Consider the following 115343-nt stretch of genomic DNA (forward strand, 5'->3'; position numbering starts at 1 on the left):
AGGTCACCGGCTCCGGCGACAACCTGAAGGTCAACGACGCCAACGTGATCTGCGGCGGCGTGAAGACCGCCAACGCCACCGTGTACCTGATCGACTCGGTCCTCATGCCCAAGAGCTGAGTGGGCGCGCTGTCCCGGCCCCTAGGACCGGCTTGCGGGACAGCGCGACCTCTCTTGGCCGTACCCGCTGGCTTCCCCAGTCATCCAGCGGGTACGGCCAATTTGGCGTTTCCGGGCTGTGGCTGCGGATGGTGTGCCCGATCGACGAACCGCGCTCACCGCGTTCGATCGCGACACCTCGTTGTCGAACATCGTCCACAGGGGAAGCCGACCGACCCAGGTCGGGAACGACGCCGGGTGGAGAAGTGGGGGCGGGTGGTGGGGGGAATCGGCACCGCTCGGATCGCGCGTGGGGCCGGTGCGTGGTGGAGTGGAGGGGTCCGGGTCACGCGGGGGTGACGCCAGTGCTCCTCGGTGTCAGTAGGGGCAGCGGAGTTCGGGTGGGGAGGCACCGTGGCTCGTGTGCTGGTCGTCGAGGACGACACCGACGTCCGCGACCTGGTCGCCCAGTGGCTGCGGGAGGACCACCACGAGGTGCTCGCGGTGGAGAGCGCGGTGCTGGCGCTGGCCGCCGTCGAGCGCAACGGGTTGCCGCACGCGGTGGTGCTGGACGTGGCGATGCCGGGGATGGACGGGGTCGACCTGCTGCACCGGCTCCGCGAGTACGACGAGCACCTGCCCGCCATCTTCCTGAGCGTGCTGTGGTCGGCCGCGGACGTCCAGCGGATGCGCGACGCGCGGGCGGTCTACGTGGGCAAGCCCTCCAGCGGCGACCGGCTCAGGACGGCGCTGCGGGGTCTGCTCGGTGAAGGGGACGCGGAGGGGTTGGTCTAGTGCGGTTGCGTGGAACCCGGTTCACCAGAACGCCCACCCCCTCTCCCGACTCGGTGCTGTCCTACCCGCTGGCCCGCACGGCGGCGTTCACCGCCCTCTACGTCGTCGCGACGGTGGCGGGCAGGCTGACCGTGCTCGACCAGACGAGCCTGAGCCTGGTGTGGCCCGCCGCGGGTGTCGCCATGATGTGGTTCTGCGCGCAGCGCGGCGTCGCCGACCTGCGGGTGGACGTGGTCGCCTTCGCGGTCACCACGATCGTGGTGAACATGCTGACCAACGCCAGCGCCGGGCAGGCCGTGGTGTTCGTGGTGTCCAACCTGGCCCAGGTGTCGGTGTTCGTCGTGCTCATCACCCGCTGGCGGCCCGCGCTGTGGTCGCTGAGACCCGAGGGCGGCTTGCAGGGGCCGCGCGACCTGTGGCGGGTGCTCGCCGCGGCGTACCTGGCCGCCTCCACCGGTGCCGTGCTGGGGACCGCCGGGCTGTGGCTGGTCAACAGGCACTTCTCGGTCATCACCCTCGCGGTGTGGATGGCCCGCAACTTCGCGGGCGTGCTGGTGGTGGGCCTGGCCGGGTTGTGCGTGGCCCGCACCGTCGCCACCCGGTGGGCCGCCAGGCGCGACCCGTCGGTGACCTGCGGCGGGGCCGCGATCCCGGCCGAGTGCGCGCTGGTGATCCTCTGCTCGGTCGGGGCGTACGCGGTGGGCTTCGGCACCACCCACGGGCTGCCGGTGGCCTCGACGCTGATCGCGCTGACGGTGTGGGCGGCGGTCCGGCTGCCCACCACGTTCGTGGCGCTGCACACCCTGTCGGTGGCCGTCGTGGCCGTGCTGTTCACCATCCACGGTGACGGACCCTTCGCCGCCGTGGAGTCCACCGCGGTGCGTGCGCTGGTGGTGCAGCTGTTCGTGACCGTGGTGGCGGTCATCGGGTTCGCGCTGGCGCTGAGCCGCGACGAGCGCGACACCCTGGTCGGGCAGTTGGCGCTGGAGACCGCCGAGACCAACCGCCGCGCGGCGCTGACCAGGGCCATCATCGACTCCATGGCCGACGGGCTGTCCGTGGTGGACGCCGATGGCCGCATCACGCTGCGCAACCCGGCCGCGCTGCGCCTGCTCGGCGGCCGCATCAGCCCGGACGACACCGTGGTCGACAGCGGCCACTACGGCTTCTACCACCTCGACGGGACCCCGCTCAGCGCCGCCGAGATGCCGCACGTGCGGCTGGCCTCCGGCGAGCAGGTCGAGCCGCTGGACGTGCTGGTCCGCAACCCCGGCGTGCCGGACGGGCGGATCATCAACGTCCGCACCACCGCGCTGCCCGACCAGCAGGGTGGGCACAACGCCGTGGTGCTGTTCCACGACGTCACCGCCGAGCGGCGGCACCGCGACGAGCTCGCCGCGTTCGCCGGGGTGGTCGCGCACGACCTGCTCAACCCGCTCACCGCCGCCGAGGGCTGGACCGACGACGCCGACGAGGCCCTGCAGGACGCCCCGAGCGGCCCGATGGTCGACCGCGCCCGCCAGGGGCTCGTCCGGGTCAAGCGCTCCACCGGCCGCATGCGCGGGCTCATCAACGACCTGCTCGCGTACACCACCGCCCGCGACGCCGCCATCGCCCCCACCCGCGTGGACCTCTCGGAACTGGCCACGGACATCGCCGCCGCCCGCTCCGACAGCGCCGCAGCCGCGGGACTGCCGGTACCGGTGTTCACCATCGGCGCGCTGCCCGTGGTCAACGCCGACGCCGTGCTGGTCCGGCAGCTGCTGGACAACCTCATCGGCAACGCGGTCAAGTACACCGCCCCCGGCACCGTGGCCAACGTGGACATCACCAGCGAGGTCCGCGGCGACCTGGTCCACGTCACCATCGCCGACAACGGCATCGGCATCCCCCCGGGCCAACACGAGATCATCTTCGACAACTTCCACCGCGCCCACCGCCACACCACCCACACCGGCACCGGCCTGGGCCTGGCCATCTGCAAGCGCGTCGTCGAACGCCACGGCGGCACCATCACCGCCACCGACAACCCCACCGGCGGCGCCCTCTTCACCTTCACCCTCCCCACCGCCTGGTCCACCAACGCCCTCCACGGCCCGACAACCCAACCGATCGCCGCTGACCGGTAGAGCCGTGCGCGTGGGTGGAGCGGGAGTGCACCCCTGTGCCACTCCCGCTCCAGTCCGTGGGGGTATCAGCCGGTGTGGGTGTGGTCGAAGATCTCGTAGGCGACCTCGCCGGTGGAGGTGGTGCCGGAGCCGTGGCCGATGCCGGCGTATTCGCCGCTGCCGCTGATGGTGATGGTGCGGACCGCGGTCGACTGGCTCGGGGCGGCGGGCGCGGCGGTGGCCGAACCCGCGACCAGCGGGGTGACGGTGAGGGCGGCGCCGAGGACGGTCGCGATGGTGAACCTACGCAGGGACAGGGGATTCTCCACTCCACGGGTCGGGACGGACGTGGCCACGGTAGGCACGCGGGCGGGGGGAGATAAATTGGCAAAGAACCGGGAACGCCCGCACTCTGAAATGGGAAAGCGACAATTCGGTGTGAATCCCAGGTAGACCTCGCCGGAGTTCGCCACAATGGCGGGCGGGTCTGGAAGAACCCTGGAATTTCCACTAGCGTCACCTGCTCGATGAAGGGCGGGGGTGAGGCTGTGCCGGTGTCCCCCTTCGCCGCGGCGCTGCGGGCCGCGATGCGCGCGAGCGGGCTGACCCTGCACGGTGTCCGGACGCGGTTGCTGCGCCGGGGCATCTCGGTGTCGGTGGCCACCCTCAGCACCTGGCAGACCGGCACGCACCAGCCGGAGCGCGCCAGGTCGCTGCGCGCGGTCGCCGCCCTGGAAGAGGTGCTCGACCTGCGCGAACGCACCCTGACCGGTGCGCTCGGCCCGCCCCGCCCCCGTGGCCGCCGAGCAGGCACCCGCTACGACGGGCTGCCGCACGCCGACGCCGTGTCCGACATCGTCGAGCGGATCTGCCCGTCGGACCGCGCCCCGGCCCGGGTGCTGTGCGCGCAGGAGGAGGTCGTGCTCACCGGCGCGGGCCTGCTCGGCCACGTCGGCACCCGGGTGGTGGCCGAGGCCCGCGCGGACGGCGTCGACCGGTGCTTCGCGGTGAGCTACGCCGGACCGGGGTACGACCTCGACCGGATCACCGCGTTCGCCACCAGGCACTGCCGGGTCGGCCGGGTCCGGCGGGACTACGACTGCGGCCTGGTCGGCGCCGAGTTCCTGCTCGACCGCCACCACCGCGCTGGCGACGCGTTCGTCGTCGAGTACGGGTTCGACGTCGGCCAGCGGTTCGGGGAGTGCGAGTACTTCCGCGCGTTCAGCGACCCGATCGGCCTCTACACCGTGGAGGTCAGGTTCGACGGGGACCGGCTGCCGGTCCGGTGCTACCGGTTCGACGCCGACCGGCCGGGGGAGGGGCGCACGGAGCGGGAGTTGGTGCTCAGCGGGTCCGGGACGGCCGTGGTGGCCGCGGAGAACGCCGAGTCGAGCGTGTGCGGCATCCGGTGGGAGTGGGAGTAGCCGGATCACCCTGCGTGCGAGCCACAACCCACTGGCCACTCGGAACAGTGATGCGGCGTGTCACCCACATAGGCAGCGACGACGTACGGCAAGTCACCGAACCCCGCTGTCTTGGTCGGACTGGTGTCACTCGATCCGTTGATGGACAACGACTCCGGCGCGTGCTGACGGTTGCGGGCCGGGTGCGGACCGAGAGTGCTGCGGGTACTTCTCATGCCCGGGGCGCCCCGGCCGGGCAAGGATGAGTCCATCACCCCGAACACCGAGGAGCGCACCGTGAACACCACCTTCGCCGCCGCCACCGCCGCTACCGCCACCAACGACATCGCCCGGATCGCGATGACCGAGGACGACGTGATGGCCACCCTGTTCGACGTCTCCGAGGGCGCCGTCCTGTTCCAGGTGGGCGACTCCGACAGCCTGACCGGCTTCCGCTGGGCCTACCTCGACGGCACCCCCGCGGGCACCCTGCCGCTGTGGCAGTCCGACGTCCTCGCCGCCCTGCTGCGCCGCGGCCTCATCGCCGTCGAGCCCGCCAGCACCCAGATCCGCCGCGTGACCCTCACCGGCAAGGGCGCCCACCTGTTCGCCGGCGTCACCGACCTCCCGATCGCCGCCTGACCCGCCCGGGGACCCACGCCCGCTCGCCGAGCACCGCCAACGCCGCGGGCAGCAGCACCCCGCGCACGACGGTCGCGTCGAGCGCCACCGCGACCGCGAGTCCCACCCCCAGCATCTTGTTCTCGATGGAGGTCAGGGTGATGAACACGGCGAACACCACGACCATGACCACCGCGGCGCTGGAGACCACCCCCGCGCTGTGCCCGATGCCACCGACCACCGCCTCGCGCGCGGTCGCCCCGGCCGCCCACCGCTCGCGGACCCGGCTGAGGATGAACAGGTGGTAGTCCGTGCTCAGTCCGAACAGGACGACGAACAGGAACAGCGGCAGCCAGCTCATCACCGCGCCGTAGGAGGTGAACCCGAGCAGCGAGTGGAGGTTCCCCTCCTGGAACACCCAGGTGACCACCCCGTACGCGGCGCCGAGTGAGAGCAGGTTCAGCAGGATCGACAGCACCGGGATCGCCAGGGACCTGAACACGACCAGCATCAACAGCAACGACACCAGCAGCACGTACCCGAACACCAGCCAGGTGTTCGCCCGCACCTCCGCCACGAAGTCGGCCGCCGTCGCCGTTCGCCCGGTCACCGCGGCCTCGACTCCGCCCACCGCGCCGACCGTCTCGGGTATGACCTTGGTGCGCAACAACTCCAGGGCGCGGACCGAAAGCTCATCCGTGCTCGACCCGGCCAACGGCACCCGGATCACGACAGCGTTGTCGACCCGGTCCACAGTGAACGGTTCCGCGAGCAGCCCACCGCTCGCCGCGATCCGCCCGTGCAGCCGATCGATCGCCGCCCGTACCTCGGACGTGTCCGCTGACTCCCCGTCCGGCCGCCACACCACGACCTGAGCGGGTACGGGCACTCCAGGGAACGCCTCGCCCATCCGGATCGCCGAGTCCACAGTGGCCACTTCCTGTGGCAGGCTGTTGGTCGAAGCCGCGTCCTGCAACCGCATGTCGAGCGCGGGCACCGCCAGCACCAGCAGCGCAAGCACGCCGAGGCCGCCCCACAGCAGCGGTTTGGCGACCACCCCGCGCGCGATCCCGGTCCAGAACCGCGACTCGCCCACGGTGTTCACCCGTCGCACGCGCCACTTGTCCACCCTGGGCCCGAGCGCGGCCAGCACGGCGGGCAGCACCGTGACCGAGGCGAGGACCGCCAGCGCGACGACCAGCGCCAGTCCGATCGTGACGCCGACGAACACGCCGAGCCCGGTGAACAGCAGCCCGCCGAGGCACAGCACGACCGTCATCCCGGAGACCAGCACCACGTGCCCGGACGTGCGCGCCGTCGTGCGCAGCGCCGTCACCTCGTCGTGCCCCGCCCGCCGTTCCTCGCGGTAGCGGCGCAGGGCGAACAGCGAGTAGTCGACGCCGACCGCCACCCCGACCAGCACGATCATCGCCGAGGCCGCGCTGTTGATCGGGATCACCTTGCCGAGCACCCCGACCAGCCCGACCGCGCCCGCGATGGCGGTACCGGTCAGCAGCACCGGCACCCCGGCCGCCACCACCGATCCGAACACCACCAGCAGGATGACCAGCACGAACGGCAGCGACAGCAGGTGCGACCGGTGCAGGTCCGCCTTCACCGCGGCGTCGACCGCCGAGATCAGGCTGCGGTCACCGGCCTGCGCGACCCGGACCGCCGGGTGCCCGGCCGCCACCGCGGCGACCGCGCCGGTGGCCGTCGCCATGTGCTGCTCGAACCGCTCGACCGGCCAGTTCACGGTGAACGAGACCAGCCCCGACCTCCGGTCGGCGGAGACGTACCCCGGCACGGCTTCCAGCGGCGACCTGACGTCGCTGACCGCTTCGGGGTGCTCGCGCAGCCTCGTGACGAGGTCCCGCGCCGCGGCGACCGTCCGCGGGTCGTCCAGGAAGTCGGGACCGCCCGGTTCCAGGGCCTGGACCAGCACGTTCTCGTGGTAGCGCGGGTGCTCGCCCTGCTCGTTGAGCGCCGCCTGGGCCGCCCCGCCCTCGCCGGGCGGCAGGTTCGCCGCGTCCCTGCCGCCGATGGCCACGCTCGCCACCAGCGCCAACGCGACCAGGCCGAGCCACCCGAGGATCGCGGTCCCGCGGTGCCGGATCGACCAGTCGGTGACCCGTTCGGCCACGCCCGGCCGGTGGTCTTGAGTGCGTCGCATGCTGAGTTCCCCCTGGAAAACGGTGCGCTAGTGGAGTGCTGCACCTGCAAGTGAAAGTTAGCATGTGATCGGCGGCGGGCGATGGAGCTGCCGGTAGCCTGCTAGTGGCTATTGGCATGTGCTAACTTCTGTTGCTATGTGCTGGTGGGGGCGGTGACACCGTCCGGGGACGACCTCGTGCGGGTCCTGGCGACGCTGGCCAACCCGCACCGGCTGCGGGTGATCGCGGCACTGGTCGGCGACCGCGCCTACGTCAGCGAACTGGCGCGGACCCTGGGGATCAGCCGGGCGCTGCTGCAGGTCCACCTGCGCAGGCTGGAGTCGGCGGGCCTGGTCACCTCGACGCTGGAACTCTCGCCGGACGGCAAGGCCATGAAGTTCTACGAGGTCGTGCCGTTCGCGTTCGCGCTCACCCCCGCGGGCATCGCCGAGGCCGCCGAGACGCTCACCGCCAAGCAGGCGGACGAAGGGACGGACTGACATGGGAATCCGCGGCTGGCAAGAGGTCGTCGGCGTGGTCGGCGTGTTCGTGCTGCTCACCGTGATCGTCTGGCAGGTCGCCGCCTCGGTCCGCGCCAGGGCCGCCGTCGCCAGGGACGCCGCCTACCGCGACCTCGCCCAGCGCGCGGTGTCCGCCCAGGAGTCCCTCGTCGTGGAACTCGCCGAGACCCGCGCCCAGCTCACCGACCTGCGCACCCGCCTCGGCTCCGTCGAGCGCGTCCTGACCGAGGTCGAGTAGCCCGGACCGGGCGGACGCGTCCCAGGTCGACACCACCGAGTGGGGCGCTGACTTCCCGCTCCCCACCGGGACGGCCTACGGCGCGGGGTACACGGTGTCCACTCGGGACATCAACCTCGCCGGGCTCGGCCCCGAGGTCCGCACCAACGCCCACTACCTGCCACTCCAGCCGCCAGCCACGCCGCGCGTGCTGACCGCGCAGGTCACCGACGCCCAACTGGTCCTCAGCTACGACACCCGCGCCGACTACCCGCCCACGCTGTCGGTCCCGCTCACCCGCTACCGCCAGCACGCGACCCCGGACACGTACCTGGTCTACGCCACCGTCGAACTGGGCCCCGGCCTCCCGGACCGCAAGCAGCAGTGGACCGTCATCGCCACCAATCAGACCCATGGCCAGCCCGTCATCGCCCGGCCCCGTGATCACCCCACTGGGGTCGTGAGCGGACGGCGGTCCCTCCCCGGTGGGGAGGGACCGCCGTTGGTGACCGCTAGGGCATCACCAGGCTTCCCAGTCCGTGGCGCGGGAGGAGTCGGCGCAGTGCCACTGGACGGTGCGCACCTTGTTGCCCGGTCCCACGGCCGAGATGCAGAGACCGCTGTGCAGCGCGCGGAACCGCCCGGACGCGAAGTCGTAGGACCACAGCTGGTTCCTCGTGCCGGGGTAGCAGGTGTACTGCTCGATGTGCGCGCCGGGCGCCAGGCTGGCGCTCTCGACGTCCACGCACTTGCCCGAGGCCCTGTTGATGAGCAGTCCGTAGCTGGCGTGGTCCGGGCCGATGGTGTCCGGGGTGAAGTCCCACGCCTGGTTCTGGCCGCCGTTGCAGTAGTAGATCTGGATCGGCTCGTGGTTCTTGGTGCTGCCCCGCGAGATGTCGAGGCACATCGCCATGTTGCTCCTCGCCCTGATCGACCCGAAGCCCGCGGCGGAGGCGGAAGCGGGGGCGGCCGCGGTGATCAGCAGCGCCGGGACGAGGGTGAGCGCGGCCAGCGCGGTGGACAGTTTTCTGACGATCGAGCGCATGGAACTCCTTCTCGTTCGTTGCGACACGACAAGGACTATCAGCCGGTTCGGGGGTCTGGTCCGCACGTCACCGGAATGCGCCGACAGCCCCTCTGCTGCCCCAGTCACATGATCGGGATGCAGGAATACCGCTGGGCCGGTCGGTTATTTGCCGACTGCACGCAGGACCACGGAGTGTGGAAACCCCGCGGAGAACCGGGAGGAAGCGCCCGGAAGGGACGCCGTGGCGTTGGCGAACGGGTGGTGCGGCTAGGCCGACCGGGGCGTGGATACATGCCGAGGCCGTTTACTTCTCCCCAGGGCCGCCGATCGTGGGTGGGTTCGGCGGCCCCGGGGGAGTGCGAGTCAGTCCGAGCCGGTGCGGCGGTAGTCGCGGGGGGCGCAGCCGTAGCGCTGGCGGAAGACCCGGCTGAAGTAGGAGGAGTCCGGCATGCCCCAGCGGGCGCTGACGGTGCTCACCCCGGTGCGGTCCGATGCCAGCAGGTCCGCCCGGCACCGCTCCAGGCGGCGGTCGCGGATCCAGCGGGCGACCGTGGTGCCCTCGGTCTCGAAGAGGCGGTAGAGCTGCCGCGTGGACACGTGGTTGGCGGCGGCCACCCCGGCCGGGGTCAGGTCCGGATCGGACAGTCGGGCGTCGATGAACTCGTGGATGCCGCGCAGCAGAGGCGCCCCGGTCACGACTTGTACTCCGGGTGCAGGGACAGCGCGATGAACTGGAACGGGCGGTCGACGCTCTTGTAGCCCAGCGGGCAGTGCCGCACGCCTGCCGGGATGTAGACCGACGCGCTGGTGGAGATCTCGTACACCTCGCCCTCGATGGTCAGTTCCGCGACCGCGCCCAGGTCGTTGATGTCCTTGGGGTTGGAGCCCATCCACAGCAGGACCTCGTCGTACTCGTGCGTGTGCTCGAGGACGTACGGGTTGGGCGTGGGCACCTCGTAGATCCAGCTGTAGGCGATGTGCACCTGGCAGCCCGGCACCTGCCAGCCGCTGATGAGCGCGTGCGCGCCGCTGGTACCGCCCTCGACCTCCCCGTAGGCGAGGACCCCCTCGTTCGGCAGCTCCTCGCGGACCATGTTCCGGACGATGTACTTCTCGAACTTCCCTGTCATGGCAACGGTTCCCTTCGATCTGGCGTACTACCGAAGGTACGAACCCGGCCCCTGCGACGACAGTCAGTCGTCTCGGGCTATCTGGTACTTTTCCCGGACCTCCCGGCGGAAGTCACCGGGGCTGGTGCCGGTCTCGCGCTTGAAGAACCGGCCGAAGTACGAGGGGTCCTCGAACGCCAGCCGGTGCGCGACCTGGGCGACGCCCAGCTCGGTCTGGGCCAGCAGCCGCTTGGCCTCCAGCGCCAGCGCGGCCCGGATCACCGCCCCTGGGGTGGTGCCCAGGGCGGCGCGCACCAGGTCGGTGAGGTGCCCGGCGGTGACGCCGATCCGCTCGGCGTAGGCGCCGACGGAGCGCTCGGTCAGCACGTGCCTGGCCACCAGCCGGGTGAACTGCCAGACCAGTGACGACGGCACCGGGACGTGCGGGTGCGCCTGCCGCAGCCGCTGGACGTGCACCAGCAGGATGTGCAGGTGCGCCCGCAGCATGGTGGCGTAGCCCGCCGCCCTGGTCCGGTACTCGCGGTCGATGTCGTCGAGGATCCCGCCGACCAGGTCCACCTGCGGCCCGGTCAGCCGCAGCAGCGGGCTGCCCCCCGGCGCGGGCAGCAGGCCGCCGGGGTGCGCGAGCAGGAACTCCTCGGCGAAGACCAGCACCCGGCCGCGGATCAGCTCGGTGTCCTGCCAGAAGTGCACCTGGCCGGGGGCGAGCACGTACACCGAGTGCGGCTCGATGGGGTACGGCTCGAAGTCCACCACGTGCGTCCCGCCGCCGCCGGTGAGGTAGAGGATCTCGTAGAAGTCGTGCCGGTGCGGGAACCGGGCCCTGGTGAACGACCCGATCTCGTCGAAGGTCCCGATGGCGAACGGCGACAGGCCGCTGGGCACCGGGACCTCGATCTCGTGCAGCGGCAGCGGCGGGGTGCTCGACCTGGCCATGCCACCTCCCCGGCGGGTCAGCCGCCCTTGGTCGCCAGGTTCAGCCCCGGCTCGGACAGCGCCTTGAGTCCATAGTGGCCGATGATCCGGTCCAGTGTCCCGTCGGACTTGAGCGCCTTGAGCGCGGCGAGCAGCGCCTCGGCCAGTTGCGTGTCGTCCTTGCGCAGGTACATGCCCACATAAGTCGGCGCGAAGTCCTCGGACACGATCACGATCGGGGCGTTCTGCGTGCTGATCGCGTACTTGGCCTGCTCGGTCACCGCGACCTGGAAGTCGGCCTGCCCGGACCGCAGCGCCAGGTCCGCGTCCTGCGCGGTCGGGTACTGCCGGGCCTCCGCCGCCTGCTTGCCCTTGCCCACGCACGCCTGGGAGATCTCCTCGGCGTGCTGCACGTCGGTGGTGCCACGGATCGTGGCGATCCGCTTACCGCACGCGTCGTCCACCGACTTGTACTTGCCCTCGTTCGACTTCGCGGTCACCAGCACGCTCGCGGACTGCATGTAGTCCACGAACACCCCCACGCGCTGGCGCTCCTCGGTGTCGGACAGCCCGTCGTCGGCCATGTCGAACCGGCCCGCCGTCAGCCCCGGCAGCAGTGCCTCCCAGGCGATGTTCTCGATCTCGTAGCCCAGCCCCAGCTTCGCGGCGACCGCCCGGCCCACGTCCGGTGTGATCCCGCCGGTGATGTTGTTGCTCGCGTCGGTGAGCAGGTAGGGCAGGTTCGGCAGGGTCGTGCCCACGTGCAGCTTGCCCGCGTCCTTGATCCGCTGCGGCAGCATGTCGTGCAGCTTCTGGTCCTTGGCGGGCAGGTCCGACGCCGAGGGCGCGGCGGGCTGGGTGGCGGCGCCGGGGTCACCGCACCCGGCGGCGGCGATGGCGATGGCGGCCAGGACGGCCAGGGGTCTACGCATGGTCGGTCTCCTTGTCGGGGTGTCGGCGGACGTGGGCGAGGAAGGCCGCGGTCCGCGGGGAGTCGGGGGAGCGCAGCACCCGGTCGGCCGGGCCGGTCTCGACCACGACGCCGTCGGCCATGAACACCACGGTGTCGGCGACCTCGGCGGCGAAGCCGATCTCGTGGGTGACCACCACCATGGTCATGCCCTGGGCGGCCAGGCCGCGCATCACCGCGAGCACCTCGCCGACCAGCTCCGGGTCCAGCGCGCTGGTGGGTTCGTCGAACAGCAGCACCGACGGCCGCATGGCCATGGCGCGGGCGATCGCCACCCGCTGCTGCTGCCCGCCGGAGAGCTGACCGGGCAGCTTGTCGGCGTGCTCGGTGAGGCCGACCCTGGCCAGCAGGTCGCGGGCCTCGCGCTCGACCTCGACCGGGTCGCGGCGCAGGACCTTGACCGGCCCGAGGGTGATGTTGCGCAGCACGGTCAGGTGGCTGAACAGGTTGAACTGCTGGAACACCATGCCCATCCGCAGCCGGGCACGGGCGATGTCGCGCTCGCTGCTCTCGTGCAGCCGCCCGTCGCGCAGTTCGTAGCCGACGAGCACGTCGTCGACCTGCACGAACCCGGCGTCGAGCGGTTCGAGGTGGTTGGCGCAGCGCAGCAGCGTGCTCTTGCCGCTGCCGGACGGGCCGATGACGCACACCACCTCGCCCGGCGCCACGTCCAGGTCGACCCCGCGCAGCACCTCCAGCTCGCCGAAGGACTTGCGCAGACCGCGCAACCGCAGACCGCCGCTCATGACGCCGCCCACCGTTCGAGGAACCGCTGCCCGACGCCCGCGAGGCTGACCAGGACCAGGTACCACCCGGTCGCCACCAGCAGCAGCGCGATCACCTGGTAGTTCTGCCCGTAGATCTGCTGCGCCCTGGTCATCAGGTCACCGCCGCCGATCACCGAGACCAGCGAGGTGCCCTTGAGGATCAGGATGAACTGGTTGCCCAGCGCCGGGAGGATGACCCGGACCGACTGCGGCAGCACGATCGCCCTGGTCGCCTGCGCCGGGGTCATCCCGATCGTCAGCGCCGCGTCGACCTGCCCGCGCGGCACCGCGAGGAACCCGCCGCGGATGACCTCGGCCAGGTAGGCGGCCTCGTGCAGGCCCAGCCCCAGCATCGCGGCCAGGAACGGGGTGATCACCGCGTTCGTCGGCGCGAACCCCAGCGTCGGGAACAGCAGCGCCAGGTTGAACCAGAACACGATCTGCACGACCAGCGGCACGCCGCGGAAGAACCAGATGTAGGCCGATGCCGCCGCGACCGCGACCGGGTTGCGGGCCTGCCGCATCATGGCGAGCACCGCGCCCAGCACCAGGCCGATACCCAGCGTGGCGAAGGTGAGCACCAGGGTGGTCCCGACACCCTCCATGACCGGGGTCGAGAAGAAGTACTGCCCGATCACCACCCAGTCCAGGTTCGGGCTCGTGACCACCGTGTGCGCCAACCACCCGACCACGACCACGAGCACCGCACCGGTGCCCCATCGGGACACGAAACCCTTGCGCCGCAACACTTCCAGAGTGTGCAGTGTGTCCAGCATCATCCTCCCCCTCAGCCCGGGTGCGAAGGACGCTAGGCCGGGCTGGGGGCGGAATCTTGACTCTCCCTGCCAACTCCGGCGGTGGCCGCGGCCGGACACGGAGAGTCGCCGAACGCGCGGGTGCCGACGACGTGTCGACACCCGCGCGAGTCCGGCGCGCGACTACCTCGGCATCAGCCTCGGCCGAAGGCGTGCGGTGTGCGCCGGGGGAGTAGGGCCCGCAGTTGTGCGGCGGCGTCGGGCGGGATGTCGCCGAGGCCGCGCGCGACGACGTCGACCGGGTCCAGCACGCCGTAGGCCAGACCCGACAGGCCCGCGGCGGTGAGCGTGGCCCGCGGGTTCGTGGCCGGGCCGACCTCGATCGCCCCGCTGGTGCCGTCCAGCAGGTACCGGCCGTCCAGCAGGTGGTCGTCGACGACCTCGATCTCGACCCGCCCGGGGCCGCCCGCCACCCCGTGCAGCGCGTCCAGCGAGAGCAGGCGGGTCATCAGCGGTGGGGACGTGGGGAACGCGACCTCGGTCGAGGTCGCGACGGTCAGGGCGGTCGCCCAGGTCTCGGGGTGCTCGTCGGGGGCGATGGTCAGCTCGACCCGCGTCACCTGGTGGGTGTGCTGCGCCAGGAACCGCAGCAGCAGCGCCCGGCCGAGCGCGTCGCGGTAGAGCAGCTCGTCGGCGATCAACCGGCCGCCGTAGCCCTCGACGCGGTAGGTGAGGACGCCGACGACCTCCCCGTCCGCCCTGGCGGTCGCCAGCCAGCTCGTCGCCGGGTCCAGCACCCGGACCGCGCGGTAGTCCGGTGTGTACATGAACCCGTGCCGCTCCGCGAGCAGGAGCCGTTGGAACGCCCGGTAGTCCTCGAAACCGTCCTTGATGGACTGCCAGGTGACCTCGCCGGGCAGGTCGACCGCCGGCAGCGGTGCCAGGCCCTCGGGCGGGAACGTCGCCGTGCGGTTGAGCGGCAACCCGATGTAGCCGAACTTCTCGTAGTACGACGGGTGGAACGGGTAGAGCGCGGCCAGCAGGTGTCCTTTGTCGAGCATGTCGCCGTGCAGGCGGTGCATCAACCCGCGGCTGTGGCCCTGCCTGCGCGCGCCGGGGTGGGTGGCGACCCAGGCGATACCCGCCATCGGGTGGACCGTGCCGCGCAGGTTCTGGTGCGTCGGGATCGCGGTGGCGGTGGCCACCGTCCGGCCGCCCTCCTCGACGACCAGCGTGTGGTTCCCCTCGTGGTAGGGCAGTGTGGCGCGCAGCCCCTCGGCCGACCCGGCCGAGGGCGTCTCGTCGAAGGCGTACGGGTAGAGGGTGAAGGCGGTGTCCAGCCGCTCCTCGCCCGAGACCTGACGGATGGTGCTCATGTGCGGACTGCCTTTCCTGAGCTGGGTGCCCTTCGCGGGCGGGGGCTACCGAGTGGTCTCGGGGGCTTGGCCGTGTCTGGCCAGGAAGCCCTCGGACATCTCGGCGTCCCACCAGATCCCGTAGTACTCGAAGTCACCGGGGGTGTCGTTGACGACCTTGTGCGTGCAGCCGGGGGGCAGCCGCACGACGTCACCGGCGACGAAGTCGTGCCGCGTGCCGTCGACGTCCAACTCGGCGGTCCCGGTCAGGGCGATGAAGATCTCGTACTCGTGGTGCGCGTGCGGGGTGGACTCGTCGCCCGAGCGCAGGACGCACCACGCGCCCTCGAACGGCGCGTTGAGCGCGGCCCAGGGCAGCAGGCGCTGGGAGTCCAGCCCGTACGCCCTCGTGAGGTTGTCCCGGTCCAGGTTGCGGATCTCGATCGTGTGGATGTCGACCGTGCTGTTCTCGATTGTGCTGTTCTCGACCATGTCGTGCACCTCCACGGCAGCCGTTGTGGCCACCTATCGGGGTTTTTGGGCAGGCTGAAGACAGCCACTGCCGGTTTGTGTTCTGACTCAGGCGGTTCGGGGGACCCGCATGCCGAGGAACGCGCACAGGGCCGCGACCATCGCGAGCCCGCCGCACAGCCACCAGACGCCGTTGCCCAGCCCGATCCACGCGGCCACGCCGAACAGCGGTCCGAGCGCCATGCCCAGGCCGAACATGGTCTGGTGCGCGCTGATGTAGCGGGACTTCACCGCGGCGGGGAACGACGAGGGGTAGGCGAACATCGTCGGCCCGTTGATCATGATGCCGAACACGAACACCACCGTGCAGGCGATGAGCGCGGCCGCCGATCCGCCGCTGATCCCGAACCCGGCCACGCCGAGTCCCATGAGGACGGTGCCCGCGGTCGCCGCGACGTGGCCGGGCCAGCGCGTGACGTAGGTGGTGATCTTCAGCTCGCACAGGATCAGCACCGCGGACGCGGTCACCAGCACCGCGCTGTAGAGGCCGGTGGAGTGGCCATCGGAGCTGATCTTCAGCGGCAGGGACACGGTGTACTGGACGTAGATGATGGTGCCGAGCACCACCGAGGCGAGGAAGAACCAGAACCGCCCGTCCCGCAACACGATCCCGTACGCCACGCGGGTGCCGGTCTTCTCCTGGCGCTCGACCCGGATGTCGGGCAGCAGCCAGCGGGCCAGGCAGGCGTAGGCCAGCGCGGTCGCGGCGTCGAACCACAGCAGCAGGTCCCAGTCGAGCAGCACCAGCCCGGCGGCGATCAGCGGGCTCAGCGCGGCACCGAGGTTGAGCGCGATGCGCATCATCGAGAAGCCGAGGACGCGGACGTCGTCGGGCATCAGGTCGCTCAACAGGACGGCGGCCGCGGGCCGGTAGCTCTGCGTCGCCATTCCCGCCAGCAGCAGCGCGGCCAGCAGCACGGCGAACAGCGCGGGGGTGGCGAGGAAGGGCACGACGGTCAGGATCGCCGCGGAGCCGAGCATCGCGGCGGTGATGGTGGCGCGCGGGCCGATCCGGTGCACCAGCTCCCCGCCGATGAGCCCGCCCACGATGGACCCGACGCTGTAGGCGGCGATCGCGGCACCGGCCTGCCCGGCGGAGAAGCCGCGGAAGACCAGGTACAGCACCATGAACGTCTGGACGAACGCGCCGAACTGGTTGACCAGCACGCCGCCGAGCAGGTACCGCACGGGGGTCGGGGTGCGGCGCAGTGCGGCCAGGACACCCGGGGGTGTGGTGGTGGTCGCGGTCACGGCGGTTCCTCCAGCTGGGTCGGTGGCACCCCGGGCGGGGCAAGGAGAGTGGAAACAGCGGGATGCGCGGTCCCCATCGCATCGGGTCGGCGAGTTGACCGGGAGGGTTGGCCCCGCCGGAGAATCAAAGTTGCGGTGTTGGGCCCAACGCGGTTCGGCCGGACGCGCGGATCGCTCGCGTCCGGCCGAACCGGGTGGGCTCAGTGCTCCAGGACCAGCTCGTGGTCGATCTCCACGAACTCCAGGATCAGGTCGGCGAACTCGCCCGCGATCAACTCCTGGTAGGCCGCCGACCCGGTGTGCGCGTCGTAGGCGGCCTGGTCGGCGAAGTGCTCGACGAACAGCAGGAAGTCCGGTCTCGCCGGGTCCCGGTAGACCCGGAACGACAGCGTGCCGTCCTCCACCCCGGGCCCGGACGGCGCGAACCGCCGCACGACCGCCTCCGCCTCGGCCTGCCTGCCCGGCTGGAGGGGGATGGGAAACACCTTGGCCAGCATGGGGAACCCTCTCTTCTGCTCCGACGCGCACACCCGAGGCGGCGCTGGTCAGCGCCCACTGTGCCCAGCGGGCGGCGCGCCGTCTGGCCGGATCCGGACATGATCACCGCGCGGTGCCGACCCCGCCGGTGATCTGTGGCGGATGTGGCTGGCGCTCGCGACCCGGATCGCCTAAACCTGGGGGTATGACGACGTTCTCGGCGGTGGTGACCACGGGGATCTACTGCAGACCGGGGTGCGGTGCCAAGCCGCTGGCGGAGAACGTGCGGACCTTCGAGCTCGCGGCGCACGCCGAGGCCGCCGGGTTCCGCGCGTGCCTGCGGTGCCGCCCGTACCGGGTGGCCGGGCCGGTCGCCGCGGACGCCCCGGAGCTGGTCTGCCGGGCGGTGCAGCTGATCATCGCGGGCGCGCTGGACAGCGGGACCGAGGCGGCGCTCGGGGCCAGGCTCGCGTTGTCGCCGCGGCACCTGCGCAGGCTGTTCCACGAGCACCTCGGCGTGACGCCGAACCAGCTGGCCAGGTCGCGGCGGGCGCACTTCGCGCGCAGGCTGCTCGACGACTCCGACCTGACCGTGGCCGACGTGGCCTTCGCCGCCGGGTTCGGCAGCGTCCGCCAGTTCAACCGGGAGATGCGCCTGGTGTTCCGGGCCTCCCCGGTCGAGCTGCGCGACCGGCGCCGCCGCGCGGACCGGCTGGTCGCCGACGGGGGACTGGTGATGCGGCTGCCGTTCACCCCGCCGCTGCACTGGGACGCGCTGCTGGGGTTCCTGTCCGCCCGCGCCGTGCCCGGGGTGGAGTCGGTGCGCGACGGCGTCTACCGCCGCACGATCAGCCTCGACGGCGAGGCCGGGGTCCTGGAGGTCCGCCGGGGCGGGCCGGACCACCTGCTGCTGTGGGCGCACCTGCCGTTCTGGGAGGGCCTGATCCACGTCGTCGAACGCGTCGCGCGGGTCTTCGGTGTCGACGCCGACCTGGCCCCGGCCGAGGCGGCGCTCGCGGACGACCCGGTGATCGGCCCGTTGATCGCGGCACGCCCCGGTCTGCGCGTTCCCGGTGCGTGGGGCGTGTTCGAGGTCGCCGTGGACGCGGTGCTGGGCCAACACAGCCCCCGCGCCGAGGTCCGCGCCCAGCTCGCCGCCCTGGTGGCGGCCGCGGGCAGCCCGGTCCACGGCCTCGACGGCGGCCTGACGCACCTGTTCCCGTCGGCGACCACGCTCGCCGACGCGGACCTGCTCTCCCTGGGGCTCCCGGACACCGCGGCCACGACGCTGCGCGCCTTCGCCACCGCCGTCGCCGCCGACGAGACCCTGCTGGACGCCGGTGCGACGCTCGCCGACCTCACCCGACGGCTCCGCGCCCAACCCGGCATCACCGCGGCCACCGCCCACCACATCGCCCTGCGCCTGGGCCATCCGGACGCCTTCCCGGACACCGTCGCCGCCCGCACGACAACCGATCCCGAACGCTGGCGCCCCTGGCGGGCTCTCGCGGCGATCCACCTGATCACGGCGGGGGAGCCGGGCCGCGAAGCGCCCGCCGACACCGCCCTGGGAACCTGGACGCCGCACCGAGTCGGAACCTGAGGAGAACACCACACATGGACGACATCCAGCGGGGTCGCGCGGAGACCCTGCGCGCCCTGCACGACGGCACCCTGGTGCTGCCCAACGCCTGGGACGCCGCCAGCGCCGCGGTGATCGCGCTGGCAGGCGCCACCGCGATCGCCACCACCAGCGGTGGCGTCGCCTGGTCCGCGGGCAGGCCGGACGGGCACGGCCTGACCAGGGCCGAGATGGCCGAGCTGGTCGGCAGGATCGCCGGTGCCGTAGACGTCCCGGTCACCGCCGACATCGAGGGCGGCTACGGCCCGGCGCCGCAGGACGTCGCCGAGACCGTGACCGCCGTCGTCGCCGCGGGCGCGGTCGGGATCAACCTGGAGGACTCGCAGGCCCCCGGCGGCCCGCTGTTCGACGCCCAGGCGCAGGCCGAGCGGGTCGCCGCGGCCCGCGCCGCCGCCACCGAGGCGGGGCTGCCGGAGCTCTGGATCAACATCCGGACCGACGTCTACCTCTTCGGCATCGGTGAGCCGGAAGGGCGTCTTGCCGACGTGCTGGCCAGGGCCGAGGCGTACGCGGCCGCGGGCGCCGACAGCCTGTTCGTGCCGGGCCTGGTCGACCTGGACACGCTCGCGGAGCTGGTCAAGGAGAGCCCACTGCCGGTGAACGTGATGGTGTGGCCGGGCGCGCCGACGGTCGCCGAGCTGGTGGCGGTGGGCGTGCGCCGGGTCAGCGTCGGCACCGCCACCGCGCAGGCCGCCTACGCGGTCGCGCACCGGGCCGCGGTGGAACTGCTGGAGCAGGGCACCTACGAGTCGCTGGCCGGTGGGTTGGACTTCGGGGTGCTCAACAACGCCGTGACGCGCTGACGCCACCGCCACCGAGGGCCGCGGCCGGGACGATCAGTCCTGGTCGCGGCCCTTCCCCTTTCTGTCTACAATGGATTCACCGCACTGGCTCCACCACAGTCCCGCGCGCGCATTCTGTGTATGGCCGCGCGGTTGATTTTCTCCGGCGGCCAATGGTTGCTGTCAATTTCGCGGCCGGCTTGACTCACTTCCCAGGCCGGAACGTCGGCACGGTGCGAGGTCGGTGAGGAAGTGGTGCGTCATGGCAGCGGCTGGGTTGGCCGAGGGCATCGGCGAGGTGGTGGCACCGGGAGGCGCCGCCGAGATCCTGGACCGGGCGAGGGCGCTCGCGCCGGTCCTGCGGGAGCGGGCCGAGGAGATCGAACGGGAGCGCAGACTCCCGCCGGACGTGGTGGAGTCCCTGCGCGCCACCGGCGTGTTCCGGATGGGCTTCGCCCGCGACTGGGGCGGTCCCGAGCTGGACTCGGTCCAGCAGACCGAGGTGATCGAGGCGCTCGCCCACGGTGACGCCGCGGCGGGCTGGTGCGCGATGATCGGCTCGGACACCGGGCTGTACGCCGGGTTCCTCGACCGCCCGGTCGCCGAGCGGATGTTCCCCAGCCTGGACATGGTGACCGCGGGGCTGCTGTTCCCCAACGGCCGCGCCGAGGCCGTGCCGGGCGGGCTGCGGGTCACCGGCCGCTGGCAGTTCGGCAGCGGCGTCACCCACGCCGACTGGGTCATCTCCGGCGCGTTCCGCTACCGCGACGGCGTCCCCGAGCCGGGCCCCGACGGCAGCACGCACGGGTCGGTGCTGGTCATGGTGCCGCGCGCGCAGGTCGAGGTGCTCGACACCTGGCACACCACCGGGTTGGCGGGCAGCGGCAGCTGCGACTACACCATCACCGACGTGTTCGTCCCCACCGAGCACACCTTCACCTTCGCCGACGTGCGCGGCGCCACCGGGTTGCTGGCCCACCCCGAGGTGCACATGCGCAACATGCCGGGCGTCGCGCTCGGTGTCGCCCGCGCCGCGCTCGACCACACCAGGGACGCCGCCGTCGCCGCCGGTCGCGCGGAGGACTACCGCACCCAGATCACCCTCGCCGACTGCGAGGCCGACTTCGCCGCCACCCGCCAGGGCGTGTACGGGGCGTTGCGCCGCCAGCACGAGGTCCTGGCCACCGGCGGAACACTCGACGACCTGACCGCGCTGGAGCGCGCCGCTCTCCCGCTGTCGCGGCGGCACGCGTTCCGCACCGCTCGGTCGATCGTCACCCGCCTCTACGACCTCACGCAGACCTCGGCGATCTACCGGCCGTCACCGCTGGACCGCTGGCTGCGCGACACGACCACCATGTGCCAGCACATCGTGGCCCAGGACCGGATCCTGCAAACCGCCGGTGCCCACCTGCTCGGCGCCCGGCCGTCGTTCCCGCTGGCCCTGGGCATCACCCCGCCCCAGCGCTGAGCCCGTCAGCTCGGCGTCTGCGCTCGTAGACCTATTCCGATCAGAACCCCTTCCCCGAGTACCCCCTTCCCCGAGTACCCCCATGTCGAAAGTAGGGACAGATGCGCAAGTTCCCGGCCGCCGTGTGCGCGGCCACGGTGCTGAGCCTGTTGCTCGGCGCGTGCACCAGCGGTGGTGACACCGCGGCGCCGTCCAGCGCGGCGCCCACCACCGCGTCACCGAAACAGGCAGCCGCCACCCCCGTCGACAACGACGTGGTCATCAGCTACAGCGAGACCGAGCCGGCGAACGCGCTGGTGCCGGGCAACACCACCGAGGTCGGCGGCATCAGCGTGCTGGGCGCGCTGTTCCGCGGCCTCGTCGAGTACGACCCCACCACCGCCCAGCCGCGGCCCGCGGTCGCGGAGTCCATCACCACCACCGACTCCAAGGTGTGGTCCATCAAGGTCAAGCCGAACTGGGTGTTCCAGGACGGCAGCAAGGTGACCGCGCACAGCTTCGTCGACGCCTGGAACTACACCGCGTACTCGCCGAACCTGATGAAGAGCGCCAGCTACATGGCCAACATCGAGGGCTTCAAGCAGGTCAACAACGCGACCCCGGACGGCAAGCAGCCCGCGGACCTGCCGCCTGCCAAGCAGATGTCGGGTCTGCGGGTGGTCGACGACCAGAACTTCACCGTGACGCTCGACGCGCCGTTCTCCGGGTTCGACCTGCGCCTGGGCTACGCCGCGTTCTACCCGATGCCCGCCGTCTTCTTCAGCGACCGCAAGGCTTTCGAGGCGCACCCGGTGGGCAACGGGCCGTTCCGGTTCGTCTCCTACACCAAGGGCAGCAACCTGCTGGTCAAGCGGTTCGACGGCTACGGCGGGACGCGCAAGGCCAACATCGGCGGCATCGACTACCGCTTCTACACCGACCTGGACAAGGCGTACGCCGACGTCCTGGCCGACAAGCTCGACTTCCTGTCCTTCACCCCGTGGAGCGCCACCCAGGGCAACAAGATCGAGAAGGACCTGCCGCAGACCCGCCGGGTCACCTACAAGTACCTGGGCTACCAGGCGATCGCGTTCCCGATGTTCGACAAGCGCTACGCCAGCCCTGCGCTGCGCCAGGCGATCTCGATGGCCATCGACCGGCCCGCCCTGATCAAGCGCATCTTCAACGGCGGCCGCACCCCGGCCGACGGCCTGGTGCCGCCGAACGTGCGCGGCTACATCCCCAACCAGTGCGGCGAGCTGTGCACCTACCAGCCGGAGAAGGCCAAGAAGCTGTTCGACTCCGTCGGCTTCCAGGGCCCGATCACCCTGGCCTCCAATGTGGACTCCGGCAACCAGGAGTGGGTGGAGGTCGTCTGCGAGTCCATCCAGCGGACGCTGGGGCACCCGTGCGAGTTCCAGCCGCAGAAGACCCTCGGCGAGTTCCGCGCCGCGCTCAACAACCGCACCATCACCTCGGTGTACCGCACCGCCTGGGTCGCGGGTTTCCCGTCCATCGAGAACTTCCTCAACCCGCTGTTCCGCACCAACGGCGCCTCCAACGTCGGCCAGTACGCCAACCCGAAGGTCGACGACCTGTTGACCAGGGCCGACGCCGCCCCCTCGACGCAGCAGGCCGACGCGCTCTACCAGGAGGCCGAGCGGATCGCCCTGCAGGACATGCAGACCATCCCCATCTGGTACCAGTCGGCCACCGCCGCGTGGTCGTCGCGGCTGCGCGAGGTCAAGCCGACGCTGTTCCGCGAGCTCGACTTCTTCTCCGTCACCGTCACCAAGTAGACCCCGCGCCCCAGCGGGCGCGGCCGAGGCGCCGCGCCCGTCGAGAAAGGTACCCCTGTGTCTGTGCACGACGTGGATGTCCTGATGATCGGCGCTGGTCCGTCGAACCTCGCCCTCGCCGTCGCCCTGGAGGAGTGCGGGTCGCCGGAACTGGCGGCGGGCTCGATGATCCTCGAGCAGCACGAGGACGTGAAGTGGCACCGCAACCTGCTGCTGCCGTGGACCCGCAGCCAGGTGTCGTACGTGAAGGACCTGGTGACCCTGCGCAACCCGCGCAGCCGCTTCTCCTTCCTCAACTTCCTGCACGAGCGCGGTGAGCTCGACGAGTTCGTCAACCTCGGCACGTTCAACCCGTTCCGCTGGCAGCTGTCCACCTACCAGCAGTGGGTGGCCGACACCCTGGACAACGTCCAGGTGCGCTACCAGGCCCGCGCCGAGCGGATCCTGCCGATCCACGCCGAGGACAGCGCGCTGATCGGGTTCGCCGTCACGCTGTCCACTGGCGACACCGTGCTCTGTCGTGACTTGGTGCTCGGCGCGGGTCGGGACCCGTTCGTGCCCGAGGTGTTCCGCGGCCTGCCCGCGCAACGGGTCGTGCACAGCACCCAGTACGGCGGTCGGGTCGCCGCCGCGGCGGCGCTGGCCAGGCCGGGCAAGCCGATGCGGCCGGTGGTCGTCGGTGGGGCGCAGAGCGCGGCCGAGGTGTTCATGGCGCTGCACCAGGACGCGCCGGGTTCGTCGCCGGTGATGCTGCTGCGCTCGATCGCGCTGAAGGACTACCAGACCAGCAAGTTCGTCAACGAGCTGTTCTTCCCATCCTTCGTCGACGAGTTCTTCGCCATGCCCGAGCCCGCCAGGGCCAAGGTGCTCGCCGAGATGCACCTGACCAACTACGCGGGCCTCGCCCCGCCCTTCCTCGACGAGCTCTACACGATGGTCTACCGGCAGAAGATGCTCGGCCAGCCGGTCTCCACCATCCGCGGCCTCACCGACGTCGTCGACGCCCGCGTCGAGTCCACACCGGACGGTGGCGAGGAGGTGGTGCTCGACGTGCGCGACCTCAAGAGCGGCCGGGTGGACCAGGTCCGGTGCGACGCGGTGTTCCTCGGCACCGGCTTCGACTCCCGGATGCCCGCGATGGTGCGCGACCTGGCCGAGTCCATCGACCTGGCCGAGATCACCGTCGACCGCCGCTACCGGGTCGACCTCGGCGCGGGCGCCAGGGCGGGCCTGTACCTGCAGGGCGTCAACGAGGCGACGCACGGCATCTCCGACTCGCTGATCAGCGTGCTGGCGCAGCGCTCGGCCGACATCGCCGGTGACATCCTGGACCGCCGCGCCGCCGACCTCGGTGTCCTGCCGGGCGACCAGGCGGTGGTGGTGCCGGTATGAGCCGACCACCTGCCGAACCCGCCCGCCCGAGCAGGACGGTGGTGATCTCGCCCGCCCCCACCGCGAACGGCGACCTGCACCTCGGGCACATCGCCGGGCCGTTCCTCGCCGCCGACGTGCACACCAGGTACGCCCGGTCGCAGGGCCGGGACGTGGCCCTGGGCACCGGGTTCCAGGACACCTCGACGTTCGTGGTCACCACCGCGCTGCGCCGCGGTGTCCGACCGGAGGAGCTGGTGGCCAACTCGGCCGCGCAGATCCAGTCGACCTTGCTGGCCATGGGGATCGGTGTCGACGGCTACACCGGCGACGACGACCGGTTCACCAAGTGGGTCGTCGACTTCCTCGGCAGGCTGCACGCGGCGGGCCGCCTGGAACTGCGATCCGTGCGGTTCCCGTACTCCGAGCGGACCGGCCAGTTCCTCGTGGACGGTTTCGCGTCCGGTGGCTGCCCGGAGTGCCTGGCCGACGGTTGTGCGGGGCTGTGCGAGAGCTGCGGACACCTGGTGGCCGCGGGCGATCTCATCGACGTCAAGTCCACACTGGACCCTGACGACCCGGTGACGTTGCGCGAGGTCGACGTGCTCGTGTTCCCGGTCGAGCGCTACCGCGAACAGCTCCGGGAGCACTTCGAGGCGCATGTGAACGGTATGCGGCCGCACATGGCCCAGGCCATGGCGCGGATGCTGTCCCAGCCGTTGCCGGACTTCCCGGTGACGTACCCGATCCAGTGGGGCATCCCGGTTCCGTTCGCGGAGGTCGCCGGGCAGGTCGTCAACCCCAACGCCGAGGCGATGGCGTGGAGCATGCACTGCTCGACGCTGGCGGCTCAGCAGCGGGGCGGCGCGCTCACCGGCGAGGACGAACTGTGGCTGGCGGGCAGCGGGTCGGAGGTCGTGTACTTCCTCGGGTTCGACAACATCTACCCGTTCGCGGTCGCCGGCCCGGCGATGCTGCTGGCCTTCGGCGGGCACTACGACCTGCCGACCCGGTACCTCACCAACGAGTTCTACGAGCTGGACCACCAGAAGTTCTCCACCAGCCGCGGCCACGTCGTGTCCGGTCGGGACCTGGTCACCGAGGTGCCCCGGGACCTGATCCGGTTCGCCCTGGCCGCGACCAGCCCGGAGCACCAGCGGACCAGCTTCAGCCGGGACGCGCTGACGCGGATCAGCGAGACCCGCTTGGTGGGCCCGTGGAACCGGATCGCCGACCGGGTGGACACCTACGTCGGCAGCACGTTCCCGGTGTCCGCCAGGTCCCGCCGCGCGGCGGCTCGCGTGTCGTCGCGGTTCGCCGAGTCCTACGAACTGGCGGGGTTCAGCCTCAACCGCGCGGCGGAGGCGATCAGCGACCACCTCGCCAGGCTCGACCGCTGGCAGCCGACCGACGCCGAGGCGGGTGACTTCTGCTTCGAGGTCGCCCACCTCCTGCGGTCGGCCGCCCCGATCCTCATCGACCTGGCGGCCGACGTCCTCGACACGGCCGAGGCCGCCACCATCACCCCGGTCGCGTTGCCGCGGCTGACGGTGGAGGTCGGCCGATGAGCCAGGGCACCCGACAGGGGGACGCGGCGCGGGTCGTGGTGGTCGGCGCCGGTGTCACCGGGCTGCTCGCCGCGGTCCGGTGCGTGCTCGCCGGGCACCGGGTGGTGCTGGTGGAACGCGGATCGATCCCGCACCCCGGGTCGACCTCGTTCGACCAGCACCGCGCCCTGCGCGCCCTCGCCGCGGGCGACCCGGTCGGCACGAGCCGGTCGGCGGTGCTGCACAGCCGCTGGCGCGAGCTGGACGAGCTGCTGCGCGACCACCTGTCGGGTGCCCACCTCTACCGCCGCGTCGGCGTCATGACCGCGCTGCCCCCCGACGCCGTGGCCCCGGCCGTCGCCACCGCCGAGGCCACCGGCCTGCCCGTCCGCTTCGTCGACCCGGCCGACTACCCGCACGTCGGCTTCCCCTCCGACAGCGAGGTCCTCCTCGAACCGCGCGCCGGAGTGCTGTTGGCCGACCGCGTCCTGCACGCGGCGACCCGCTGGCTCCGGCGCCACCCGCTGGCGGACCTGCGGCCCGGCACCGAGGTCGTCGCCGTGCGACCGGACGGCCGGGTGCGGCTCGCCGACGGCACGACCGAGTCCGGCGACGTCGTGCTCCTCACGGCGGGACCCTGGTCGGCGGCCCTGGTCGACCTCCCCGTCACCCTCCACTGCCAGACGATGGTCTACCTGCGCCCGCCGCCCGAGTTGGCCCACACCTGGGCGAGCACCCCCATCGCGGGCGGCATCGGCACCGACGCGACGTCCTGGCTCCTACCGTCGGTCGCGGGCACACTGCTCAAGATCAGCACCGACGCCGTCCGCCGGGAGGTCACCGCGCTGACCGACCCCGGCGCCGACGAGCCGTGGACCGACCGCGTGCTCGCGGCGGCCGTCGTGTCCGAAGTGGACAGATACCGCGTGGTGCGCGCCCGGCACTGCCACTACGCGACCGCCGCGGACGGCGAGACCGGGTTCGTCCAGGTCGGCCCCGCCGTCTGGGCGCGCCCCACCAGCGGCGGCGCCGGTTTCCGCACCGCACCCCAGGCCGTGGACGCCGTCCTCGGCCCGCTCCTCCCCTCCACACCCCGGGACACCCCATGACCAGGAACGCCCCCGGCGCGCTGCTCGTGATCGGCAGCGGCCTCAAGCTCTACCGCGAGTACATCGTCCGCGCCTTCGCCGACCGGGTCCACGCGGCCGGGCTCCGGCTGGTGCTCATCAACAACCTGCGGCCCACCTGGCAGCACGACTACTTCGACGACATCACCGTGGTCAACGTCTTCGACCACCAGCTGCTCGCCGAGACCGCGCGCGAACTCGCGACCCGGTACACGGTCAACGGGCTGGTGTGCTGGGACGAACCGCTGGTCATGCCCGCCGCGGAGCTGGCGGCCGAGTTCGGCGTGCCCGGCCTGAGCATCCCCGGTGTGCACGGCTGCCGCGACAAGCACAGCTCCCGCAGCCGCCTGACCGAGGCCGGCCTGCTGCAACCCGGCTTCGAGCTGGTCCCCGACCTCGACCACGCCCGCGTCGCCGCCGCCCGCATCGGCTACCCGGTGGTCGTCAAGCCGCGGGCCCTCGGCGCCAGCATGGGCGTCTCGCTCGCCGCCGACGAGCGCGAACTCGAGTTCGCCTACCGGGTCGCGCACGAGGCCAGCCTGATCGGCGACGAGCCCTACCGCGGCGGGGCGATCATCGAGGGCTTCGCCGACGGGCCCGAGATCAGCGTCGACGCCGCCGTGCACAAGGGCGAGTACCTGCCGATGTTCCTGGCCCGCAAGAGCACCGGGATGCCGCCGTTCTTCGAGGAGACCGGGCACGTCGTCGACTCGGACGACCCGCTGCTGGCCGACGAGGCGCTCATGGGCGCGCTGGCCACCGCGCACCAGGTGCTGGGTATCGAGGACGGCATCACCCACACCGAGGTCCGGCTGACCGCCCGCGGCCCGGTGATCATCGAGGTCAACGGCCGCCTCGGCGGTGACCTGATCCCGTTCCTCGGCCAGGTCGCCACCGGGGTCGAGCCGGGCAGCGTGCTCTTCGACGTCGCCACCGGCCAGCGGCCCGACCTCACCCAGACCAGGGCGGGTGTCGCGGGCATCCGCTTCGGCTACCCCGACCACGACTGCGTCGTGCGCTCGGTGACCGTCCCCGAGCAGTCCGCCGGGCTGGTCCTCGCCTCCCGGATGGTCGACCCGGGGACCACGCTGCGGCTGCCGCCCGGCGGCTACATCGCCCGCCACTCGTTCGTCGTCTGCGCCGGACCGGACCCCCGCACCTGCGCCCGCCGCCTCGACGCCGCGGCCGCCCTGGTCGAGTTGGACGCCGACCCGGTCGACCCGCCGCCCGCGAGCACCCCGCTGACCATGCCCGCCGGGCTGCTGGACGTGGACGACCTGGACGGGGACCGATGAGCATCGACTACAACGGCCGCCGGTTCCGCGCGCTGGGCGTGCGCGGCGGCACCTGCGCCGAGTACAGCCAGCGCGACGACCTGGTCTGGGCGGTGTTCGAGGGCGGGCACATCCGCCGCGGCACCGTCACCGGCACCTGCGACGACCGCGGCGTCCTGCGGCTGGCCTACACGATGGTGCTGGAGACCGGCGAGGTGATCTCCGGGCACAGCACGAACACGCCGCGGCGGGTCGGCGGCACCCTGGTGCTGCACGAGGTCTGGGAGCGCTACGGCGAGCACGCCGCCCGCGGTGTGTCCTACCTCGAAGAGGTCCCCGCCGAGCCCGGGGGAGTGGCGCGATGACCGACTGGCGCAAGCTCCAGGCCCTCGTGGACGGCCACCTCCGGTTCCCCGGTGACCCCGGTTTCACCGACGCGGGCGTCGCCCTGAACCAGCGGTACGCCGACGTCCAGCCCACGGCCGTCCTCTCTGTCGCGCACGCCGGTGACGTCGCCAAGGCCGTCGACTGGGCGCGCGCCGAGTCGGTGCCTCTTGTCGCGCGCGGGGGCGGTCACAGTTACGCGGGCTTCTCCTCCGCGCCCGGCCTGGTTCTGGACCTGCGTGGACTCTCGACGGTCCACTACGACGAGAACACTGGGCAGGTGACCGTAGGCGGCGGTACGCCGATGAAAGCCCTCTACGCGGCTCTACAGCCCTACGACGTCACTTTCCCCCTAGGCAACTCCGACACCGTCAGCATCGGCGGCCTGACCCTCGGCGGTGGCGTCACCTCGATCTCCCGCGCGCACGGTCTCACCTGCGACGCCTTGCTCTCCACCGACGTCGTGCTCGCAGACGGGACCACGGTCACCGCTTCGGAGCGTGAACACCCCGACCTGTTCTGGGCGTGCCGCGGCGGCGGTGGCGGCAACTTCGGCGTCAACACGAGCTTCACCTTCCAGACCCGCCCGGCCCCGGCCGGGTCGACCTGCCTGGTGCTGTGGTCGTGGCCGCACGCGGTCGAGGTGCTCGCGGTGATGCAGGAGGTCATGCGGACGGCGCCGAACGGGTTCTCCGCCCGCATCGGCATCGCCCGCTCCTCCGGCGAGGACGGCGTCGTGTCCGTCGTCGGCCACCACCTCGGACCGGCCGCGGAACTGCGGGAACTGCTGGCGCCCGCGCACGCCGTCGCCCGGCCGTACCGCTGCGACATCGAGGACCGCGACTTCTGGTCCGCGGCGACCTACCTGCACCACGACAGCGTCGGCGGGGCGTTCGCCGCCCGGAACCGGTGCACGCCGCACTCGGTCGACGACGCCGGGCTCGCCGCCCTGGTCCGCGCCGTGGACCGGTGGCCGGGCAGCGGCAACCCGGACGGGGCGGGCGCCGCGCTGTTCGCGTGGGGCGGGGCGATCAACGACGTCCCGGTCACCGACACCGCGTTCCCGCACCGCGACACCCGGTTCCTGCTCAGCCTCGACACCTCCTGGGCCCGCACGGACGGCCCCGAGGTCGTCCGGGCCAACCTGGACTGGCTGCACGGCCTGCACGCGGAGTCCGCGGCGTTCGCCACCGACGCGTCCTACGTGAACTTCACCGATCCAGACCTCGACGACTGGCGGTGGGCCTACTACGGGCCCAACGCGGGCAGGCTCGCCGAGGTCAAACGGCGCTACGACCCCGACCGGTTCCTCACCTCCCCGCAAGCGGTGTGACCGGCCGTGGAACCTGACCTGCGCGGCACCATGCGCGCCTTCGCCACCGGGGTGTGCGTCGCCAGTACCTACCGCGACACCCCCGACGGCCGACGCCACGACGCGGTCACCGTCAACTCGCTCGGATCGATCTCCCTCGACCCACCGCTGGTGTCGCTGTCGTTCCGGCTCGGGTCGGCGTTCCTCGACGACCTGCTGGCCACCGGCCGGTGGGCGGTGTCGATCCTGCCCGCCTCGGCGCGCGACACCGCCCGCAGGCTGGCCGGACCGCGCGAGACCCGCGCACCGCACGTCGCCGACCTGCCCGCCCGCCCGGGCGACCGGACCGGCGCCCTCGTCCTCGCCGGGGCTGGCTGGCTGGAGTGCGCACTGCGCGACCGGTTCGACCTCGGCGACCACGCACTGGTCGTCGGCGACGTCCTGGCCACCGGCCCGGACGGACGGCCACCGACCCTGGTGTTCCTGCACGGCCGCTACCACGCCGTCGACGACCCGGGCTCGATCGGCGTCGACTTGTCCACTCCCGGCCACTGGGGGGAGGGCATCTAGGCGCTGCCCGGCCAGGTCCGGCACAGCACCTGGCCGCGGGCCGAACTCCGCGAGGAGCGCCGGAGAAGTCTCCGCCAACGGCGCCGGGGCGCCGACCGCCCGGACCGGCCGGGATCGTCGTGGTGCCGCGGGTTTCCCGCCGCGCGGCCCGATCCCGGCCGGTCCCTTCCCGACCCCGGGCGCGACGAGGACCACCACGGCACCGCTGTGCTGATCCACCCCGATCATGTATTCGTCGAGCATGAGATCACCGAGCCCGACCCGCCCGCACACCGACCACAGCGCCGACCACCGCATCGACCACTCGACCGACCCCGGCGCCGACCGGCACACCGACCACGGTGTCGACCGCCGCATCGCCCACCTCACCGACTACCGCGTCGACCGTCGCATCGACCACGGTGTCGACCGCCGCATCGCCCACCTCACCGACTACCGCGTCGACCGTCGCATCGACCACGGTGTCGACCGCCACACCGACTACCTCATCAACTACCTCACTGACCACCGCACCGACTACCGCGTTGACCACCACCTCGACCCCGGCACCGACCACCGCACCGACCACGCTGCCGCCCACCGGGACCCGGCGCGGCGCGCGCCCACCCGCCGGGTGAGCGCGCGGGTGTTCGCCGGGCACCGCCCGACGGCGACCACCCGGGTCCACGTCGAACCCCGGCCGAACCCGTTACCCGACGGACCCCTCCACCCGGTGCTCGCGTGAGGTCGCCGACCTCGTCGCGCGCGCACCGTCCCCGGCGGACCGCCCCGCCCGCGCACCCCGACCGGCCGTGACCGGCGCGGGCGGTGTCCGCACCGGGCACGCGAGTCCAGCCACGTTGACCGACTGTGGGGAAGGATCCATCATGGGCAGACCAGAGAAACCTGTGAACAACGCCGGGGGTCTCGTCGCACAGTTCGCCGGGGAGTTGCGGGCGCTGCGGGCGCGGGCGGGCAACCCGACCTACCGCGAGATGGCCCGGTCCGCGATGTTCTCCTCGTCCGTGCTCTCCAGCGCCGCCAGCGGCAACCGGATGCCGTCGCTGTCGGTGACCCTCGCCTTCGTCGCCGCCTGCGGTGGCGACCAGGACGGCTGGCGGCAGCGCTGGCTGGCCGTCACCGGCGGCCACATGCGGTTCCCGGCGCGCGAGCGGCTCACCGGCAAGCTCCCGTACCCGGCGCAATTACCGCAACGGCCGCGCGGGTTCATCGGCCGGGTGGCCGAACTCGCGTGGCTGCGCGCCGCGGGCGACACCCCGATCGTGATCAGCGGCCCGGCGGGCGTCGGCAAGACCGGGCTGGCGCTGTACTACGCCTACACCAGGGCGGCCGACACGACCAACGGCCAGCTCTACGCCGACCTCGGTGCCGGGCCCAGCCCGTACGACATCCTCGACGGGTTCCTGCGCGCGCTCGGCGTGCCGGGCGATGAGCTCGCGGGCACCCTCGACCACCGGGTCGGCCTGTACCGCACGCTGCTCGTCGAGCGCAGGCTGCTGGTGCTGCTGGACAACGTCCTGGACGAGAGGCAGGTGCGGCCGCTGTTGGTGGAGACCGACACCAGCACCACCGTCCTGGTGAGCCGCAAGCGGCTGCTCGGGCTGCGCGAGGTCCGCAGGCTGCCGGTCACCCCGCTCTCCCGCGCCGACTCGGTCGAGATGGTCATCGCCGGACTGCCGCCCACGGTCACCGCGGGCCCGGACGACCTCGACCGGCTCGCCGAGTTCTGCGGCGACCTGCCGCTGGCCCTCGACATCGCGCTGCGCCGGATCGCGCTGCGCCCGCACGTGATCCTCGGCCAGATGCTCGACGGCTGGCACCGCAACGGCAACGCGCTCAACTGGCTGTCCATCGGCGACCTGTCCATGCGCGAGGCGCTGCGCTCGGCGTACCTGACGCTGAGCCACCCGGCCAGGATGCTGCTGCACTGGCTGGCCAGGACCGCCGACCGGGTCGGCCCGCTGCCGTCCGAAGAGGACGAACTCGCCGACGAGCTCATCGACGCGGGCATCCTGAGCCAGGCGGGCCACGACTTCGCCGGGCTGCGGCTCTCACCGCTGGTGCGCGCCTTCGTCCGCGACATGGCCTGCTCGTTCGCCCGCGACGTGCCCGTCGGCGCCGGGTCGCCGCGCTCGGGGTACTAGCTCGCCGGGTCGCCTGTCCCGCACGTTCCCCGCCGAGCGGGACAGGCACTTCCCAGTTGATTGTCCTTGCCGGACAAGGATGTCGACCAAGTTCGGCGTCCGGTGTACTGGTGACATGCTGGAGCCTGTCGAGTCGCCTCCCTCCGATGGACCGCCGCTTTCATCCGATAGACCACTGTGGACTCGCCGAGATACCGCCGCCGGGGTCACCGCGATCACCTTGCTCGTCACCGCGATCTGGCTGTCCACTGTGGTGCGTCCGAGCCCGCTGCTGCACGACGTCGCGCTGTTCGCGCACCTGGGTTTCCTGGTGCTCGGCTTCGGCGCCGTCCTCGTCGCCGACTACTTCTTCGCGCTCTGGGTCCTGGGCCGCGCCACGTTCGCCGAGGCCGTCGCCCACACCGCCCGGCTGCACCCGCTCATCTGGTCCGGCCTGCTCGGCCTGGTCGCCAGCGGCACCCTGCTGCGCCCGGACCTGTCCTCCGGCGCCACCGCGCTGAAGCTGGCCTTCGTCACAACCCTGACCCTCAACGGCATCCAGGCCACCGCACTCGGCCGCCGCATGTCCACCCTGAACGGCGCACCCCCGGTGCCGCTGCTGCTGTGGGGCGCCGCGACCTCCGCGCTCTCGCAGCTGTGCTGGTGGGGCGCGGTGGTGATCGGGTACCTCAACACCACGCGCTGAGGCGGTATCCGGAATGCGAAGGCCGGTGTTGGCGATTCCCCGGGTGTGGGCGGTGCCGTAAAGTCGTTCACGTGAGCCAGGCGCCGGGAGCTGACCGCGAGACCACCACGGGTGGCCGCGGCCACCTCTGCTGGGCCTTCGCCGACGCGGGGGAGTTCGTCGCCGGGGCGCGGGCGTTCCTGGTCGAGGGCCTGGCGGAGGGCAAGCGGGTGTGTGTCGCCGCCCCCGGTGACGTGGCCGAGCTCGGGCGGCGCTTCGACGACGTGCCCGGGTTCGACGAACTGCGCGAGCGCGGCGCGGTGCAGCTGAGGTCGCTCGACGGGCTCTACGAGACCGACGCCGCGGTCGACGCCGAGGAGCAGGTCCGCACCTACGCCGCCGAGACCGAGGCAGCCGTCGCGGCCGGGTTCACCGGGTTCCGGGTGGCGGTCGAGGCGACCGGGCTGGTCCGGACCCCGGCCCAGCTGGCGGCGTTCGCGAGCTACGAGCACGCGGTGGACCGCTACATGGCCGCGTACCCGTTCGAGGCCCTCTGCGCCTACAGCGTGCCGACCCTGGGCACCGACGTGGTCGACAAGCTCGCCGGCATCCACCCGCGCGGCAACGTCGAGCACGTCCCGTTCCGCCTGCACGGGTGGGGCGCGTCCGGCGCGGTGGCGCTGGAGGGGGAGCTGGACCTGCGCTCGCACGGGCTGTTCGGCTGGGTGCTCGACCGCGCCGCCGCGCACTGGGGTCCCGGCGAGGTGGTCGTGGACGCGCGCGAGCTGACCTTCATCGACCACCACGGGCTGCTGGGCCTGGCCGAGCAGGCCGCCAGCAGGGGGATCACGATCGTCCTGCGCACCCGCCGCTTCGGCGCCGCGAGACTGGTCGACGTCCTGGGCATCGACGGGGTCCGCGTGGAGCAGGCGGCATGAACGCGCCCGACCACGTCGCACTCTGCTACGCCGACGACACCGAACTGCTCGGCGTCGGCGTCCCGTTCCTCACCGACGGCCTCGACTGCGGCGACGCCGTGCTGCTCGCCATCGACCCGCCGCGCGCCGAACTGGTCCTCGCGGCCGTCGACCGCCCGGAGAAGGTCACGGTGATCTCCACGGACCTGCAGTACGTGCGGCCCGCGATCGCCATCAAGTCCTACCGCGAGCTGTTCACCCGCCTCGTCGACGGTGGCGCGGGCGCCATCCGCCTGCTCGGCGAGATCCCCGACCCCACCCCCGCCTGGGACGCGTGGTCGCGCTACGAGGCGACCGTCAACCACGCCTACGACCAGTTCCCCCTGGTCAGCATGTGCGCCTACGACACCCGCACCACCCCGGCCGCCGTGCTCGCCGACGTCACCAAGACCCACACCCTGCTGGCCAGGCCCGGCGCCACCCACCCCAACGCGGCCTACATCCACCCCCTGACCTTCCTGGCCGCCAGGGTCCCCGCGCCGCTCTACCCCGTCCAGCACCAACCCCCCGCGGTAGCGCTCACCAACCCCACGCCCAGCGCCGCCCGCACCGCGGTGACCACCCGCGCGACCGGCGTGCTGCGCCCGGACGACGTGGACGACCTGGTGGTCTCCGTCAGCGAGGTCGTCTCCAACGCCCTCACCCACGGAACCGCCCCCATCACCCTCCACCTCTGGACCACCCCCGGCTCGGTGGTCGTCACGGTCCAGGACAACGGCCCCGGCCCCACCAACCCCTTCGCCGGTCTCATCCCCACCCCCACCCCCACCGGCGGTGGTTACGGCCTCTGGATAGCCCACCAGCTCTGCCACCACGTGGCCCTGACCCAAACCCCCACCACCTTCACCATCCGCCTCACCATGGGCGACCCCCTCTCCTGACGGAGTCCAAGGCATCCGCACCCCGCTAGCACGCCCATCTCTGAAACCTGTCGAACCCGGCCGCTCGTCAATGCCTCGCGAGTCGCCTGTGGACAGTTCCGGGCGTTGTGGACGACTACCGGGATCCGCCCGGCCACCGCGGTCCACCGAGGCAGGCGGCGGACGCGCCGGGAGACTCCCGGCGCGCCCGCCGGTGGTTCAGCCGGACACGCTCAAGAACAGCAGCGACCAGAACGCCGGGCCCTGGTACGTGGCGCCGGGGAACGCGACCTTCGCGATGCCGCGGCAGACGCCGTTCGGGTACAGCAGGGCGATGCGATCGGTGTCGTTCACCGCCGCGACCGCGGGTACGCCGTCGCGGGTGGTCACGCACTGGCGGTCCGGCACCGCGCCGACCGCGTACGTCCCCGAACCCGTCGTGTACCGGAACGTCGGCGGCGCGACCCGGCTATCGCAGCCGGTGCTCTCGACGACCCTGCCGAGCGTTCTCTCGTTGCGGATCCACCCTTCCCACCCGCAGACCGCGTCAGCATCGGGCGCCGGGCGGGTGTTGGTGACCACTCCGGACCGGGGATCGTCCTCGGCGGCCGCCACACCCGTGAGCCCCGCCGTCGCTGTCGCGAGCATCGCCGCGATCGTGAGGACGTGCGCCAGGCGACTCATGATGTTCCTCCAATGGCTCCGTTACCTGATCGGACCTGAATGAGGTTTCACGACACGCCCAACATCGACCGCATCCAACCCGATCGAGTGACAGAGCCTGGGATGGACGCCCCCGGGCGAAGCTTCCCTGTCTGACTGCCCAGCGTTCACCTCGACGGTCCGCGAAGGTACTGGTGGTGGAGGGCAAACCCTTGCGCAGCAGCAAGTCGATCACTCGCAGGCGACGCCGTCCTTGTTGCGGTCCAGAGCGGTGCGGTAGCCCGGCTCGCCGCGGTGTATCGGCGCCGCGCCCGCTGACCTCGCCTCGTCGCAGTTCTTGTAATAGGCGTCAGCGGGCGCTGCGACCTCTGGTTCGGTTACCGGTGGCGCGACCGCGACAGTGGGCACGGTGACCTCCGTGGTCGGGCTCGGCGCGATGGTGGTGATCTCCTGCGGTTTGTCGACTCGCAGGACGATCCGGGTGGTTCGCGCGACCGCTGCCGTGGCGCCCTCGACGGCGACAACAGTCCAGTTCTCCGGAACCAGCACGTTCCGCCCGTCCACCGACTCGTAGACGAGCGTGGTGAACCCGAGACCGGTCAAGATCGTCTTGGCCTCCGCGGCGTTCTTGCCCACGAGATCAGCGGGTACCGCGACGGTGCTCGGTTCGCTCGTGCTGGTCGGCGCGGGCGCGGAGGTGCCGGGTGGCGCGGCGGCCGCTTGCTGCTTCGCGCGATTCGGATCACCGGTGAGCCCCGCGACGACGAACAACGCCAGGAGCAGCGCTCCCGTGATCCACAGCCACTTGCGCTTGCGATTACGCCACCACACCAGCATCTCGACGCCCCTTTGAGAAAAGATCGACGTTCGACAGGATCGCGATGCCTGCCGTGGTCGTTACCGGACGCGTCGTCGACACTTGGTCCTGTCGTGCGGCGGGAATGGCTTGTGTCGCTTGTGGATACGCGGACCAGCGGCGACTCCGCGCCACGGCATTCCCTCTGTCGGGCGGCAGTCGCCGAATGCCCGAACGGCCCGCTGTGGGGGCAGCGGGCCGGTCGGGGCGCGGGGCGGACTGGGGCCCGCGCTGGGGCGACTACCTAGCGGTAGTCGATGGTGTGGGTGTAGACGAGGTTCTTGGTCGTGGTGGTGACGGACAGGCCCACCGCGGGGCGGACGGTTTTGAACCAGTTGGCGAAGGTGCTGGACTGGTACCTGATCATGCTGGCGAAGGTGCCGGAGGGGCCGTTGTCGACCTTGCGCCAGAGGTCGATGAGGGTGCCTGCTACTCGGCACTCGACCTGGTCGCCGTTCTCGACGTTGGTGCGGCTGGCGGCGTAGGCGGGGTTGAACCAGGTGGTGGTCATCAGGTCGATGGTGCCGCCGTCGGCCCAGTAGTAGCGGCCGTCGCCCTTGACGTAGCCGGCGATGGCGTTGGCGAAGCCCTCGGTCCAGGCGCAGGAGGGGCCGGTGCGGGCGTGCAGGTAGTGCGGGCTCGGGCAGTCGGAGGTGGGCCACCAGCCGTCGTGGAGCTGGTCCATGAAGGCGTGGCCGCTCTCGTGCAGGACGAGGTGCTCGGAGTCGGGGTCGGCGTCGCCGAGCAGGACGTAGCGCTGGGTCTTGGCGACGGAGTTGTTGAAGCGCGCGCCCTCCGTGCTGCCCGGCTGCCAGCGCAGCCAGATCTTGGTGCAAGAGCTGCTCTGCCGCGAGGTCCAGCAACCGGTCGTAGAGGCGCGGTTGAACCACAGCAGGTTGAGCGTGTCGAAGGCGTGCCAGCCGCGCATGTGCTGGGTGGGCGGCGCGATCGAGCCGAAGTCGGCGGTCGCCCCGGAGGCCACGTTGCTCTTGACCGCGGTGTAGGTGGTGTACGCCGAGGTGCCCGCCAGGTCGGTGACCTGCCACAGGGAGCCCGCGGTGGAGAAGCTGACCCACAGCGAGTACATCTTGGCCACCGGCGCGGTGAAGCACAGCGAGTACTTGCCGTCCGCGTAACCGGTGAGGCCCGTCGCGTAGTTCACCGTTGCCGCTGTCGAGGTGGTCTTGCCCTGCACCGTCACCGGGATGTTGCGGCCCGCGAGCCAGGTACCGGTCTTGTCGGCGATCGCGAACGAGCCGGTCGCGCAGATCTGGCCCGCTGCTGCCGCCGAGACGGACGCGGGTGCCGCGGCGACTGGCGCTGCCTTGCCGTTGGTGAGCGTCTTGGTCTGACCGCTGCTGACCGCCGGACCTTCCGGGCTACCGATGCCGGTCCGTGAACTGCCGGAGGTAGCGCCAACGGTGAACTCGGTCGAGGCGTGTGCGGCGTGCTTCTCCTCGGCGCCCGCCACGTCGGCCTGGATCTGCGCGGGACCGGCGGACAGCGCGGTGACACGGAGGGTGACCGAACGGCCCTTCGTGGTGAGCGCGAGGGTCTGCTCCGCCACCTGGTCGAGACCGACCGCTCGCGGCGCCGACAGGCCCGTGCCCGCCGTCTCCAACCGCAGGCTCTTCGGTAACCGGACGCTGAACCTGGCACCGTCGACCTGGGTGTTGGCGTTGAGCGTGACGCGCACGTTCGCCGTCTCACCGACCGCGGGCAACCGGTCGAGCGACACCGCGGCGGACACGCAGGACGGCAGCCGCTGGGTGATCGAGTCGGCGGCAGGCGCGCACGGCACCGCCGCCGCCTGCGGGGCGGCCGAGATGGACGGGCTCAGCGCGACGCAGAACGCCGCCGCGGTCGAGGCCGCGATCGCGTAACGCAAGGGTTTCGATGACATGGGAAACCTTTCCCGGAGCTGGCACTCCCGGATGCAGGGGAACCGCACGAGATGCGTGCGGGGAACACCGCGGTCAGCTACCCGTCGACGTGAACGGTGGGGACATCCGGCCCGTCCCTTGTGAGGATCCAGGTCGGCACTCGGCTCGTGGCCGCTGTCCAGGCCGAACGGGGTGATCGACGTCCTGGCGAAGAATGGTTCCGCGAGAACGTGACGAAGGTTATCCAGTGAAATTAAGGCCCGTCAAGGTTCGGTTCACCTGATGTCGAGACGCAATTAACGGCGTCCCGGAAAACTGAATTGCCCCTCGGTTCCGACGTATTTTCCAGGTAGTCGGGCCAATTTTCCAGGTAGTCGCCCGGCATGGGCCGCCCCGGCGCGGCGTTGCCCCGAACGGCCGCGTGAGCGACAGTGTTTCTCTACGTAGCGCGCCGGAGGAGGGGCATGGCACAGGCGGTGACCCCCCTCATCGGGCGCGCGGGCGAGGTCGAGGCGCTGCTGGGCCTGGTCACCGCCACCCCCGCGGTGGTACGGGTCGAGGGCGACGCCGGGGTCGGCAAGACGCGGCTGATCGAGGAGGTGCTCGCGCACCCCGCCCTGCGCGGCACCCGCGCGCTGGTGGGCACCTGCCAGTCGCTGCGCGAGCCGCTGCCGCTCGCCCCGCTGGTCGACGCGCTGCTCTCCGACGCCGCCGTCCCGTGGACCGACCGGCCGGACCCGCTGCTCGGCGCGGTCGCCCAGCTGCTGCCCGAGCTGGGCACCCGGCTGCCCAACCCCGCCGAGGCGCTCGACGACCCGAGGATGGAGCGCCACCGCCGCTACCGCGCGCTGCGGCACCTGCTGGCCCTGGCCGGTCCCGCCGTGCTCGTCCTCGACGACTTCCACTGGACCGACGAGGCGACCGTGGAGTTCCTCCGGTTCCTCGTCGGCCACCTGCCGCCCGAGCTGGCCCTGGTGCTCAGCCACCGCCCGGGGCAGCGGTCGTGGGGGATCACCCCGCCGCGGTCCGGGGTGAGCACCGGCCTGGTCCGGCTGGAGCCGCTGACGATCGACGAGACCGCCGCGATGGCCGACGCGGTCGCCACATCCGCTGGTCCGGCCCCCGCGGCCGCCCTGCTGCGGTTGACCGGTGGTCTGCCGTTCGCCATCGAGGAGGTGGTCCGGGCCGCGATCGAACGCGCCGCCCCCGGCGCTCAACCCTGGGAAAGCCTGACGGGGGAGTACGTCCCGGACGGCTACCTCGAACTCATCGGCGGCAGGCTGGCCCCGCTCGACCCCGTCGCCAGGGCACTGGTCACCGCGGCCGCCGTGCTCGGGGCGCCGACCGCGGCCGCCGAGCTGTGCCGGGTCGCCGACGTCGGGCTGGACGACGGCGAGGACGCGCTCGACCGGCTGGTCACCGCCCGGCTGCTGCACCGCTCGGACGGCCGCTACCGCTGCACCCACGACCTCGCCGGGCACGCCGTCATCCGCACGTTGACCCCGAGCGGCCTGCGCGTCCTGCACCGCCGGGCCGCGGCCGTGCTCGGGGACGCGCCGGGCGACCCGCGGCACATGCGCGTCGGGCACCACCTCAAGGCCGCGGGCGAGCACGGGGCATGGCGCCGCAGCGTCGAGGCCGGGGTCGACCGAGCGATCGAGGTGGGCGACACCGGTGCCGCCCTCGCCGCGTTGCAGGAGCTGCTCGACACCACCGCCGACGTCGAGGAACGCCGCGGGCTGGCGGTGAAGCTGGGCCGGGTCGCCCTCTACGGCCTGGACTTCGCCGAGACCGAGCAGGTGCTGCGCGGGCTGCTGGCCACCGACGGGCTGCCCGCGGAGGTGCGCGGTGAGCTGCGCAAGGACCTGGGTCTGCTGCTGCTCAACCAGGCAGGCGCCGCGGCGGCGGGCTACCGCGAGCTGGTGGCCGCGGTCGGTGAGCTGCGCGGCCCCCGGCCCGACCTCGCCGCCAGGGTGATGTCCTGCCTGGCCAGCACCAACGCCTGCCACCAGCACGTGGACGTCGGCATGCGGTGGCTGGCCGAGGCCGACGAGCTCGCCGACACCCTGACCGACCCGCTGGCCCGGTTCGCGTTCCTGGTCAACAAGGCGTCCGCGCTGCTGGAGTGCGGCAACCCCGCTGGCTGGCCGTTGGCGCGGCAGGTGCTTGCCACGCCCGCGGACTTCGAACGCGGCCAGCACCTGGTGCGCGCCTGCTTCAACTTCGCCGAGGCCGCCTGCTGGCTCGGGCACTACCGGCGCGCCGAGGACGACATGGCCCGCGGCCGTGGCCTGGCCCGGGAGTTCGCGGCGCCGTTCACCGAGGAACACCTCGGCGCCAACGACGTCCTGCTCGACTGGCAACGCGGCGACTGGCGCGGCCTGCGTGAGCGCGCGGCCGCCGCCGACCACGTCGAACTGCCCCGGATCACCGCCGGGTACCGGCTGGTCGCGGGCGCGCTGGCCGCGGAGGCGGGGGACGGCACGGGGGCGTTGCGGCTGCTGCGGGCCCTGGTCACCGGCCCGCCACCGGCCCCGCCGGTCGCCGCCGCCGCGCACGCCGTCATCGCCGAGGTCCGCCACCGCGCCCCGACCCGCCCCGACGCGACCCCGGACGTGGACGCCGCCCTGGAGGTCATCCGCCGCACCGGCATGTGGGTGTGGGCCGCCGACGTCACGCCCATCGCCGTCGACCTGCTGTGCCGCGCCGACCGCTGCGGCGACGCCGAGGTCCTGCTCAAGCAGCACCACGAGGGCATCAGCGACCTCGACTGCCCCGCCGCCGAAGCCGCCCTCCAGCTGGGCCGCGCCCTCCTGCACCACCGCCGGGGCGACCTCGCCACCGCCCTGACCTGGTACGCCGACGCCGAGACCGCCTTCGCCGCCATGCCCCGCCGCTTCTGGTGGGCCCGAACCCGCCTCAACCACGGCGAGTGCGCCCTCGCCGCGGGCCAGGACGGCGTCCCCCTGGTCCGCGAGGCCGAGTCGGTCTTCACCGAACTCGGCGCGACTGTCCGAACGCGACAGTGCCAGGAAGTGCTGCGCGCCAACCGGGCCCTCCCCACCCGCAAACGCGGCCGCCCGGCTTACGGAGACCGGCTCTCACCCCGCGAACGCGAGGTGGCCGCCCTGGCAGCCGCAGGCCGAAGCAACCGCGACATCGCCACCGCCCTGGGCCTCTCAGTCCGCACAGTCGAACTCCACGTCGCCGCAGCACTCCAGAAACTCCGAGTAAGCTCCCGCGTAGAAATCCCCGACCTGCTCACGGACGACTAGGGCCGGGTACGAGCCCGCTGGCGGCTTGGCCACTACCTGGACTGGTAGCCGCCACCTTGTGCGTTACGGTCCTGCGGGGCGCGCGTGATCGCTACCGTGGACGGATGAACGGACCGCTGTGGGCATTCCTGCTCGATGTCGCTCCGTTTCGGCGCCGGGTGGCGTCTGCCGTCGAGCACGCGGTAGCGCAAGAGTCCGCGGTAGCGCAGAAGGTGATCGACGACCTCCGGGAGCGGCACCGCAAGGAGTTGGTGCGGCGCGACGAGCGTGTCGAGGCGGCGCGGTGGCAGACGGCCGAGTTGGGGCGTCAGGTGGCCGAGTTGCGCGCGGAGGTGAAGCGGCTGCGGGGGGCGTCGGCTCGGGATTCCGCGGTTGTGCGGGATCTCCGCCAGAAGGTCCAGGCGGTCGCGGAGCAACGCCGTGCGCGGGAGGCCGCGGACGAGCAGACCGTGGTGGACCTGTTCGCCTGCCTGGCTTGTTCGTCGATCATGCAGCTGAACACCAGGCCGGACACCACGTGCGAGGTGATCCGGCCTGCCGGGGACGGGTGCGCCGAATGCCTGGCGTACCCGCTCTGGGAGGTGCGGCAGGCCGCCGTCGAACCCGCGGCGGTCGAGCCGGTCGACCCTGCCGCTGAGTTGCCGCTGCCGGAGGACCCGGTGGTGCGGCGGGGAAGCGCGGCGAGGTTCGTGGCGGACCTGCTCCAGGACGGGGTGGCGACGGCGCTCGCCAAGGGGGTGGTGCGGGAGGCCGGGGAGTACGCGCGCGCCGAACTGTGGACCGCGGACCGGTGCGCGGCGCTCAGCGCGATCGCCAACGGCCTGGCGCCGATCCCGACCGCGGTCAAGACCGGCATCGTCTGGGTGGCGTCGACGCTGGGCGCTCCAACCCTGGTGGCGGAGACGATCGGGGAGTTCGCCACCCGCGCGCTGGTCGAACCGTTCCCGCTGCGGGCACTGGCCCAGGGGCTCCGGGTGCTGGGCGTGCTGGCGTGCGCGGCGGAGAACCGGTTGGGCGACTGCCGGTGCGCGCGTGACCTGGTGACCAAGGACCTGGCCGAACCCGCCCTCGCCCGCCACCTGGAGAACTCCCTGCGCGACGCCATCGACCAGCCCGCCACCGAGACCCTGCCCACCGAGACCCCGCCCATCGAGACCCCGACCGACCTGGCCGCCGAACAGGTTCTGGAACCGGCCGTCGAGGACGCGGTCGACCCACCCGCGGACGAGGCGGTCGAGGAGCCCGCTGACCCGGTCATCGACGATGCCGTCGAACCGGCTGCCGATCTGGAGGACCCGGTCAAGCCACCGAGGGCACCCGCGCCCGTGGCACCGCCGACCCCGGATCCGCCCAGCCGGGCCATGTTCGACCACTGGTGACACTCCGCTGGTGACACTCCTCTGTGGACCATCGCAGGGCGGTGGCGCTGTGTCAGGCGCCGCGTTGCTTGGGTGCGGAGATCACCGTCACGCTGTCCACCCGCAGCCGCGCGCCCTGCCCCCACAGCCGGTTCGACGGCAGGCTCCTGTCGTCGACGAAGGTCTGGGGGGTCGGCTGCCCCTTGAGCGTGTCGAAGTACTTGCCCGGCGCGTCGGAGATCCGGACCAGCCCGGGGCTGCCCTGCGCCGAGCCGGCCAGGAAGGTGAACATGCCCATGCCGCACGCCATCTGCCTCGGGAACACCCGCTCCTCCCGGCCGCCGAGGTCCATCAGCAGGTGCTTGCGGTCGAGCACCCGGTACCCGATCTTGTCGACCCGCAGCACCGTCCTGCGGTCCACGCGCCACTCGACGGCCCCGGCGGCGTTGTCCATGACGGTCTCCAGCACGTGCACCTGGTCCTGGCGGCGAGAGGCGACCGGCACGGCGTAGGTGAACGCGGCGTGGTCCTTGCCCGCGACCGGCAACCGCTCGTAGATGGCGAAGATCGTGTTGTTGGTGACCACGAAGTCGGTGACCACCTGGGTCTCGGTGTCGATCGTCGCCGTCGAGGTCGCGGCCAGGCGCAGGTCGCCGTCGGGGTTGGTGACCGCAGCGCCGAAGGGGTGGTTGCCGGTGCCGAAGGTCCGCCCGGCCATCTTGGTGCGGCAGGTCAGCAGCTGACCCGGTTTGGCGTCGAACCCGGGGAACCCGCTGCTGGCGGTGTGGTTGACGGTCGCGATCCACTTGAGCTGGTCGAGGTCCCCGCCGCCACCCTGGCTCTCTGGCGCGGTGGTGAACCGGAACGCGGGCTCACCGGTGCGCGGGTTGGTCCCCGTGGGCACGACGGTCAGCACGCCGTCCGCCGTGGTCGGTTTCGCGTCCCCCTGGGGGTATCCCGCCGCGGGCCACGAGGTCCACTTGGCACTGCTGAACCCGTTGTCGAAGTCATCCCACACAAGCGTGAACCCACTCGCGCTCGCCACCGGCGGCGCGACCACCCCCAACGCCACCGCGACCACCGCCGCCACCACTCGCCCGGTCGATCGACTTCCCACCTGGCACCCCTCTCGGCACGGGCTCCCCGGCCCCCAGCGACCTCATCGAGCGGCCCGGCCGAACGCCCCCGACCGCTTACCGGAACCGATTCCGGTAAGCCCACCATAGCCCAGCCCCGCCCTCCCAGCGCAAGGATTTCCCCGACCCAGCCCCAATTCGGTGCCCTCTTACGCGCGCGAATCCATCCGAGCCAGCTGCCTACCGCCAGGTCCGAGGCCGTGTCTGCGGCGTATTCGCGGACCAGGTCGTGCATCCGGTACCGGCCGTGTCCGTCGTGCCGCACCAGTGACGCCCCGTCGAGGGTGTCCAGCAGCCGCTGGGTCTCACGCGCGGTCAGGTCGAGCAGTCGGCTCGCCGCGGCCAGGCCGATGTCCGGTCCCGGTGCGACGCCCAGCAGGGCGAACGCCTCCCGTTGCCGAGGGGTGAGCGCGTCGTACGACCAGGACAGGGCGACGCGCAGGAAGCCGCCAGGACTAACGGAGTCCAGTGCCTCCAGGCGGGTCGCGGACCCATCGAGCTCGCTGACCAGGTCCGAGGCCGTCAACTCGGGATGCTGGCTGAGGTGCCTCGCGACAATGGCCAACGCCAGTGGAAGCCCACCGCACGCGGCCCGCGGAACCGTCCCCTGCCCGTCCAGCCATCGCCGCCCCCCGGACATCCGCTGATCATCCAGCGTAGCGGCGCGCGGGCTAGCCCTCGCCGAGCAGGCGGCGGAGGGTTTGTTCGTCCTTCTCGTCCAGGGCCGAGACGAAGCGGGTGAGGACGGAGGTGTGGTCGGGGTCGGCGTCGAGCAGGCGGCTCATCCGCCAGGCGACCAGGGCCGAGGGGTCGGTGACGGCGGTGTAGCGGTACGCCCGGCCCGCTCGTTCGCGGGTGACGGCCTTCTTCTCGTACAGGCGGGTCAGGGTGGTGACGACCGCGCTGTAGGACAGGGAGCCGGGTGGGTCGAGCAGTTCGAGCAGCTCGCCCGGCGACAGCGGCCTGCCCGCCTCGGCGAGGGTGTTCAGCACGTGGGCGGCCAGTTCGCCGGGTCTGCGCCGAGGGGAGGGCTTGCCGTCTTCGTCTTGCACACGCGCATGGTACATAGCCCTACCTGCGCCAATGGACTTTCACATCGTTGTGGGGGCAGGATTGCGGCTGACGTCCACCGAGGGGATCTCCGTGTTCGACCACTTCGCCTGGTCCGTGGTTGCCACGCCGCTGTTGGTGTTGGTGGTGTCGTGGCTGTTGGTCGACCGGTTGCGCCCGGACCTGGCCGCGCGGGTCTTCGCGGCGTCGGCGATCGCGGCGGCGGCTGCCTCGGTGGTCAACCTCACCGCGTTCGCGCTCAAGGCATTGGCCGAACTCCCCGTGGTCGCGGACTGGGGCGGTTGGTCCTACCAGCGCGTGGTCGACGACACAGCGCACGTCCCGTGGGTGTCGTGGCTCTCACTCGGCTGGCTCGTCGTAGTGGTCGTCCTCGCCGCGCGCCTGTGGATGCGGCGTAGGCACGAGATGCGCGCCGTGAGTGGTGACTGGACAGACGGCGATGTAGTCGTCATCGAAGACCCCCGGGTGGACGCCTTCGCGGTCCCCGGCAGGCCGGGCAGGATCGTCATCACGACCGGGCTCAGCGAGCTGCTCGACGACCGCCAGTTCCGCGCCGTTGTCGCCCACGAGCGCGCGCACCTCGACGGCGGCCACCACCGGTTGGTCTGGTGGGCGCGCCTCGCCGCGGTCGCACATCCCCTGCTCAGGCCCGTCGCCAAGCAGGTCGAGTACCTGGTGGAACGCGCGGCCGACGAGGCGGCAGCCACCGCGATCGGTGACCGCGAGCAGGTCGGTCGCGCGATCGGGCACGCCGCCCTGGCCGCCGCGGGCAGCCGCGCCGAGCGACCCGCGGGCTCCCTCATGGCCTTGGGCGCCGCCCCCGGCATCGTGCCGCGCCGGGTCGCCGCCCTCTTCGCGCCCGGTCGGGGTGGCCGCTGGTCCGGAGTCCTCTTGCCACTGTTGGCGATCGGCACCGTCGTGTGGACCGGCGAGTGCGTCTACGACCTGTTCGAGCTGCTCAGCCTGGCCGGGTGGGACGGCCCCTGAGGCCCTTGCTTCTACACGTCCGTGGAAGATAGGCTAGGCTAACCTCAGGTGATGGCGCGTCGCCCGACGACCGGGTTCGGGTCGCGGGGAACGACGCCCACCTCCCGACGTGCCACCGCGATCGCACTGTCCCCTTCGGACGATCCGGTAGGCGCGAACACCCCCAGGTAGCAGCCGTGCGCGCGTTCGCGCCCGGCCGATGCCGCCTGCCCGCAGTCAGGACCGCCGAGGAGTGCGCCGATGTCCACCAACCCGTTCGACGACGAGGACGGGACGTTCCTCGTCCTGGTCAACGCCGAGCAGCAGCACTCGCTGTGGCCGGTGTTCGCCGACGTCCCCGCCTGCTGGACGGCCGTGTACGGCCCGGCCGCCCGGACGTCCTGTGTGGACTTCGTGGAGCGGGTCTGGACCGACCTGCGCCCGGCGAGCCTGGTCGAGCGCATGGCGTCGGGGCAGGTCTAGTGACCGCCATCGCCCAAGCGGTGGCCGACCCGCTGCTGGTCGCCGCCGCCGTGGCGCGCCGCGCCGAGCCGCCGTACGTGCTCTACGAGCGCGGCGGCCGGTGGGTGCTCGCCGCGGGCGCGCACGCCCGGCTGCGGATGGACGGCACCGGCATCACCTGGACCACGCCCGCGGGCCGCCTGGTGGTCCCGCTCGGCGCCGACCCGCTCGGCCAGGTCGCCGAGCTGCTCGCCGGGACCGGCCTGCCGACCTGGCGGGCCTACGGCTGGGCCGCGTTCGAGCTGGCGGGCCTGCTGCACCTCGGCCGCGCCGAGGGACCCCTGCTCGACCTGGTGATCCCCGGCTACGAGCTGGAGATCGGCCCCGACGGACTGCACGAGCGCGGCGCGGTCCCCGAGGGTCTGCGCGCCGTCGACGACCGGCCGTGGCCCGCCCCCGCCGCCGACCTGGTCGACCCGGAGGCGCCCGACGACGCCTACCTCGCCGCCGTCGTCGAGACCGTGCGCGACATCCGGGCAGGCGGTCCGGACAAGGTCATCCTGTCCCGGGTGGTCCCGGTGCCCACCGAGATCGACTTCCCGGCCACCTACGTCGCGGGCAGGCGCGGCAACACCCCGGCCCGGTCGTTCCTGCTCGACCTGGGTGACCTGCGCGCCGCCGGGTTCAGCCCGGAGACCGTGGTCGAGGTCGACGCCGCCGGTCGGGTCTCCACCCGACCGCTGGCCGGGACCCGCGCCCTCGTCGGTGACCCCGCGCGGGACCTGGTGACCCGCCGCGAGCTGCTCGCGGACCCGAAGGAGATCTTCGAGCACGCGATCTCGGTGAAACTCGCCCAGGACGAGCTGTCCGGGGTGTGCGCGCCGGAGTCGGTCCGCGTCGAGGAGTTCATGACCGTGCGCGAACGCGGCAGCGTCCAGCACCTGGCCTCCCGGGTCCGCGGCGACCTGGCCCCCGGTCGCACCGCGTGGGACGCCTTCGCCGCCCTCTTCCCCTCCATCACCGCCTCCGGCATCCCCAAGGCGGCCGCCGTCGAGGCCATCGCCAGGCACGAACCCCGCCGCGGCCTCTACAGCGGTGCCGTGCTGACCGTCGACTCCGATGGCGCGCTCGACGCCGCCCTGGTGCTGCGCACCGTGTTCAGCTCGGGCGGTCGGACCTGGCTGCGCGCCGGTGCCGGGGTCATCGCACTGTCCACACCGGAGCGGGAGTGGACGGAGACGTGCGAGAAGTTGCGCAGCATCTCCAGGTTCCTGGTGCCCGCCGAGCCGAAGGGGGTCCGCAGGTGAGCGCCGTGGACTACGACGCGCTGCTGGTCGCGGTCGCCGAGCTGACCGAGGAGGAGCCCGAGGACATCACCGCGGGCACGAACCTGTTCGAGCTGGGGCTCGACTCGATCGCGCTGATGAGGCTCGTCGGCGGGTGGCGCCGGGCCGGGGTGGTCGTCGACTTCGCCGAGCTGGCCGCGAACCCCACCCTCGGGGCGTGGGCGGCGTTGTTGGCCGAGCGGACCGGGGGACCGGTGGCAGCCGAGAGCGCGCCGGAGTCCGATGAGGACGGTCCGTTCCCGCTGGCCGTGCTGCAACACGCCTACTGGATCGGCCGCACCCCGGGGCAGCGCCTCGGCGGCGTCGCGGCGCACCTCTACACCGAGTTCGACGGCACCGACGTCGACCCGGACCGCCTCACCGCCGCTGTTCGGCGGTTGATCGCCCGGCACGACATGCTCCGGGTCGTCCTGTCCGACAACGGGGACCAGCGGATCGCCCAGGACTCGGGGTGGCGCGGCCTGACCGTGCACGACCTGCGCGCGCACCCGGATCCCGAGGCCGAGCTGGCCGCCATCCGCGAGGCGAACTCCCACCAGTTGCTCGACATCGAGCACGGCGAGGTGTTCTCGACCGCGTTGAGCCTCTTACCCGAACGCCGCACCCGCCTGCACGTGGACGTCGACATGGTTGCCGCTGACGCGGTCAGTTACCGCGTGCTGCTGGCCGACCTTGCCCGCTACTACCAGGGCGACACCGACGACAAGCCCCTCGACTACAGCTACCGCCGCTATCGGCGTGCTGGCCACGACGACGACAAGGCCGCCCGTTGGTGGCGCGACCGTCTCGCGGACCTTCCCGGGGCGCCTGACCTGCCCCGCGCGGCTCGTGAGTCCGAACGACCGCGCGTGACCCGCCGAGCCGTAGTGCTCCCGCCCGCGGAACGCGCCGCGCTCGCCGAGCGGGCCAAGGCGCGCGGGGTGACCGTCGCGATGGCAGTGGCGACCGCGTTCGCCGAGGTCGTGGGGCGCTGGAGCGCGCGCGGGCAGTTCCTGCTCAACGTGCCGATGTTCGACCGCGAACCGCTGCACCCCGACGTCGCCCACCTCGTCGGCGACTTCACCAGTTCCATCCTGCTCGCCGTCGACCTGACCGCGTCCGCGACCTTCGCCGAGCGGGTCCGCCTGTTGCAAGGCCGGGCGCACGAGGACGCCGCCCACGCCGGCTACAGCGGTGTGGAGGTGCTGCGCGACCTGACTCGCCTGCACGGTGAGCAGGTCCTGGCACCGGTCGTGTTCACCAGCGCGCTCAACCTGGGCGAGCTGTTCGACGCCCGCGTGCGGCAGAGCTTCGGCGCGCCGGTGTGGATCATCTCGCAGGGCCCGCAGGTGCTGCTCGACGCGCAGGTGACCGAGCTCGACGGCGGCCTGCTGGTCAACTGGGACTGCCGCGACGACGAGGTCGCCGACGGCGTGCTCGACGCCATGTTCACCGCGTTCGCCGACCTGGTCCACCTGCTGGCCGCCGACCCGGCCGCCTGGGACGCGCCGGTCCCGGCCGCGCTGCCCGAGGCCCAACAGGCGCGCCGCGACCGGGCCAACGACACGACGCTGGTGCGTCAGCGCGGGCTGCTGCACGAGGGCGTGTTCGCCCGCGCTACCGAGAGCCCGCACGCGCCCGCGATCGTAGGCGAGCAGGTAATCACCTACGGGCAGCTCACCAAGCGCGCCTTGCGTGTGGCGGGGGAGTTGGTCCGCCTCGGGGTCACGCCCGGCGACACGGTCGCGGTGTCGCTGCCGAAGGGGCCGGATCAGGTCATCGCGGTTCTTGGCGTACTCGCCGCCGGTGGCACGTACGTGCCCATCGGGGTCGAGCAGCCTCAGGCTCGGGTGGACCGGATCGTCGCGTTGGCCAAACCGCGCACGGTCATCACCGCGCTGCCGGACGGGGAACCGCTGCCCGCGCCCGTCCTCACCGACCCGGCGCGGGCCGCGTACATCCTGTTCACCTCGGGCTCCACGGGTGAGCCCAAGGGGGTCGAGGTCCCGCACCAGGCCGCCATGGCCACCATCGACGACCTCGTCGCCAGGTTCGCCATCGGCGCGGGCGACCGCACCCTCGCGTTGTCCGCCCTGGACTTCGACCTGTCCGTGTTCGACCTGTTCGCCCCGCTGTCGGTGGGCGGCGCGGTGGTCCCGGTGACCGACGACCGCCGCGACGCCGCCGCCTGGGGCGGGCTGGTCGCCGCGCACGGGGTGACCATCGTCAACTGCGTGCCCGCGCTGCTGGACATGCTGCTGGCCTCCGGCGCCGACTGCTCGTCGCTGCGGCTCGTGCTGCTCGGCGGCGACTGGGTGGGCGTCGACCTGCCTGGTCGACTGGCCGCCGCGGCCCCGGGGTGTCGGTTCGTGGCGCTCGGTGGCACGACCGAGACCGCGATCCACTCCACGGTGTGCGAGGTGTCCGGCCCGGTGCCCGACGACTGGCGGTCGGTGCCCTACGGCACGCCGCTGGGCGGGGTCCGGCTCCGCGTCGTCGACCACCTCGGTCGGGACGCGCCGGACTGGGTGCCCGGCGAGCTGTGGATCGGCGGCGCGGGTGTCGCCGCGGGCTACCGGGGTGATCCGGACCGTACGGCCGATCGGTTCGTTACCCGTGACGACGTGCGTTGGTACCGCACGGGCGATCTTGCCCGGTACCGCGGCGATGGAGTCGTTGAGTTCCTCGGCCGCCGGGACCACCAGGTCAAGGTTCGCGGCTACCGGGTCGAGTTGGGCGAGGTCGAGGCCGCGTTGCAGGCGAATCCCGCGATCACCGCTGCGGTCGCGGTCACTACCGCTGCCGGCGCACTAGGGGCTGGCGTGGTGGTGGACGGTCCGTTCGACTCTGACGCTGTGCGCGCCGCCGCGCGGGAGTTGCTTCCCGCGCACATGGTGCCGGATGTCGTGGTCGCTATCGACACTGTTCCGTTGACCGCCAACGGGAAGGTCGATCGTGGCGCGGTTCGAACCTTGGTAGGACAGCCTGTCGCCGCCGGTGGACCTCCGCCGCGGACAGCGCTAGAGCGAGTCGTGGCACTCGCGTGGCGGGAGGTCTTGGAGGTCGACTCGGTCGGCGTCCACGACGAGTTCTTCCGCGTCGGCGGTGACTCGGTCCTGGCGACGGCTGTCGTCGCGCACCTGCGCTCCACATTGGACACCACGGAGATCTCGGTCCGCGCCCTGTTCGGCGCGCCGACCGTCGCGGGGTTCGCCGCCGAGTTGGCCAGGGGGCAGCGCGAGCCGGGTCGCCTGGAAGCGGTGGCCGAGCTGTTCTGGGAGATCGAGGGGCTCTCCGACGACGAGATCGCGGGCGAGTGGGCGGAGGCGCAGTGAGCGTGCTCATCGACGGGGCGGTCGGCTGGCCGGAGGAGTTGGCCGCCGTCTACCGGGAACGCGGGTATTGGCGGGGTGACACCCTCGGCGAGTTGCTGCGGTCATGGGCCGAGCGCTCTGGTGACGACATCGCCGTTGTGTCAGGGGATGAGCGTGTCAGCTATCGGGAACTGGACCGTCGAGCGGATGTCTTAGCGGCGGGGTTGCTCGACCTGGGTATCGCCCGCGACGACCGGGTCGTGGTCCAGCTCCCGAACGTGCCCGAGTTCGTAGTGCTGCTGTTCGCCTTGGCCAGGATCGGCGCTGTTCCGGTGATGGCGCTACCCGCGCACCGACGCGCCGAGATCTCGCACCTCGTGGAGCTGTCCGGTGCTGTCGGGTATGTCATCCCCGATGTGTTCCAGGGGTTCGACCACCGCACTCTGGCCGCAGAGCTCGACGTCAAGCACGTTCTTGTTGTCGGCGACCCAGGTGAGCATGCGGCGCTGTCCGCGATAACCGGTGAGCCTCGCGAGCTTCCGCCGATAGACCCAGCCGCTGTCGCCGTACTGCTCATCTCCGGTGGCACTACCGGTCGCCCCAAGCTGATCCCACGAACGCACGACGACTACGCCTACAACGCCCGCGCTAGCGCAGAGGTCTGTGAACTCACGAAGGCCGATCGCTACCTGGTAGCGCTACCTGTCGCGCACAACTTCCCGCTCGCTTGCCCAGGCGTGCTGGGGATCCTCGGCGTCGGCGGTGTCGCGGTGATGGCTGCCGCGCCCAGTCCGGACGTCGCCTTCCCCCTGATCCAGCGGGAAGGCGTGACTGTGTCCGCGCTGGTCCCGCCGATGGCCCGGATGTGGGTGGAGGCCACCGAGTGGTCGACGGAGGACCTGTCGACGCTGCGGCTCCTGCAGGTGGGCGGCGCCAAGATGGACCCCGACCTCGCCCGCGCCGTGCCGCCCGCCCTGGGGTGCGCGGTGCAGCAGGTGTTCGGCATGGCCGAGGGCCTGCTCAACTACACGCGCGCCGAGGACTCCGCTGACCTGGTGGAGAACACCCAAGGCAGGCCACTTAGCCCTGACGACGAGATCCGCGTGGTCGATGCCGAGGGCCAAGACGTCATCCCTGGTGAGATCGGGGAGCTGTTGACCCGAGGCCCTTACACCCTGCGCGGCTACTACCGGGCCGAGCAGTACAACGCGACAGCGTTCACTCCGGACGGCTTCTACCGCAGCGGGGACCTGGTGCGGCAGCTGCCCAGCGGCCACTTGGTCGTCGAGGGCCGGATCAAGGACGTGATCAACCGCGGCGGCGAGAAGGTGCCCGCGGGCGAGCTGGAGGACCTGCTGCTCGCCCACCCGGGCGTCGCGCAGGCCGCCGCCATCGGCCTGCCGGACGACACGCTCGGCGAGCTGGTGTGCGCGGTGATCGTCGCCGCGGGGACCCCGCCCAAGCTCAAGGCGTTGCGGGCGCACCTCGCCGAACTGGGCCTGGCCAGGTACAAGCAGCCCGACCGGCTGGTGGTGCTCGACGAGTTGCCGCTCACCGCCGTCGGCAAGATCAGCAAACGCGATCTCGTCGCCCGGCTCGGTGCCTGACCCCGGCCAGTGACCCCGATTCCCGTGCCCCCCACCACCAGCGCGGACCAGCCCGACCCGACCACGAGAGGCACCCGTCCGTGAGCACCGACACCCCCAGCCCCGACCGCGCCGCCCTGCGCCGTGACCTGCTGCGCAGGCGGCTGGCCGAACGGGGCCTCGCCGAGACGCCCACCGCGGTCGCGGGTGGGTCCGGCGGCGAGCACCCGCTCTCGCCGGGGCAGCGCCGGATGTGGTCGCTGCAGCAGTTGGACCCCGCCTCGGTCGGCTACAACATCCGCATCGCGCTCGACCTGGTGGGGGCGGTCGACCACGAGCGGCTGCACGCGGCGGTGCGGGAGGTCGTGGCGCGGCACGACATCTTGCGCACCACCTACCGCATGGGTGCCGACGGCGAGGTCACCCAGGTCGTGCACGCCGAGTTGCCGCCCGTGCTCGACCACCACGAGGTGAGCGACCCCGCCCGGGTCGACGAGCTGTGCCGGTCGCTGTCGGCGAAGGCGTTCGACCTCGCGGTGGACTCCCCGCTGCGGGTCAGGACCGTCGCGACCGCCCCCGACGCGCTCACCGTGGTCGTCGTGGCGCACCACATCGCCTGGGACGACGGCACCTCCGCGGTGTTCTTCGGCGAGCTGGTGACCGCCTACCGGCGCGGCACCCTGCCGCCCGCCCGCCAGTTCACCGAGATCGCCCCGACCGCCCCGGCCGCGGCCGTCGACCACTGGGTCGAGGCGCTGTCACCGCTGCCGGACCTGGTAGAGCTACCGATCCTCAGCGCCGCAGGCCCCAGCGCGGGCGGCCACGACCAGTCCAGGCCCCTTGTTCCCGGCGCCGCCGGGCGGGTCCGCGAGCTGGCTCGCCGCGAAGGCGCCTCCACGTTCATGGTGCTGCTGGCCGCTACATCGGCCTTGCTGCACCGCTACACCGGCGCCGACGACCTGCTGATCGGCGCCCCTGTGGTCAACCGTGACATCGACGGCGGCGACGCGGTCATCGGCTACCTCGGTAACACCATCGCGCTGCGCATGCGCGTTGACGCTGCTGACACCTTCACCTCACTGGTCGCGCAAGCCAGGCGGGTCTGTCTCGCCGGGTACGCCCACCAGGACGCGGACCTCGATGACGTTGCCCGCGCCGTTGACCCTGACCGGAGTCGCGGCGGCGCCAGCCTGTTCAACGTCGTGCTGTCGCTGCGGACCCCCGTGCTAGAGCCGTTCCGCGCCGCCGGGCTGCTCGCGACCCGTAGGCACGTACCCGGCGATGACGCCCGGTTCGACCTGACGCTCGCCGTTGAAACTGACGGCGACGACATGACCATCGAGGCCAACCACCCCGCGGCCGCCGGTGCCGTGGACCTCGTCGCCGGCCTGCTCGCCCACCTGGACCGGCTGCTCGACGGCGCACTGTCCACACCGGACGTCCCGATCGGCGACATCGACCTGCACGACGGCACCGAACCGGACTGGAACGCCACCGCCGTCCCGGCCACGACCACGCTGCTGCCGGACTGGTTCACCGCGCAGGCCGCGCTGATCCCCGGCGTCCTCGCGGTGCTGGCGGGCGGCGAGCAGATCACCTACCGCGCCCTCGACGAGCGCTCGAACCGCCTCGCCCGCGTCCTGATCGCGCGCGGCATCGGCCCCGAGAGCACCGTCGCGCTGTCCATCCCGCGCTCGGTGGCGATGGTCGTCGCCGTGCTCGCCGTGGCGAAGGCGGGCGCCGCCTACGTGCCGGTCGACCCCGAGTACCCCGCTGACCGGGTCCGGCTCATGCTGGAGGACTCCGCGCCTGGCCTCGTGCTGACTGTCACCGACGCGCTGCCCGCGGGTCCTGATCGCCTCTTGCTCGACACGCTCGACCTGTCCGGGGAGTCCGCGGCGCCTATCAGCGACACCGACCGCATCCTGCCGCTAGACCCCGATCACGCCGCCTACGTCATCTACACCTCTGGTTCGACCGGTAAGCCCAAGGGTGTCGTTGTCTCCCACCGCGCGTTGAGCAACCACCTCGCGTGGTCGCTGCGTCGGTTCAAGGGCCTCACCGGGCACACGCTGCTGCACTCGTCGATCTCCTTCGACTTCACGGTGACCCCGCTGCTGGGCACGCTGGTGGCAGGCGGCGCTGTGGAACTGTGTGCGGACTCGCCGGACGCCATCGCCGAGGCCGTGGGCACCGCGACCTTCCTCAAGATCACCCCGAGCCACCTGCCGCTGCTCGCCTCGGTGCGGCTCGCCGAGCGCGGCACCCTGGTGATCGCAGGTGAGGCGCTGCACGGGGCGGCGCTGGCGGGCTGGACCGCGCCAGCCGACGTCGATGTGATCAACGAGTACGGCCCGACCGAGACCACCGTCGGCTGCCTGCTGCACGACGTCGTCGCGCCGGTCGCCGATGGGGCCGTTCCGATCGGGTCGCCGGTGGAGAACACGACGTGCGTAGTGCTCGACGCACGGCTGCGGCCGGTTCCGGTGGGAGTCGTCGGTGAGCTCTACGTCGGCGGTATCCAGGTCGCACGCGGTTATCTGGGCAGGCCCGGTCTGACCGCGTCCAGGTTCGTAGCCGACCCGTGGGGCGCGCCCGGGGCTCGTCTCTACCGCACCGGTGACCGCGTGCGGCGACTCTCGTCCGGGGCATTGCAGTTCCTCGGTCGCGTAGACGACCAGGTCAAGATCCGCGGCTTCCGGGTCGAACTCGGCGAGGTAGAGGCAACGCTGCTGCGGCACCCGGAGGTCAACCAGGCAGTGGTGACCGTGCGCGAGCGCAACCTGGCCGGGTACGTCGTGGGATCCGCCGATCCGGCGTCAGTGCGCGAGTTCATCGCCGCCGAACTGCCCGAGCACATGGTCCCGGCCACGATCACGGTCCTGGACGCGTTGCCGCTGTCTCCATCAGGCAAGGTCGACCGACGCGCGCTACCCGCACCGCAGGTGGCCGCGACCGAGTCCCGTCTGCCCGCCAACGAGGTCGAGCGCACGCTCGTCGAACTGTTCGCCGAGGTGCTCGGCCACGACGCGGTCGGGGTCGACGACTCGTTCTTCGAACTCGGCGGCGACAGCATCGTCTCCATCAGGCTGGTGCGCCGCGCCCGCCAAGCCGGGCTGAAGATCACCCCCCGGGACGTGTTCGCGCACCGCACCGTCGCCAAGCTCGCCGCCGCGGCCGAGGTCGAGCCTCGGGAACAGGCGGTTGTCGTCGACGACGGCACCGGCGTGGTCGAGCCGACCCCGATCATGCGGACCTTCCGCGACCGCGGCCCGATCGGCGACCGGCACCGCATGTGGCTGGTGCTCGACGGTCCCGATCTGGACCGGCAGCGGCTTGAACGGGCCGTGCGGGTCTTGGTGGACCGGCACGACTCGTTGCGCGCCATCACCGACCCCGACCTTCGGTTCCGGCCGGTCGGCGCGGTCCAGGCGGCCGCCGTGGTGCGGCAGGCCGAGGGTGGGCTCGACGAGGAACTGGAGCGCGCGGCCGCCGAATTGTCGCTTGTGGACGGTGTGGTGCTGCGCGTGGTGTGGTTCCCGCGCCGCGTGCTGGTCGTGGCACACCACCTGGTGGTCGACGGGGTGTCGCTGCGGGTGTTCGCCGAGGACCTGGCCGCGGCGTGGCGGTCCGGCCAACTCCCGCCGGTGCGCACCTCGTTCCGCACCTGGTCACGTGGCCTGGTCGACGCCGCCGAGGCGCGCTCGGGTGAGTTCCCGCTGTGGCGGTCGGTGCTCGACGGGCCGAACGCGGCCCTCGGGTCGCGGCAGCCGGACGCGACCATCGACACCTGGTCCACGGTCCGCACCCACACCGTGACGCTGGACTCCGCGTCGACCGAGGCCGTGCTGACCGAGGTACCCGCCGCGTTCTTCGCCGGGGTCGACGACGTGCTGCTGGCCGCGTTCGGGCTGGCCGTCGCCGACTGGTCCGGGCAGCGTTCGACCCTCGTGCTGCGCGAGGGCCACGGCCGCGAGGAGCAGGTGGTGCCGGGCGCGGACCTGTCGCGCACCCTCGGGTGGTTCACCAGCCAGCACCCCGCACGCCTCGACCTGACCGGTATCGACGTCACGCAGGCGTTGGCCGGAGGTGCCGCGGCCGGTGCGGCGGTGAAGCGGGTCAAGGAGTACCTGCGATCGCTACCGGACCACGGCATCGGCTACGGCATCTTGCGCCACCTGCACCCCGAACTCGACGTGCACCCGCAGCTGGGCTTCAACTACCTCGGTCGGTTTGAGTCATCCGACCAAGACTGGACTCTTGCCCCGGGCGGCATCGGTGCCGCGTATGCGGACGACATGGCGCTACCGGCCGGTCTTGTGGTCAACGCCGTCACTGAGGACGGTCCCACGCTGACCGCGCACTGGATGTACGCGGCCGAGTTGTTCACCGCCGAGCAGGTGGCCGCACTGGCCGAGCGCTGGATCGCCGCGCTCAAGGCGTTGGTCACGCACGCGAAGGGACCGGGCGCCGGTGGCCGGACCCCGTCTGACGTCGGCTTGGTGTCGCTGAACCAGGGCCAGCTCGACGCCCTAGAGGCAAGGTGGAAGCGTTCGTGAGCTCGATCGAGGACATCCTCCCGCTGTCCCCGCTGCAATCGGGGATGCTCTTCCACTCCACTGTGGATGAGTCGACGCAGGACGTCTACCTCGCCCAGTTGGTGCTGGACCTCGCCGGTCCGCTCGACGCGGAGCGGATGCGGGCCGCGGTGCACGGGCTGACCAAGAGGCACTCCGCGCTGCGCAGCGCGTTCGTGCGCGATGTCGGCGACCCGATCCAGGTCGTCCTAGCCGAGGTCGAGGTGCCGTGGGTTGAGGTAGACCTAACCGGCGCTGACGACGAGCGTCGCGCGGACGACCTGCTTGCCACCGACCGCGCCACCCGGTTCGACCTCGACCAGCCGCCGCTGATCCGCGCGATGCTGCTGCGGTTCGCCGCCGACCGGCACCGGCTCGTGCTGACAAACCACCACCTGGTGATGGACGGCTGGTCCACGCCGTTGCTCATGCGCGACCTGTTCGCCCTCTATGCGGGCGAGGCCCTGCCCGAGGCGCGCCCGTTCCGCGACCACTTGGCGTGGCTGGCCAACCGGGACAAGGCAGAGTCGCTCGCCGCGTGGAAGAACGCACTCGGTGATGTCGACACCTCCACGTTGCTCGTACCGGCCGCCGTCAATGCTGACGCTGTCCTGCCGAGTGAAGTGGTCCTCGACATCCCCGGCCTCACCGCGTTCGCACGAGCGCAAGGGGTCACGACCAACACGGTCGTCCAGGCAGCATGGGGAATCCTCGCGAGCAGGTTGACCGGCCGCGACGATGTCATCTTCGGTGCCACCGTCGCCGGTAGGCCCGCCGACCTGCCCGGCGTCGAGTCGATGGTGGGCCTGTTCATCAACACCATCCCGGTGCGGCTGCGGCTGAACCCGGCGGAGACCGTGACCGCCCTGCTCGCCCGCGTCCAGGACGAGCAGGCCGAGCTGCTCGACCACCAGCACGTCGGCCTCGCCGAGGTCCAGCGGGCCATCGGGTCCGGGGTCGGCGAGCTGTTCGACAGCCTGGTGGTGTTCGAGTCGTTCCCGTTCGACACCGGCGCCATCGACGCCGCCGTGGCCTCGACCGGGCTGCGGGTCACCTCGACCGGCCGCCCGATCTCCACGCACTACCCGCTCACGCTGATGGTGATGCCCGACGGCGACACGCTCGAGTTCACCCTCAAGTACCGGCCCGACCTCGTGACCGACCCCGATGGCCTGCTCGGCAGACTGCGCGACCTGCTCGCCGAGATCGTCGCCCGCCCGGCCGCGCGCGTCGCCGCACTGGGTCGGGTCGCCGTCGAGCCGGTTCCCGCGATCCCCGCCGTGGAGACACCCGAGTCCACGCTCGTCGACCTCTTCGCCGCGCAGGTAGCCCGCACGCCGGACGCGCCCGCCGTCAAGTTCCAGGGCGAAACACTCACCTACGCCGAACTCGATGCCCGAGCCAATGCCCTCGCGGCACGGTTAATGGTCTCTCCTGAAGACCTCGTCGCGGTTCTCCTACCGCGCTCCGCCGACCTTGCCGTTGCCGCGCTCGCCGTGGTGAAGGCAGGCGCGGGATACCTGCCGATCGACCCCGGCTACCCGCAGGAGCGCGTCCGGGCCACGCTCGCGGACGCGTCCCCGGTCGCGGTGATCACCACCCTCGACCTCGACGTGGACCTGCCGGTCCTGCACCCGACGCAGCCCGCCGCACCCGCGGTGATGGGCGGCAGCACCCCGGACAACACCGCGTACGTCATCTACACCTCGGGGTCGACCGGCGCGCCCAAGGGCGTCGTCGTCACCCACCGGGACGTGGTCACGCTGCTGTCCGCCGCCCAGCCGCTGTTCGGGTTCGGCCCGGCGGACGTGTGGACGCTGTTCCACTCGTTCGCGTTCGACTTCTCGGTGTGGGAGCTGTGGGGTCCGCTGGTGACCGGCGGCACGCTGGTCGTGGTCCCGCACGAGGTCAGCCGCTCCCCGGAGGACTTCCGCGACCTGCTCGTCGCGCACGGCGTCACCGTCCTCAACCAGACCCCGTCCGCGTTCTACCAGTTGTCGGCGGTCGAGCGCCGGGGCTTCGTGCCGCGCGTGGTCATCTTCGGCGGCGAGGCGCTCGACCCGACCCGGATCGCGGGCTGGCCCGGGACGCGCCTGGTGAACATGTACGGCATCACCGAGACGACCGTGCACGTCACCTTCCGCGAGTTGGACCCTACCGCCGCAGGCAGTGTCATCGGCCTCGGGCTACCTGGTTTGACCGTGCATGTCCTCGACAGCTCGCTCGCGCCGGTGCCGGTGGGTGTACCGGGGGAGATGTATGTCGGTGGCGGGCAACTCGCTCGCGGCTACCTGGGTCGGTCTGCGCTTACCGCGTCCAGGTTCGTGGCGGATCCGTTCGGCGCCCCGGGAAGCAGGCTCTACCGCAGTGGCGACCTGGCTCGCTGGACCGAGTCCGGTGAGCTGGAGTACCTGGGTCGAGCTGACGACCAGGTCAAGATCCGCGGCTTCCGCATCGAGGTGGGCGAGACCGAGGCCGTTCTCGCTACCGCGCCTGGCGTGACCCACGCCGCCGTTGTCGCCCGCACTGACGGGCCATCCGGCGCGCACCTGGCCGCTTACGTCGTCGGTACCTCGGACATCGACGCGATCCGTGAACACCTGCGGGCACGGCTACCCGAGCACATGCTGCCCGCCGGGTTCGTAGTGCTCGACGCGCTCCCGTTGACCGGTAACGGAAAGCTCGACCGGCGCGCGCTGCCGCCGCTGGACTTCGGTACGGACACGGGCCGATCCGCGTCCACCGACACCGAGCGCCTGCTGGCCGACCTGTTCGCGCAGGTCCTCGGCCGGGACACCGTCGGCGTCGACCAGTCGTTCTTCGAACTGGGCGGCGACAGCATCATCTCCATCCAGCTCGTCGGCCGCGCCCGCGCCGCCGGGGTCGTGCTCTCACCCCGCCAGGTCTTCGAGCTGCGCACGGTCGCCGAGTTAGCCGCCGCCATCGACCGAGCCGCCGACCAGTCCGTGCCGCCTCAGTTGGTGGCGGCTGACGGCGCGGGCGCGGTCACCCCGACCCCGATCATGCGCACCTTCCTGGCCAGGGGTGGGCCGTTCGAGCGCTTCTCCCAGGCCGTGCTGGTCCCCGTGCCCGCGGGCGCCACCCGGTCCACCGTGGTCGGCGCGCTCCAAGCGCTGCTGGACCACCACGACATGCTGCGGGCCCGGTCGGTCCTCGGGGACGACCACGAGCTGACCGTCGCCCCGGCAGGCTCGGTCGACGCCGGACCGCTGGTCCACCGGGTCGAACGCACCGACGACCCCGACTTGCTGCGCCGCGAGCACGCCGCCGCCGTCGCCCGCCTCGACCGCGCGGGCGGCCTGCTGGCCCAGCTGACCTGGTTCGACCCCGGGTTCGCGCTGCTGACCTGCCACCACGTGGCGACCGACGGCTACTCCTGCCGCATCCTCGCCGACGACCTCAGCGCCGCGCTGCGCGGCGAGGACCTGCCGCCGGTGGTCACCTCGTTCCGCGCCTGGGCCGACCGGCTCCCGGCCGTCGCCGACGCGCGGACCGCCGAACTGCCGCTGTGGCTGGCGGTCGTGGAGGGCCCGGACCCGGTCCTGGGTGCCCGCAGGCTCGACCCGGCCCGCGACACCAGGGAGACCGTCCGCGAGGTCACCGCGTCGCTGCCGGTCGCGGCCACCGAGGCCCTGCTCACCACCGTCCCCGTCGCGTTCCACACCGGGCCGGGCGAGGTCCTGATGGCGGCCTTCGGGCGAGCCGTCGCGGCGTGGCGCGGGACCGGGGAGCTCTCGACGTTGATCACCGTCGAGGCGCACGGCCGTGAGCAGCACATCGTCGACGGCGCCGACCTCTCCCGCACGGTCGGCTGGTTCACCACCCAGTACCCGGTCCGCCTCGACGCCACCGGCGACCTCGCCACGACCGTCAAGCGGGTCAAGCAGCACCTCGCCGACCTGCCCGACCGGGGCGTCGGCCACGGCCTGCTACGGCACTTCACCGACTCCGGCCTGGACGCCTTCCCCGAGCCGCAGATCCTCTTCAACTACATCGGCCGCGTCGCGCCGCCCACCGACGACCCGCTCGGGTTCGCCACGATCGGGTTCGGCGGAGTCGCCCCGGCGGCCGACCGCGGCCTGCCCGCGGCCGCGGCGCTGGTGGTCAACGCGGTCATCCCCGATGGCGCGGGCCTGGAGATCCAGCTGCGCTACCCGGCCAGCCTGTTCGATGAGGACAAGGTTTCCCGGCTGGCCGACCTGTGGGCGGCAGAGCTAACCGCCCTCGCCTCATACCGTGGACAGGGTGGGCGCACGCCGTCCGACCTGCCTCTGGTGCAGGCGTCGCAGGCGGATGTCGAGCTGTGGGAGGAGCGCTTCCCCGAGCTGAGCGACGTGCTGCCCTTGTCGCCGTTGCAGCAAGGCTTGCTGTTCCACGCGAACTACGACGCCGACGCGGTCGACTTCTACTCGGTGCAACTGGTCGTCGACCTCAACGGCGCTGTTGACGTAGACCGTCTCCGCGCCGCCGCCGCGGCTCTTGTCGCTAGGCATCCCGTGCTGCGCACCGCGTTCAGCGACGAGACGGCGACACCTGCCCAGGTTGTCCTAGGTGAGGTCACACCCACGCTGGTCGTGCTCGACCTGAGCACCGAGGCATACGAGGAGTTCCTGGAGGCAGACCGGCGAGCTCGGTTCGACCTCACGCAGCCACCTCTTGTCCGGCTGACCCTTGTGCGAGTCGGAGACCGTGACCACCGGCTCGTAGTCACCAATCACCACCTGGTGCTCGACGGCTGGTCGACGCCTCTTGTGGTCCGAGACCTGTTCGCCCTCTACGAGAACCGCGCGTTGGCAGCCCCACCGCGCCCGTACCGGGACTTCCTCGCCTGGTTGACCCGCCGTGACCACGACGCCTCCCTTGCCGCGTGGGCGAATGTCTTCGACGGGGTCGATGAGCCCACCTTGCTCGTCAGTGCCGACCTCCGAGACGCCTCGGTACTACCCGCTGAGGTAGTCGACGCCGTTTCGCCTGAGCTGACCGCGCGTCTGACGCAGGTAGCGCGGGCGCAGGGAGTCACGCTTAACACGCTGCTGTCCGCTGCCTGGGGCGTAGTGCTCGGCGCGCTGACCGGACGTGACGACGTCGTGTTCGGTCTGGCCGTGTCGGGGCGTCCGCCGGAGCTGGCGGGCGTGGAGGCCATGGTCGGCCTGTTCATCAACACCGTGCCCGTGCGGGTCCAGTGGTCCCCGGGCGACCCGGTGGCGGCCGTGCTGACCCGCCTGCACGACGCGCGCACCAGCGTCCTGGACCACGAGCACGTCGGGCTCAGCGACATCCTGGCGCTGACCCCGGTGACCGGCAGGCTGTTCGACACGCTGATGGTCTTCGAGACCTTCCCGCTCGACACCGCCGACCTGCTCGACCAGGCCCGCTCCGATGGTCTCACCGCGCAGGTCGGCTGGTCACGCGGCTACACGCACTACCCGATGACGCTCATGCTGATGCCGGACGGCGACCTGCTGCGGATCAAGCTGGAGTACCGCACCGACGTCTTCGAGCGCGACGCCGTCGCCCAGGTCCTCAGCCGGGTGCTCGCCGTGCTGGCCGCGTTCGCCGACGACCCGGGCACCGAGCTGTCCCGAGTGGACGTCCTCAGCGCCGCCGAACGCGACCGGGTCCTGGGGTGGTCCGGCACGGACCTGCCCGTGCGAGCCGTGACCGTGCCCGACCTCGTCGCCGAACAGGCGCCGGACGCGGTCGCCGTGGTGTGCGGGGGCTCGTCGCTGACCTTCGCCGAGCTGGGTGCACGGTCCGACCTGCTTGCCTCACACCTGGTGTCATTGGGGGTCGGGCCCGAGACACCCGTCGCGCTGCTCTTACCCCGGTCGACTGACGTGGTCGTGGCGATGCTGGCCGTGTGGAAGGCAGGTGGCGTCACCGTTCCGCTGGACCCGAACTACCCAGCGGACCGTGTCGCCTCCGTTCTGGCTGAGGTCGACCCGGTCGCGGTGATCACCCATCGCGGACTCGCCGATAGCCCTGCCGTGCTCGTTGACGAGCCCGAGACGTGGACGGGACAAGGTCAGCCGCAGGGGCCCGCCGGACCGGATTCCGCTGCCTACATCGTGTTCACCTCCGGCTCGACCGGTAGGCCCAAGGGCGTCGTGGCGACCCACCGGGGCGTGGTGAACCTGACCGCCGCGCACAGGCAGGCGTTCATCGACCCGGCGGGGGAGCGGCTCGGGCGGCCGGTACGCGCGCTCAACGTGCTCTCGTTCGCCTTCGACGGCTCGGTCGACCCGCTGCTGTGGCTGTTCTCCGGCCACGAACTGCACATCCTCCCTGACGAGCTGATCGGCGACCCGCAGGGAATCGTCGACCACACCCGGGCCGCCGCCATCGACTTCATCGACGCGCCGCCGTCCCTGATGGACCTGCTGATCCCAGCTGGGCTGCTCGACGGGCCGCTCAGCGTGGTCGCCACCGGCGCGGAAGCCGTCGGGAACCGGCTCTGGGAGCGGCTGGCCGAAGCCGACGTGACCGCCCTGAACCTCTATGGGCCCACGGAGTGCACGGTCGACGCGTTGTGGACTGAGGTCGACCCAGGTGAGCCGCACATTGGGCAGCCGATCGCCAACAGCCGCGCTTACGTCCTCGACTCAGCCTTGAGACTCGTCCCGGTAGGCGTACCGGGCGAGCTGTACATCGCCGGCCCAGGGCTCGCGCGCGGCTACCTCGGTCGGGCAGGGGAGACGGCTACCCGGTTCGTCGCCAACCCCTTCGGTGAAGGGCGGCTCTATCGAACCGGCGACCTGGTGCGGTGGAGCCAGGCGGGCACGGTTGAGTTCCTAGGCCGGGTCGACGACCAGGTCAAGATCCGGGGCTACCGAGTCGAGCCAGGTGAAGTCGAGTCTGTCCTGAGTGGTCTACCCGGCGTCGCGCAGGCAGCGGTGGTCGCACGCGACGGCAGGCTTGTCGCCTACGTGACCGGTACCGCAGCCGCAGAGGCACTACGCGCCGAGCTGGCCAGACTGCTGCCCGACTATCTAGTGCCTGCCGCGATCGTGCAGCTGGAAGCGCTACCGCAGCAACCCAACGGCAAGCTGGACCGCCGGGCACTGCCCGCTCCCGACTTCTCCGGCCAGTCGACCCGGCAGCCTGCCACCGACACCGAGCGGATGGTCCGCGACCTGTTCGCGGACCTGCTGGACGTGCCCACGGTCGGCTTGGACGACTCCTTCTTCGCCCTGGGTGGGCATTCTCTGCTCGCGGCCCGGTTGGTCGCCCGCCTCCGAGCCGAGATCGACGGACCCCTGTCGATCCGGGCCGTGTTCGACACACCCACCGCCGCCGGGCTCGCCGCACACCTGGACACCCTCGCCGGCGGCCCCCGCCGCCCCGTGCTGCGAGCCGAGAAGCGTCCGGACCGCGTTCCACTGTCGGCCGCCCAGGCACGCCTGTGGTTCCACGACAGGCTTAACGGTCCCTCTGCGGCGTACACGATGCCATTCGCATCACGACTGATCGGCGCGCTGGATCTCGATGCACTACGTCTGGCATTCGACGATGTCGTTGCCCGACACGAGATCCTGCGGACGGTCCTAGAGGAACACGACGGCGTCCCCTATCAGCGGGTACTCGACGCGGTGGCTGTGTCCTTCACGGTTACCGACACAGCCGATCCAGACAAGGACCTGGAGCGCGCTGCCGCAGTGCCTTTCCGCCTCGACACGGACATCCCGATCCGGGTGGACGTGTTCCGCGTGACCGACAACGAGCACGTGTTGCTCCTGTCGATCCACCACAGCGCCGCGGACGAGTGGTCGACCGGTCCGCTGCTGCGTGATCTCGCTATCGCCTACTCCGCCAGGAAGACCAGTAAGTCTCCCGCGTGGGCGCCGTTGCCCGTGCAGTACGCGGACTACACCCTCTGGCAGGAGAAGGTCCTCGGTAGCGTCACCGGAGAGCAGTTGGCGCACTGGCGCACCATTCTCGATGGTGCGCCTGACGCGGTCGCCCTGCCGGTAGACCGGCCTCGTCCGGTTACCCCTGTCGCTGGTGCTGGTCGGGTCCGTGACGAGATCCCGGCCGAGATCGTGGCCCGGTTGCGGGCGGTACTGACCGACACCGGTGCCAGTGAACTGATGGCCGCCCATGCCGCTGTGGCCGCGCTGCTGCACAAGCTCGGCGGTGGCGACGACATCCCGCTGGGCGCCCTGGTCGCCGGGCGCGGTGAGCAGGCCGTCGCCGACCTCGTCGGGTTCTTCGTCAACACCGTGGTCCTGCGCGTCGACCTGTCCGGCGACCCGACCCCGCGCGAGCTGCTGGCCAGGGTCCGCGCGGTCGCGTTGGCCGCCTACGCGAACGCCGACGTGCCGTTCGAGCGGGTCGTGGAAGCGGTGAACCCCGGGCGTGAGCCAGGTCGCCACCCGCTGTTCCAGACCCTGGTCGACTACTGGAACCCCGATGGCGGCGCCACCGGCCTGCCCGGGCTCACCACCACCGTGGTCGACCCCGGCGCGCCCGCCGCCCCGAAGTTCGACCTGGCGTTCGGCGTCACCACCGGCGCCGACGGTGCCCTGCTCGTGTCGGCGGAGTTCGCCGAGGACCTGTTCGACCGCGCCACCGTCGAAGGCATGCTGGTCCGACTGCGGCGGCTCGTCGAGGCGATGGCCGCCGCACCGGACCTGCCGCTGTCGCGGGTGAGCGTGCTCGACGAGCGGGAACGCCACCTCGTGGTCGAGGCGTGGAACGCCACCGTCGTCGAGGTCCCCGAGCACACCGCCCTGGACCTGTTCGCCGAGCAGGCGTCCGCCGGTCCCGACGCGGTGGCCGTGGTGGGTGGTGGGTCGGCGACCTTCCGGGAGCTGGACGACCTGTCCGACCGGCTCGCCGCACATCTGACATCGCTGGGGGTCGGCCCGGAAGACCGGGTCGCGGTAGTGCTACCACGCTCGGTGAGCGTTGTGGCCGCGATGCTGGCTGTGTGGAAGACCGGCGGCGTTGTCGTTCCCGTCGACCCCACCTACCCGGCTGACCGGATCGCTCTCGTCCTGGACGACGCGGACCCGGTTGCTGTCATCGGCGCTGCCGTCCCTGGTAGGACTGCCGTATCGGACGATCCGTCAACATGGACCGGTACAGGAAGCCCAGCCGGGGTCGTAAGCCCTGACTCAGCCGCCTACCTGATCCACACCTCTGGCTCTACCGGGCGCCCCAAGGGAGTTGTCGCTACCCATCGCGGGTTGGTCAACCTTGCTTGGTCTCATCGCCTGGCGGTCATGCCGCGGGAGCGACTCCGCGTGCTCAACGCAGTGTCGTTCGCCTTCGACGCGGCCGTGGATCCGTTGCTGTGGCTGCTGTCCGGCCACGAGATGCACATCCTCGCCCAAGAGGCCATGGGCGACCCGCGCGCGATCACGCAGTACGTCCAGTCCGCCGGGATCGACTACGTGGACGCGCCGCCGTCACTCCTGGAACTGCTGCTCGACGAGGGGCTGCTGGACGGGGACAACCGGCCGAAGGTTGTCGCTACCGGAGCCGAGGCAGTCGGTCCGCGCCTGTGGGAGCGGATCGCGGCCGCGAACGTGACGGGCGTCAACTTCTACGGCCCCACCGAGGCCACGGTGGACGCGTCCTGGGCGCGGATCGAGCCCGATGTCGCCCCGCACATCGGCGGCCCTATCGCGAATGCCCGTCTCTACGTGCTCGACAACGCTCTATCCCCGGTTCCACCGGGCGTGCCTGCCGAGCTGTACATCGGTGGCCCGGGCGTCGCGCGTGGCTACCACGGCAAGCCGGGGGAGACCGCCTCCCGGTTCGTGGCAAGCCCGTTCGGCGATGGTCGGCTCTACCGGACCGGTGACCTGGTGCGGTGGACTGAGTCGGGCACCGTCGAGTTCCTCGGTCGGGTCGACGATCAGGTCAAGATCCGGGGCTACCGGGTCGAGCCAGGCGAGGTCGAGGCTGCTCTCGCCGCCCTCGACGACGTGCGCCAAGCGGTCGTTGTCGGGCGCGGCGGTGTTCTTGTCGGTTACGTGACGGCGCTGCCGGGCGCCGATGGTGTTGCTGTGCGAGACGCGGTGGCGTTGGTACTACCGCAACATCTTGTGCCGTCGCGGGTCGTTGTTCTTGACGAACTCCCGCTGCTGCCGAACGGGAAACTCGACCGCAAGGCCCTCCCTGCCCCGGACGCAGTGGGAGGTCGCGCACCGGCTACCGCCACCGAGACGGCTGTGGCACGGGTCTACGCGGCCCTGCTCGACCGCGATCAGGTCGGCGCGGACGACTCGTTCTTCGACCTTGGCGGCCACTCGTTGCTGGCCGCGCGGCTCGTGGCCAGGCTCCGGTCCGAACACGACGCCGACCTGTCCGTGCGGGCCGTGTTCGAGGCCCCCACGGTCGCCGGACTCGCCGCGCTCGTCGACCAGGCCGCCCGGTCCCATCGGCCCGCTCTCGTGGCACGGCCACGGCTATCTCGGGTGCCGCTCTCGGCCGCCCAGGCGCGGCTGTGGTTCCTGCACAAACTCGACGGCCCGTCCGGCACCTACAACGTGCCGTTCGCGGTCCGGCTCAGTGGGGCGTTGGACGCTGAAGCGCTGCGCGCCGCCATCGGTGACGTCATCGCTCGACACGAGAGCCTGCGCACGGTCTTCCTCGAAGAGGACGGCGTGCCCAGACAGCACATCCTCGACGAGGTGGGCACACCGTTTGCGGTTCGCGATACGACGGAGTCAGCGCTACAGGTGCAGGTTCAGACCGAGGCCGACTACCCGTTCGACCTCAGCCGTGAGGTTCCGATCCGCGCGACCTTGCTGCGCATCGGCGCCACCGACCACGCGTTCGTTCTCGTGGTCCACCACATCGCCAGCGACGAGTGGTCCACCGGCCCGCTCTTGCGAGACCTCGCTGACGCCTACGCGGCTCGCCGGGCAGGCGCTGCCCCCGACTGGACGCCACTTCCGGTCCAGTACGCCGACTACACCCTCTGGCAGAACGACCTGCTCGACGGGCTCCTCGCCGACCAGCTCGGCCACTGGACCCGGACGCTGAGCGAACTGCCCGAGGCCATCCCGCTGCCGACAGACCACCCACGCGCACCGAAGGAGACCAGCCAGGGCGGCGTCGTGCGGTTCACCGTGCCCGCTAACGTCGTCACCGGCCTGCGCGCCCTGGGACGAGAGGTGGGCGCCACCGACTTCATGGTGGTTGCCGCTGCTGTCACCACGCTGCTGCACAAGCTCGGAGCGGGCAAGGACATCCCGCTCGGCGCGCTCGTGGCCGGACGCGGTGATGACGCGGTCGCCGACCTCGTCGGCTTCTTCGTCAACACCGTCGTTCTACGCACAGACCTGACTGGTGACCCCACCCTGCGCGACGTACTCGCGCGGGTGAGGGAAACCGCTCTGGGAGCCTTCGCCAACGCCGACGCGCCGTTCGACCGCGTTGTCGAAGCGGTCAACCCCGACCGTGCGACCGGGCGGCACCCGTTGTTCCAGACCATGGTGGACTTCCGGACAGCCGGTGTCGGCGGCGCGGCCCTACCTGGAGTGAGCGCGCGCCCCGTCTCCGACGACGCTGCCGTGACCGGTGGAGCGAAGTTCGACCTCGCGTTCAACTTCGCCCCCCTGCCCGACGGCTCGTTGGACGGATCGCTGGAGTACGACGCGAGCCTGTTCGAGCAAACCAGCGTGCAGACCCTGACCCGGCGGCTGAGCCGTGTGCTGTCCACCGCGTCGGCAGCGCCAAGGACCCCGCTGTCGAAACTGGACGTCCTGGACCCCGCCGAGCGTGAACTCCTCGTGCACGGGTGGAACGACACGGCCACCCCAGTCGCCGACGTCACCGTGCCTGCCTTGTTCGCGCAGCAGGTCGCGCGCACGCCAGACGCGACCGCTGTCATCAGCGGCGACACCACGCTCACCTACTCCGAGCTGGACAGTGCTGCCAACGCCGTAGCGGCTGCCCTCACCGATAGGGGTATCGGCCGCGAGGACATCATCGGACTGCACCTGGACCGGTCACCGGAACTCATCGCGGCCATGCTTGGCGTGCAACGGATCGGGGCCGCGTTCGTACCGTTGGAACCCTCTTGGCCCGCGCAACGCGTCACCGACATCCACGGCAGTGCTCGTCTTCGCGCTGTCATCACCGAGTCCGGGATAGGGCTACCTGAGCTGGACGTGCCTGTCCTGCGGGTCGCTGAACTGCACTCGGACACCGAGGTGGTCCCGGCTCGACTACACCCGGACGGCCTCGCCTACGTCATCTACACCTCAGGATCCACCGGTACGCCCAAGGGCGCGATGATCCTGCACAAGGCTATCGCCGCGCGCTTGCTGTGGCAGCGGGAGATGCTCGGTTTCGGTCCCGGCGACGCCGCGTTGTTCAAGGCGCCCCTCGGGTTCGACATCTCCATCAACGAGATCTTCCTGCCCCTGGTCACCGGTGGCGCTGTCGTCGTGGCCGCGCCAGGCGCCGAACGTGACGTGGAGTACCTGCTAGGGCTCATCACCGACCACCGGGTCAGTTTCACCTACCTGGTCGCGTCGATGCTGGACATGCTCTTGCAGCTACCGGGCATCACCGCCGTGACCGACACGCTCAAGCACGTCTGGTGCGGGGGCGAGGCGCTGACCCCGGAGCTGTTCGACCGGTTCCGCCGCACCCTCGACGCCACGATGTACCACGGCTACGGCCCCGCCGAGGCCACCATCGGCGTCAGCCACGAGTTCTACCGGGGCGACGCGGTCCGGCGCGGCATCAGCATCGGCCGCCCCAACCCCAACACCCGCGTCCACATCCTCGACGCGGCGCTCAACCCGGTCCCCGCGGGCGTCCAGGGCGAGCTGTACACCGGCGGTCTGCCGCTGGGCCGCGGTTACGTCGGCGACCCGGCGCAGACCGCCAGCCGGTTCGTGGCCGACCCGTGGACCCCCGGCGCACGGCTCTACCGCACCGGCGACCTCGCGCGCTGGACCGCCGAGGGCACCCTGGAGTTCCTCGGCCGGGTCGACCACCAGGTCAAGATCCGCGGCATGCGGGTCGAACTCCAGGAGATCGAGGCCGCTCTGGCCGCGCACGACGCTGTGCGGCAAGCCGTCGTCGTCACCGTGCGCGGACCCAGCGGCGCCACCCAGCTCGCCGGCTACTGCACCGGGACCAGGCTCGACGGTGACGCCCTACGCGGCTGGTTGGGCGAACGGCTACCCGAGCACATGGTGCCGCCCACGATCCAGGTGCTTGAAGCGATCCCGGTAACCCCCTCGGGCAAGGTCGACCGCAGAGCACTACCCGCGCCGGACTTCACCGCGAGCACCCGCAAGCCCGTCACCGCGGTCGAGGAACTCGTCTGCTCACTGTTCGCCGAGGTACTGGGCCTGCCCAGGGTCGGTGTCGACGACTCGTTCTTCGCGCTCGGCGGCGACAGCATCGTGTCACTGCAACTCGTCGCGAAGGCCAGGGCGGCGGGGCTGGTGATCTCACCGCGCGACGTGTTCGACAGCCGCACCGCGGGTGACCTCGCGCGAGTCGTAGCGGATCGCGTGCCGGAGACGATCAAGGAATCGACCATCGACGCCGTGGGGGAGGTGCCGCTCACGCCTGTCATGCGAGCCGTCTTGTCACGAGACGGACTGAGGCGCCGGTACGCCCAAGCAGCGGTGGTCGCGGCACCTGCCGACCTGGATCCCTCAGCGCTCACGTCGGCGGTTGCTGCCGTCATGCGTCACCACGACGCGCTGCGAGCTGTCGTTACCCCTGACGGCGATGGTTGGCGCTATGTGGTGCCGCCCGCCGGTAGCGGTGACGGCGTCGTCCGAGCCGGTCGGGGCGATGTCCGTGCCGAACTGGACGCCGCCGCGGACCGACTCGACCCGGCCGCGGGTGTCCTGCTCCAGGTCGTCTGGTTCCAGGACGTCATCGGCATCGTCGTGCACCACCTCGCCGTTGACGGCGTCTCCTGGCGAATCCTCTTGCCCGATCTGGCTGACGCCTACGAGGACGCGGCCGCAGGTCGCCCAACAGGACTGGCACCGGTTGGGACCTCGCTGCGGGCTTGGGCCGTCGGCCTGGCTTCCGCGAACAGGCAGTCCGAAGTGGACTACTGGCGTTCGGTACTCCAAGGCGAGAGCACCTTGTTGGGCAGCCGAACCCTTGACCCTGTCCGCGACGTGCTGTCGACAGTGCGGGACGTGCGGGTAGAGCTATCCGTCGAGGTATCGCGGGCAGTCCTCACCGACGTGCCCGACCTGTACTTCGCGCGGGTGGACGACGTCCTGCTCACCGCGTTGGGTGTGGCACTACGACGCCACGGCGGCCCGACCTTGGTCGAGTTGGAAGGCCACGGTCGCGAAGACAGCGTGGTCGAAGGGGCAGACCTATCCCGCACAGTTGGCTGGTTCACCAGCACTTATCCCGTGCGGCTGACGGTCGACCACCCCGACATCGGTGACGCGCTCAAGCACGTCAAGGAGACATTGCGCGCGATCCCCGACAAGGGCATCGGCTACGGACTCCTGCACGAGCCACCTAACCCCGCGCAGATCACCTTCAACTACCTGGGCCGCTACGGCGGCGTGGGCGCTGGGGGCCCGTGGACGCAGCTAGGCGAGTACGCGGATGTAGCGGGTATTTCCGACCTCACCGCCCCGGCCGCGAACACCCTGGAGATCACTGCCCTCACCGAGGACACCGCCGCCGGTCCCGTCCTGCGCGCCACCTGGTCCTACCCCGAGGGAGTCCTCACCCAGGACGAGGTCATGGCACTCGCTACCCGGTGGACCGAGGCGCTCACGGAGCTGGCCGCCCAGGACCACCCGGGTGGCCACACCCCCTCGGACATGTCGCTGGTCACCATCGACCAGGCCAGCCTCGACGCGTTCGAAGAGCAGTGGGGTGACCTGTGAGCCGGTCCAACATCGAGGAAGTCCTGCCTCTTGCCCCAATGCAAGAGGGCCTGCTGTTCCACGCACTCTTGGACGACACCGACGACGTTTACACCGTGCGGACAGTGGTGGACCTAGACGGCGCAGTTGATGCTGCCCGGCTGCGAGAAGCCGCTGAGGCCCTGGTGCAACGGCACGCCGTGCTGCGAACCGCGTTCGTGCAGAACGCGACCGGAGCGGTCCAGGTTGTCTTGCGGCGCGTGCGTGTGTCGTGGACCGAGGTCGACCTGCGCGCGAGCCCCGAGCCGCCAGACGAGCCGTTCGTGCTCGCCAAGCCGCCCCTGATCCGGTTCCTGTTGGCTCGCACCGGCGACACCACCCACCGGCTCGTCATCACCAGCCACCACATCCTTCTCGACGGCTGGTCCGGACCGCTGCTGCTGCGCGACCTGTTCGCCCTCTATAGCGGAACCCCACTACCGCGCGTTCGCCCGTATCGAGACTTCCTGGCCTGGCTGTCCAAACGAGACAAGGCAACCGGCCTCCAGGCATGGGCGGATCTCCTCGACGGGGTAACCGAACCGACCCTGACAGCCTTGCCTGCAACAGGTAGGCCACAGAGGCTGGAACTGGCCGAACCCGAGGACTTGAGCGCGGCAGTCACCGAGTTGGCGCGTCGCGCGGGCGTCACCGTCAGCACAGTCCTGCACGCCGCCTGGGGCATCGTCGTGGGCAGCCTTACCGGACGCGACGACGTCGTCTTCGGCGCCACGGTATCCGGTAGACCTGCCGACCTGTCCGGCGTCGACTCCATGGTGGGCCTGTTCATCAACACCATCCCCGTGCGAGTCAGGCTCAACCCCTGGACCGAGATCCCTGACCTGCTGCGTCAGCTCCACCGCGCGCAGACGTCCGTGCTCGACCACCACCACCTCAACCTCGGTGAGATCCAGGCCGCGGTAGGGGTGGGCGACCTGTTCGACACCCTCGTCGTCGTCGAGACCTACCCGGTGGACGACACCGCGATCGACACGGTCCGCGAGGCGATGGACGTGCGCACCACCGGCGTCGACACCGATGACGCCACGCACTACCCGCTCACCCTCACCGCCGAACCCGGCGCACGCCTCACCCTGGGCCTGGAACACCACCTGGACCGCGACCACGCCGCGGGTATCGGCGGCCTGTTGCTCTCCACCCTGCGCGACCTGGCGCGGGTCGACTTCGTCGGCGAGGTCAACCACCCACCCGCGGCACCCCGCCCCCAGGTCGAACCGCGCACGACGACCCTGCTCGACCTGTTCGCCGAGTACGCCGACTCGGACGAGCCCGCCGTCGCGTGCGGTGCGGTGTCCCTGACCTTCCGCGAGTTGGACGCCTTGTCGACCAACCTCGCGAGGTACCTCGTATCCCGGGGTGTCGACGAAGAGGATCGCGTCGCAGTAGTGCTACCGCGCTCGGTTGACGTCATCGTGTCGATGCTGGCCGTATGGAAGGCAGGTGCGGTCGTCGTCCCCGTCGACCCGGCCTATCCCGCGGACCGGATCTCCGCGACCCTCGCGGCCGCGCGCCCGGTAGTGGTCATCGACAACACGACACCTCCGACATCGGACTCGCGAGGTTGGCTACCTGGCCCGGTAAGCCCGGACTCCGCTGCCTACGTCGTCTTCACCTCTGGCTCGACAGGCCGACCGAAGGGCGTTGTCGCTACCCACAGGGGAGTGGCCAACCTCGCCCTCGCGCACCGCGCCGCGTTCATCGACCAACCCCGCCGGTTCCGCGCCCTCAACCTGCTCTCGTTCGCGTTCGACGGCTCCGTGGACCCACTGCTGTGGCTCTTCGCGGGCCACACCGTCCACGTCCTGCCCGACGACCTCATGGGTGACTCACCCGGCATCGTCGACTACTGCAAGCACCACCGCATCGACTTCGTGGACGCGCCACCGTCTCTGCTTGAGCTTCTAGTGGCGGACGGGCTCCTCGATACCGGCCTCTCCATCCTCGCCACCGGCGCCGAAGCAGTCAGCCCACGCCTATGGAACGACCTGGCCGCGTTCGATGGCCTAGCCCTCAACCTGTACGGCCCGACCGAGTGCACAGTTGACGCCACCTGGACTGTCGTCGCTCCCGGACAACCGCACATCGGTAAGCCCATCGCGGGTGCCCACGCGGTTGTGCTCGACTCGGCTCTACGCCCGGTCGCGGTCGGTGTCCCCGGTGAGCTCTACATGGCAGGTGCCGGTGTCGCGCGCGGGTACGACGACCGTCCGGGCGAGACCGCGACCCGCTTCATCGCGGACCCTTACGGCACCGGCGACCGCCTCTACCGCACCGGCGACCTGGTCCGCCGGACCGCCGAGGGCACTCTGGAGTTCCTCGGCCGCGCCGACGACCAGGTCAAGATCCGGGGCCACCGCGTCGAACCCGGTGAGGTCGAGGCCGCCCTGCTGACCCACCCCGCCGTCCGCCAAGCCGCCGTCATCGCCAGGACCGACGCGGGGGTCACCCGGCTCGTCGGCTACGTGACCCCCGCCGACGCCGACCCGGTCGACCTCCGCGCCGCCCTCGCAAGGACCCTGCCCGACCACCTCGTACCGGCCGCGATCGTCGCCATCGACACCTTCCCTGCGACCCCCAACGGCAAGCTCGACCGCCGCGCCCTGCCCGCGCCCCAGTACGCGGCCACGGCCACCCGCGCCCCCCGCACCCGCGCCGAACGCGTCCTGTGCGACCTCTACGCAGAACTGCTCGGCCTGCCCGAGGTCGGCGTCGACGACTCGTTCTTCGCCCTCGGCGGCCACTCCCTGCTCGCGGCCCGCCTCATCTCCCGCATCCGCGCCGACCTCGACGCCACACCCGGACTGCGCGCCGTGTTCGACGCCCCCACCCCGGCCGCGCTCGCGGCCCGCTTGGATGCGACCGACCAAGACACCGCGTACGAACCGCTGCTCCCACTGAGGCCCGTAGGCACCGCCGCGCCGCTCTTCTGCGTGCACCCCGGGCTCGGTCTCAGCTGGTCTTACACCGGGCTCCTCGCCCACATCGACCCCGACGTCCCCGTGTACGGCCTCCAGGCCACCGGTTTCACCGGGCCCGTGTCCATCGACGAGGTGGCCGACCGCTACACCGACCTGATCACCGCCGCCGCGCCCACCGGCCCGGTCCGCCTGCTCGGCTGGTCCCTCGGCGCCGTCCTCGCGCACGCCATCGCCTGCAGGCTCGACCGGGTCACCGCCCTGGTCCTGCTCGACGGCTACCCGGGCGGCGACGAGCCGGGAGAACCGGGTGGCGTGTCCCGCTTCCTGCACGAATGGCTCCAGCGCGCGGGTTACCTCGTCGACGACATCGACCCGGACGCGATGACCCCCGACCGCGCGGCCGAACTCGCCGACACCGGCCTCTTGACCGGCCTCGGTGCCAACCGCATCAGCGCACTCGCCACCAGCATGCGTGCCGTCGCGAACGTCGACACCACCGTCAAACCCGGCCTCTACGTCGGCGACGCCCTCTTAGTGCGAGCAACCCCGGGAGGGGACCCCGCCTTGTGGGAACCCCACATCGCGGGGGAGCTCACCACACACACGGTCGACGTCGAACACGAGTTCCTCCTGACTTCCCACGCGTTGCGCGTGGTCGGCCCGCTCGTCGCGGCCGTGTTGAGGACCCCCACCCCCGGTGGGGACAGATGAAGCAGTCAGAACCGCAGAAAGGCACGTCCATGGTCGACATCTCCCCGCGCCCCGCCCGGCCGTTCTCCCGCAGGCTCTTCCTGAGCGGCTCGGCCGCGGGCGCGCTGACCCTGGGCCTGACCGCCTGCGGTTCCAGCGACACCCCGGCCCCGGCCACCGGCCAGGGCGGGGCCCCCACCAGCGGTGCGGCAGGCGCGGGCTTCCCGCTCACCATCGAGGGCGCCGAGGGCAAGGCCGTCATCCCCAGCCTGCCCGGCCGCGTGCTCACCGTCGGGTTCATGCGCGATGTCGACGAGGCCGTCTCGCTCGGCGTCGTCCCGATCGCGATCACCCCGCAGACCAACTTCGACTCCGGCCTCGCGCCGTGGGTCGAGGCCAGGCTGGGCGGGGCGAAGGCGCCCCAGCAGATCGAGGTCGAGGACAACCTGCCGTTCGAGAAGATCACCGAGCTGGCCCCCGACCTGATCCTGGCCACCGACAGCTACACCCTGGCCGACGACTTCGCCAACCTCACCGCCATCGCCCCCACCCTGTCCTACCAGGACGACGTCGCCGAGGACACCTGGCAGACCAGGGCCAAGCGCATCGGCGCCGCGCTGGGCAAGGCCGACGCCGCCGAGAAGGCCATCGCCGACGTCGAGTCCAGGATCGCCGCGGCCAAGGACAAGAACAAGGCCGCGCTGGAGGGCAAGACCTTCACCTTCAGCCTGCTCAACGCCGAGGGCGAGCTCGCCACCGTCGTCCTGCCCACCGACGCCTCCGCGCGGTTCCTGTCCCAGCTCGGCCTCACGCTCTCCGACCAGGTCACCAGCCTCCCGCAGGCCGGTCCCGCCGGCCGCGCCGTGGTCGCCAAGGAGAACACCAAGCTGCTCGACGCCGATGTCGTGCTGTTCTCCTTCCGCAGCGAGGACGAGCGCAAGCAGGTCGAGGGCGACCGCCTGTTCCAGGCCCTGCCCGCGGTCAAGCGCGGCGCCTACGTCGCGCTGGAGGTCGGCGAGGCGCTGTCGCTGGCGTTCCCGTCCACCCTGAGCATCCCGTTCGCGCTCGAGAAGATCGTGCCCAAGGTCGTCGCCGCCGCGACCAAGGCATGACCGGCGCTGACTGTCCATAGAGGAGGAACACGATGACACTGGCCTACACGATCCAGGGCGAGGGACCTGTGGTCGACAGGATCACCGGCGACCGTGACGCACTACGCGCCAAGCTCGTCGAGCACGGCGCTCTGCTGCTGCGCGGGTTCGAGATCGGCGGCGCCGATGGGCTTACCGACGCCGTGCGCGCGCTCTCGGGAGAACCGCTCACTTACACCGAGCAGTCCTCCCCGCGCAGTGTGATCAAGGGGAACGTTTACACCTCGACCTCTTACCCCGCACAGGCCGAGATCCCCCTGCACACCGAGATGTCGTACCAGGCGGTGTGGCCGCTGACGCTGTTCTTCCACTGCGTCGAGCCGCCCCTCACCGAGGGTGCCACGCCGTTGGCCTCTATCCGCGAGGTCTACGAGCGCATCGATCCGGACGTGCGCGCCGAGTTCGAGCAGCGCCGGTGGATGGTCGTGCGCAACTACGGCGAGGACGTCGGCCTGCGCTGGTGGACCGCGTTCGGCACGGAGGACCGCGCGCAGGTCGAGAAGCAGTGCGCGGCAGGCGGTCTTACCGCGGAATGGGTGGGCTCCGACGGGTTGCGCACTCGCGCGGTGCGCGACGCAGTGCACCACCACCCGGTGACAGGGTTGCCGGTGTGGTTCAACCACATCGTCATCTTCCACGAGAGCAGCCTGCCCGCCGAGGTCCGCGAGGGCATCGCCGAGATCTACGGCCCCGACGGGTTCCCCAACAACTCCTACTACGGCGACGGCAGCGTCATCCCCGATGATGTGGTGGCCCACCTGCGGCAGTGCTACCGGGCCGCCTCGACCCGGTTCGACTACCAGCGCGACGACCTGTTGGTAGTGGACAACATGTCCGCCGCGCACGGCAGGGAACCGTTCACCGGCCCGCGCAAGATCGCCGTCGCCATGGCGGAATCCTCCGCGTGAAGGGGAGTTGTTAGCCTTGCCCGGTCGCCAGAGCGGTGACACCGCACGGACCGACGAGGGGTCGCTGGTGCAGGAAACGCGTCCCCGCACTACAAGTGTGCGCCTCTTAGGGCTGGTCGGCGCTCTTGTGGTGCTCGCCGCGGTGTGTGTGTCGAGCATGGTCGTCGGTGCCGAGCACATCGACGCGGGAACCGTGTGGCGCCTGCTGTGGCACGACGACGGCAGCGAGATCGCCTACATCGTCCGCGAGTTGCGGTTCCCGCGCACGGTGATCGGCCTGTTCGTCGGCGTCGCCCTCGGCCTCGCCGGTGCCCTGATGCAGGCGCTGACCCGCAACCCGCTGGCCGACCCCGGCGTGCTCGGAGTGGAGATCGGCGCCTCGACCGCGGTGGTGCTGGCGATCTCGCTGTTCGGTGTCACCGCGCCCAGCGGCTACGTGTGGTTCTCGCTGCTGGGCGCGGCGGCCGCCTCCGTCGCGGTGTACGCGCTCGGCGCCAGCGGCCGGGCCGCCACCCCCGACCGGATGGTCGTCGCCGGGGCCGCGCTCACCGCGGCGCTCAACGCCGTCGTCGGGATCATCCTGGTGCTCGACGCCCAGACCTTCGACCGGTTCCGGTTCTGGGTCATCGGGTCGCTCGCCGGCCGAGGCATGGACGTGTTCCTGGAGGTCTCGCCGTTCATCGCCGCGGGCGTGCTGGTCGCGCTCGGCCTCGGCCGCCCGCTCAACGCGCTGGCGCTCGGCGACGACACCGGCCGCGCGCTCGGCCTGCGGGTCAACCACGTCCGGCTCGTCGGCGCGCTCGCGGTCACCCTGCTGTGCGGTGCGGCGACGGCGGCGGTCGGCCCGATCGTGTTCGTCGGCCTCGCCGTCCCGCACGTGGCCAGGATGATCATCGGCCCCGACCAGCGCTGGGTGCTGCCCTACGCCGCGGTGCTGGCGGGCATCCTCCTGGTCGGCGCCGACGTGCTCGGCCGGATCCTCGGCGCGCCCGGCGAACTGCAGGTCGGCATCGTGACGGCATTCCTGGGGGCACCCGTGTTCATCGCCTTGGCCCGTCGACGCCGGATCACGCAGCTGTGAGCGCCTCCTTCGTGCGGGTGGGCCCGCTCTCCGTCCGGTTGCACCGCCGTCCACTGGTCGTCGGCGCCATCCTCGTCGTGGCCCTATTGGCCCTGGCCGCTCTTACGCTGACCACGGGCGACTACCCGGCCACCGTGTCGGACGTGCTGCGGACCCTGTTCGGGCAAGGACCACCGGGATTGGAACTGGTGATGAATCGGTTCCGCCTACCCAGGCTCCTCGTCTCGATAGGCGTAGGAGCCGCGTTGGGCGCGGCGGGCGCGATCTTCCAGAGCGTGTCCCGCAACCCCCTCGGCAGCCCGGACGTCATCGGCTTCACCACCGGTTCGGCCACCGGCGCAATCCTGGTCCTCTTGGTCTACCGGGACGCACAGGTCAGCGTCGCTGTCGGCGCCATCGTCGGCGGTCTTGTGTCCGCGATCGTGGTGTACCTGCTCGCCTTCCGCCGAGGGGTCCAGGGCTTCCGCCTGATCCTCATCGGCATCGGTGTCAGCTCGATCCTGGCGTCGGTCAACGCCTACCTGTTGAGCCGCGCGTCGCTTCAGGAAGCCCGCCTCGCCCAGCTGTGGCAACTCGGTAGCGTCAACGGCCGCACTTGGGACCATGTGACGCCGTTGTGGATATCGCTCGCGGTACTGCTACCGGTGGCTCTTATCGTGGGTCGCCGAATGCCGTTGTTGGAAATGGGCGACCCTGCCGCCGGTTCCCTGGGCATCTCACCGGAACGAACCCGCCTTTCTCTAGTCCTCATCGGCGTGGCTTTCACGGCCGTCGCCACGGCCGCCGCAGGCCCCATCAACTTCATCGCGCTCACGGCCCCACAGGTGGCCATCCGCCTGACCCGTTCCTCAAGCCCAGGCATCCTTCCCGCCATGCTGACCGGTGCCGCACTCCTGGCAGCGGCCGACCTCGTGGGCCAACGCCTCATCCCCGACGTCCAACTCCCGGTAGGTCTCACCACCGGCGCCATCGGCGGCGTCTACCTGATGTGGCTCCTCGCCTCGCAATGGCGCAAATCCCCCAATCGGTAACAATCGACCCGCCGCCGGTTCGCCGGATTTCTGTACTCTCGGTTTCGGGGGAGTGGCTTTCCCCATTCACGCGGAGGGGACACTGGTGGGGATCCGGCAGACCGATGTGATCGTGGTGGGCGGCGGCCCGACCGGGCTGATGCTGGCCTCGGAGTTGGCGCTCGGCGGGGTGGCCGTGCTCGTGCTGGAACGGCTGGCCGAGCGCAGTGGGCAGTCGAAGGCGTTGAACCTGCAACCCCGCACGGCCGAGGTGTTCGACCTGCGCGGGTTACTGGAGCGCACGCGCGAGTACGCCCTGGGCAACTGGGGGAGTGGGCACTTCGGCGGGCGGCCGTTGAGCTACGAGGGGTGGCAGACCCGGCACCCGTACCAGGTGGCCATCCCGCAGGCCGGGGTCGAGCGCGCGCTGGAGGAGCGGCTCGCCGAGCAGGGCGTGCCGGTCCTGCGTGGACACGACCTGCTCGGGTTCACCCAGCACGACACGGGGGTGACGGCCACGGTCCGGACGACCGCCGGTGAGCTGGAGGTCCAGGCGCGCTACCTGGTCGGGTGCGATGGCGGCCGCAGCACGGTCCGCAAGCAGCTCGGTGTCGGCTTCCCGGGCACCGATGCCAGCCAGTTCGCGTTCGTGGCCGATGTCGTCTTCGGGGTCGTGCCCGCCGCCGTGCCCACGAGGATGCGGTCGGTGCAGGACGCGATCGCCAGGGAGAAGACCGGCAGGGACAAGACCGGCAGGCGTGGCACCGGCGGGCTGATCCCGTTGGGGGAGCAGGGTCTCCACCGCTTGGTCTTCAACGACCCGGACGCCCGCCAGGAGGACCAGGCGACGCCGGTGTCGGCGGACGAGGTCAAGGCCGCGATCCGCAGGCTCTACGGGGAGGACGGCGAGATCGCGGAGGTCCGCTGGGCGTCCCGGTTCTCCAACGCCACCAGGCAGGCCGACCGCTACCGGGTCGACCGTGTGCTCCTGGCTGGCGACGCCGCGCACATCCACTTCCCCGCGGGCGGCCAGGGCCTGAACCTGGGTGTCCAGGACGCGATGAACCTCGGCTGGAAACTGGCGGCCACGGTCAGGGGCCACGCGCCGACTGGCCTGCTCGACACCTACCACGCCGAACGCCACCCGGTCGGCGCGAGAGTCCTGGACAACACCCGGGCCCAGACCCTCCCCACCGATCCCGACCCGGAGACCCGCGCGATGCACGGGCTCATCACCGAGTTGGCGAGGCTCCCCGAGGCCAACAGGTACCTGGCGGGCATGGTGTCCGGTCTGGACATCCGCTACCCCGTGGCGGGCCAGGACCACCCCCTGCTCGGTGCCAGGCTCCCCGACCTCGAACTCCCGACTCACTGGACCAGCACCCTCTTCCACTCCGGCCACGGTGTTCTCCTCACCACGGATCCCCGCCACCTCACCACCGCGGGCCCCTGGTCCGACCGGGTGCACGCCGTGGCCGTCGCGGATCTGCCTCTCCCCGCCACCGCCGTCCTGGCCCGCCCCGACGGCTACATCAGCTGGCTGGCCCTACCCGAGACCCCGCACTTATCCGCGACCGACCAGCTGGAAACCGCGCTCCAGACCTGGTTCGGCCCCGAGAACCCCTGAGCGTCCGGCCTAGCGCAGCGCGGTGAAGAAGGCGCGGATGTCGTCGGCCACGAGCTCCGGTACCTCCAGGGCGGCGAAGTGGCCGCCGTGGTCGAACCGGCTCCAGTGGACGATGGCGCTGTTGTCGCGCTCGGCGAAGACCTTGATGGTCTGGAAGTCGTCGGCGAAGACAGCGACACCGGTGGGGGCGGCGTTGATCGACGACGAGTCGGGGGCCTCGGCGTTCTCGTAGTACGAGCGCGTCATGCCTGCCGCGGCGTTGGTGAACCACGCCACCGACACCTCCAGCAGCACCGTCTCCAGCGGGACCAGCGACGTGCCGTTGCCGAAGGAGTGGAACAGCTCGCTGTAGGCGAGCAGACCGAGAGGAGAGTCGCTGAGGCCCGCCGCGATGGTTTGCGGGCGGCTGGCGTTCATCGTGTTGTACCCGCCGACCTTCTGGAACCACTGCATGTGCTCGAGGCCCGCGTAGTCCTGCGGCTCCAGGCGCTCGAACTCGCCGGGGTCGCCGGACGGGAAGGAGAACAGCTGCAGCACGTGCAGGCCGAGGAAACCCTCCGGGGCGAGCAGGCCCAGCTCGCGGGCGATCACCGCGCCCTGGTCGGAGCCGTGCGCGCCGTAGCGGGTGTAGCCGAGGCGGCGCATCAGGGTGTCGTACGCGCGGGCGATCCTGGCCGAGTTCCAGCCGGACTCGGTGACGGGGGTGGAGAAGCCGAAGCCGGGCGCGTCCGGGATCACCAGGTGGAACGCCTGGTCCGCGGAGCCGCCGTGCGCCACCGGGTCGACGAGCCGCTCGATCACGCCCAGGTAGTCCACGGACGAGCCGGGGTAGGTGTGCAGGAGCAGCAGCGGGGTCGCGTCGGGGTGGGGCGACTCGACGTGGATGAAGTGGATCGGCTGCCCGTCGACGTCGGTGACGAAGTGCGGGTGCGCGTTGATCCGCTCCTCCGCGGCCCGCCAGTCGAACTCCCGCCACGCCGCGACGGCCTCGCGCAGGTAGTGGTTCGGGGTGCCGGTGGCCCAGTCGTCGCCGGGCGCGGGCTGGGGGAGTCGGGTGCGGGCGAGGCGGTCGGCCAGGTCGTCCAGCTCGGCCTGGGCGATCTCGACGCGGAAGGGGCGGATGCTCGTGTTCGTCATGGCGGCAACGCTAGAGTGCCTATAGGAACGTTTACTTCCTAATTGAGCGAGGTAGTGGTGGGCGATACCCCGGCGCGGCTGCTGGCCCTGCTGTCGCTGTTGCAGTCCCGGCCGGTGTGGAACGGCACCGAGCTGGCCGAGCGCCTCGGCGTCACCACCCGCACCGTCCGCACCGACATCGAACGACTGCGCGGCCTGGACTACCCCGTCCACGCCACCAGGGGCGCCACGGGCGGCTACCGGCTCGGCGCTGGCGGGAAGCTGCCCCCGCTGCTGCTCGACGACGAGGAGACCGTCGCGGTGGCCATCGGGCTGCGCGCGGGTCGCGGCATCGCCGGTATCGAGGCGGCCAGCGCCCGTGCTCTCGCCAAGCTCGAACAGGTCCTGCCCCCGCGCCTGCGCCCCGCGGTCGAGGCGCTGTCCTCGGCCGTCGAGCACGCCCCGGAGAACACCGCCACCGACGCCCCCGACCCGGAGGTCGACCCGGACGTGCTGCGCGCGATCGCGACCGCCGTCCACGCCGTCGAGCAGTTCCGCTTCGACTACGACGGCGACCCGCGCGTGGTCGAGCCCTACCGACTGCTGTCCTGGCAGCGCCGCTGGTACCTCGTCGCCCGCGACCCCGCCACCGGCGAGTGGGACGTCTACCGCGTGGACCGCGTGACCCCGCGCATGCGCACCCACCGCCGCTTCGCCCCCACCCCGATCGAGGACGGGGACTACGCGGCGTTCGCGATGCGCAGGGTCGCCAGCAGCGGGTGGAACGTCCACGCCCGACTGCGCGTCGACGCCCCGGCCGAGACGGTGCTGGCCAGGATCAACCCGGCCGTCGGCGTCGTCGAGGCGGTCGACGCGGCCACCTCCGTGCTGGTCACCGGGGCCGACTCGCTGGAAACGGTGGCCGTCTTCGCGGGCATGCTCGGCATGGACTTCACCGTCGAGTCCCCCGCCGAACTGCGCCCACTGCTGCGCGCCCTCGCCGACCGCTACGCCCGCGCTTGAGATCCCCGCGGCCGACCGCGGCTCAGAAGATCTCGAAGCTCTCGTAGTACCAGCCGAGGTAGTCGCGGTTGCAGTCACCGCTGGACGGCGTCACGACGGTGTTGGGCTGTCCCATCGTGATGTCACGCTGGTACATGCACTCGGAGTTGGTCGTGAACGGCCCGGCCTTGAAGAAGAACCCGGTTGTCGTGGCCTGAGCGGCCCCGGGGAACAGAACGGCCCCAAACGCGGCAACAGCCAACACAACCCCGACACGACGTCGTCCCACCAGCGTTCTCCCCTCACGCGTCAACCTGATCACCCGACCGTAGAACCCTGCCGCCGCAACGGATAGGTCCGCTCGGGTCATCCACCTGACCAGGGTGCGGGCACGCGGACATGCCCGCACCCCTCGGCTCAGTGCCCCACCACCACACAGGTGGCGGTCGCCTTCGCGGCGGGGTTGCTCTCTGAGGTGGCCGTTAGCGTCACCTTGGTCAGCGGAGCCCCACCGTCGCGCTTGACGTTGATCGGTACCTGGACCTGGTGGCCGAACTTGGCCGTGGTCAAGGCGTTCGGCACCTGGACAGTCCAGCCGCGGCCCTCGGCAGTAGCGGTGACGCGGTAGACGTCACTGTCGAGGTAAGCGCTGACGTCCTCAGGGTGCTGTCCCGCGATCTTGCCCCGGCCGGTGTTGAACAGCGGGAACTGGCAGGTAGCGACACCGTCCCGTCCCGTTCGGCTCGCCGTGGGCAGCAACCGGACACCGCGCTTCTGCGGTCCGGCACCGTCCAAGGACCTGATGGCGACGGTGTAAGACAGCACGCCTTTGTTGTCGCGCTTCACGTCGAGGATGTAGAAGTGCAGCCGGTTGGCCTGGTCGACGTACTCGTACTCGCTACCGGAGTTGGTGCCCGCGTGGAACAGGGCGTCCGCCAGCTGCCGGTAGTCGCCGATGGTGATGGGGACCTTGCGGCCATCGGGCAGCACGTAGTCGGTCATGCCGATGTCCTGCGGGTTGGCGTCGACCACCCACGCGAACGGCGCGCGGTCCTCGTTCTTGGTCTTGGCGAGCAGCACGCCCGCGTCGGGGGTGAACGAGTCCGAGCCCATCCGGTCCACGACCTCGACGGTGTAGTTCTCGTAGCCACCGCCGTCGCAGTACGGGTTGGTGGTGATGTCGCAGGTGGGGGTGTGGTCACCGGTGCCGAACGCGACGTTGACGCCGGTCAGGCCGTTGCGCCCCGGTTGCACCGTTCGCGCGGTGACCTGCGCGACCACCACACCGGAGTCGGCCAGCGCCTCGCGCGAGAGCCGCAGCACGTTGCGCTCGTCGACGATGCCGAGCTTGATCTTGTTGCGCAGGATGTGCTGCGCCCCCATCGACGCGCCGCCGGTCGCCGGGATGACCCAGCGCGAGTGCGGGCCGCCGGGGCCGTTGAACGAACCGCGGGAGAGCATGTCCCAGATCCCGCTGTAGTCGCGGCGCGGTGGGTTGCTGTAAGGGTTGTTGTAGTTGTCCGCGATGCCGAGCAGGTGGCTCAACTCGTGCGCGTACACGCCCTGCCCCGAGCTCTCCGCCTGAGTGGACGACCCGCCGCCCGCGTTGGGCCACAGGGTGGAACCGGCAGCCCAAGAGGTCCAGTCCACATAGCGGGTGCGCGTCCAGTTCGGCAGCGCGTCGTCCGGCGGCCCGAACGCGTCGGTCACGTCCTCCTTGGCCGCGAACTTCATCATCCCGAACTCCTGCCAGGTGCTCGTCTCGTCCTGCCCGGCGGAGAGGAAGTAGACGAAGTCGAACCCAGCGGGAACCTCGGCACCAACATCAGCGACCCAGGCAGCCTTACCGTCGGTGCGCAGGTCCTTGTTGCAACTGTCGCCGGTAGGACAACCGGTGCCTGCCTGGAACTCCAGTGCGTACTCGTGGTCCTTACCCGGCACGGTGTAAGGACCGAACGCCTTCAGGTCGACGCCGTAGCGGCCGCCGGAGTTCTCCATCCAGTACTCGTGCACGGTGTGCCCGTGGTTGAGCTGCCCCGGCTTGTTGAGGAAGTCCTGGTAGTACTGCCCGACCTGCGCGCGCGGGATGTCGTGCGCCTGCGCGCTAGGGTTACCGAACACCGTGGAGTTCTGCGGCTGCGTCACGACAAACGACTGGTTCGGGTAGTCAACCAAGACCAACGCACCCTTGAACGTCCGCGTCGTCCCCTTCACCGCTGGGTCGGCCCAGTTGGTACCAGGGATCTTCTTGTAGTCCCGCTCCCAGGTCATGTGGTCCGGGTTCACCCAGTTCTGAGGGTCAACCGGCCCCGGTAACCCTGCCTGCGCCGCGACCCGCGCCCCATCCCGCGACTGCTGCCACGGCTGTTGCTGCGGCCAGTGGTCGTACTGCCACGGCTGCGTAGCCTCATCGGGAGGTGCCGCCAACGCCTCAGTACTACCCACGCTGAGCGCCGCGGCCGAGACCAACGCGGTAACCAGAGCCAGCGGCCGCTTACGCCGAACCCATCTGAGGTACATCCCGCCTCCGAAGTGTCGATCCGCCCATGCTAACGGCCGACACCACCCACGAAACCGTTGCCAGTTAACGGAAATCGCCGAATCAACCCCGCCATCCGGACTGGCCCACTCGGCCGCTCAGGTGCGTCCGGATCGGGTCTCGACGCGGTACCTTGGTCGAGAAGACGTTTCCTGGGGGTTGGATGAGCATGTCCGTGTCGACTCGGTGGGCGATCGCGTGCGCGGTCGTCGTCCTGCTGGTGGGTGGCTATTCCCTGATCACACCGGAAGACAAGGAGGACCCCCAGGCTTATCCCGGCAGCCGCACCGCGTACACGGTGGACGATATAGAGCGGCTCACGCGCGTCCGGCTGCCTGGATGCGCGCGCCCCGACGTGCGGTACATCCTCGGCCCGGTCTACGCCGAGGACGTGACCCTCGACTTCACCGCGACACCGGAGTGCGTCGCCGAGTTCCTCACCGGTCTCGGCGCGGATGTGGCGCGGCCGGATTACGTAGGGGAGCCTGGCGACTCCCTGGCGTACTCGCTACCGCCCGAGACAGGCACCCAGTGGGAGTTCGGACCGCGGACGCGACTCGAAGAGTGGCTGCGGATCCTTCCTGGTTCATACCGGGAGCAGGTAAAGGTAGCCGTGGACCGCTCAGTCCAACCACCGCACGTCTATCTCCACGCGTTCGCCCTTGACTGAGCGCTCCGAGCAGCCGAGGCGGACGGGCCCCGTGGAGGAGGCCCGTCCGCTCGGGGTCAGCGGGGCAGGGTGCAGCCGGGGAGGGTGAGGTTGAACTGGTTGCCGGTGGTGATGCAGGTGGGGATGTCGTAGGTCTGCTGGGCGTAGCCGATGCCGGAGCGGACGGTCACCTGGCCGGTCTGGGAGACCTCGCACGGGTTGTTGAGGGTGCAGCGGCCGCCGCTCTCGTTGATCGTGTTGTTGACGCCGACGGCCTTGCCGGCGCTGTCGATGATCGGCGAGCCGGACGTGCCGCCGATGACGTTGCACGGGCGGGTGTAGCGGATCGAGTCGCGCCAGGTCCAGCTGCCTTCCTTGAGCTGGTAGGCGAAACCGTCGACCGCGCAGGTGTAGATGCGCTTCCAGTAGCCGGACACGACCTGGATGCTCGTGCCCTGCGCCGGGCGCGTGGTGGACAGTTCGAGCGCCCGGGTGCGGTACTGCTGCTGTATCTGCGCGTAGGTGGTGCTGAGCTGGTAGAACGCCGCGTCGGTCTTCGACATGGTGGCGTAGGCCAGTTTGGTGGCGCGCAGCGTGCCCAGCGACTGCCCGGTCGGCCCGAGCAGGGTGAACGTGCGGCTCGACGCCTGGTTCACGATGACCTCGTTGGCGCCCATCAGCTTGACGCAGTGGCCGTTGGTCATCACCAGGGCCGGGTCGCTGTCGGCCGCGGCGGGGGGACGCACCACGGAGCCGGAGCAGTTGTCGAGCGCCACGATGGCGGCGAAGTCGGCGTTCACCCGCGCGGCGGCGGGGGCGACGATCAACACCGCTCCCGCCAGCGCGGCGGTGAGCACGCCCACCACTCGCTTGATCATGGGAGTTCCTCTCGGTAGCAGGGTTGCCACCGCAAGCGTCGGCGTTGGGCCATTCACTCACCACCTCCGTTCGGGTGGTAACGAGGAACAGACAATCGAGCCGTCACCGGACGAGTCCGGCGCCGATTGCCCGGTGGGAATGGGAATCCGCGACTGGCCACTGTGGACTCGGCAGCGCGGGCACCCGATCGTCACCAGACGCGTATGGACGGTCACGCCGCCGCGCAAGATCGGAAACCGCCGCCTGCCGGACCGGGCGACCGTGTCCTCGGTCACCTCCAAGGCGACCCGCGGCCTTCCCCATCCGGCCGGATCGAAACCCCGTCCGGGTAGCGGGGGGACGGCCAGGCAGAATGGTGCGCCAACGGTCGGGGCTGGACGAGCAGAGGAGCACGTGGTGGGACAGGGTGAGCTGCGGGGCGTCGTCGCGTTGGACGGCCCGTCTGGCACCGGCAAGTCCACCGTCGCGCGCAGGCTGGCCGTCGCCCTCGGCGCCGCCTACCTCGACACGGGCGCCATGTACCGGGCGGTGACGCTGGCCGTGCTGCGCGCCGGGGTCGACCAGGAGGACGGTGCCGCGGTGCTGCGCTGCGCGGAGACCGCCGACCTGCGCATCGGCACCGACCCGACCAGCGCCGACGTGCGGCTGGGCGACGAGGACGTCGCCGCTGAGATCCGCGGCCCCGAGGTCACCGGCGCCGTGTCGGCCGTGTCGGCCGTGCCGAAGGTCCGTGAGCTGCTGGTCGCCACCCAGCGCCGGATCATCAGCGAGGCCAGGGGCAGGCTCGGCGGCATCGTGGTCGAGGGCCGCGACATCGGCACCGTCGTGGTCCCCGACGCCGCGCTCAAGGTGTACCTGACCGCCTCCGCCGAGGCCAGGGCCGCCCGCAGGACCGCCCAGGACGCCGCCGCGGGCCGGGGCGCCACCGTGGACGCCACGCTGGCCGACGTCGAGCGCAGGGACCGGCTCGACTCCACCCGGGCGGCCTCCCCGCTGCGCCCCGCGGTCGACGCCGTCGAGGTCGACACCACCGACCTGGACATCGACGGCGTGCTGGCCCACCTGCTCGACCTGGTCCGCGACCGACATCTCAGCACGGCGGCACCGCGGTGAGCACCCAACTCCCCGAGGGGTCCGTCCGCTGGCTGCACGACCTGTGCAGGTTCATCGGCCGCTACGTCTTCCGGCCCGCGTTGCGCCTACGCGTCACGGGTCGTGACCGCGTCCCGCGCATCGGTCCGGTGGTTCTTGTGGCCAACCACAGCTCCATGCTCGAACCGCAGCTCATCTTCGGAATGCTGCCGAGGCGGTCGGTGTTCCTGGTCAAGGGGGAGCTGTTCCGCGGCCTGGTCGGTCGGGGGCTACAGGCGATCGGGCAGATCCCGGTACGTCGCGGCGCGCCGGACCGGACCCCGCTGACCACCGCGGTCGGCGTCCTGCGCGAAGGCGGGCTTGTCGGGATCTTCCCGGAAGGCACCCGCGGCGCCGGTGACGTCAACGCGGCCGAGCAGGGCGCAGCGTGGCTGGTGCGCTCCACGGGCGCGGTAGTACTACCGGTCGCCACGCGGGGTACCCGCAGGCCGGAGGGCGGTGGGCGACGGTTTCGCCCACCGGTGGACGTCCTTGTGGGCGAGCCGTTCGAGCTCACCGTCGGCAAGGGGCGTGCCGGGCTGGTCTCGGCCACCGAAGAGATCCGGGCCCGCTTGGCGGGTCTGGTCCAAGAACTCGATGTCGTACGGAAGACGGGGTCATGACTGAGCTTGATGGGACCTACGAGGACGCCCTGGACGGGACCTGGTCCGACGAGTCCGAATGGGCCGAGGTCGACTCCTTCGCCGAGGACGACGCCGACGGCGCGGTAGCGCAACCGGTACTCGCTGTGGTCGGTAGGCCCAACGTGGGCAAGTCGACACTGGTGAACCGCATCCTGGGCCGCCGCGAGGCCGTCGTCCAGGACGTCCCCGGCGTGACCAGGGACCGGGTCGCCTACGACGCGCTGTGGAACGGGCGCCGGTTCACCGTGCTCGACACCGGCGGCTGGGAGCCCGGCCTGGACGGCCTGCCCAGGGCCATCGCCGCGCAGGCCGAGTACGCGATGGCGAACTCGGACGCGGTCGTCGTCGTGGTCGACGCCACCGTTGGCGCTACCTCCACCGATGAGGCCGTCGCCAAGGTGCTGCGTAGGTCCAAGCAGCCGGTGATCCTGGTCGCGAACAAGGTGGACGACGACCGCCTGATGGCCGACACGGCCGCTCTATGGTCGTTGGGCCTGGGGGAGCCGTTCCCGGTAAGCGCCCTGCACGGTCGTAACTCCGGTGACCTGCTCGACGCGATCCTGAAGGCCCTGCCGGAGACCCCCAAGGAGACCTTCGGCATGCGCGGCGGCCCCCGCCGGGTCGCCCTGGTCGGCAAGCCGAACGTCGGCAAGTCCAGCCTGCTCAACCGCCTGACCGGCGAGAACCGCGCGGTCGTCGACTCGGTCGCGGGCACCACCGTCGACCCGGTCGACTCCCTGGTCGAGCTGGACGACCAGATCTGGCGCTTCGTCGACACCGCGGGTCTGCGCAAGCGGGTCAACTTCGCCAGCGGCACCGAGTACTACGCCTCGCTGCGCACCAAGGCGGCCATCGAGTCGGCCGAGGTGGCGATCGTGCTGCTGGACGCGGCCGAGCCCATCGCCGAGCAGGACCTGCGGGTGCTGTCGATGGTCGTCGACTCCGGCCGGGCCTGCGTGCTGGCGTTCAACAAGTGGGACCTGGTCGACGAGGACCGCCGCCACCAGCTCGAACGCGAGCTCGACCGCGGCCTGGTCCGGGTGCCGTGGGCGGAGAAGATCAACGTCTCCGCGCTCACCGGCCGCTCGGTGCGCAAGCTCGCCCCGGCCCTGCGCACCGCGCTCGACTCGTGGGACCAGCGCGTGTCCACCGGCCAGCTCAACTCCTGGCTGTCCGACCTGATCGCCGCCACCCCGCCCCCGGTCCGCGGCGGCAAGCAGCCCAAGGTCCTGTTCGCGACCCAGGCCCAGACCCGCCCGCCGACGTTCGTGCTGTTCACCAGCGGCTTCCTCGAGGCCGGGTACCGCCGGTTCATCGAACGCAAGCTGCGCGAGCAGTTCGGCTTCACGGGCACGCCGGTCAGGATCTCGGTGCGGGTTCGCGAGAAGAAGGCCCGGAAGTCCTGAACCAGTAGATAGCCCTACCCAGGCTGATCAGCAGAAGCAGCCCAGCCGCGGGTAGCGCTACCCAGGCCCCGAGCGCCGCAGAGAACGCATCCCCCCGGAGATACTCCGGCGACGTCTCGCGCTCGGGGTCCACAAGCAACTCCACGGTATCCACATACCGCTCATCGACCTCATAAGTCGTCGGATACCCCCCAGGACACGCGACGACATGCCGGTAAACGGTGTAAACCCCATCACCCCCGTCCACCACCGCCCCGTCGTCCACCGACACCACCTCACACCGGGTGAGCTGACTCCCACTCATCGCCACCCACCCCGGCACCCCCAGCACACCCCCGAACACCACGGCGAGGAACATCAGGAACCCCGAGACCCACACCAGCCCCTCGACATCACTGCCCTCCCGCACCCCACCCACGAACATCGTCAAGATCCCCCGAAGCGCCACCACCCCCACCACCACCGTGACCAGGACAGTCGGCACCACAACCCACCCCGCCCCGACGCTGAGCGCGGCCCCACCCCACCCCGCGCCCAAAAACCCCACGGGCAACACCACACCCACAACCCCAACCCGAACGATCTTCAGCACCCCCCAATGATCCCCAGCACCCCCCTGGGAACCCCCACCACCCCCATGCGCTACTCTTTCCCAGCACCCGCGAACAGCGGATGCGGCCGGGCTGTGGCGCAGTTTGGTAGCGCACTTGACTGGGGGTCAAGGGGTCGCAGGTTCGAATCCTGTCAGCCCGACGGTCGACTAAAGGGTCTCTGAGCTGGCAGTTTGCGGCTCGGGGACCCTTTGTCGTTGATCCACTTCAGGGCACGCTCGGGATGTCGGTAGCGTCTAAGGCTTTGAGCCCCAAGTGGTAGGAGACCTGGATGGCCCGCACCGCCTTCTACCACGAGCCGAACGCGCCGACGCCGAGCAGCATTGTCGTTGCTGTCACCGCGTACGTCACGAACGCCGATGGGCAGCTCCTGTTGATCCGGCGCACGGACAACGACCTGTACTCGATCCCCGGTGGAGCGTTGGACGTGGGGGAGACTCTGACGCAGACGGTGGTTCGTGAGGTTCAAGAGGAGACCGGTATCGATGTCGAGGTGACGGGGTTGGTTGGGATCTACAGCGATCCGGGGCATGTGATCGCTTACACCGATGGTGAGGTTCGGCAGGAGTTCTCGATCTGCTTCCGGGCCCGGGTGACCGGCGGAACGCTGCGCACCAGTGATGAGAGCAAGGAAGTCCTGTGGCGGCCGCTTGATTCCCTGGACGGGCTGAACATCCACCCGTCCATCCGGCTCCGGATCAGTCACGGCGGCCAGCAGCAGGCGCCGTACTTCACATAGTCGGTCCTATGCCAAGAGAGGGTCTTCACCTGGCGTAGGACCGGATTGGCTAGGCGGCGTGTTTCTGCAGCCAGTCGAGGACCGCGCCTCTGAGCCTGCGGTTGACCGGCGCCAGATGGTGCGCGCCGCGGTCGCCATCGGGGCCATCTGGCAGGCAGTCAGCCTGGCAGCCGGATCGACTGGGCGTGCCGGAACACCTCGCGTGGGTCGAAACTGGCCTTGGTCTGCTGCAGCCTGGCGTAGTTGTCCTTGAAGTACAGCTGGTGCCAGGTGACTCCCGAGGTGTTCCACCTGGGGTCGCCGAGGTCGATGTCGGCGTAGTTGATGTAGCAGCCGTCGGTGTCGGTGTTGGTGATGGGTACGCCGCCGGTGCTGGCGTAGACGGCGCGGTAGAAGGTCTGGTGCCACGGCAGGTGTGAGGCGTCCTCGGCGGCTTCCGACCAGGTTGTGCCCCACAGGAGCTTGAGCACCGAGTCGCGGTGGGGGTCGGCTGTGGCGTCGCTCGCGACGGTGTTGACGTGACCGCCGTAGGAGGCGATGGACACCGCGAAGCCCAGGTGCGCGTACTGGGTTTCGGTGAGCTGCTTCCAGAAAGCCTCGATCTGCCTGGTGGTGAAGCCGCGCCGGTGGTAGCTGCTCTTGTACTTGTAGCGGTCGGTCGGACTCGACACCCACAGGCCCTGCCAGCCCGTGGAGTGCAACCACGGGAGCTTGCGGTTGTCGGTGACCGTCGTCGCGACGTCGACCCCGGCGTGGACCTCGGCGAGGAATGAGTCCAGGAGGGCGCGCGCGTCCGGGCGGGTGGCGTCCACCTGCACCACCATGTGGGTCGGCGCGCTCACCCGGGTGCTGAGCTCCAGGCGGGCGAACAGCCCGGTGTAGGGGGAGTCGGCGCCGCTGTTACGGGTGTGCCAGGTGCCGTAGTTGCGCAGGAGGCGGGTGAACCCGGCCTTCGTCATCGCCTCCCAGGACCACTCCACCCGGTGGATCCACACCTCGGCGGGCGGCGCGGGCAGCAGCGCGGCCGGGTCGGTGCCGGTGGCGCCGGGGCTGCGGAACCAGAACCGGGTGGCGATGCCGAAGCTGCCACCGCCGCCACCGGTGTGCGCCCACCACAGCTCGCGGTTGGGGTCGCCCGCCTCGCGGGTGGCGACCACGGCGCGGGCGGTGCCGGTGCCGTCCACCACGACCACCTCGACGGCGTACAGGTGGTCGACGATCAGGCCGAACGCCCGGCTCATCTGCCCGTACCCCGCCCCGGGCACGTGCCCGCCCGCGGCGACGGTGTGGCAGGAGCCGCCGGGCAGGGTCACGCCCCAGCGCTTGAACAACGTCGAGTACACGTCGCCGAGTTGCGCTCCCGCCTCGACCTGGAACGCGTTACGGCCCGCGTCGAAGGTGACCGCGCTCATCCCGGACATGTCCACGATGACCTTGGTGTCCGGCGCGTCGACGAAGTTCTCGTAGCAGTGCCCGCCCGAGCGCACCGCGACCTTGCGTCCTGTGTGGACGGATTCTTGCACGGCGGTGACCACCTGCGCGGTCGTCGTCGGCAGGTACACGCACTCCGGGTTGCTCGCGAACCGCTGGTTCTGCCCCCGCGACAACCCGGGGTGCCGGGGATCCTCGCGCAACACGGTCACCAGCGGCTCGACAGACGGCTGCGCCGCCACCGCCGACCCACCCAGCACGGGCACCACCGCGCCGCCGACCACCGCCCCTCCGACCGCGACTCCGCCCGCGACCACCGAGCGTCGAGACACCTTGCCCATAGAGACCCTCCAAGCGTGCCTGTGGCGACCCGCCGCCCCGCGCGAACCTCCGACAGAACGGGGGCCCAAGAAACCATCCCGGGCGCGGGGGAGGACATCACGTGATCACGTGATTGTGGAGCCGGACGGATTCAGCAGCCGAGCCAGAACATCGCGAGCAGCAGGTCAAGGCGAACAGCGGGAGAAGTTGCGGGACGACATCGCCGTGGTCGCCGCCGAGTTGGAGGAAGAGGTCCTGGGCGGGCACGAGCACGGTTGGCGGGCGGCCGTCGCGGCGGCGCGGGAACGCGGTCGGGGCCACTGGAGGCCGGTGCTGGGTGTTGGATGGCGCGAACGGCGGTCGGGCCGGTAGCGGCTCCAGTTGTGGAACGGTGATAAGACGGCGATCGCGTTGCGCCGGTATTTCCGGGTCCGCGCGAAAGTGATTCGTGGGCGATAACGGATTCGCGCGGCGCGTCGTTCCCTGTCGTTCATGTCGAGGGATCCTCATCAGGTGCGATCCGCCGGGTCGGGTGTGAAAGTAACCGATCGCGGGAACGAGCCATGTCCTGGTGGAATCGCGGCGTGGCCATCGCCACTCAGATGACAGGTGGCTGGTAAATGTTGGGCCATCGGAGTGGCGTGGTGTTCGTCGTCGGAGTGAGTGAACTCTGTGCTGCTGGAGTCGTGGGCTATTCGGTGGTACTTGTACGAGCTGGATGTCGCGCTTTCATCGGCCATCCGAAATGGCAGTGCATTCTCAGAGAGGACGACGCACGTGGGTCGACACACGCACGACCAACGACGCAGATGGGGCGCACTCGGGCTCGGCGCCACCGTCGTCGCCGCCGCGTTGTCGGTGGTGACCGCCTCGGCCGCGCAGGCCGCGACCACCGGCACGCTCTACGTGGCCAACCAGAGGGCCAACACGGTCTCGGTCGTCGACGCGGCGACCGGCACGATCACCGCGACGGTCCCGGTCGGCTCGTCGCCCAGCGACGAGTCGATCACCCCGGACGGCACGCGGGTCTATGTCGCCAACACCGCCAACGGCATCGTCAACGGCACCGTCTCGGTCATCGACACCGCCACCAACACCGTCACCGCCACCATCGGCGTCGGCCGCAACTCCGGCGGGATCGAGGTCAACCCCGACGGCCAGTCCGTCTACGTCACCAACGCCAGCAGCAACTCCGTGTCCGTGATCAGCACCGCGACCAACACCGTCACCGCGACCATCCCCGGACTCAACTTCCCCCTCTCGGTCACCTACAACCCCACCGGCGCACTCGCCTACGTCGGTGACCTGGACGCGGTCCGCGTGATCGACACCACCACCAACACCGTCACCGCGACGATCCCGATCGGCGGCAGCATCTCCGCCGTGACGGTCAACCCCGCAGGCACCCTGCTGTACGCGACCGACCGGGACGACAACACCCTGGTCGTGATCAACACCGCCACCAACACGGTCAGCGCGACGATCCCGGTGGGCTCCTTCCCCAGCGCGGTCGCGCTCACCCCCTCCGCCGGCACGGCCTACGTCACCAACCTCAGCAGCAGCTCCGTGTCGGTCATCAACACCGCCACCAACACCGTCACCGCCACAGTGCCGGTCGGCTCCTTCCCGACCGGCGTCGCGGTATCGGCGGACGGCAGCACCGCCTACACGACCCACGGGACCACCGCCTCGGTCATCGACACCACCACGAACACCGTGACCGGCACCCTCAGCGGATTCCAGACCGCCGACGCCATCGTCATCCGCCCGTCCACCGCGCCCCCGGCGCCGACCGTCACCGCCGTGTCCCCGACCACCGGCCCGGCGGCGGGCGGCACCACCGTCACCATCACCGGCACCGACTTCACCGGCGCCACCGCCGTCCACTTCGGCGCCACCTCCGCGACGTTCACGGTGAACAGCGACAGCTCCATCACCGCGACCGCACCCGCCGCCACCACGACGGGCCCGGTCGACGTCACCGTCACGACTCCCTCGGGCACCAGCACCACCAGCCCAGCCGATCGGTACACCTACACCGCCGACACGACGAAGCTCACCGCCGGGCCGATCCTGTTCTCCGTGGTCCCCGGTCACCTCTTCCTCACGCTGAACCTGTCGGCGACGCTGACAGACACCACCACCGGCCTGCCCGCCGCGGGCCAGACCATCACCTTCACCGTCGGCTCGACCACCGTGTGCACGGCCACCACCAACGCCGGCGGCGTGGCGACGTGCCACGGCCCTTGCCCCGTCCTGCAAGCCCTGCTCGCAGGCCACTACAAGGCCACCTTCGCAGGCAGCGCCACACTCGCGCCTGCCAGCGCGCGCGGCAACCTCATCCAACTCCACTGACCGCGAGCGGTTTCACGGTTCCCGCACTGTCCCCGGTTGAGTTCGGATCACATTTCCCGCTCCACCACACGGCAGGTGTCCCGCCACGCCAATTCTGATCTACGAACCCGATGAATGGCACGAAACCGTGAGGACAACTGCTCGCCACGTCGAATCGAGGCTATCTTGTCCATCCGCAGAAGATCCGGACCACATTCCACTCCCGCGCGGCGACTGCGTGTTCTCGGCTCTGTGATGTCGCTGGTGCTGGCGTCGCTGGTGGCCGCGGCAGTCCCGGCGCACGCCGCGTTCCCCGGTGTCAACGGCAAGATCTATCTCCGGTTGTCCGGCGAGGTGTACGCGGTCGACCCCGACGGCGGCAACCCGACCCAGCTCACCAGCAGCGGCGGTACCTCCTCCGAACCGCGGGTCAACGGGGACGGCACCAAGGTCGCGTTCCTGAGCAGCCAGTCGGGGAGCCGGGAGGTCTACACCATGGACCCCGACGGGACGAACGTCACCGGGATCACCAGCGGTTCCGCGGCCTTCCCCCACTCGCTGGCCTGGTCGCCCGCCGGTGACCGGCTCGTCTACGTCATCGGCGGGTACATCACGACCATCGACCCCGACGGCACCGACCCGTTCTCGCTGGGCGTGTCCGGGACCAGCATGTCGTGGTCACCGGACGGCACCAAGATCGCCTACATCGGCACGGGGAACATCCACACGATCAACATCGACGGGACCGGGGACACCACGCTGACCTCGGTGGACCTCACCCAGGCGGCGGGTGAGCCGGACTGGTCCCCGGACGGCACCAAGATCGCCTTCGCGATGTTCCGGACCGGCTTCCCCGCGCAGGTCCACACCATCGACGCCAACGGCTCGAACCTGACCAACCTCTCCGACAACGGCGAGAACGAGTTCTCCCCGGTCTGGTCCCCCGATGGCACCAAGATCGTCGCCTTCCGCCAGAGCTACGGCCTGCTGTCGATGAACGCGGACGGCACCGGCAAGAACATCATCTACGGCAACTCCGGCGCGGTTCCCACCGACTGGTCGATCTCGACCGCGCCGCCCGGCGCGGACGTGTCGGTGGCGGTCACCGACTCCGCCGACCCGGTCTCCCTCGGCGGTTCTCCTTACACCTACACGGTAAGCGTGGCCAATGCCGGACCTTCCGGTGCGACCGGGGTAGCGGTGTCGACCACCCTGTCGGGCGCCAACCGCACCATCAACTCCGCCACCTCCTCACAGGGTTCGTGCACGGTGTCCGCGCCCACCGTGTCCTGCACCCTCGGCGCCATCGCGGCGTCGGGTTCGGCGACCGTGACGATCTCGGTCACCCCGTCGGCCACCGGCACGATCACCGCCACCTCGACGGCATCGGCCACCGAAACGGACCCGAGCAGCGGCAACAACACCGCCGCGCAGTCCACCACCGTGAACAACGCATTGGGCTGCACCATCACCGGCACCCCCGGTGACGACACCCTCAATGGCGGCAACGGCAACGACGTCATCTGCGGCCTGGGTGGCAACGACACCATCAACGGCGGCAACAACAACGACACGATCTTCGGCGGCGCGGGCAACGACGACATCGACGGCGGCAACGGCGACGACACCATCTACGCCGGTACGGGCGACGACATCATCGATGGCGGCAACAGCGACGACACGCTCTACGGCGGTGACGGCGACGACGTCATGGGCGGCGGCAACGGCGCCGACTACCTCTACGGCGAGGCGGGCAACGACACCAACTACGGCGAAACCTTCCTCGGGTCGCTGCTCTACCTGTTCGACAACGGCAACGACCACGTCTACGGCGGCCCCGGCAACGACGACCTCGACGGTCAGAACGGCAACGACATCCTGGTCGACCACGACGGCACCGACACCATGAGCGGCGCCAACGGAAACGACACCATCGACGTCCAGGACGGCGCGGGCGGCGACACCGCCAACGGCGGCCTCGGCACCGACACCTGCACCGTCGACACAGGCGACACCACCAGCAGCTGCTGACCACAATGGACAGGTGCGCCTGCGGCCGCACCTGCTTCCTCTCGGCTCATGCACCTGGGGTCAGTAGGAAACCGGCCGCGACAACCAGCCGGACGGACAGCCGCGAAACGGAGACCTCGATGAACACCGCCACCCACCCCGGTCGACGCACGGCGGCGGCCCGGTCCTGGCGCCGGGCAGGCGCGATCGCCGCACTGATCGCGCTGTGCGCCCTGCTCCCGGCGCCTGCCGCGCACGCCGCTGTCGGCTCGGTCACCTGCACCGGCAGCAGCCACGTCACCTACACCCCCGGCCTGACCCTCACCCCGCAGACCGTCACCGTGACCGAAACCGACACCGTCCCATCCTGCACCTCCACCGACCCCACCCTCACCAGCGTCATCACCGGCGGCGCCTACTCCTACCCAGCCCCGGGCGCCGCCTGCAACTACGTCGAGGTCAACCCCGCGGGCGGCGGCAGCCTCACCATCCACTGGAACAACAGCCAGACCTCCACCCTCACCGGCCTCGCCAGCACCCTGACCGCCACGGCGGCATCACCCAGAACACCGCCACCGGCACCGTCACCGCGGGCGAGTTCACCGGCGCCAGCGCCACCATCACCTGGATCTACGCCCTCGTGAACCCGTTGCAGTGCCTCACACCCGGCGGTCTCACCACACAGGACGGCACCATCCTGCTCCAGATCGCCGGAATCTGACCGACCCCGGCGTGCCTTCAGTGCAGGTGCGTTTTGAGCAGGATCACGGCGACGCCCAGGACGGTGCTGCCCGCGGTGCACAAGACGGCCACTAGTCGGGTCGCGCCGGCTCGTCGGGCGGCTGTGTGTCCCAAGGCGCCGAGCATTGTGGTCGATACCGTCAGCGCGACGATGACGCCGGTGCGTAGTTCGTCGGTGGCGAGCACGAAGAGAACGAGCACGGCTAGTGGTGTGTGGGCGGCCTCGACTGTCGGCCACCCTTGGCGCAGCACAGAGAGCAGCCTGTCGCGGCGGCCCGGGCCTCGGGCCGCCGCGGCCAGTGCTTGCGCGTACCGCTCCGCCACCCAGTAGACGGTGACGGTTACCAGGACCGTCACGACGACCCCGCCGAGCGTGCTGTGCGCGCTCGCGGTGGCCATCGCGGCGGCGCCGACGACGGTCCCGTAGATCGCGTGCGCGAGGTCCCGCTCGCCGGTCCACCGCCGGTAGTGGAGCAAGCGCGACGACCACGGGCGAGCGGTCACGCGGCGTACAGGTCGGCGTAGCGCCGGAGGAACAGCGCCTCGGCGAGCGCCATGCCCGCGATCTCCGCCGGTGACACGCTTTCGTTGGGCGCGTGGATGAGCGACCGCGGTTCCTCGACGCCCATGAGGATGATCTCGGCTGCCGGGTAGGTGTCGGCCAGGACCGCGCAGAGCGGGATCGAGCCGCCCTGCCCCAGGGTGGTCATCGGTGTGCCGTAGGACTCGCCCATCGCCGCGGCCACGGCCCGGTAGGCCGGACCGTCCTGCGCGGCGCGGAACGGTGCCCCGGTCGCCTCCGTCTCGACCGTGGTCCGCACGCCCCACGGGGCCGCCGCGCGCAGGTGCGACGTGAGCGCCGCCTCGGCGTCGACGGGGTCGGTACCGGGCGGCACGCGCAGGTTGAGGCGTGCTGATGCCCGTGGGCTGATGGCCGCAGCCGAGCCGACGACCGGCGGGCAGTCGATGCCCAGGATGGTCACGGCGGGACGGGCCCAGAGCATGTCTGAGACCGTGCCGAGCACGTCGACACCTTCGAGCACGCCCGCGTCCCGCCGGAACCGGTCGAGCGGGTACTGCTCACCGGACCAGTTCTGGTCGGACCGCAGCCCCCGCACCGTGGTGTTCCCGGCGCGGTCGCGCAGTGTCGCCAACATGTGCACCAGCGCGGCGAGCGCGTCCGGCGCCGCACCGCCGAACATGCCCGAGTGCAGCGGCGCGGACAGCGCCTCGACGGTGACGACGACGTTGACCATGCCGCGCAGGCTGATCGTCGTCGCCGGTCGGCCCAGGGCGGCGTTCCCGGTGTCGCACACCAGGATCGCGTCCGCGCGCAGCAGGTCCGGCTCGGCCGCGACGAGCTGTTCGAGCCCACCCGTGCCCTGTTCCTCAGAGCCTTCCACCACCAGTTTGAGGTGTACCGGGATGTCCCCGTCCAGGGCGCGCAGCGCGGTGAGGTGCATGACGATGTTGCCCTTGCAGTCCGCGCTTCCCCGGCCGTACCAGCGGCCGTCGACCTCGCTGAGCTGGAACGGTGGTGTGCGCCAAGCCGCCTCGTCGAGCGGGGGCTGCACGTCGTAGTGGGCGTAGAGCAGCACCGTCGGTGCTTCGGGATCCGCGCAGGGCCGCGAACCCACCACGGCATCGCTCCCGTCCGCCGTGGTGATCGTGCGCGCGTCGGCGAAACCGAGTTCGGCGAACCTGGCGCGAACCCACTCCGCGGCCCGTTCGCACTCCGCGCGGGGGTACTGCCTGGGGTCGGCCACCGACTGGAACGCGACGAGCTCGCCGAGTTCCGTTCGTGCCAACGGCATCAGGCCCGCGATGTGTGCCTCGAGTTCCACCGCGGTTCGCGTACGGGGGTCGTTCACGCCGTCACCTCCGTCTTCCACGAGGGCTTGCGCAGCCGGTAGAACAGCAGGGGCACAACGACTCCGAGGCCGATCGCGCCACCCGCGACGATCAGCAGGTACACCCCGGTGTTGCCGGACCCGAACTGCGACGGTGGGATGAACCCGACCAGGAGCGCGGCGAGGGAGGCGGTGAACCCGATCCCGCACAGGCCGACGAGCACCGGCGCCCGGAACCCCCTGGGGTGCTCGGGTTCCCTGCGCCGCAGCCGGACCGCGGCGACGAACAGCAGCAGGTAGGTGATCAGGTACACCTGCGTGGTGATCACCGAGAAGATCCAGTACGCGCTGGAGACGTCCGGGATGAACGCGTACAGCAGCGCGATCCCGGTGGTGATCACGCCCTGCACGACGAGGATGTTCTGCTGCACCCCGTTGCGGTTGAGCCGCTGCAGGTACGGCGGGAGGTAGCCCTCCTGGCGCGAGATCAGCAGCAGGCCCTTGGACGGTCCGGCCAGCCAGGTCAGCATGCCGCCGAGCGAGGCGAGGACCAGCATGATCCCGACCACCGGGGTGAGCAACTGCCAGCCGAAGTGCGCGAACACCGCGTCGAACGCCTGCATCACCCCGGCGGTCAGGGAGAGCTGGTCGGCCGGGATCACCCAGCTGATGGCCAGCGCGGGCAGGATGAAGATCAGCAGCACCAGGCCCATCGCGAGGAACATGGCGCGCGGGAAGCCCTTGCCCGGATCGCGCAGCGACGAGACGTGCACCGCGTTCATCTCCATGCCCGAGTAGGACAGGAAGTTGTTGACGATCAGCACCAGGCTGGCCAGCCCGGTCCACGCGGGCAGCAGGTGCTCGGCGGTCATCGGCGCGGCGGGCGCGTTGCCCTGACCGAGGAACACGAACGCCAGCAGCACCAGCAGCGCGCCGGGCACGAGGGTGCCGATGACCAGCCCGCCGCTCGCGAGCCCGGCGACGCTCTTGGTGCCGCGCGCGGAGACCCACACGCCCGCCCAGTAGGTGATCACGATGACCGACGCCGTCCACAGGCCGTTGCCCGCCAGCGCGGGGTTGACCACGTAGGCGAGCGTGCTGGCGACGTAGCCGAGCAGGCTGGGGTAGTAGAAGATCGTCATCGCGAACTGGCACCAGACCGCGAGGAACCCCATGGGCTTGGAGATGCCGCGGGCCACCCAGTTGTAGACGCCGCCCTTCCAGCCCGAGGCGAGCTCGGCCGAGACCAGCGACGTGGGCAGCAGGAACACCAGAGCCGGGATGAGGTAGAGGAACACGCAGGCCAGTCCGTAGACGGCCATGGTTGGCGCGGGCCGCAGGCTGGCCACCGAACTGGTCGTCATCAGCGCGAGGGCGACCCAGGAGATCCAGTTCTTGGGCGCCGCCCGCGGTCGGTCGACGGTCTCGCTCAACGCCTTCTCCCCGCCCGCGCACCTCCCCGCGCTCTCGCCCCCGCGCCGGACGCCGTCCCGGACCACCAGATCGCCAACGCACCCATGCGGTCAACTCCTTGATGTCGTGGTGTTCTCCGGTGTCAGCGCACTCCACATCGGATGCTCGCGCCTCCTCCGGGCTGGGTGGTTCGACCACCCACGGCCCTGCCCCTCTCGACCGTGTTGACGCGAGATGTCGGTGGGGGCGCATACACTCCGCATCGTCATTCGGACGGGCGATCGGGGGCCGTGATGAGCGGTAACAGGGTGTTGGTGGCCGGGGCGAGCATCGCGGGTCCCGCGTTGGCCCATTGGTTGCGGCGGTGGGGGGCCGAGGTGACCGTCGTGGAGCGGGCTCCCGGGCTGCGCCCTGGCGGGCAGGCGGTGGACGCGCGCGGGGTGGCCAAGGAGGTCATCCGGCGGATGGGGCTCGACGCGGCGGTGCGCGCGGCCTGCACGGACACCGAGGGCGCGCACACCGTGGACGTCGACGGGACCGTGCTGGAGACCTACCGCGCGGATGACGACGGTGGTGACGGGTTCATCGCGGAGATCGAGATCCTGCGCGGGGACCTGTCGCAGGTGCTCTACGACGACACGCGGGACGGCGTCGAGTACGTCTTCGGCGACCGGATCGCCGAACTCACCCAGGACGTGGATGGGGTCGATGTGACCTTCGCCAGCGGTGATCGGCGGCGGTTCGACCTGGTGATCGGTGCGGATGGGCTGCACTCGGCGCTGCGCGCGATGGTGTTCGGGCCGCGCGAGAGGTTCGTCCGCCACCTCGGGCTCGTGCTGGCCTTCTACAGCGTGCCCAACGAGTTCGGGCTGGACCGCTGGTTCCTCGAGTACCAGGACCACGAGTCCGCCCGGTCCGCGGGCCTGCGGCCCATCAAGGACGCCACCAGGGCGATGGCGATGTTCTCCTTCCCCGCGGCCGACTTCGCCGTCGACCACCGCGACGTCGAGGGCCAGAAACAGCTGCTGCGCGAGCAGATGACCGGTCTGGGCTGGTTGACCCCGCGCATCCTCGCGCACCTGGACGACACCCCGGACTTCTACCTCGACCAGGTGGCCCAGGTGGTGATGGACCGCTGGTCGACCGGCCGGGTGGCCCTGCTCGGCGACGCCGCGTTCAGTTCGTCCCCGATGTCCGGAGCGGGCACCGGGTTGGCCCTGGTCGGCGCCTACCTGCTCGCCGGGGAACTGGCCACCGCCGGGTGGGACCCGACGGCGGGGTTCGCCGCCTACGAGGCCCGCATGCGCTCGTTCGTCGAGGCCAACCAGGAGATCGGCAGGCTGCACGCGCAGAGCCGCGCCATTCCCGAGCCCGACGCCGAACCCGCCCAGGAGCCGGACATGGAAGCACTCACCGCCCTGATCGACCGCGCGATCAACGGCGTCGACCTGCCGGACTACACCGGACTGTCTGGTCCGGGGGAGTCGTAGGCCAAGCCGTAGGGCAGGAAGTCGCCGCAGGGGCCGTCGTCGTGTTCAGCGAGCACCAGGCACGGACGTCACGCCGGGTGGATGAGGCGGCTCTCGTAGGTGAAGATCACGGCCTGGATCCGGTCGCGGAGTTCGAGTTTGTGCAGGATTCGGCCCAGGTGGGACTTCACGGTCGCCTCGGCGAGGTTCAGGGTGGTGGCGATCTCGGCGTTGGACAGGCCGGAGCCCACCTGGACGAGCACCTCGCGCTCGCGGGCGCTGAGCTTGGTCAGCCGTTCGTCGCGGGCGGCGGTGGTGGCGTCGGGGATGTGCGGGCGGAACCTCTCCAGCAGGCGGCGGGTGATGCGCGGGGAGACCACGGCCTCGCCCGCGGCCACGGTGCGGATCGCGGTGAGCAGTTCCCCGGGTCGGGCGTTCTTCAGCAGGAAGCCCGATGCCCCGGCTTTGAGCCCGGCGAAGGCGTACTCGTCCAGGTCGAAGGTGGTGAGGATCAGCACCCTGGTCCGCGGGCAGGTCCGGGTGATCTGCCTGGTCGCCTCGATGCCGTCGGTGCCCGGCATGCGGACGTCCATGAGCACGACGTCGGGGTGCAGGTCGGCGGCGAGGCGGATGGCGGTGGCGCCGTTCTCGGCCTCGCCGACCGGGGTCAGGTCCGGCTCGGCGTCCAGGACCATGCTGAACGCCATGCGCAGCAACGCCTCGTCGTCGGCGATCAGGACGCGGATCACGTGGACACCGCCGAGCCGCCGAAGACGAGGCGGGTGTGCACTCCCCAGCCGCCGCCGGGAAGTGGCCCGGCCGACACCGTCCCCCCATAGACTGCCGAACGCTCGCGCATGCCGGTGATGCCGTGGCCGCAAGCGGCGACAGGGGAAACAGGGCCGGTGTCCGTGACGTCGACGGTGACTGTCTCAGCCGCGCACTCGATGTGGACTGTCGCGTGTGTACCGGTGGGTGTGTGCTTGAGGGTGTTGGTCAAGGCTTCCTGTACCAAGCGGTACACGGTCAGTTGCGCGGACGCGGGTATGTGCGCGTGATCGCCGTCAACAGCGAGGCCGGTCGGGAGCCCGGCGGCGCACATCTGGCCCGCGAGGGTCTCCAGTTGCGCGATGCCGGGCAGCGGGTGGCGCGCCGCGTCCGGCTCGTCGGTGCGCAGGACGCCGAGTGAGCGCCGCATGTCGGTCAGCGCCTGCCTGCCCGTTTCGGAGACCTGGAGCATCGCGGTGGTGGCCTTGTCCGGCGACCGGTGCCGCGCGTGGACGGCGGCGTCGGTGAGCGCGACCATGACCGACAGGTTGTGGGTGACGATGTCGTGCATCTCTCTGGTGATCCTGGCCCTTTCCTCGGCAACGGCCCGTTCCCGCAAGGCTTCCAGGTAGGCGCGCGTGGTCCGGTCGTTCACACCGAGGACAGCCGCGGCGACGACCATCGCGGTGAGCGCGGCGAACGGGGTCAGGAACGCGCCGTCGGTCGCCCAGCGCAGGCAGGCGAGGACGGCCCCGATCTCCACCGCGGTGGCGGCGACGAGTGTGACGCGCCTGGTCGAGTTCGCGGCCACTGTGTACAGAGCCACCAGCAGCGCGGCGCTCGCGGGCAGCTGAACGTCCACAAGCCACTGGACGAAGGCCGCGGCCGCCACCGCGCCGAACACCGTGAGCGGGGCCCGGCGCCGCCACACCAAGGGCAGCGCGAGCGCGGCGGTGAGCCCGGCGGCCACCGGTGTCCACATGGTCAGGACGTGCAGCAGGAGAAGCGCGGGGAGCAGCGAGTCCCACACCGCCCGCGACAGCCGGGACGCCCAGAGCCGCTCGGTCATCACACTGCGATGGTAGGTCGACGGCCCGGCCGCGCACATGAGCCCACCGTATGACGATGGCGGGGTTGGATTGCGACCACGGTAGGAGTCCCAGTACCTCCCGTGGTCGCAATCCGGCCGCTGATCCGGGATGCTCGATTGCCACTGGAGACGGCACGAGGTCGCGTCGGGGGAGCGATGTGGGCGCACGAGCCCGGCGCTGAACATGGCCAGGTGACCGACATCATCACGGGACTGAACCTGTCCCCACTAGAAGTCTTGACGGTGCTCAGTGCCCTCGCGCTGGTGGTAGCGCGTTGGCTGCCTGCCGCTGCCCGCCCACGCGTCACCATCGCGGCTGGGGCCGTGTTCCTGCTGGCCGCGTTGTCACTCTGCGTGACAGGGCTCCGCTGGCAGCTCCTGCCGGTGCTGGCGGCCGCGGTCGTCGCGGCGCTGTTCGCCGTCTTCCCGCTGGTGCGAGGCCGTGCCCGGCGGATGCGCTGGTGGATGGCGTTGCCGGGAACGGTGGCCTGCGCCTGCCTGATCATCATCGGCCCCGTGGCGGCGTGGGCCTTTCCCGTCCCCGTCCTCCCGGAGCCCACGGGCGGCCACGCGGTCGGCACCCGCGTGCTGCAGTGGACCGACCCGGACCGCCCCGAGACCTTCACCACCGATCCGGGTGACCGGCGCACGGTCGTGGCCCAGCTCTGGTACCCCGCGCGGAGGGGTTTGACGGACGCACCGCCTGCCCAGTACCTCGGACGCACCGAGGACGAGGCGCGCACCGTCGCCGAGGCACTCGCGGGCGGCGTCGGCCTGCCGGGTTTCCTGTTCGACGGTGTTCCCCGCGCCCGCACCCACGCGGTTCCCGACGCCCCGGTGGCGGACGGGCGGTTCCCGGTCGTGCTGTTCTCGCCGGGGTCCAGCGGGGTGCGCACCCAGAACACCGCGTGGGCCGAGGACCTCGCCAGCCACGGCTACGTCGTCGCCGCGCTCGACCACCCGTACGACTCCGCCGTGGTGGTCCTCGACGACGGCCGGACGATCACCAGCGCGACCGTCTCCACCGGCGACCGCGACCAGGACGACCGACTGGCCGAGGACTGGACCGCGATCCGGGCCGCCGACCTCGGCTTCGCGCTGACCCGGCTGGAAGGTCTCGACCGAGGCACCGACCCCTTGGCCGGGCACCTGGACACCGGCCACGTCGCCGCGACCGGCCACTCCATGGGCGGCGCCGCCGCACTGCAGGCGGCCAGACAGGACCACCGCTTCGACGCCGTCATCGACCTGGACGGCTACCCCCGCGGCCCCCTGACGCCCGACCTCGCCCAGCCCACGCTCGCGCTCACCCAGGCCATCACCCCGGACACCGACCCGCGCTACCTACCCCAACTCACCGACGTGCTCACCCGCGGCACAGCAACGAACTACCGCCTCACCATCCCCGGCGCCGCCCACCTCACCTTCATGGACGGCCCCCTGTACCTGCCGCCAGTGCCCTCGATTGTCGGCTCACTCGGCCGCACCGAGAGCCCACGCGTCGTCGCCGCTGCCAGTCTCGCGTTCCTGGATTCCGTCCTCCGCAACGGATCCAACGACCTGCCGGCCGCACTGTCGACCTACGGCGAGCTCAGCGTGTTCCACCAAGGGAACTGACCGACCCAGGCTGGGAAGCTAGCGGCGTGTCGCGGTGTGGACGAGGTCGGCGACGGCTTTGGACCTGCTGTGCGGCGGCCAGGCGATGACGGTCGTGACGGCGGGTGCGTCCGGCACCGGCACCGTCGCGTGATCGTCGCGCAGGTGGGTTCGGTCGGACTCGGACACGACCGCGCAGGCCCGTCCGAGCGCGATCAACTGGAACAGCTGGGTGTGGTCGCGCACCCGCGGGCCAGGTCCGTCCGGATTGCTCCCGTCCCGTCGAGGCCAGCGCGGCAGGGGCAGATCCGCCAGGGTGGTGACCTCGGCCATCGACAGCCGGGGCCGGTTGGCCATGGGACGCCCCGCGGGCAGGACCACGACCTGCTGTTCGGTGTGCAGGTCCTCGGTGTCGAGCCCGGCCGTCGTGTCGAAGGGCCGCTGGAGCAGGGCGACGTCGGCCCGCCCGTCGCGCAGCAGCCTCTCCTGCTCGCCGGGCCCGCACAGCACCACCTCGACGGCGACCGCGCCGGGCTCGGCGGCGTAGGCGTCCACCAGCTTCGACAACAGCTCGCTGGACGCCCCGGCCTTCGTCGCCAGCACCACACCGGGCTGTTCGGCGGGTGCGGCGCTCGGCGGCCTCGACCGCGTCGAGAGCGACCCGGGCCTCCCGCAGGAGCACCGACCCGGCCTCGGTCAGGGCGACCACGCGAGCGGTGCGGTGCAGCAGAACCACTCCCAGTCGCCGCTCGAGCTGCTGGATCGCCCGCGACAGCGGTGGCCGCGCCATGGCGAGCCGCGGCGCCGCCCGCCCGAAGTGCAGCTCCTCCGCGACGGCGACGAAGTACCGCAACTCCCGCGTCTCCACCACGCCATCGTATCCAGGTCCACCACGACCGATACCCGTACGGTATCGCCGCCCACCCAGCCGGTCTTGGACGTCCCCGCCGGGACCGCACCACGCTTGATGACATGAGTGGACAGGCGATCGCGCCGGTGACCGGCGCGAACAAGGGGATCGGATACGAGATCGCGGCGGGTCCGGGAGCCCTCGGCTGGAGGATCGGCGTGGGCGCGTGGGATCAACAGTGCCGCGACACCGCGGTGGCAAGGCTGCGCGAGGCCGGGGTCGACGCGTTCGGTGTCCCGCTGGACGTGGCGGACGACGCGAGTGTGGCGGCCGCGGCCGAGTTGGTCGCCGACCGCGCCGGAGGGCTCGACGTGCTGGTCAACAACGCCGCGATCACCGGCGGTGTACCGCAGACGCCCACCACGGTCGACGCCGCGACCGTGCGGGCCGTCGTGGAGACCAACGTTATCGGGGTCATCCGCGTCACCAACGCGATGCTGCCCGTGCTGCGCCGCTGGACATCGCCGCGGATCGTCAACATGTCCCGCAGCGTCGGCTCGCTCGTCCTGCAGACCACCCCGGGCATCGACATGGGCCCGGTCCCCACCGCGTACCTGGCGTCCGAGACCTTCCTCAACGCCGTCACCGTCCAGTAAGCCAAGGAACTGGGCGACACCAACATCCTCATCAACTCCGCCTGCCCCGGCTTCACCGCCACCGAACCAACGGCCTCCAAGGCACCCGCACCCCCACCAGGGCGCGGCGATCGCCATCCACCTCGCGACCCTGCCCGCCAACGGCCCAACAGGCACCTTCCTCGACGACGCAGGACCAGCGCCCTGGTGACAGGCTCACCTGCACTTGGTGGTCGTTGCTGGTGAGCGCTTCCCGGAGGCCGACACGACTCACACGGCCTTCTGGAATCCGGAATCCCGCACGGCCGTGACCTGACCGCGTGGACGGGCGACAAGGCTATATCCGCGCCGGGATCCTGACACCGACAAGGAACCCGACTGGCGACTCACGGAGCCTGACTCAGTCCCGGAGGGTCGACGCGATCGAGGTTGTCCTGCACGCGGACGCTGTCCGCTGATCGTCCTTGCTCGCGGTACAGCGCCAACGCTTCCCGCCACACGGCTCGGGCTTGCTCGACCTGGCCTAGCGCGGCGTAGGGGTGGCCGAGCCCGTCCAGGGTGTTGGCGATCCGGTACGCGTTGCCCGCGATCGACCGCAACTCGAGGGACTGGCGGTAGTGGTCGACGGCACTGGCGTGGTTGCCGCAGTGGTGCTCGATGTAACCGAGGCTGTCGAGGGTGGCCGCTTCGCCATTCGGGTTGTCGCGTGCACGGAACAACGCCAGAGCGGCCCGGCAGTGCTCACGGGCTGAGTCGAAGTCGCCCAGTCGCGCGGCGTGCCACCCCATCGTGTTGAGCGCGGCGGCCTGCCACATGGAGTTGTCGAGCACGTGGAAGAGGTCAAGTGCGCGGCAGGCGTGCCACAAGGCCAGTCGGTCGGCATCCAGCAAACCCCACACCCAGGCGAATGCCTGGTGCGCCCGCGCCCGCTGGGTCTGGTCCCCGCCGTGGTGGGCACGGTCGAGCGCGTGCCGCAGGTGGTCGAAGGCCATTTCGTGGCGCCCCACCTCGGCGTGGGCGAGCCCGCAGTACCGGTGGGCGATGGCGAGGCGGTCCTGTTCCGGGAGGTGACGAGCGGCCTCGACCGCGGACTCCCATACCGCGACCCGGTCATCGCGGTACCCGCGTCGAAAGTGGAAGGTGTCCACACCCCACGCCAGCCACCAGACGGTGTGCGGGTGCCCTTGGTCGCCCGCGACGCGCTGCGCCGCCAACAGGCAGGCGTGCTCGGCGCTGAGCCATGCCCAGGCGGCCGCGGTGCCGAACGGCACCTCGGGCGGAGAGGTACTCGGCGGCGGTATGGGATCGCGATGGGGATTGAGGACGTGGTCTGCCGAATGCGCGGTTCGGGTGAAGTAGGCGAAGACCCGACACAGGGCGGACTCTCGCACCTCGACGGGCGTATCGTCGGCCACCGTCTTGGCGTAGGCCCGCACGAGGTCGTGCATCGCGTAGCGCCCCTCCGGCGTGCGGTGGACCAGTGACGACTCGACGAGGGCGCCGAGCGTTCGGTAGGTGTCCTGGAGGGGGAGACCCACGAGGTGCTCGACGGTGTGCAGGCCCGCGTTGGGACCAGGGGCGATGGCCATCAACGCGAACACGCGGCGTTGCCCGGCCGTCAGGTGCCGAAGCGACCACGAGAGCACCGCGGGCAGGCTCGCGGTTGGTTCCGGAGAGTCCAACGCGTCCAGTCCCACCGCCCTGAGTTCTGCGACGATGTCCGCCAACGGCGCCCGCGGTTCCGAGCTTATGAGGCTCAGCGCGAGGGGAAGTCCGCCGCACAAGCGGATCACCTCGCTGACCGCCTCGGTGTCCGCAGTGACATCTCCGCCCAGCCCGGCGACCAGCAGGTCACGCGAGTCGGCGCCTGCGAGCGTGCCGAGACGCAAGGGCACGGCGCCGTGGCGGACGACCACACCGCGCAGGTGATTGCGACTGGTGATCACCACGGCGCACCCCCGCTCACCGGGGAGCAGCGGGACTACTTGCTCGGTGCCCGCGGCGTTGTCCAGCACGACGAGCACTCGCTTGTCCGCGACCAGGCTCCGGTAAAGTGCGGCCCGGAGTTCGAGCTCGTCAGGTTGGCGCGCACGGTCAACGCCCAGCGCGTCGAGGAACCCGCCGAGCACATCCAGCGGCCGCGCCGGTCGCTCGGTGGGGCTGAAGCCCAGCAGATCCACGAACAGGTGCCCCTGCGGGAACCCCGGCGAGTTGCGGTTGGCCCACGCCAGGGCGAGCGACGTCTTGCCGATGCCCCCGGTACCGGTGATGACGACCGCTGATGTCGCCGATCCGGCCAGGTGACGATCGAGCTCCGCCATCTCGCGCTGCCTGCCGACGAACCTGCGAGGCGAGGCGGGGAGTTGTCGGGGCACCGGACGCGTGGCGTTGCCGACCACGATGGTGCCCGCCTGGATGACCGGACCGTGCACCACGGTCGAGGCCAGCACGTTCGTGGTCATATGCGCACAACACGGCTGGCTGTGGACTTCCATTGATCCGCCCTCGCCCAGGACAACGGGACGGCCACTGTACAGCGGGCGTGGGTGTCACCAGGGCAGGCGGGCTCGAGTCTCGAGCCGTGGCCTTGCATTGCGACGATCCGGACGGTGTACAAGGTGATCGGGATCGGGTTCGACCACGTCCGGGATATGTTTTCGGCGCGGACGCGTTCAAGGTGTGCACTTCTACGCCGTGGGCTGGTTTTAGTTGTATAGCTTGACGAGGGCGTTGCCGATTGAGGCTAGGCGGTCTCTTACGGCTGGTGGGCTCGTCACCTCGGTCCATTCGACGAGGCCGGCTAGTTCGCCTGCGAGTATGTATTCGTTGTGGCCGCGGATGACGACCTCGATGCGGCCGTCGGTTGTCGGGCCTCCCACCTCTAGGCGGTTGCCGAAAGCTATTCGAAGGACGCTTATTCCGGGGGGTGTACATACCGCCCGGATTTCCAGGGGGGTGCGTTTGCGGTCGACCTCGTCGGCGATCTCGCGCCAGCTCGTGGCCAGGTCGAAGTCGTCGGGGCGGTGGGCGGGGTCGTCGGTCGGGGTGGCGGCGGTGACGCGGTCGACGCGGAAGGTGCGTCGGCCCGCGTCGGTGTTGGCGACGAGGTACCACGAGGGTCCTTTGGCGACGATGCCCAGCGGGTGGACCGTTCTCTCGGTCTCGGTGCCCTCGCGGTCGAGGTAGCCGAGTCGCACTTGGACGCCGCGGATCACCGCGTCCTGGAGCTGGTCGAGGAAGTGGGGTGCTCTGGGCTCGACCGGGCTCGACCCCCATCGCTGCGGGTCGACGACCAGGGACGACGCTGCTGCCTCCGCCTGTACCCGGAAGGGCTCCGGCAGGGCCTGCACGAGCTTGCGCAGCGCGGCTTTCACGGCGGGCGTCGCGGCTGATGCCTGGCCCGCGACCAGGAACAGGGCGCGGGCCTCGCTCGCGGTCAACCCGGACAGGTCGGTGCGGGCGCCGCCCACGAGCCGCCAACCGCCGCCCCGGCCCTGCGTGGCGTACACGGGCACCCCGGCCATGGCCAGGGCGTCGAGGTCGCGGCGCGCGGTGCGCTCGGAGACCTCCAGCTCGCGGGCGACCTCCGCCGCCGTCGTCTGCTCGCGCCGTTGCAGCATCAGGAGGATGGCCACCAGCCGGTCGGTTCGCACGGTGGCAACACTGCCACGTAAACCGGTCATGAGGTGACCGGTTTAGCTCGGCAGGATGACGACATGACGATTTTTGATCCAACCGACTTCCCCGAGCCCACCCTGATCTCCGTCAACGGTGTCGAGCTCGAGGTCTTCGAAGCGGGCAGGCACAACGCGGGAAAGCCCATCGTGCTCTGCCACGGCTGGCCCGAGCACGCCTTCTCGTGGCGCTACCAGATCCCCGCCCTCGCCGCGGCGGGGTACCACGTCATCGTCCCGAACCAGCGGGGTTACGGGAACTCGTCGCGTCCGGCCGAGGTGACGGACTACGACATCACGCACCTGTCGGGTGACCTCGTCGCGCTCCTCGATCACTTCGGGTACGAGGATGCCACCTTCGTCGGTCACGACTGGGGTGCGATGGTCGTGTGGAGCCTGACCTTGTTGCATCCGCACCGCGTGAACAAGGTGGTCAACCTGAGCCTGCCCTACATGGAGCGCGGCGAACGGCCCTGGCTGGAGTTCATGGAAGAGGTGTTCGGCGGCGACTTCTACTTCGTCCACTTCACCCGACAGCCCGGCGTCGCGGATGCCGTGTTCGACGAGAACACGTCCCAGTTCCTCCGCAACATCTTCCGCAAGAACGAGCCTCCCCGAGAGCCCCAGCCGGGCATGGCGCTGATCGACCTCGCCCGAGCGCGAACCCCCCTCGGCGACCCCCTGATGAGCGACGACGAACTGGCCGTGTTCGTCTCCGCCTTCGAATCGACGGGGTTCACCGGCAGTGTGAACTGGTACCGGAACCTCGACCGCAACTGGCACCTGCTGGCGGACGCGAACCCGATCATCCACCAGCCCGCGCTCATGATCTACGGCGACCGGGATGTCATCGCGAAGTCGGCGAACCTGGCGGAGTTCGTGCCGAATGTGGAGGTGGCCAGCCTTGATTGCGGTCACTGGGTCCAGCAGGAGAAGCCGGACGAGGTGAACGAGGTGATTCTGGCCTGGCTTCTCCGTCAGGATTCCGCCTAGTCCCCCGCGAGCCGGGGCGGGCATTACGGGGTCGGGGCGAACCAGTCGAATTGTCGCGTGTCCTGGCGGTTCGCCTGGTGGTCCCGCGGTGGCGGGTGGTAGCTATCCGGGGTCGGTGAGGTCGTGGTCTTGGGAGGCAGCAGATGCCCGCAGCGGGTAACAAGCAGGTCCGGCCGCTGGTCGGCGGAATCCGCGTCGAGGGCAGGCGGGGGGTCGACCGGCTCGCGGGAGCCACGTTGGGGCTGGTCATCAGCGCAGACGGACCGCTGTTCCGGTTCGTGACCGCCGGGCACGCGGTCGGCAACCCCGGCGACATCGTCGGGCAGCCGGAACTGGCGCTCATCGCGGGCGTCGTGGAGACCAACCTGTTCGCCGACGGCGCGGACCTGGCGGTGGTCAGCGGGTCGGTCGGCGTTCCCGCCAAGGTGGGCGGGGTGTGGGTCAGTGACAACGCCACCATCACGGTGAAGTTCGACAAGCCCGGCCTGCCCGACATCGGCGCGGACGTCGTGCTGCAGGGCGCGACCAGCGGCGCGGTGACCGGCAAGGTCCTGCACAAGAACGCCGACGTCCGCGACGGCACAACCGGCGAACTCGCCCGCAACGTCGTCGTCGTCGACTACACCCAACCCACCACCGTCGGCGACAGCGGCGCCCCGGTCCTCGCCACCCTCCAGGACGGCACCCCCTGCTACGGCCTCCACGGCGGCTTCGCCATCATCGAAGGCAAACGAGTCGGCTGGCTAACCCCCTTCGCCAACGTCGAGTGGTGACCCGCTCCCGCGCGAAGTCGTCTACTCGCCGCACTTGTGCCGCACGGGAAACGAGACACTGGTCGGTGTGACAGTGGTTCGCCGGACAAGCTGGGTCGGGTTTGTCGAAGGTCTGCCCCGGTGCGGCGGCGCTGCGGTTCCCCGATTCAGCAGGTGTGTTGTGCTCAGGCGGGGCGGCGGTTGATGTTAGGTGGAGAGGCCGCCGAGGTCTTCGTCGGCTATGAAGGCTGAGCGGACGTGCAGTTCTGGCCCTGACGATGCGCCGCTAGATCCCGGACCGACTACTGCCGCGCCAGGGTGGTGCCCGGCTGCGTGAGCAGGTTGATCAGGGTGGACGCGGCGGGCCTGGTGAGCCGGGCGAGCAGGGCGTTGATCGTCTCGCCCGCCTGGCGGGCGGCGAGGCCGGTCCCCGCGATGGCTCGGTCGTAGTCGGTGGTGAACCGGGTTCCGTGCTTGCGCGCGAGGTCTGTGAGGTACCCGATCTGGGCCGTGGTGGCGGGGTCGGTCCTGGCCTGCTTGGCGGGCGGCTGGCCGTCCAGGACGCCGGTCGCGCCGCGCTTGACCCCGGAGCCCGCGGTCGCGGCGGCGAACGGCCCGAGCGCGGGGGTGGGGGTGCGCGGCCGCGGGATGGCGAGCGAGGTGCGCGCGGGAGCGGGAACGGTTGGTGCGGCGGCTTTGCGGGCCTGCTCCCGGATCTTGCTCTGGACCGACAGGTACTTGTCGTAGTGCCGGGTGTCGTTCGCCTGGTACAGCAGCGATCTGGACTGGTCTCCCGGGATCGCCGGGTGTCGACCGAGCTCGGCGGTGAGCAACGCCCGGTACAGGGTCGCGGCGCCCGCGGCGAAAACCGCACGGCCCGCGGCGACGGAGTCGCGGGGATACGGCGTGGTCTTCTGGTCGAGCCCGATCGCCTTGA

General features: G+C 71.0%; 84 protein-coding genes, 1 tRNA gene and 2 pseudogenes (1 of these 87 running past the window's edge). 54 read left to right on the plus strand and 33 right to left on the minus strand.

Annotated features, from left to right (window positions below; all coding sequences use genetic code 11):
- From CLV68_RS30865 to CLV68_RS30875, 3 genes are all read left to right on the plus strand, one after another.
- A partial coding sequence (locus CLV68_RS30865) for a fasciclin domain-containing protein (RefSeq protein WP_211346839.1) occupies positions 1-119 on the plus strand: 119 nt, incomplete at its 5' end.
- 393 nt (positions 120-512) lie between these two features.
- Positions 513-893, plus strand: a complete 381-nt coding sequence (locus CLV68_RS30870) for a response regulator transcription factor (protein WP_170224693.1) — start codon at positions 513-515, stop codon at positions 891-893.
- Positions 893-3022 (plus strand): ATP-binding protein, encoded by a 2130-nt coding sequence (locus CLV68_RS30875; protein ID WP_246010201.1) that lies wholly within the window; start codon positions 893-895, stop codon positions 3020-3022. Before CLV68_RS30870 ends, CLV68_RS30875 begins: the two co-directional genes overlap by 1 nt.
- Positions 3023-3087: 65 nt before the next feature.
- Here the strand turns inward: CLV68_RS30875 and CLV68_RS30880 are convergent, their stop codons facing one another.
- Positions 3088-3357: a hypothetical protein gene (locus tag CLV68_RS30880; RefSeq protein WP_147460234.1), complete on the minus strand. Its 270-nt coding sequence runs from the start codon at positions 3355-3357 to the stop codon at positions 3088-3090.
- Positions 3358-3549: 192 nt separating this feature from the next.
- Here CLV68_RS30880 and CLV68_RS30885 point away from each other — a divergent pair, with 192 nt between their 5' ends.
- Positions 3550-4425: a hypothetical protein gene (locus CLV68_RS30885; RefSeq protein WP_147460235.1), complete on the plus strand. Its 876-nt coding sequence runs from the start codon at positions 3550-3552 to the stop codon at positions 4423-4425.
- 213 nt (positions 4426-4638) lie between these two features.
- Positions 4639-5046: a hypothetical protein gene (locus CLV68_RS30890; RefSeq protein ID WP_246010202.1), complete on the plus strand. Its 408-nt coding sequence runs from the start codon at positions 4639-4641 to the stop codon at positions 5044-5046.
- Here the strand turns inward: CLV68_RS30890 and CLV68_RS30895 are convergent.
- Complete coding sequence (locus CLV68_RS30895; RefSeq protein ID WP_246010203.1) at positions 5021-7198, minus strand: MMPL family transporter; 2178 nt, start codon at positions 7196-7198, stop codon at positions 5021-5023. The genes CLV68_RS30890 and CLV68_RS30895 overlap by 26 nt on opposite strands.
- Before the next feature lie 153 nt (positions 7199-7351).
- On the opposite strand from CLV68_RS30895, the gene CLV68_RS30900 reads away from it, so the two are divergent.
- Positions 7352-7678 carry an ArsR/SmtB family transcription factor gene (locus CLV68_RS30900; RefSeq protein ID WP_246010204.1) on the plus strand — a complete coding sequence of 109 codons (327 nt, stop codon included), beginning with the start codon at positions 7352-7354 and terminating at the stop codon, positions 7676-7678.
- A 1-nt stretch (position 7679) separates the two neighbouring features.
- Complete coding sequence (locus CLV68_RS30905) at positions 7680-7937, plus strand: hypothetical protein (RefSeq protein ID WP_121394539.1); 258 nt, start codon at positions 7680-7682, stop codon at positions 7935-7937.
- 499 nt (positions 7938-8436) lie between these two features.
- Here the strand turns inward: CLV68_RS30905 and CLV68_RS30910 are convergent, their stop codons facing one another.
- The 11 genes from CLV68_RS30910 to CLV68_RS30960 form a co-directional block, all read right to left on the minus strand.
- Positions 8437-8961 carry an RICIN domain-containing protein gene (locus CLV68_RS30910; RefSeq protein ID WP_121394540.1) on the minus strand — a complete coding sequence of 175 codons (525 nt, stop codon included), beginning with the start codon at positions 8959-8961 and terminating at the stop codon, positions 8437-8439.
- Positions 8962-9306: 345 nt separating this feature from the next.
- Positions 9307-9639 carry a helix-turn-helix domain-containing protein gene (locus tag CLV68_RS30915; RefSeq protein ID WP_211346830.1) on the minus strand — a complete coding sequence of 111 codons (333 nt, stop codon included), beginning with the start codon at positions 9637-9639 and terminating at the stop codon, positions 9307-9309.
- Positions 9636-10073: a cupin domain-containing protein gene (locus CLV68_RS30920; RefSeq protein WP_092784467.1), complete on the minus strand. Its 438-nt coding sequence runs from the start codon at positions 10071-10073 to the stop codon at positions 9636-9638. Before CLV68_RS30920 ends, CLV68_RS30915 begins: the two co-directional genes overlap by 4 nt.
- Before the next feature lie 63 nt (positions 10074-10136).
- The gene (locus CLV68_RS30925; protein WP_121394542.1) at positions 10137-11009 is read right to left on the minus strand and encodes a helix-turn-helix domain-containing protein; all 873 of its coding nucleotides are present in this window, start codon (positions 11007-11009) and stop codon (positions 10137-10139) included.
- Positions 11010-11026: 17 nt separating this feature from the next.
- Positions 11027-11920, minus strand: coding sequence for a transporter substrate-binding domain-containing protein (locus CLV68_RS30930; RefSeq protein WP_121394543.1), 894 nt, complete (start codon positions 11918-11920; stop codon positions 11027-11029).
- Positions 11913-12704: an amino acid ABC transporter ATP-binding protein gene (locus CLV68_RS30935; RefSeq protein WP_121394651.1), complete on the minus strand. Its 792-nt coding sequence runs from the start codon at positions 12702-12704 to the stop codon at positions 11913-11915. Before CLV68_RS30935 ends, CLV68_RS30930 begins: the two co-directional genes overlap by 8 nt.
- Positions 12701-13504, minus strand: coding sequence for an amino acid ABC transporter permease (locus tag CLV68_RS30940; RefSeq protein ID WP_246010205.1), 804 nt, complete (start codon positions 13502-13504; stop codon positions 12701-12703). Before CLV68_RS30940 ends, CLV68_RS30935 begins: the two co-directional genes overlap by 4 nt.
- A gap of 170 nt (positions 13505-13674) precedes the next feature.
- Positions 13675-14856: a GNAT family N-acetyltransferase gene (locus CLV68_RS30945; protein WP_121394545.1), complete on the minus strand. Its 1182-nt coding sequence runs from the start codon at positions 14854-14856 to the stop codon at positions 13675-13677.
- Positions 14857-14901: 45 nt separating this feature from the next.
- Positions 14902-15327 (minus strand): cupin domain-containing protein, encoded by a 426-nt coding sequence (locus CLV68_RS30950; protein ID WP_211346831.1) that lies wholly within the window; start codon positions 15325-15327, stop codon positions 14902-14904.
- 87 nt (positions 15328-15414) lie between these two features.
- Positions 15415-16617: an MFS transporter gene (locus CLV68_RS30955; protein ID WP_121394546.1), complete on the minus strand. Its 1203-nt coding sequence runs from the start codon at positions 16615-16617 to the stop codon at positions 15415-15417.
- A 200-nt stretch (positions 16618-16817) separates the two neighbouring features.
- Positions 16818-17114, minus strand: a complete 297-nt coding sequence (locus tag CLV68_RS30960) for a putative quinol monooxygenase (RefSeq protein WP_092784449.1) — start codon at positions 17112-17114, stop codon at positions 16818-16820.
- 185 nt (positions 17115-17299) lie between these two features.
- On the opposite strand from CLV68_RS30960, the gene CLV68_RS30965 reads away from it, so the two are divergent.
- From CLV68_RS30965 to CLV68_RS31040, 16 genes are all read left to right on the plus strand, one after another.
- Positions 17300-18697 (plus strand): bifunctional transcriptional activator/DNA repair enzyme AdaA, encoded by a 1398-nt coding sequence (locus tag CLV68_RS30965; RefSeq protein WP_121394547.1) that lies wholly within the window; start codon positions 17300-17302, stop codon positions 18695-18697.
- A gap of 14 nt (positions 18698-18711) precedes the next feature.
- Complete coding sequence (locus tag CLV68_RS30970) at positions 18712-19539, plus strand: isocitrate lyase/PEP mutase family protein (protein WP_121394548.1); 828 nt, start codon at positions 18712-18714, stop codon at positions 19537-19539.
- A 241-nt stretch (positions 19540-19780) separates the two neighbouring features.
- Positions 19781-20989: an acyl-CoA dehydrogenase family protein gene (locus CLV68_RS30975; protein ID WP_121394549.1), complete on the plus strand. Its 1209-nt coding sequence runs from the start codon at positions 19781-19783 to the stop codon at positions 20987-20989.
- A 101-nt stretch (positions 20990-21090) separates the two neighbouring features.
- On the plus strand, positions 21091-22767 hold the full coding sequence (locus CLV68_RS30980) for a peptide ABC transporter substrate-binding protein (protein ID WP_121394550.1): 1677 nt from the start codon (positions 21091-21093) through the stop codon (positions 22765-22767).
- A 57-nt stretch (positions 22768-22824) separates the two neighbouring features.
- Entirely contained in the window at positions 22825-24159 is a 1335-nt protein-coding gene (locus CLV68_RS30985; RefSeq protein ID WP_121394551.1) for a SidA/IucD/PvdA family monooxygenase, read from the plus strand.
- Entirely contained in the window at positions 24156-25706 is a 1551-nt protein-coding gene (locus CLV68_RS30990; RefSeq protein ID WP_121394552.1) for a class I tRNA ligase family protein, read from the plus strand. Before CLV68_RS30985 ends, CLV68_RS30990 begins: the two co-directional genes overlap by 4 nt.
- Positions 25703-26794 (plus strand): FAD-dependent oxidoreductase, encoded by a 1092-nt coding sequence (locus CLV68_RS30995; protein WP_211346832.1) that lies wholly within the window; start codon positions 25703-25705, stop codon positions 26792-26794. Before CLV68_RS30990 ends, CLV68_RS30995 begins: the two co-directional genes overlap by 4 nt.
- Positions 26791-28107 carry an ATP-grasp domain-containing protein gene (locus tag CLV68_RS31000; RefSeq protein ID WP_121394553.1) on the plus strand — a complete coding sequence of 439 codons (1317 nt, stop codon included), beginning with the start codon at positions 26791-26793 and terminating at the stop codon, positions 28105-28107. Before CLV68_RS30995 ends, CLV68_RS31000 begins: the two co-directional genes overlap by 4 nt.
- On the plus strand, positions 28104-28451 hold the full coding sequence (locus CLV68_RS31005; protein WP_121394554.1) for an avidin-fold protein: 348 nt from the start codon (positions 28104-28106) through the stop codon (positions 28449-28451). Before CLV68_RS31000 ends, CLV68_RS31005 begins: the two co-directional genes overlap by 4 nt.
- A complete protein-coding gene (locus CLV68_RS31010; protein WP_121394555.1) occupies positions 28448-29803 on the plus strand; it encodes an FAD-binding oxidoreductase in 1356 nt (451 codons plus the stop codon). Before CLV68_RS31005 ends, CLV68_RS31010 begins: the two co-directional genes overlap by 4 nt.
- Before the next feature lie 6 nt (positions 29804-29809).
- Positions 29810-30352: a flavin reductase family protein gene (locus CLV68_RS31015; protein ID WP_121394556.1), complete on the plus strand. Its 543-nt coding sequence runs from the start codon at positions 29810-29812 to the stop codon at positions 30350-30352.
- A 241-nt stretch (positions 30353-30593) separates the two neighbouring features.
- Entirely contained in the window at positions 30594-31076 is a 483-nt protein-coding gene (locus CLV68_RS33585; protein WP_147460236.1) for a hypothetical protein, read from the plus strand.
- 142 nt (positions 31077-31218) lie between these two features.
- Positions 31219-32496 carry a helix-turn-helix domain-containing protein gene (locus tag CLV68_RS31025; RefSeq protein ID WP_147460237.1) on the plus strand — a complete coding sequence of 426 codons (1278 nt, stop codon included), beginning with the start codon at positions 31219-31221 and terminating at the stop codon, positions 32494-32496.
- 220 nt (positions 32497-32716) lie between these two features.
- Positions 32717-33181, plus strand: a complete 465-nt coding sequence (locus CLV68_RS31030) for a hypothetical protein (RefSeq protein WP_211346833.1) — start codon at positions 32717-32719, stop codon at positions 33179-33181.
- A gap of 71 nt (positions 33182-33252) precedes the next feature.
- On the plus strand, positions 33253-34098 hold the full coding sequence (locus tag CLV68_RS31035; RefSeq protein ID WP_121394559.1) for an MEDS domain-containing protein: 846 nt from the start codon (positions 33253-33255) through the stop codon (positions 34096-34098).
- Positions 34095-35018 (plus strand): anti-sigma factor RsbA family regulatory protein, encoded by a 924-nt coding sequence (locus CLV68_RS31040; protein WP_121394560.1) that lies wholly within the window; start codon positions 34095-34097, stop codon positions 35016-35018. The genes CLV68_RS31035 and CLV68_RS31040 overlap by 4 nt, the downstream gene beginning before the upstream one ends.
- Before the next feature lie 198 nt (positions 35019-35216).
- Here the strand turns inward: CLV68_RS31040 and CLV68_RS31045 are convergent, their stop codons facing one another.
- From CLV68_RS31045 to CLV68_RS31055, 3 genes are all read right to left on the minus strand, one after another.
- Positions 35217-35681, minus strand: coding sequence for a hypothetical protein (locus CLV68_RS31045; RefSeq protein WP_121394561.1), 465 nt, complete (start codon positions 35679-35681; stop codon positions 35217-35219).
- A 210-nt stretch (positions 35682-35891) separates the two neighbouring features.
- Positions 35892-36497: an excalibur calcium-binding domain-containing protein gene (locus tag CLV68_RS31050; RefSeq protein WP_121394562.1), complete on the minus strand. Its 606-nt coding sequence runs from the start codon at positions 36495-36497 to the stop codon at positions 35892-35894.
- A 263-nt stretch (positions 36498-36760) separates the two neighbouring features.
- Positions 36761-38419: a hypothetical protein gene (locus CLV68_RS31055; protein ID WP_147460238.1), complete on the minus strand. Its 1659-nt coding sequence runs from the start codon at positions 38417-38419 to the stop codon at positions 36761-36763.
- A gap of 444 nt (positions 38420-38863) precedes the next feature.
- On the opposite strand from CLV68_RS31055, the gene CLV68_RS31065 reads away from it, so the two are divergent.
- Together CLV68_RS31065 and CLV68_RS31070 are read left to right on the plus strand one after the other, a co-directional pair.
- Positions 38864-41674 carry an ATP-binding protein gene (locus CLV68_RS31065; RefSeq protein WP_121394565.1) on the plus strand — a complete coding sequence of 937 codons (2811 nt, stop codon included), beginning with the start codon at positions 38864-38866 and terminating at the stop codon, positions 41672-41674.
- Between the two features lie 104 nt (positions 41675-41778).
- Positions 41779-43053 carry a hypothetical protein gene (locus CLV68_RS31070; RefSeq protein ID WP_121394566.1) on the plus strand — a complete coding sequence of 425 codons (1275 nt, stop codon included), beginning with the start codon at positions 41779-41781 and terminating at the stop codon, positions 43051-43053.
- Between the two features lie 52 nt (positions 43054-43105).
- On the opposite strand, the gene CLV68_RS31075 is transcribed toward CLV68_RS31070, so the two are convergent.
- Positions 43106-44149 carry a DUF6081 family protein gene (locus tag CLV68_RS31075; protein ID WP_147460239.1) on the minus strand — a complete coding sequence of 348 codons (1044 nt, stop codon included), beginning with the start codon at positions 44147-44149 and terminating at the stop codon, positions 43106-43108.
- Positions 44150-44839: 690 nt separating this feature from the next.
- Positions 44840-45220: a BlaI/MecI/CopY family transcriptional regulator gene (locus CLV68_RS31080; RefSeq protein WP_246010206.1), complete on the minus strand. Its 381-nt coding sequence runs from the start codon at positions 45218-45220 to the stop codon at positions 44840-44842.
- Positions 45221-45251: 31 nt separating this feature from the next.
- Between CLV68_RS31080 and CLV68_RS31085 the strand changes: the two genes are divergently transcribed.
- From CLV68_RS31085 to CLV68_RS31150, 13 genes are all read left to right on the plus strand, one after another.
- On the plus strand, positions 45252-46226 hold the full coding sequence (locus CLV68_RS31085) for a M56 family metallopeptidase (protein WP_211346834.1): 975 nt from the start codon (positions 45252-45254) through the stop codon (positions 46224-46226).
- Positions 46227-46466: 240 nt separating this feature from the next.
- Positions 46467-46688, plus strand: coding sequence for an MbtH family protein (locus tag CLV68_RS31095; RefSeq protein WP_121394570.1), 222 nt, complete (start codon positions 46467-46469; stop codon positions 46686-46688).
- On the plus strand, positions 46688-47974 hold the full coding sequence (locus CLV68_RS31100) for a salicylate synthase (RefSeq protein WP_121394571.1): 1287 nt from the start codon (positions 46688-46690) through the stop codon (positions 47972-47974). Before CLV68_RS31095 ends, CLV68_RS31100 begins: the two co-directional genes overlap by 1 nt.
- Entirely contained in the window at positions 47971-51327 is a 3357-nt protein-coding gene (locus CLV68_RS31105) for a non-ribosomal peptide synthetase (protein ID WP_246010207.1), read from the plus strand. The genes CLV68_RS31100 and CLV68_RS31105 overlap by 4 nt, the downstream gene beginning before the upstream one ends.
- Positions 51324-52913, plus strand: a complete 1590-nt coding sequence (locus CLV68_RS31110) for a (2,3-dihydroxybenzoyl)adenylate synthase (protein WP_121394572.1) — start codon at positions 51324-51326, stop codon at positions 52911-52913. Before CLV68_RS31105 ends, CLV68_RS31110 begins: the two co-directional genes overlap by 4 nt.
- A gap of 80 nt (positions 52914-52993) precedes the next feature.
- Entirely contained in the window at positions 52994-57451 is a 4458-nt protein-coding gene (locus CLV68_RS31115; RefSeq protein ID WP_121394573.1) for a non-ribosomal peptide synthetase, read from the plus strand.
- Complete coding sequence (locus tag CLV68_RS31120) at positions 57448-72339, plus strand: non-ribosomal peptide synthetase (RefSeq protein ID WP_121394574.1); 14892 nt, start codon at positions 57448-57450, stop codon at positions 72337-72339. The genes CLV68_RS31115 and CLV68_RS31120 overlap by 4 nt, the downstream gene beginning before the upstream one ends.
- Entirely contained in the window at positions 72336-76007 is a 3672-nt protein-coding gene (locus tag CLV68_RS31125) for a non-ribosomal peptide synthetase (protein ID WP_147460240.1), read from the plus strand. The genes CLV68_RS31120 and CLV68_RS31125 overlap by 4 nt, the downstream gene beginning before the upstream one ends.
- Positions 76004-77098, plus strand: a complete 1095-nt coding sequence (locus CLV68_RS31130) for an ABC transporter substrate-binding protein (protein ID WP_170224694.1) — start codon at positions 76004-76006, stop codon at positions 77096-77098. The genes CLV68_RS31125 and CLV68_RS31130 overlap by 4 nt, the downstream gene beginning before the upstream one ends.
- 32 nt (positions 77099-77130) lie before the next feature.
- Complete coding sequence (locus CLV68_RS31135) at positions 77131-78045, plus strand: TauD/TfdA family dioxygenase (protein ID WP_121394577.1); 915 nt, start codon at positions 77131-77133, stop codon at positions 78043-78045.
- Between the two features lie 67 nt (positions 78046-78112).
- Positions 78113-79126 carry a FecCD family ABC transporter permease gene (locus CLV68_RS31140; protein ID WP_246010208.1) on the plus strand — a complete coding sequence of 338 codons (1014 nt, stop codon included), beginning with the start codon at positions 78113-78115 and terminating at the stop codon, positions 79124-79126.
- A complete protein-coding gene (locus tag CLV68_RS31145) occupies positions 79123-80157 on the plus strand; it encodes a FecCD family ABC transporter permease (RefSeq protein WP_211346835.1) in 1035 nt (344 codons plus the stop codon). Before CLV68_RS31140 ends, CLV68_RS31145 begins: the two co-directional genes overlap by 4 nt.
- Before the next feature lie 85 nt (positions 80158-80242).
- On the plus strand, positions 80243-81763 hold the full coding sequence (locus CLV68_RS31150; RefSeq protein ID WP_281274715.1) for an FAD-dependent monooxygenase: 1521 nt from the start codon (positions 80243-80245) through the stop codon (positions 81761-81763).
- Positions 81764-81772: 9 nt separating this feature from the next.
- Here CLV68_RS31150 and CLV68_RS31155 read toward each other — a convergent pair whose 3' ends face one another.
- Positions 81773-82900: an epoxide hydrolase family protein gene (locus CLV68_RS31155; protein ID WP_121394579.1), complete on the minus strand. Its 1128-nt coding sequence runs from the start codon at positions 82898-82900 to the stop codon at positions 81773-81775.
- Positions 82901-82957: 57 nt separating this feature from the next.
- Between CLV68_RS31155 and CLV68_RS31160 the strand changes: the two genes are divergently transcribed.
- Positions 82958-83902 (plus strand): helix-turn-helix transcriptional regulator, encoded by a 945-nt coding sequence (locus CLV68_RS31160; RefSeq protein WP_121394580.1) that lies wholly within the window; start codon positions 82958-82960, stop codon positions 83900-83902.
- Positions 83903-83924: 22 nt separating this feature from the next.
- Here CLV68_RS31160 and CLV68_RS31165 read toward each other — a convergent pair whose 3' ends face one another.
- Positions 83925-84170, minus strand: coding sequence for a hypothetical protein (locus CLV68_RS31165; RefSeq protein ID WP_147460241.1), 246 nt, complete (start codon positions 84168-84170; stop codon positions 83925-83927).
- Between the two features lie 128 nt (positions 84171-84298).
- Positions 84299-86167: a M6 family metalloprotease domain-containing protein gene (locus tag CLV68_RS31170; RefSeq protein WP_425454891.1), complete on the minus strand. Its 1869-nt coding sequence runs from the start codon at positions 86165-86167 to the stop codon at positions 84299-84301.
- Positions 86168-86589: 422 nt separating this feature from the next.
- Between CLV68_RS31170 and CLV68_RS31175 the strand changes: the two genes are divergently transcribed.
- Positions 86590-87090: a hypothetical protein gene (locus tag CLV68_RS31175; RefSeq protein ID WP_147460242.1), complete on the plus strand. Its 501-nt coding sequence runs from the start codon at positions 86590-86592 to the stop codon at positions 87088-87090.
- 56 nt (positions 87091-87146) lie between these two features.
- Here CLV68_RS31175 and CLV68_RS31180 read toward each other — a convergent pair whose 3' ends face one another.
- Positions 87147-87947 carry a S1 family peptidase gene (locus CLV68_RS31180; RefSeq protein WP_121394584.1) on the minus strand — a complete coding sequence of 267 codons (801 nt, stop codon included), beginning with the start codon at positions 87945-87947 and terminating at the stop codon, positions 87147-87149.
- A 397-nt stretch (positions 87948-88344) separates the two neighbouring features.
- Between CLV68_RS31180 and cmk the strand changes: the two genes are divergently transcribed.
- The 3 genes from cmk to der are packed head-to-tail and all read left to right on the plus strand — an operon-like array spanning position 88345 to position 91129.
- Positions 88345-89061, plus strand: a complete 717-nt coding sequence (cmk, locus tag CLV68_RS31185) for a (d)CMP kinase (RefSeq protein WP_121394661.1) — start codon at positions 88345-88347, stop codon at positions 89059-89061.
- Positions 89058-89702 (plus strand): lysophospholipid acyltransferase family protein, encoded by a 645-nt coding sequence (locus tag CLV68_RS31190; RefSeq protein ID WP_121394585.1) that lies wholly within the window; start codon positions 89058-89060, stop codon positions 89700-89702. The genes cmk and CLV68_RS31190 overlap by 4 nt, the downstream gene beginning before the upstream one ends.
- Positions 89699-91129, plus strand: a complete 1431-nt coding sequence (gene der, locus CLV68_RS31195; RefSeq protein WP_121394586.1) for a ribosome biogenesis GTPase Der — start codon at positions 89699-89701, stop codon at positions 91127-91129. Before CLV68_RS31190 ends, der begins: the two co-directional genes overlap by 4 nt.
- On the opposite strand, the gene CLV68_RS31200 is transcribed toward der, so the two are convergent.
- Complete coding sequence (locus CLV68_RS31200; protein ID WP_121394587.1) at positions 91083-91721, minus strand: hypothetical protein; 639 nt, start codon at positions 91719-91721, stop codon at positions 91083-91085. The two genes, der and CLV68_RS31200, sit on opposite strands and share 47 nt — an antisense overlap.
- A gap of 87 nt (positions 91722-91808) precedes the next feature.
- Here CLV68_RS31200 and CLV68_RS31205 point away from each other — a divergent pair.
- Positions 91809-91882: transfer RNA gene (locus CLV68_RS31205), tRNA-Pro, on the plus strand.
- 129 nt (positions 91883-92011) lie between these two features.
- Positions 92012-92479: an NUDIX hydrolase gene (locus tag CLV68_RS31210; protein ID WP_121394588.1), complete on the plus strand. Its 468-nt coding sequence runs from the start codon at positions 92012-92014 to the stop codon at positions 92477-92479.
- Positions 92480-92637: 158 nt separating this feature from the next.
- Here the strand turns inward: CLV68_RS31210 and CLV68_RS31215 are convergent, their stop codons facing one another.
- Positions 92638-94251 carry an FAD-binding oxidoreductase gene (locus tag CLV68_RS31215; RefSeq protein WP_121394589.1) on the minus strand — a complete coding sequence of 538 codons (1614 nt, stop codon included), beginning with the start codon at positions 94249-94251 and terminating at the stop codon, positions 92638-92640.
- Between the two features lie 187 nt (positions 94252-94438).
- Between CLV68_RS31215 and CLV68_RS34405 the strand changes: the two genes are divergently transcribed.
- From CLV68_RS34405 to CLV68_RS31230, 4 genes are all read left to right on the plus strand, one after another.
- The gene (locus tag CLV68_RS34405) at positions 94439-94603 is read left to right on the plus strand and encodes a hypothetical protein (RefSeq protein WP_170224695.1); all 165 of its coding nucleotides are present in this window, start codon (positions 94439-94441) and stop codon (positions 94601-94603) included.
- A gap of 405 nt (positions 94604-95008) precedes the next feature.
- Positions 95009-96586 carry an IPT/TIG domain-containing protein gene (locus CLV68_RS31220; protein ID WP_170224696.1) on the plus strand — a complete coding sequence of 526 codons (1578 nt, stop codon included), beginning with the start codon at positions 95009-95011 and terminating at the stop codon, positions 96584-96586.
- A gap of 234 nt (positions 96587-96820) precedes the next feature.
- Positions 96821-98596 (plus strand): DUF11 domain-containing protein, encoded by a 1776-nt coding sequence (locus tag CLV68_RS31225; protein WP_170224697.1) that lies wholly within the window; start codon positions 96821-96823, stop codon positions 98594-98596.
- Between the two features lie 119 nt (positions 98597-98715).
- A complete protein-coding gene (locus CLV68_RS31230) occupies positions 98716-99219 on the plus strand; it encodes a hypothetical protein (protein WP_121394592.1) in 504 nt (167 codons plus the stop codon).
- A gap of 94 nt (positions 99220-99313) precedes the next feature.
- Here CLV68_RS31230 and CLV68_RS31235 read toward each other — a convergent pair whose 3' ends face one another.
- From CLV68_RS31235 to gadC, 3 genes are read right to left on the minus strand one after another with little or no spacing between them, the layout of a single operon-like run.
- Positions 99314-99820: a hypothetical protein gene (locus tag CLV68_RS31235; protein WP_121394593.1), complete on the minus strand. Its 507-nt coding sequence runs from the start codon at positions 99818-99820 to the stop codon at positions 99314-99316.
- Positions 99817-101187, minus strand: a complete 1371-nt coding sequence (locus CLV68_RS31240) for a dipeptidase (RefSeq protein WP_281274716.1) — start codon at positions 101185-101187, stop codon at positions 99817-99819. Before CLV68_RS31240 ends, CLV68_RS31235 begins: the two co-directional genes overlap by 4 nt.
- On the minus strand, positions 101184-102599 hold the full coding sequence (gene gadC, locus CLV68_RS31245) for a glutamate/gamma-aminobutyrate antiporter GadC (protein ID WP_121394595.1): 1416 nt from the start codon (positions 102597-102599) through the stop codon (positions 101184-101186). The genes CLV68_RS31240 and gadC overlap by 4 nt, the downstream gene beginning before the upstream one ends.
- 273 nt (positions 102600-102872) lie before the next feature.
- Between gadC and CLV68_RS31250 the strand changes: the two genes are divergently transcribed.
- A complete protein-coding gene (locus CLV68_RS31250) occupies positions 102873-104069 on the plus strand; it encodes an FAD-dependent monooxygenase (RefSeq protein ID WP_170224698.1) in 1197 nt (398 codons plus the stop codon).
- Positions 104070-104137: 68 nt separating this feature from the next.
- On the opposite strand, the gene CLV68_RS31255 is transcribed toward CLV68_RS31250, so the two are convergent.
- Complete coding sequence (locus CLV68_RS31255; protein WP_121394596.1) at positions 104138-104797, minus strand: response regulator; 660 nt, start codon at positions 104795-104797, stop codon at positions 104138-104140.
- On the minus strand, positions 104794-105885 hold the full coding sequence (locus tag CLV68_RS31260) for a sensor histidine kinase (RefSeq protein WP_121394664.1): 1092 nt from the start codon (positions 105883-105885) through the stop codon (positions 104794-104796). Before CLV68_RS31260 ends, CLV68_RS31255 begins: the two co-directional genes overlap by 4 nt.
- A gap of 213 nt (positions 105886-106098) precedes the next feature.
- Between CLV68_RS31260 and CLV68_RS31265 the strand changes: the two genes are divergently transcribed.
- Positions 106099-107523, plus strand: a complete 1425-nt coding sequence (locus CLV68_RS31265) for an alpha/beta hydrolase family protein (protein ID WP_246010209.1) — start codon at positions 106099-106101, stop codon at positions 107521-107523.
- 18 nt (positions 107524-107541) lie between these two features.
- Here the strand turns inward: CLV68_RS31265 and CLV68_RS31270 are convergent.
- A pseudogene (locus CLV68_RS31270) lies at positions 107542-108370 on the minus strand (LysR family transcriptional regulator).
- Positions 108371-108474: 104 nt separating this feature from the next.
- Between CLV68_RS31270 and CLV68_RS31275 the strand changes: the two are divergent.
- Positions 108475-109198 (plus strand): annotated as a pseudogene (locus CLV68_RS31275) (SDR family NAD(P)-dependent oxidoreductase).
- Between the two features lie 175 nt (positions 109199-109373).
- Here the strand turns inward: CLV68_RS31275 and CLV68_RS31280 are convergent.
- Entirely contained in the window at positions 109374-111449 is a 2076-nt protein-coding gene (locus CLV68_RS31280; RefSeq protein ID WP_121394598.1) for an ATP-binding protein, read from the minus strand.
- 243 nt (positions 111450-111692) lie between these two features.
- Positions 111693-112640 carry a helix-turn-helix transcriptional regulator gene (locus CLV68_RS31285; RefSeq protein WP_121394599.1) on the minus strand — a complete coding sequence of 316 codons (948 nt, stop codon included), beginning with the start codon at positions 112638-112640 and terminating at the stop codon, positions 111693-111695.
- Positions 112641-112703: 63 nt separating this feature from the next.
- On the opposite strand from CLV68_RS31285, the gene CLV68_RS31290 reads away from it, so the two are divergent.
- Entirely contained in the window at positions 112704-113654 is a 951-nt protein-coding gene (locus CLV68_RS31290) for an alpha/beta fold hydrolase (RefSeq protein ID WP_246010210.1), read from the plus strand.
- A 143-nt stretch (positions 113655-113797) separates the two neighbouring features.
- The gene (locus CLV68_RS31295) at positions 113798-114427 is read left to right on the plus strand and encodes a chymotrypsin family serine protease (RefSeq protein ID WP_121394600.1); all 630 of its coding nucleotides are present in this window, start codon (positions 113798-113800) and stop codon (positions 114425-114427) included.
- A gap of 281 nt (positions 114428-114708) precedes the next feature.
- Here CLV68_RS31295 and CLV68_RS31300 read toward each other — a convergent pair whose 3' ends face one another.
- A protein-coding gene (locus tag CLV68_RS31300) for a nucleic acid/nucleotide deaminase domain-containing protein (RefSeq protein ID WP_121394601.1) crosses the window boundary here: on the minus strand, positions 114709-115343 show its 3' portion. Its footprint extends 622 nt past the window's final position; 635 of the gene's 1257 nt are visible here — the last part of the coding sequence; its start codon lies beyond the right edge, outside the window — the gene reads right to left on this strand; the stop codon is at positions 114709-114711.

The organism is Actinokineospora cianjurensis, from assembly GCF_003663795.1.
GTDB lineage: Bacteria > Actinomycetota > Actinomycetes > Mycobacteriales > Pseudonocardiaceae > Actinokineospora > Actinokineospora terrae.

Excerpts from the sequence above, each read along its gene's own strand:
- CLV68_RS30925 (WP_121394542.1), bottom strand. The coding sequence starts at position 11,009 with ATGGCCAGGTCGAGCACCCCGCCGCTGCCGCTGCACGAGATCGAGGTC.
- CLV68_RS31045 (WP_121394561.1), bottom strand. The coding sequence starts at position 35,681 with ATGAGTCGCCTGGCGCACGTCCTCACGATCGCGGCGATGCTCGCGACA.
- CLV68_RS30950 (WP_211346831.1), bottom strand. The coding sequence starts at position 15,327 with ATGGTCGAGAACAGCACAATCGAGAACAGCACGGTCGACATCCACACG.
- der (WP_121394586.1), top strand. The coding sequence starts at position 89,699 with ATGACTGAGCTTGATGGGACCTACGAGGACGCCCTGGACGGGACCTGG.
- CLV68_RS31260 (WP_121394664.1), bottom strand. The coding sequence starts at position 105,885 with ATGACCGAGCGGCTCTGGGCGTCCCGGCTGTCGCGGGCGGTGTGGGAC.
- CLV68_RS31215 (WP_121394589.1), bottom strand. The coding sequence starts at position 94,251 with ATGGGCAAGGTGTCTCGACGCTCGGTGGTCGCGGGCGGAGTCGCGGTC.
- CLV68_RS30960 (WP_092784449.1), bottom strand. The coding sequence starts at position 17,114 with ATGCTGGCCAAGGTGTTTCCCATCCCCCTCCAGCCGGGCAGGCAGGCC.
- CLV68_RS31095 (WP_121394570.1), top strand. The coding sequence starts at position 46,467 with ATGTCCACCAACCCGTTCGACGACGAGGACGGGACGTTCCTCGTCCTG.
- CLV68_RS30940 (WP_246010205.1), bottom strand. The coding sequence starts at position 13,504 with ATGATGCTGGACACACTGCACACTCTGGAAGTGTTGCGGCGCAAGGGT.
- CLV68_RS30935 (WP_121394651.1), bottom strand. The coding sequence starts at position 12,704 with ATGAGCGGCGGTCTGCGGTTGCGCGGTCTGCGCAAGTCCTTCGGCGAG.
- CLV68_RS31130 (WP_170224694.1), top strand. The coding sequence starts at position 76,004 with ATGAAGCAGTCAGAACCGCAGAAAGGCACGTCCATGGTCGACATCTCC.
- CLV68_RS31175 (WP_147460242.1), top strand. The coding sequence starts at position 86,590 with ATGTCCGTGTCGACTCGGTGGGCGATCGCGTGCGCGGTCGTCGTCCTG.
- CLV68_RS30995 (WP_211346832.1), top strand. The coding sequence starts at position 25,703 with ATGAGCCAGGGCACCCGACAGGGGGACGCGGCGCGGGTCGTGGTGGTC.
- CLV68_RS30910 (WP_121394540.1), bottom strand. The coding sequence starts at position 8,961 with ATGCGCTCGATCGTCAGAAAACTGTCCACCGCGCTGGCCGCGCTCACC.
- CLV68_RS31295 (WP_121394600.1), top strand. The coding sequence starts at position 113,798 with ATGCCCGCAGCGGGTAACAAGCAGGTCCGGCCGCTGGTCGGCGGAATC.
- CLV68_RS31135 (WP_121394577.1), top strand. The coding sequence starts at position 77,131 with ATGACACTGGCCTACACGATCCAGGGCGAGGGACCTGTGGTCGACAGG.
- CLV68_RS30920 (WP_092784467.1), bottom strand. The coding sequence starts at position 10,073 with ATGACAGGGAAGTTCGAGAAGTACATCGTCCGGAACATGGTCCGCGAG.
- CLV68_RS31025 (WP_147460237.1), top strand. The coding sequence starts at position 31,219 with ATGGGCAGACCAGAGAAACCTGTGAACAACGCCGGGGGTCTCGTCGCA.
- CLV68_RS31050 (WP_121394562.1), bottom strand. The coding sequence starts at position 36,497 with ATGCTGGTGTGGTGGCGTAATCGCAAGCGCAAGTGGCTGTGGATCACG.
- CLV68_RS31055 (WP_147460238.1), bottom strand. The coding sequence starts at position 38,419 with ATGTCATCGAAACCCTTGCGTTACGCGATCGCGGCCTCGACCGCGGCG.
- CLV68_RS30895 (WP_246010203.1), bottom strand. The coding sequence starts at position 7,198 with ATGCGACGCACTCAAGACCACCGGCCGGGCGTGGCCGAACGGGTCACC.
- CLV68_RS31290 (WP_246010210.1), top strand. The coding sequence starts at position 112,704 with ATGACGATTTTTGATCCAACCGACTTCCCCGAGCCCACCCTGATCTCC.
- CLV68_RS31000 (WP_121394553.1), top strand. The coding sequence starts at position 26,791 with ATGACCAGGAACGCCCCCGGCGCGCTGCTCGTGATCGGCAGCGGCCTC.
- CLV68_RS30970 (WP_121394548.1), top strand. The coding sequence starts at position 18,712 with ATGGACGACATCCAGCGGGGTCGCGCGGAGACCCTGCGCGCCCTGCAC.
- CLV68_RS30890 (WP_246010202.1), top strand. The coding sequence starts at position 4,639 with ATGCCCGGGGCGCCCCGGCCGGGCAAGGATGAGTCCATCACCCCGAAC.
- CLV68_RS31070 (WP_121394566.1), top strand. The coding sequence starts at position 41,779 with ATGAACGGACCGCTGTGGGCATTCCTGCTCGATGTCGCTCCGTTTCGG.
- CLV68_RS30930 (WP_121394543.1), bottom strand. The coding sequence starts at position 11,920 with ATGCGTAGACCCCTGGCCGTCCTGGCCGCCATCGCCATCGCCGCCGCC.
- CLV68_RS31010 (WP_121394555.1), top strand. The coding sequence starts at position 28,448 with ATGACCGACTGGCGCAAGCTCCAGGCCCTCGTGGACGGCCACCTCCGG.
- CLV68_RS31250 (WP_170224698.1), top strand. The coding sequence starts at position 102,873 with ATGAGCGGTAACAGGGTGTTGGTGGCCGGGGCGAGCATCGCGGGTCCC.
- CLV68_RS31065 (WP_121394565.1), top strand. The coding sequence starts at position 38,864 with ATGGCACAGGCGGTGACCCCCCTCATCGGGCGCGCGGGCGAGGTCGAG.
- CLV68_RS31230 (WP_121394592.1), top strand. The coding sequence starts at position 98,716 with ATGAACACCGCCACCCACCCCGGTCGACGCACGGCGGCGGCCCGGTCC.
- CLV68_RS31155 (WP_121394579.1), bottom strand. The coding sequence starts at position 82,900 with ATGACGAACACGAGCATCCGCCCCTTCCGCGTCGAGATCGCCCAGGCC.
- CLV68_RS33585 (WP_147460236.1), top strand. The coding sequence starts at position 30,594 with ATGAGATCACCGAGCCCGACCCGCCCGCACACCGACCACAGCGCCGAC.
- CLV68_RS31280 (WP_121394598.1), bottom strand. The coding sequence starts at position 111,449 with ATGACCACGAACGTGCTGGCCTCGACCGTGGTGCACGGTCCGGTCATC.
- CLV68_RS31005 (WP_121394554.1), top strand. The coding sequence starts at position 28,104 with ATGAGCATCGACTACAACGGCCGCCGGTTCCGCGCGCTGGGCGTGCGC.
- CLV68_RS31040 (WP_121394560.1), top strand. The coding sequence starts at position 34,095 with ATGAACGCGCCCGACCACGTCGCACTCTGCTACGCCGACGACACCGAA.
- CLV68_RS30990 (WP_121394552.1), top strand. The coding sequence starts at position 24,156 with ATGAGCCGACCACCTGCCGAACCCGCCCGCCCGAGCAGGACGGTGGTG.
- CLV68_RS31225 (WP_170224697.1), top strand. The coding sequence starts at position 96,821 with ATGTCGCTGGTGCTGGCGTCGCTGGTGGCCGCGGCAGTCCCGGCGCAC.
- CLV68_RS30945 (WP_121394545.1), bottom strand. The coding sequence starts at position 14,856 with ATGAGCACCATCCGTCAGGTCTCGGGCGAGGAGCGGCTGGACACCGCC.
- CLV68_RS31085 (WP_211346834.1), top strand. The coding sequence starts at position 45,252 with ATGGACTTTCACATCGTTGTGGGGGCAGGATTGCGGCTGACGTCCACC.
- CLV68_RS30965 (WP_121394547.1), top strand. The coding sequence starts at position 17,300 with ATGACGACGTTCTCGGCGGTGGTGACCACGGGGATCTACTGCAGACCG.
- CLV68_RS31210 (WP_121394588.1), top strand. The coding sequence starts at position 92,012 with ATGGCCCGCACCGCCTTCTACCACGAGCCGAACGCGCCGACGCCGAGC.
- CLV68_RS31180 (WP_121394584.1), bottom strand. The coding sequence starts at position 87,947 with ATGATCAAGCGAGTGGTGGGCGTGCTCACCGCCGCGCTGGCGGGAGCG.
- CLV68_RS30905 (WP_121394539.1), top strand. The coding sequence starts at position 7,680 with ATGGGAATCCGCGGCTGGCAAGAGGTCGTCGGCGTGGTCGGCGTGTTC.
- CLV68_RS30975 (WP_121394549.1), top strand. The coding sequence starts at position 19,781 with ATGGCAGCGGCTGGGTTGGCCGAGGGCATCGGCGAGGTGGTGGCACCG.
- CLV68_RS30980 (WP_121394550.1), top strand. The coding sequence starts at position 21,091 with ATGCGCAAGTTCCCGGCCGCCGTGTGCGCGGCCACGGTGCTGAGCCTG.